110 protein-coding genes, 1 tRNA gene, 1 other RNA gene and 1 riboswitch (1 of these 113 running past the window's edge) are annotated in these 114,032 nt (G+C 58.2%); of the genes, 46 read left to right on the forward strand and 66 right to left on the reverse strand.

From position 1 onward, the window contains the following. From ACR0DT_RS17640 to rpsL, 4 genes are all read right to left on the reverse strand, one after another. The coding region (locus tag ACR0DT_RS17640; protein ID WP_215675807.1) for a GTP-binding protein at positions 1-91 on the reverse strand (91 nt) is incomplete at its 3' end. A 60-nt stretch (positions 92-151) separates the two neighbouring features. Continuing rightward, positions 152-2,269, reverse strand: coding sequence for an elongation factor G (gene fusA / locus ACR0DT_RS17645; protein WP_170417016.1), 2,118 nt, complete (start codon positions 2,267-2,269; stop codon positions 152-154). An 18-nt stretch (positions 2,270-2,287) separates the two neighbouring features. Further along, positions 2,288-2,758, reverse strand: a complete 471-nt coding sequence (gene rpsG / locus ACR0DT_RS17650; RefSeq protein ID WP_480432037.1) for a 30S ribosomal protein S7 — start codon at positions 2,756-2,758, stop codon at positions 2,288-2,290. A 15-nt stretch (positions 2,759-2,773) separates the two neighbouring features. Beyond that, positions 2,774-3,145 carry a 30S ribosomal protein S12 gene (rpsL, locus tag ACR0DT_RS17655; RefSeq protein WP_005621086.1) on the reverse strand — a complete coding sequence of 124 codons (372 nt, stop codon included), beginning with the start codon at positions 3,143-3,145 and terminating at the stop codon, positions 2,774-2,776. A 395-nt stretch (positions 3,146-3,540) separates the two neighbouring features. On the opposite strand from rpsL, the gene ACR0DT_RS17660 reads away from it, so the two are divergent. Then, the gene (locus ACR0DT_RS17660) at positions 3,541-4,353 is read left to right on the forward strand and encodes a putative rhamnosyl transferase (RefSeq protein ID WP_480712012.1); all 813 of its coding nucleotides are present in this window, start codon (positions 3,541-3,543) and stop codon (positions 4,351-4,353) included. Here the strand turns inward: ACR0DT_RS17660 and ACR0DT_RS17665 are convergent. Both ACR0DT_RS17665 and ACR0DT_RS17670 read right to left on the reverse strand, forming a co-directional pair. Further along, entirely contained in the window at positions 4,332-5,201 is an 870-nt protein-coding gene (locus ACR0DT_RS17665; RefSeq protein ID WP_480712013.1) for a DMT family transporter, read from the reverse strand. The two genes, ACR0DT_RS17660 and ACR0DT_RS17665, sit on opposite strands and share 22 nt — an antisense overlap. Before the next feature lie 113 nt (positions 5,202-5,314). Next, positions 5,315-6,094 carry a hypothetical protein gene (locus tag ACR0DT_RS17670; RefSeq protein ID WP_480712014.1) on the reverse strand — a complete coding sequence of 260 codons (780 nt, stop codon included), beginning with the start codon at positions 6,092-6,094 and terminating at the stop codon, positions 5,315-5,317. A gap of 619 nt (positions 6,095-6,713) precedes the next feature. On the opposite strand from ACR0DT_RS17670, the gene ACR0DT_RS17675 reads away from it, so the two are divergent. Further along, positions 6,714-6,790 (forward strand) — tRNA-Arg (locus tag ACR0DT_RS17675). Positions 6,791-7,001: 211 nt separating this feature from the next. Here ACR0DT_RS17675 and ACR0DT_RS17680 read toward each other — a convergent pair. Beyond that, a complete protein-coding gene (locus ACR0DT_RS17680; RefSeq protein WP_480712015.1) occupies positions 7,002-8,120 on the reverse strand; it encodes a hypothetical protein in 1,119 nt (372 codons plus the stop codon). Between the two features lie 506 nt (positions 8,121-8,626). Between ACR0DT_RS17680 and ACR0DT_RS17685 the strand changes: the two genes are divergently transcribed. Continuing rightward, complete coding sequence (locus ACR0DT_RS17685) at positions 8,627-8,938, forward strand: hypothetical protein (protein ID WP_480712016.1); 312 nt, start codon at positions 8,627-8,629, stop codon at positions 8,936-8,938. After that, positions 8,935-9,435 carry a hypothetical protein gene (locus tag ACR0DT_RS17690; RefSeq protein WP_480712017.1) on the forward strand — a complete coding sequence of 167 codons (501 nt, stop codon included), beginning with the start codon at positions 8,935-8,937 and terminating at the stop codon, positions 9,433-9,435. Before ACR0DT_RS17685 ends, ACR0DT_RS17690 begins: the two co-directional genes overlap by 4 nt. Before the next feature lie 16 nt (positions 9,436-9,451). On the opposite strand, the gene uvrB is transcribed toward ACR0DT_RS17690, so the two are convergent. Beyond that, positions 9,452-11,638, reverse strand: a complete 2,187-nt coding sequence (gene uvrB / locus ACR0DT_RS17695) for an excinuclease ABC subunit UvrB (RefSeq protein WP_480712018.1) — start codon at positions 11,636-11,638, stop codon at positions 9,452-9,454. Positions 11,639-11,791: 153 nt separating this feature from the next. Here uvrB and ACR0DT_RS17700 point away from each other — a divergent pair, with 153 nt between their 5' ends. Continuing rightward, positions 11,792-12,103, forward strand: coding sequence for an ETC complex I subunit (locus ACR0DT_RS17700; protein WP_480712019.1), 312 nt, complete (start codon positions 11,792-11,794; stop codon positions 12,101-12,103). Continuing rightward, positions 12,104-12,574 carry a GNAT family N-acetyltransferase gene (locus ACR0DT_RS17705; RefSeq protein ID WP_480712020.1) on the forward strand — a complete coding sequence of 157 codons (471 nt, stop codon included), beginning with the start codon at positions 12,104-12,106 and terminating at the stop codon, positions 12,572-12,574. It abuts the gene before it with no gap. A gap of 450 nt (positions 12,575-13,024) precedes the next feature. Here ACR0DT_RS17705 and rpoC read toward each other — a convergent pair whose 3' ends face one another. From rpoC to rplJ, 4 genes are all read right to left on the reverse strand, one after another. Beyond that, positions 13,025-17,266 (reverse strand): DNA-directed RNA polymerase subunit beta', encoded by a 4,242-nt coding sequence (rpoC, locus tag ACR0DT_RS17710; RefSeq protein ID WP_480712021.1) that lies wholly within the window; start codon positions 17,264-17,266, stop codon positions 13,025-13,027. A gap of 50 nt (positions 17,267-17,316) precedes the next feature. Beyond that, on the reverse strand, positions 17,317-21,453 hold the full coding sequence (gene rpoB, locus ACR0DT_RS17715; protein WP_480712022.1) for a DNA-directed RNA polymerase subunit beta: 4,137 nt from the start codon (positions 21,451-21,453) through the stop codon (positions 17,317-17,319). Between the two features lie 250 nt (positions 21,454-21,703). After that, a complete protein-coding gene (rplL, locus tag ACR0DT_RS17720; protein ID WP_170350962.1) occupies positions 21,704-22,078 on the reverse strand; it encodes a 50S ribosomal protein L7/L12 in 375 nt (124 codons plus the stop codon). Positions 22,079-22,157: 79 nt separating this feature from the next. After that, entirely contained in the window at positions 22,158-22,676 is a 519-nt protein-coding gene (gene rplJ / locus ACR0DT_RS17725; RefSeq protein WP_058283024.1) for a 50S ribosomal protein L10, read from the reverse strand. Between the two features lie 419 nt (positions 22,677-23,095). On the opposite strand from rplJ, the gene ACR0DT_RS17730 reads away from it, so the two are divergent. Both ACR0DT_RS17730 and ACR0DT_RS17735 read left to right on the forward strand, forming a co-directional pair. Beyond that, positions 23,096-24,061, forward strand: coding sequence for a phosphotransferase (locus ACR0DT_RS17730; RefSeq protein WP_480712023.1), 966 nt, complete (start codon positions 23,096-23,098; stop codon positions 24,059-24,061). Positions 24,062-24,224: 163 nt separating this feature from the next. Next, positions 24,225-25,265 (forward strand): Hint domain-containing protein, encoded by a 1,041-nt coding sequence (locus tag ACR0DT_RS17735; protein ID WP_480712024.1) that lies wholly within the window; start codon positions 24,225-24,227, stop codon positions 25,263-25,265. Positions 25,266-25,342: 77 nt separating this feature from the next. Here the strand turns inward: ACR0DT_RS17735 and rplA are convergent, their stop codons facing one another. Both rplA and rplK read right to left on the reverse strand, forming a co-directional pair. After that, entirely contained in the window at positions 25,343-26,041 is a 699-nt protein-coding gene (gene rplA, locus ACR0DT_RS17740) for a 50S ribosomal protein L1 (protein ID WP_008758243.1), read from the reverse strand. A 1-nt stretch (position 26,042) separates the two neighbouring features. Further along, entirely contained in the window at positions 26,043-26,492 is a 450-nt protein-coding gene (gene rplK / locus ACR0DT_RS17745; RefSeq protein WP_037314971.1) for a 50S ribosomal protein L11, read from the reverse strand. A gap of 382 nt (positions 26,493-26,874) precedes the next feature. On the opposite strand from rplK, the gene ACR0DT_RS17750 reads away from it, so the two are divergent. From ACR0DT_RS17750 to ACR0DT_RS17760, 3 genes are all read left to right on the forward strand, one after another. Further along, on the forward strand, positions 26,875-28,122 hold the full coding sequence (locus tag ACR0DT_RS17750) for a peptidoglycan-binding domain-containing protein (RefSeq protein ID WP_480712025.1): 1,248 nt from the start codon (positions 26,875-26,877) through the stop codon (positions 28,120-28,122). Positions 28,123-28,535: 413 nt separating this feature from the next. After that, complete coding sequence (locus ACR0DT_RS17755; protein WP_480712026.1) at positions 28,536-29,396, forward strand: hypothetical protein; 861 nt, start codon at positions 28,536-28,538, stop codon at positions 29,394-29,396. Then, the gene (locus ACR0DT_RS17760) at positions 29,393-30,157 is read left to right on the forward strand and encodes a hypothetical protein (RefSeq protein WP_480712027.1); all 765 of its coding nucleotides are present in this window, start codon (positions 29,393-29,395) and stop codon (positions 30,155-30,157) included. Before ACR0DT_RS17755 ends, ACR0DT_RS17760 begins: the two co-directional genes overlap by 4 nt. A gap of 123 nt (positions 30,158-30,280) precedes the next feature. On the opposite strand, the gene nusG is transcribed toward ACR0DT_RS17760, so the two are convergent. From nusG to ACR0DT_RS17795, 7 genes are all read right to left on the reverse strand, one after another. Continuing rightward, positions 30,281-30,814, reverse strand: coding sequence for a transcription termination/antitermination protein NusG (gene nusG / locus ACR0DT_RS17765; RefSeq protein ID WP_170328796.1), 534 nt, complete (start codon positions 30,812-30,814; stop codon positions 30,281-30,283). Between the two features lie 200 nt (positions 30,815-31,014). Beyond that, a complete protein-coding gene (gene secE / locus ACR0DT_RS17770) occupies positions 31,015-31,212 on the reverse strand; it encodes a preprotein translocase subunit SecE (RefSeq protein WP_058283032.1) in 198 nt (65 codons plus the stop codon). Positions 31,213-31,294: 82 nt separating this feature from the next. Beyond that, complete coding sequence (gene ccoS / locus ACR0DT_RS17775; RefSeq protein WP_170355309.1) at positions 31,295-31,453, reverse strand: cbb3-type cytochrome oxidase assembly protein CcoS; 159 nt, start codon at positions 31,451-31,453, stop codon at positions 31,295-31,297. A gap of 5 nt (positions 31,454-31,458) precedes the next feature. Further along, the gene (locus tag ACR0DT_RS17780) at positions 31,459-33,636 is read right to left on the reverse strand and encodes a heavy metal translocating P-type ATPase (protein WP_480712028.1); all 2,178 of its coding nucleotides are present in this window, start codon (positions 33,634-33,636) and stop codon (positions 31,459-31,461) included. A gap of 4 nt (positions 33,637-33,640) precedes the next feature. Continuing rightward, on the reverse strand, positions 33,641-34,099 hold the full coding sequence (locus ACR0DT_RS17785; RefSeq protein ID WP_480712192.1) for a FixH family protein: 459 nt from the start codon (positions 34,097-34,099) through the stop codon (positions 33,641-33,643). A gap of 1 nt (position 34,100) precedes the next feature. Then, entirely contained in the window at positions 34,101-35,528 is a 1,428-nt protein-coding gene (gene ccoG, locus ACR0DT_RS17790) for a cytochrome c oxidase accessory protein CcoG (RefSeq protein WP_480712029.1), read from the reverse strand. 101 nt (positions 35,529-35,629) lie between these two features. Then, positions 35,630-36,505 carry a LysR family transcriptional regulator gene (locus tag ACR0DT_RS17795; protein ID WP_480712030.1) on the reverse strand — a complete coding sequence of 292 codons (876 nt, stop codon included), beginning with the start codon at positions 36,503-36,505 and terminating at the stop codon, positions 35,630-35,632. A 100-nt stretch (positions 36,506-36,605) separates the two neighbouring features. On the opposite strand from ACR0DT_RS17795, the gene ACR0DT_RS17800 reads away from it, so the two are divergent. Then, entirely contained in the window at positions 36,606-36,743 is a 138-nt protein-coding gene (locus ACR0DT_RS17800; RefSeq protein ID WP_480712031.1) for a hypothetical protein, read from the forward strand. Positions 36,744-36,879: 136 nt separating this feature from the next. Here the strand turns inward: ACR0DT_RS17800 and ccoP are convergent, their stop codons facing one another. The 4 genes from ccoP to ccoN are packed head-to-tail and all read right to left on the reverse strand — an operon-like array spanning position 36,880 to position 40,288. Further along, positions 36,880-37,743 carry a cytochrome-c oxidase, cbb3-type subunit III gene (ccoP, locus tag ACR0DT_RS17805; protein ID WP_480712032.1) on the reverse strand — a complete coding sequence of 288 codons (864 nt, stop codon included), beginning with the start codon at positions 37,741-37,743 and terminating at the stop codon, positions 36,880-36,882. Continuing rightward, positions 37,740-37,925 carry a cbb3-type cytochrome c oxidase subunit 3 gene (locus tag ACR0DT_RS17810; RefSeq protein ID WP_480712033.1) on the reverse strand — a complete coding sequence of 62 codons (186 nt, stop codon included), beginning with the start codon at positions 37,923-37,925 and terminating at the stop codon, positions 37,740-37,742. The genes ccoP and ACR0DT_RS17810 overlap by 4 nt, the downstream gene beginning before the upstream one ends. Before the next feature lie 12 nt (positions 37,926-37,937). Beyond that, entirely contained in the window at positions 37,938-38,666 is a 729-nt protein-coding gene (gene ccoO / locus ACR0DT_RS17815; protein ID WP_480712034.1) for a cytochrome-c oxidase, cbb3-type subunit II, read from the reverse strand. A 14-nt stretch (positions 38,667-38,680) separates the two neighbouring features. Continuing rightward, a complete protein-coding gene (gene ccoN / locus ACR0DT_RS17820) occupies positions 38,681-40,288 on the reverse strand; it encodes a cytochrome-c oxidase, cbb3-type subunit I (protein ID WP_480712035.1) in 1,608 nt (535 codons plus the stop codon). Positions 40,289-40,484: 196 nt separating this feature from the next. On the opposite strand from ccoN, the gene ACR0DT_RS17825 reads away from it, so the two are divergent. Further along, a complete protein-coding gene (locus ACR0DT_RS17825; protein ID WP_480712036.1) occupies positions 40,485-41,324 on the forward strand; it encodes a universal stress protein in 840 nt (279 codons plus the stop codon). Positions 41,325-41,362: 38 nt separating this feature from the next. Here the strand turns inward: ACR0DT_RS17825 and ACR0DT_RS17830 are convergent, their stop codons facing one another. Next, positions 41,363-41,614, reverse strand: a complete 252-nt coding sequence (locus ACR0DT_RS17830) for a GlsB/YeaQ/YmgE family stress response membrane protein (RefSeq protein ID WP_058283041.1) — start codon at positions 41,612-41,614, stop codon at positions 41,363-41,365. A gap of 74 nt (positions 41,615-41,688) precedes the next feature. Next, on the reverse strand, positions 41,689-42,432 hold the full coding sequence (fnrL, locus tag ACR0DT_RS17835) for a transcriptional regulator FnrL (RefSeq protein ID WP_480712037.1): 744 nt from the start codon (positions 42,430-42,432) through the stop codon (positions 41,689-41,691). A 61-nt stretch (positions 42,433-42,493) separates the two neighbouring features. Here fnrL and hemN point away from each other — a divergent pair, with 61 nt between their 5' ends. From hemN to ACR0DT_RS17850, 3 genes are all read left to right on the forward strand, one after another. Next, a complete protein-coding gene (hemN, locus tag ACR0DT_RS17840; protein ID WP_480712038.1) occupies positions 42,494-43,849 on the forward strand; it encodes an oxygen-independent coproporphyrinogen III oxidase in 1,356 nt (451 codons plus the stop codon). Between the two features lie 175 nt (positions 43,850-44,024). Beyond that, positions 44,025-45,956 (forward strand): elongation factor G, encoded by a 1,932-nt coding sequence (locus ACR0DT_RS17845; RefSeq protein WP_480712039.1) that lies wholly within the window; start codon positions 44,025-44,027, stop codon positions 45,954-45,956. Positions 45,957-46,049: 93 nt separating this feature from the next. Continuing rightward, the gene (locus ACR0DT_RS17850; RefSeq protein ID WP_480712040.1) at positions 46,050-46,532 is read left to right on the forward strand and encodes a DUF995 domain-containing protein; all 483 of its coding nucleotides are present in this window, start codon (positions 46,050-46,052) and stop codon (positions 46,530-46,532) included. Between the two features lie 27 nt (positions 46,533-46,559). Here the strand turns inward: ACR0DT_RS17850 and ACR0DT_RS17855 are convergent, their stop codons facing one another. The 5 genes from ACR0DT_RS17855 to ACR0DT_RS17875 all read right to left on the reverse strand — a co-directional run bounded on the left by ACR0DT_RS17855 (position 46,560) and on the right by ACR0DT_RS17875 (position 52,922). Next, positions 46,560-48,137 carry an ABC transporter ATP-binding protein gene (locus tag ACR0DT_RS17855; protein ID WP_480712041.1) on the reverse strand — a complete coding sequence of 526 codons (1,578 nt, stop codon included), beginning with the start codon at positions 48,135-48,137 and terminating at the stop codon, positions 46,560-46,562. Further along, positions 48,134-49,240: an ABC transporter permease gene (locus tag ACR0DT_RS17860; RefSeq protein ID WP_480712042.1), complete on the reverse strand. Its 1,107-nt coding sequence runs from the start codon at positions 49,238-49,240 to the stop codon at positions 48,134-48,136. The genes ACR0DT_RS17855 and ACR0DT_RS17860 overlap by 4 nt, the downstream gene beginning before the upstream one ends. Next, positions 49,241-50,326, reverse strand: coding sequence for a microcin C ABC transporter permease YejB (locus tag ACR0DT_RS17865; protein WP_480712043.1), 1,086 nt, complete (start codon positions 50,324-50,326; stop codon positions 49,241-49,243). 9 nt (positions 50,327-50,335) lie between these two features. Further along, on the reverse strand, positions 50,336-52,249 hold the full coding sequence (locus ACR0DT_RS17870; protein ID WP_480712044.1) for an extracellular solute-binding protein: 1,914 nt from the start codon (positions 52,247-52,249) through the stop codon (positions 50,336-50,338). Between the two features lie 163 nt (positions 52,250-52,412). After that, positions 52,413-52,922, reverse strand: a complete 510-nt coding sequence (locus tag ACR0DT_RS17875; RefSeq protein WP_480712193.1) for a c-type cytochrome — start codon at positions 52,920-52,922, stop codon at positions 52,413-52,415. Between the two features lie 119 nt (positions 52,923-53,041). On the opposite strand from ACR0DT_RS17875, the gene ACR0DT_RS17880 reads away from it, so the two are divergent. Then, a complete protein-coding gene (locus ACR0DT_RS17880; RefSeq protein WP_480712045.1) occupies positions 53,042-53,875 on the forward strand; it encodes a prephenate dehydratase in 834 nt (277 codons plus the stop codon). A 10-nt stretch (positions 53,876-53,885) separates the two neighbouring features. Here ACR0DT_RS17880 and ACR0DT_RS17885 read toward each other — a convergent pair whose 3' ends face one another. From ACR0DT_RS17885 to nudC, 3 genes are read right to left on the reverse strand one after another with little or no spacing between them, the layout of a single operon-like run. Further along, positions 53,886-54,353, reverse strand: a complete 468-nt coding sequence (locus tag ACR0DT_RS17885; protein WP_480712046.1) for an N-acetyltransferase family protein — start codon at positions 54,351-54,353, stop codon at positions 53,886-53,888. Between the two features lie 12 nt (positions 54,354-54,365). Continuing rightward, positions 54,366-54,833, reverse strand: coding sequence for an SRPBCC family protein (locus ACR0DT_RS17890; RefSeq protein WP_480712047.1), 468 nt, complete (start codon positions 54,831-54,833; stop codon positions 54,366-54,368). Between the two features lie 41 nt (positions 54,834-54,874). Continuing rightward, on the reverse strand, positions 54,875-55,855 hold the full coding sequence (gene nudC / locus ACR0DT_RS17895; RefSeq protein WP_480712048.1) for an NAD(+) diphosphatase: 981 nt from the start codon (positions 55,853-55,855) through the stop codon (positions 54,875-54,877). Positions 55,856-56,030: 175 nt separating this feature from the next. On the opposite strand from nudC, the gene ACR0DT_RS17900 reads away from it, so the two are divergent. Continuing rightward, on the forward strand, positions 56,031-57,911 hold the full coding sequence (locus tag ACR0DT_RS17900; RefSeq protein WP_480712049.1) for a bifunctional 2',3'-cyclic-nucleotide 2'-phosphodiesterase/3'-nucleotidase: 1,881 nt from the start codon (positions 56,031-56,033) through the stop codon (positions 57,909-57,911). Positions 57,912-57,950: 39 nt separating this feature from the next. Further along, positions 57,951-58,049: signal recognition particle sRNA small type (ffs, locus tag ACR0DT_RS17905), an RNA gene on the forward strand. Positions 58,050-58,082: 33 nt separating this feature from the next. Here the strand turns inward: ffs and ACR0DT_RS17910 are convergent. Then, positions 58,083-58,940 carry an alpha/beta hydrolase family protein gene (locus ACR0DT_RS17910; RefSeq protein ID WP_480712050.1) on the reverse strand — a complete coding sequence of 286 codons (858 nt, stop codon included), beginning with the start codon at positions 58,938-58,940 and terminating at the stop codon, positions 58,083-58,085. 134 nt (positions 58,941-59,074) lie between these two features. Next, a riboswitch (cobalamin riboswitch) is annotated at positions 59,075-59,294 on the forward strand. A gap of 82 nt (positions 59,295-59,376) precedes the next feature. Here ACR0DT_RS17910 and ACR0DT_RS17915 point away from each other — a divergent pair. Next, a complete protein-coding gene (locus ACR0DT_RS17915) occupies positions 59,377-59,784 on the forward strand; it encodes a hypothetical protein (protein ID WP_480712051.1) in 408 nt (135 codons plus the stop codon). A 1-nt stretch (position 59,785) separates the two neighbouring features. Here ACR0DT_RS17915 and ACR0DT_RS17920 read toward each other — a convergent pair whose 3' ends face one another. Beyond that, positions 59,786-60,280 (reverse strand): protein-tyrosine phosphatase family protein, encoded by a 495-nt coding sequence (locus tag ACR0DT_RS17920; RefSeq protein ID WP_480712052.1) that lies wholly within the window; start codon positions 60,278-60,280, stop codon positions 59,786-59,788. Positions 60,281-60,413: 133 nt separating this feature from the next. Here ACR0DT_RS17920 and ACR0DT_RS17925 point away from each other — a divergent pair, with 133 nt between their 5' ends. The 3 genes from ACR0DT_RS17925 (at position 60,414) to recR (ending at position 63,346) form a co-directional block, all read left to right on the forward strand. Next, positions 60,414-62,171, forward strand: coding sequence for a DNA polymerase III subunit gamma/tau (locus tag ACR0DT_RS17925; protein ID WP_480712053.1), 1,758 nt, complete (start codon positions 60,414-60,416; stop codon positions 62,169-62,171). Between the two features lie 172 nt (positions 62,172-62,343). Further along, complete coding sequence (locus tag ACR0DT_RS17930) at positions 62,344-62,688, forward strand: YbaB/EbfC family nucleoid-associated protein (RefSeq protein WP_480712054.1); 345 nt, start codon at positions 62,344-62,346, stop codon at positions 62,686-62,688. A gap of 64 nt (positions 62,689-62,752) precedes the next feature. Beyond that, positions 62,753-63,346: a recombination mediator RecR gene (recR, locus tag ACR0DT_RS17935; RefSeq protein WP_480712055.1), complete on the forward strand. Its 594-nt coding sequence runs from the start codon at positions 62,753-62,755 to the stop codon at positions 63,344-63,346. 70 nt (positions 63,347-63,416) lie between these two features. Here the strand turns inward: recR and ACR0DT_RS17940 are convergent, their stop codons facing one another. Then, positions 63,417-63,914: a lactoylglutathione lyase family protein gene (locus ACR0DT_RS17940; RefSeq protein ID WP_480712056.1), complete on the reverse strand. Its 498-nt coding sequence runs from the start codon at positions 63,912-63,914 to the stop codon at positions 63,417-63,419. 197 nt (positions 63,915-64,111) lie between these two features. Here ACR0DT_RS17940 and ACR0DT_RS17945 point away from each other — a divergent pair, with 197 nt between their 5' ends. Continuing rightward, a complete protein-coding gene (locus tag ACR0DT_RS17945) occupies positions 64,112-64,600 on the forward strand; it encodes a hypothetical protein (protein WP_480712057.1) in 489 nt (162 codons plus the stop codon). Here ACR0DT_RS17945 and ACR0DT_RS17950 read toward each other — a convergent pair. After that, positions 64,597-65,226, reverse strand: coding sequence for a ribonuclease T2 family protein (locus ACR0DT_RS17950; protein WP_480712058.1), 630 nt, complete (start codon positions 65,224-65,226; stop codon positions 64,597-64,599). The two genes, ACR0DT_RS17945 and ACR0DT_RS17950, sit on opposite strands and share 4 nt — an antisense overlap. A 130-nt stretch (positions 65,227-65,356) precedes the next feature. Here ACR0DT_RS17950 and ACR0DT_RS17955 point away from each other — a divergent pair, with 130 nt between their 5' ends. Next, a complete protein-coding gene (locus tag ACR0DT_RS17955) occupies positions 65,357-66,118 on the forward strand; it encodes a DUF1013 domain-containing protein (protein WP_480712059.1) in 762 nt (253 codons plus the stop codon). Between the two features lie 53 nt (positions 66,119-66,171). Then, entirely contained in the window at positions 66,172-66,564 is a 393-nt protein-coding gene (locus tag ACR0DT_RS17960) for a hypothetical protein (RefSeq protein WP_480712060.1), read from the forward strand. A gap of 38 nt (positions 66,565-66,602) precedes the next feature. Here ACR0DT_RS17960 and ACR0DT_RS17965 read toward each other — a convergent pair whose 3' ends face one another. Both ACR0DT_RS17965 and ACR0DT_RS17970 read right to left on the reverse strand, forming a co-directional pair. Further along, positions 66,603-67,631 carry a permease gene (locus ACR0DT_RS17965; protein WP_480712061.1) on the reverse strand — a complete coding sequence of 343 codons (1,029 nt, stop codon included), beginning with the start codon at positions 67,629-67,631 and terminating at the stop codon, positions 66,603-66,605. Beyond that, the gene (locus ACR0DT_RS17970; protein WP_480712062.1) at positions 67,624-67,932 is read right to left on the reverse strand and encodes an ArsR/SmtB family transcription factor; all 309 of its coding nucleotides are present in this window, start codon (positions 67,930-67,932) and stop codon (positions 67,624-67,626) included. The genes ACR0DT_RS17965 and ACR0DT_RS17970 overlap by 8 nt, the downstream gene beginning before the upstream one ends. A 136-nt stretch (positions 67,933-68,068) precedes the next feature. Here ACR0DT_RS17970 and pdxR point away from each other — a divergent pair, with 136 nt between their 5' ends. From pdxR to ACR0DT_RS18005, 7 genes are all read left to right on the forward strand, one after another. Next, positions 68,069-69,529: a MocR-like pyridoxine biosynthesis transcription factor PdxR gene (pdxR, locus tag ACR0DT_RS17975; RefSeq protein ID WP_480712063.1), complete on the forward strand. Its 1,461-nt coding sequence runs from the start codon at positions 68,069-68,071 to the stop codon at positions 69,527-69,529. 125 nt (positions 69,530-69,654) lie between these two features. Continuing rightward, on the forward strand, positions 69,655-71,433 hold the full coding sequence (xsc, locus tag ACR0DT_RS17980; RefSeq protein WP_480712064.1) for a sulfoacetaldehyde acetyltransferase: 1,779 nt from the start codon (positions 69,655-69,657) through the stop codon (positions 71,431-71,433). Between the two features lie 5 nt (positions 71,434-71,438). Next, positions 71,439-72,461, forward strand: a complete 1,023-nt coding sequence (gene pta, locus ACR0DT_RS17985) for a phosphate acetyltransferase (protein WP_480712065.1) — start codon at positions 71,439-71,441, stop codon at positions 72,459-72,461. An 80-nt stretch (positions 72,462-72,541) separates the two neighbouring features. Beyond that, complete coding sequence (locus tag ACR0DT_RS17990) at positions 72,542-73,564, forward strand: YeiH family protein (RefSeq protein ID WP_480712066.1); 1,023 nt, start codon at positions 72,542-72,544, stop codon at positions 73,562-73,564. A gap of 24 nt (positions 73,565-73,588) precedes the next feature. Beyond that, positions 73,589-76,408, forward strand: coding sequence for a molybdopterin oxidoreductase family protein (locus tag ACR0DT_RS17995; protein ID WP_480712067.1), 2,820 nt, complete (start codon positions 73,589-73,591; stop codon positions 76,406-76,408). Beyond that, on the forward strand, positions 76,405-77,154 hold the full coding sequence (locus ACR0DT_RS18000) for a 4Fe-4S dicluster domain-containing protein (RefSeq protein WP_480712068.1): 750 nt from the start codon (positions 76,405-76,407) through the stop codon (positions 77,152-77,154). The genes ACR0DT_RS17995 and ACR0DT_RS18000 overlap by 4 nt, the downstream gene beginning before the upstream one ends. Further along, on the forward strand, positions 77,154-78,026 hold the full coding sequence (locus ACR0DT_RS18005; protein WP_480712069.1) for a dimethyl sulfoxide reductase anchor subunit family protein: 873 nt from the start codon (positions 77,154-77,156) through the stop codon (positions 78,024-78,026). The genes ACR0DT_RS18000 and ACR0DT_RS18005 overlap by 1 nt, the downstream gene beginning before the upstream one ends. A gap of 96 nt (positions 78,027-78,122) precedes the next feature. On the opposite strand, the gene dapA is transcribed toward ACR0DT_RS18005, so the two are convergent. Then, positions 78,123-78,995 carry a 4-hydroxy-tetrahydrodipicolinate synthase gene (gene dapA, locus ACR0DT_RS18010; RefSeq protein WP_480712070.1) on the reverse strand — a complete coding sequence of 291 codons (873 nt, stop codon included), beginning with the start codon at positions 78,993-78,995 and terminating at the stop codon, positions 78,123-78,125. Between the two features lie 134 nt (positions 78,996-79,129). Between dapA and ACR0DT_RS18015 the strand changes: the two genes are divergently transcribed. Next, positions 79,130-81,094: a lytic transglycosylase domain-containing protein gene (locus ACR0DT_RS18015; RefSeq protein ID WP_480712071.1), complete on the forward strand. Its 1,965-nt coding sequence runs from the start codon at positions 79,130-79,132 to the stop codon at positions 81,092-81,094. Here the strand turns inward: ACR0DT_RS18015 and ACR0DT_RS18020 are convergent. Both ACR0DT_RS18020 and mnmC2 read right to left on the reverse strand, forming a co-directional pair. Then, positions 81,068-81,937 carry a DMT family transporter gene (locus ACR0DT_RS18020; RefSeq protein ID WP_480712072.1) on the reverse strand — a complete coding sequence of 290 codons (870 nt, stop codon included), beginning with the start codon at positions 81,935-81,937 and terminating at the stop codon, positions 81,068-81,070. The two genes, ACR0DT_RS18015 and ACR0DT_RS18020, sit on opposite strands and share 27 nt — an antisense overlap. After that, positions 81,934-82,599, reverse strand: a complete 666-nt coding sequence (gene mnmC2, locus ACR0DT_RS18025; protein WP_480712073.1) for a tRNA (5-methylaminomethyl-2-thiouridine)(34)-methyltransferase MnmC2 — start codon at positions 82,597-82,599, stop codon at positions 81,934-81,936. Before mnmC2 ends, ACR0DT_RS18020 begins: the two co-directional genes overlap by 4 nt. A 49-nt stretch (positions 82,600-82,648) precedes the next feature. Between mnmC2 and ACR0DT_RS18030 the strand changes: the two genes are divergently transcribed. After that, positions 82,649-83,689, forward strand: coding sequence for an NAD(P)/FAD-dependent oxidoreductase (locus ACR0DT_RS18030; RefSeq protein ID WP_480712074.1), 1,041 nt, complete (start codon positions 82,649-82,651; stop codon positions 83,687-83,689). Here the strand turns inward: ACR0DT_RS18030 and ACR0DT_RS18035 are convergent. The 4 genes from ACR0DT_RS18035 to ACR0DT_RS18050 form a co-directional block, all read right to left on the reverse strand. Beyond that, on the reverse strand, positions 83,681-84,478 hold the full coding sequence (locus ACR0DT_RS18035; protein ID WP_480712075.1) for an HTD2 family dehydratase: 798 nt from the start codon (positions 84,476-84,478) through the stop codon (positions 83,681-83,683). The genes ACR0DT_RS18030 and ACR0DT_RS18035 overlap by 9 nt on opposite strands. Before the next feature lie 37 nt (positions 84,479-84,515). Continuing rightward, positions 84,516-85,058 (reverse strand): NADPH-dependent FMN reductase, encoded by a 543-nt coding sequence (locus tag ACR0DT_RS18040; protein ID WP_480712076.1) that lies wholly within the window; start codon positions 85,056-85,058, stop codon positions 84,516-84,518. A gap of 115 nt (positions 85,059-85,173) precedes the next feature. Then, positions 85,174-85,845 carry a YiaD family glycine zipper/OmpA-like lipoprotein gene (locus ACR0DT_RS18045; RefSeq protein ID WP_480712077.1) on the reverse strand — a complete coding sequence of 224 codons (672 nt, stop codon included), beginning with the start codon at positions 85,843-85,845 and terminating at the stop codon, positions 85,174-85,176. Between the two features lie 118 nt (positions 85,846-85,963). Next, positions 85,964-86,656 (reverse strand): helix-turn-helix transcriptional regulator, encoded by a 693-nt coding sequence (locus ACR0DT_RS18050; protein WP_480712078.1) that lies wholly within the window; start codon positions 86,654-86,656, stop codon positions 85,964-85,966. A gap of 102 nt (positions 86,657-86,758) precedes the next feature. On the opposite strand from ACR0DT_RS18050, the gene ACR0DT_RS18055 reads away from it, so the two are divergent. Next, positions 86,759-86,944, forward strand: coding sequence for a hypothetical protein (locus ACR0DT_RS18055; RefSeq protein WP_480712079.1), 186 nt, complete (start codon positions 86,759-86,761; stop codon positions 86,942-86,944). A gap of 2 nt (positions 86,945-86,946) precedes the next feature. On the opposite strand, the gene ACR0DT_RS18060 is transcribed toward ACR0DT_RS18055, so the two are convergent. Then, positions 86,947-87,594, reverse strand: a complete 648-nt coding sequence (locus tag ACR0DT_RS18060) for an RluA family pseudouridine synthase (RefSeq protein ID WP_480712080.1) — start codon at positions 87,592-87,594, stop codon at positions 86,947-86,949. 95 nt (positions 87,595-87,689) lie between these two features. Here ACR0DT_RS18060 and ACR0DT_RS18065 point away from each other — a divergent pair, with 95 nt between their 5' ends. Together ACR0DT_RS18065 and ACR0DT_RS18070 are read left to right on the forward strand one after the other, a co-directional pair. Then, a complete protein-coding gene (locus ACR0DT_RS18065; RefSeq protein ID WP_480712081.1) occupies positions 87,690-88,100 on the forward strand; it encodes a nuclear transport factor 2 family protein in 411 nt (136 codons plus the stop codon). A gap of 2 nt (positions 88,101-88,102) precedes the next feature. Beyond that, positions 88,103-88,807: an SGNH/GDSL hydrolase family protein gene (locus ACR0DT_RS18070; RefSeq protein WP_480712082.1), complete on the forward strand. Its 705-nt coding sequence runs from the start codon at positions 88,103-88,105 to the stop codon at positions 88,805-88,807. Here the strand turns inward: ACR0DT_RS18070 and rarD are convergent. The 10 genes from rarD to ACR0DT_RS18120 all read right to left on the reverse strand — a co-directional run bounded on the left by rarD (position 88,798) and on the right by ACR0DT_RS18120 (position 99,898). Next, complete coding sequence (rarD, locus tag ACR0DT_RS18075) at positions 88,798-89,703, reverse strand: EamA family transporter RarD (RefSeq protein WP_480712083.1); 906 nt, start codon at positions 89,701-89,703, stop codon at positions 88,798-88,800. The two genes, ACR0DT_RS18070 and rarD, sit on opposite strands and share 10 nt — an antisense overlap. A 159-nt stretch (positions 89,704-89,862) precedes the next feature. Beyond that, on the reverse strand, positions 89,863-92,316 hold the full coding sequence (locus tag ACR0DT_RS18080; RefSeq protein ID WP_480712084.1) for a GcvT family protein: 2,454 nt from the start codon (positions 92,314-92,316) through the stop codon (positions 89,863-89,865). Between the two features lie 90 nt (positions 92,317-92,406). Then, positions 92,407-93,378, reverse strand: a complete 972-nt coding sequence (locus ACR0DT_RS18085) for a GlxA family transcriptional regulator (protein WP_480712085.1) — start codon at positions 93,376-93,378, stop codon at positions 92,407-92,409. A 10-nt stretch (positions 93,379-93,388) separates the two neighbouring features. Next, on the reverse strand, positions 93,389-94,282 hold the full coding sequence (locus ACR0DT_RS18090) for a homocysteine S-methyltransferase family protein (protein ID WP_480712086.1): 894 nt from the start codon (positions 94,280-94,282) through the stop codon (positions 93,389-93,391). A gap of 13 nt (positions 94,283-94,295) precedes the next feature. Further along, positions 94,296-95,348 carry an alcohol dehydrogenase catalytic domain-containing protein gene (locus ACR0DT_RS18095; protein WP_480712087.1) on the reverse strand — a complete coding sequence of 351 codons (1,053 nt, stop codon included), beginning with the start codon at positions 95,346-95,348 and terminating at the stop codon, positions 94,296-94,298. Positions 95,349-95,360: 12 nt separating this feature from the next. Continuing rightward, positions 95,361-95,837 carry a cupin domain-containing protein gene (locus ACR0DT_RS18100; RefSeq protein WP_480712088.1) on the reverse strand — a complete coding sequence of 159 codons (477 nt, stop codon included), beginning with the start codon at positions 95,835-95,837 and terminating at the stop codon, positions 95,361-95,363. A gap of 17 nt (positions 95,838-95,854) precedes the next feature. After that, positions 95,855-98,305 carry a GcvT family protein gene (locus tag ACR0DT_RS18105; protein ID WP_480712089.1) on the reverse strand — a complete coding sequence of 817 codons (2,451 nt, stop codon included), beginning with the start codon at positions 98,303-98,305 and terminating at the stop codon, positions 95,855-95,857. Positions 98,306-98,320: 15 nt separating this feature from the next. Beyond that, complete coding sequence (locus ACR0DT_RS18110; RefSeq protein WP_480712090.1) at positions 98,321-98,701, reverse strand: GFA family protein; 381 nt, start codon at positions 98,699-98,701, stop codon at positions 98,321-98,323. 4 nt (positions 98,702-98,705) lie between these two features. Further along, positions 98,706-99,329 (reverse strand): LysE family translocator, encoded by a 624-nt coding sequence (locus ACR0DT_RS18115; RefSeq protein ID WP_480712091.1) that lies wholly within the window; start codon positions 99,327-99,329, stop codon positions 98,706-98,708. Beyond that, positions 99,329-99,898, reverse strand: coding sequence for a helix-turn-helix domain-containing protein (locus ACR0DT_RS18120; protein ID WP_480712092.1), 570 nt, complete (start codon positions 99,896-99,898; stop codon positions 99,329-99,331). Before ACR0DT_RS18120 ends, ACR0DT_RS18115 begins: the two co-directional genes overlap by 1 nt. A gap of 117 nt (positions 99,899-100,015) precedes the next feature. On the opposite strand from ACR0DT_RS18120, the gene ACR0DT_RS18125 reads away from it, so the two are divergent. Continuing rightward, positions 100,016-100,315 carry a DUF1294 domain-containing protein gene (locus ACR0DT_RS18125; RefSeq protein ID WP_480712093.1) on the forward strand — a complete coding sequence of 100 codons (300 nt, stop codon included), beginning with the start codon at positions 100,016-100,018 and terminating at the stop codon, positions 100,313-100,315. 95 nt (positions 100,316-100,410) lie between these two features. Further along, positions 100,411-100,800, forward strand: a complete 390-nt coding sequence (locus tag ACR0DT_RS18130; RefSeq protein WP_480712094.1) for an SHOCT domain-containing protein — start codon at positions 100,411-100,413, stop codon at positions 100,798-100,800. 53 nt (positions 100,801-100,853) lie between these two features. On the opposite strand, the gene ACR0DT_RS18135 is transcribed toward ACR0DT_RS18130, so the two are convergent. Next, entirely contained in the window at positions 100,854-101,306 is a 453-nt protein-coding gene (locus ACR0DT_RS18135) for a GAF domain-containing protein (protein ID WP_480712095.1), read from the reverse strand. Positions 101,307-101,360: 54 nt separating this feature from the next. Next, complete coding sequence (locus tag ACR0DT_RS18140) at positions 101,361-102,533, reverse strand: thiolase family protein (RefSeq protein ID WP_480712096.1); 1,173 nt, start codon at positions 102,531-102,533, stop codon at positions 101,361-101,363. 102 nt (positions 102,534-102,635) lie between these two features. On the opposite strand from ACR0DT_RS18140, the gene ACR0DT_RS18145 reads away from it, so the two are divergent. The 3 genes from ACR0DT_RS18145 to ACR0DT_RS18155 all read left to right on the forward strand — a co-directional run bounded on the left by ACR0DT_RS18145 (position 102,636) and on the right by ACR0DT_RS18155 (position 105,235). Further along, complete coding sequence (locus ACR0DT_RS18145) at positions 102,636-102,974, forward strand: STAS domain-containing protein (protein WP_480712097.1); 339 nt, start codon at positions 102,636-102,638, stop codon at positions 102,972-102,974. A 31-nt stretch (positions 102,975-103,005) separates the two neighbouring features. Further along, positions 103,006-103,446, forward strand: coding sequence for an ATP-binding protein (locus ACR0DT_RS18150; protein WP_480712098.1), 441 nt, complete (start codon positions 103,006-103,008; stop codon positions 103,444-103,446). 211 nt (positions 103,447-103,657) lie between these two features. Then, entirely contained in the window at positions 103,658-105,235 is a 1,578-nt protein-coding gene (locus tag ACR0DT_RS18155) for a gamma-glutamyltransferase family protein (RefSeq protein ID WP_480712099.1), read from the forward strand. 24 nt (positions 105,236-105,259) lie between these two features. Here ACR0DT_RS18155 and hspQ read toward each other — a convergent pair whose 3' ends face one another. Then, positions 105,260-105,586, reverse strand: coding sequence for a heat shock protein HspQ (gene hspQ / locus ACR0DT_RS18160; RefSeq protein WP_480712100.1), 327 nt, complete (start codon positions 105,584-105,586; stop codon positions 105,260-105,262). Positions 105,587-105,666: 80 nt separating this feature from the next. On the opposite strand from hspQ, the gene ACR0DT_RS18165 reads away from it, so the two are divergent. Both ACR0DT_RS18165 and ACR0DT_RS18170 read left to right on the forward strand, forming a co-directional pair. Next, the gene (locus tag ACR0DT_RS18165) at positions 105,667-106,548 is read left to right on the forward strand and encodes an AEC family transporter (RefSeq protein WP_480712101.1); all 882 of its coding nucleotides are present in this window, start codon (positions 105,667-105,669) and stop codon (positions 106,546-106,548) included. Positions 106,549-106,608: 60 nt separating this feature from the next. After that, entirely contained in the window at positions 106,609-107,190 is a 582-nt protein-coding gene (locus ACR0DT_RS18170) for a transglycosylase SLT domain-containing protein (protein ID WP_480712102.1), read from the forward strand. A 12-nt stretch (positions 107,191-107,202) separates the two neighbouring features. On the opposite strand, the gene ACR0DT_RS18175 is transcribed toward ACR0DT_RS18170, so the two are convergent. The 4 genes from ACR0DT_RS18175 to ACR0DT_RS18190 all read right to left on the reverse strand — a co-directional run bounded on the left by ACR0DT_RS18175 (position 107,203) and on the right by ACR0DT_RS18190 (position 113,376). Further along, complete coding sequence (locus ACR0DT_RS18175) at positions 107,203-107,799, reverse strand: LolA family protein (RefSeq protein ID WP_480712103.1); 597 nt, start codon at positions 107,797-107,799, stop codon at positions 107,203-107,205. A gap of 39 nt (positions 107,800-107,838) precedes the next feature. Further along, entirely contained in the window at positions 107,839-110,742 is a 2,904-nt protein-coding gene (locus tag ACR0DT_RS18180; RefSeq protein ID WP_480712104.1) for a DNA translocase FtsK, read from the reverse strand. 14 nt (positions 110,743-110,756) lie between these two features. Continuing rightward, positions 110,757-111,938: an aminotransferase class I/II-fold pyridoxal phosphate-dependent enzyme gene (locus ACR0DT_RS18185; RefSeq protein ID WP_480712105.1), complete on the reverse strand. Its 1,182-nt coding sequence runs from the start codon at positions 111,936-111,938 to the stop codon at positions 110,757-110,759. Between the two features lie 109 nt (positions 111,939-112,047). Continuing rightward, positions 112,048-113,376 carry an amidase gene (locus tag ACR0DT_RS18190; protein ID WP_480712106.1) on the reverse strand — a complete coding sequence of 443 codons (1,329 nt, stop codon included), beginning with the start codon at positions 113,374-113,376 and terminating at the stop codon, positions 112,048-112,050. Between the two features lie 54 nt (positions 113,377-113,430). Between ACR0DT_RS18190 and ACR0DT_RS18195 the strand changes: the two genes are divergently transcribed. Further along, positions 113,431-114,032 carry the 5' end (the start) of an FAD-dependent monooxygenase gene (locus tag ACR0DT_RS18195; RefSeq protein ID WP_480712107.1) on the forward strand. It continues 661 nt past the right edge of the window, so the window shows 602 of its 1,263 coding nt (coding positions 1-602); the start codon lies at positions 113,431-113,433; its stop codon lies off the right edge, out of view.

Genomic DNA, 114,032 nt, shown 5'->3' on the forward strand with positions numbered 1-114,032 from the left:
CTGCGGTCAGCGTGGTTTTACCGTGGTCAACGTGCCCAATCGTGCCGATGTTGACGTGCGGTTTTGTACGCTCAAACTTTTCCTTTGCCATGATGGCCTCCTTTTTCGGTAATGAAGGGAGCCCGTTAAACGGGCTCCATCAAATCTTCGCTTATGCGTATTTCGCCTGAATCTCGTCCGAGATGTTCTGCGGAACCGGATCGTAGTGGTCGAACTGCATGGTGAACTGGGCACGGCCCGACGACATCGAACGCAGAGTGTTGATGTAGCCGAACATGTTGGCCAGCGGAACGAACGCATCAATCGCGATAGCGTTGCCGCGCGGCTCTTGTCCAGACACCTGGCCCCGACGCGAGGTCAGGTCGCCGATGATACCGCCGGTGTACTCTTCCGGGGTGATCACTTCGACCTTCATGATCGGTTCCAGCAGTTTCGCGCCGGCTTTGCGCATGCCTTCACGCATACACATCCGCGATGCGATTTCGAACGCCAGAACGCTCGAGTCAACGTCGTGGAATTTACCGTCCAGCAGGGCAACCTTGAAGTCGATCACGGGGAAGCCAGCCAGCGGGCCGCTGTCCATGACCGAGTTGATGCCTTTTTCAACACCCGGGATGTATTCCTTCGGAACGGCACCGCCAACGATGCGGCTTTCGAACGAATAGCCTTCGCCTGCTTCCGTCGGCTGGATCTCCAGCTTGACTTCCGCGAACTGACCCGAACCACCCGACTGTTTCTTGTGGGTGTAGGTGTGCTCAACCGGCATCGAGATGGTTTCACGGTATGCCACCTGCGGTGCACCGATGTTCGCTTCAACCTTGAACTCGCGCTTCAGACGGTCCACCAGGATGTCCAGGTGAAGTTCGCCCATGCCCTTCATGATGGTCTGACCGGATTCCAGGTCAGTTTCCACGCGGAAGGACGGGTCTTCGGCGGCCAGACGGGCCAGACCCTGGGACATCTTCTCTTGGTCGCCCTTGGTTTTGGGCTCAACCGCGATCTCGATCACCGGATCGGGGAAGGTCATGGTTTCCAGAACCACCGGATCCTTCGCATCACACAGGGTGTCACCGGTGGTGGTGTCTTTCAGACCTGCCAGCGCGATGATGTCGCCTGCAAATGCTTCTTCGATCTCTTCCCGGTTGTTCGAGTGCATCATCATCATACGACCGATGCGCTCTTTCTTACCTTTGGTCGAGTTCAGGATCGAGTCACCCTTGTTCATGGTGCCCGAATAGATCCGGGTGAAGGTCAGCGAGCCAACGAAGGGGTCGTTCATGATTTTGAACGCCAGGCCCGAGAAGGCCATGTTGTCATCGGCACGACGTGCGATGTCACGAACTTCTTCTTCGTCGCCGGGTTTGAAGCCCATGTAATCGACAACGTCCAGCGGGCTGGGCAGATAGTCGATCACAGCGTTGAGCAGCGGCTGAACGCCTTTGTTCTTGAACGCCGAACCACCCAGAACCGGAACGAACGCGATTTCCAGCGTACCTTTGCGCAGCAGGGCGCGCAGGGTCGGAACGTCGGGCTCATTGCCTTCCAGGTATTCCATCATCGCGTCGTCGTCCATTTCGACGGCCGCTTCGATCATCTTGCCGCGCCATTCGTCAGCCATGTCTTTCAGGCTGTCGCGGATCGGAGCTTTGATCCAGCTTGCGCCCAGATCTTCGCCCTGCCACAGCCACTCTTCCATGGTGACCAGGTCGATCAGGCCTTCCAACTCGGACTCGGCACCGATCGGAATACCAACCGGAACAGCGCGTGCGCCGGTGCGGTCTTCGATCATGTTGACGCAGTTGAAGAAGTCAGCGCCGATCTTGTCCATTTTGTTGACGAAAACCATACGCGGAACCTTGTAGCGGTCAGCCTGACGCCACACGGTTTCGGTCTGAGGCTCAACACCGGCGTTTGCGTCCAGAACGCAGACGGCACCGTCGAGAACCGCCAGCGAGCGTTCAACTTCGATGGTGAAGTCAACGTGACCGGGGGTGTCGATGATGTTCAGGCGGTGCTTAGGAGTTTCTGCGGTCTGACCGTCCTCGGTGCGTTCCCAGAAAGTGGTGGTCGCAGCCGAAGTGATGGTGATGCCGCGTTCCTGCTCCTGCTCCATCCAGTCCATGGTGGCTGCACCATCGTGCACCTCACCGATGTTGTGGGATTTACCAGTGTAATACAGGATACGCTCCGAGCAGGTGGTCTTACCTGCGTCGATGTGCGCCATGATACCGAAGTTACGGTATAGTTCGAGCGGATATTCGCGTGCCATTGGTCTAAGCCTCTTGGATTACCAACGATAATGGCTGAAGGCTTTGTTCGCCTCGGCCATCTTGTGGGTGTCTTCACGCTTTTTAACGGCGGTACCGCGGGACTGTACGGCGTCCAGCAGTTCACCGGCAAGGCGTTCTTCCATGGTGTTTTCGTTGCGGGCGCGCGCAGCCGAGATCAGCCAGCGGATGGCCAGGGCTTCGCGGCGCTCGGGGCGCACTTCAACCGGAACCTGGTAGGTTGCACCACCAACCCGGCGCGAGCGAACCTCGACCGACGGTTTGATGTTGTCGAGCGCTTCGTGGAACACTTCGACCGGTGCGCGCTTTACTTTGTTCTCAACGCGATCAAACGCGTTGTAGACGATGCGCTCTGCGACCGACTTCTTGCCGTCGATCATCAGATTGTTCATGAATTTGGTCAGAACCTTATCGCCAAATTTGGCGTCAGGCAGGACTTCGCGTTTTTCGGCGGCGTGACGACGTGACATATCAGCCTCTCCTTCTTACTTGGGACGCTTCGCGCCGTATTTCGAACGACGCTGCTTACGGTCTTTGACGCCCTGAGTATCCAGAACACCGCGCAGGATGTGGTAACGCACACCGGGAAGGTCTTTCACACGGCCGCCACGGATCAGAACAACCGAGTGTTCCTGCAGGTTGTGGCTTTCACCGGGGATGTACGAGATGACCTCGAACCCGTTGGTCAGGCGCACCTTGGCAACTTTACGCATCGCCGAGTTCGGCTTTTTCGGTGTGGTGGTGTACACGCGGGTGCAGACGCCGCGTTTCTGCGGGCACTGTTCCAGGTGCATGGACTTCGAGCGTTTTACTTTGGGCTGCCGCGGTTTGCGGATCAGCTGTTGAATAGTTGGCATTCCGGTTTCTTCCCCGTTTTGCAACACACATGACATGCACGCGGTTGCGTGCGGTTAAACTTGCTGCACTCATGCGTCCACAAGCGCAAAATCCGCGAGCGTTCCCATTCCGAGGTGAACGTCGCGGTTGGTTATCAGAGGGCGCGAACGGCAAAATTGTCCGGGCCTTGACCAGTTCATTACTGGAATCGGTTGTGGGGCGGCCCCCGGTACCGAGATGACGCGCGTAATAGGGGGAGTCGGGCGGAGTGTCAACAGTGCACCCGTTTGGGTGTCTCACGGAGCGGTTTTTGCGGAAATATCAGGATCCTTCGGAGATTTCCAGCACTGGAGCCGTTGCGACGACTTTTTCGTGCGGGCATAGTCTGCTCAACGCGTTTCACCACGGATCAATCATGCAAGTCATAGGCCTGTGCCGCTTTTCCTACCCTGCCTATGGCGGCTTTCAGGTCGAGCATGACACGATCGAAGACCGTCGTCGGTATCTTTACAATCCCGCCCGTCTGGAAGAACGCTTTCGCCTGTTCGAAGCCACGACCCTGCCCTGCATTCGAGAGCAGACCGACGAGGATTTTGAATTTCTCATCGTGATCGGCGATTGCCTTCCCAAATCAGCTCTGGACCGATTACACGACCTGACAGCAGACATTCAGCAGGTTCGGATTATCGCGCGCGCTCCGGAGCGACACCGCAAGGTGATGAAAGAAATTCTGAACGCCGCCCGCGTGGATCCTTCTACCCCTTGCGTGCAGTTCCGCCATGACGACGACGACGCTGTTTCGGTGGATTTTGTCGAACGTCTGCGCATTGCCACATACGAGGCCAAAGGGTTGATGGAGAACAACAGAACGGTCACCATAGATTATAATAGCGGCTTTCTGGCCGAATTCGGGACAGATGGCATTCAGGCCGCCCAGGTTATTCGTCCTCTGTTGGGGATTGGTTTTGCGATGCATGTGCGTGGCGGGTGCGAGCAGACAATCATGAATTTCGCTCATCATCGGATCGGAAATTTTATGCCGGTCATCAGCTATCCCGACGCACCGATGTGGGTGCGCACACTCAACCAGTTCAACGATTCACGTAATGTCCGCGACAAAAAGACTGAGTTGCTAACCCTGACACCTGAGCAGGAAGGCGAATTCATCGCCCGCTTTGCCATTGATCAGAACCTTGTCCGACGGGTTCACTCAGCGGGTTGCACTTGACGTTCGCGGAACAGTGTGAACAGTCCCGCCCCAACGACCAGCGTAGCCCCGAACATCGTGATCGTATCCGGCCAGTCTCCAAAAATGAGCCACCCCAATCCAAGCGCCCAGATCAGGCTGGAGTATCGGAACGGCGCGACGAACCCGACCTCGCCCACACGCATGACCATGACGCTGAATAGATAGCCCCCAAGTACGAACACAGCCGCCGAGGCCACCATCAAACCGGCACCGACCGGCACCGGTTGCCAACCTGTCGCAACCGAGGCAATCCCTGCCGATACGGTAATCGTCATGGACGTCGCCAAGGTGACCGCCAGCGAGGGTACATGCACCGACATGCGCCGCGTGATCAGATCTCGGGCCGTGACCGAGGCCACCGCAATCAAGGCATAGATCGCGTAGATGCTGAACCCTTCGGGGCCGGGCCGCACAATCAACAGCATCCCGGCGAAGCCCAATACAATCGCAAGCACCCGCCGCCACCCGATCTGTTCGCGGAAAAACAGCACCGCCCCCAACGTGACCGTCAACGGCAAGGCCTGAAGCACTGCCGTCACGTTGGCCAGCGGCATATGCAGCAGCGCAGTCAGAAAGAAGAACGTCGCCGACAGTTCGGCCAGACACCGGATCGCCACCAACCATTTGTCATGGTGCGGGAAGTTCAGATGCAACGCCCCCAGATGGCGCGCCAGCAAGAATACCAGGACCGTGGCCAGAACTCCGCGCATTGCAACCATCTGGAACAGAGGCACCTCCGCACCTGCAGCTTTGATCAGAGCATCATTGATTGTAAAGGCGGCCATGCTGCCCATCATCAGCAGCGCGCCTTTCACGTTCGGAGTCATTTTGGCGGATCCAATTGCAAATCAATTGGCGCATTGGGCCCGACCGACGGGCCCAATGTCAACGCATCCCGGGAGTTTTAATCAGGAATTGAATTTGTTTAAGCCGACGGTTTTTAGAGACCAAAGACCCGGCCGCCTCCGATACCTTCGACAGTTACGCCTGCACTCAGATTATAAGTCGCAATCAAACCGCCTGACATGTTCAGAACACCAAGTCGGTTGCCGTTCTGAAGCGCCACATATAACTCCCGCCTATCGGAATTGATTCCTAACCCGAACCGTTCAATTTGCAGCGCCGCACCGACAGAAGGGTTGGTGGCTCGGATAATTCTCTTAGTATTTCCGTTCAGATCCAACTCGGCAATCAACCGATTTCGTATGAATAAGACGTACAGGGTTTTAGTGTTTTCATCGAAGGCCAATCCTCCGATGGGGCCTTGGGGCTGAGCAACTCTGATGTGGCGAACAAACTGTCCGTCACGCGTCAGCTCCGAGATCATCAAACCATTGGGGTGGTCGAGGAACAGGTGACCGTCAGCCTCACGGGCAGCCAATCCACATTCCTTGATCGGGAAATCGTCGGGCGTGGTGCCGCCACATCCGGCCGGAACTCGCTGGGCTGAAAAAGTGCGCAGGACCCGCCCATCCCGGTCAAGTTCCTGCAGTTGAGTGCCAGGAAGATTGCGCAGGAATATCCGTTCACGCGCGCCATCATAGGCAAGACCAACGATGGAGGAGGAAATCGGAATCAAACGGGTGGATCCGTCGGGAATCTTGATTTCCCGAGAAGGCTGACCTTGCGGCATTCCAACATACGCATAATCGGTGCAGGCCATTAACAGACCAATCGCCGCAACGGAAAACGCACGACACAGTTGCAACAGGGAAACCATGCTCCGAACTCCAGCCAAACATTAATGTGAGCTAGAGTTAACCTTACCACGAAAAGGGTATTTTTTGAATAGAACCGCTTTTTTCGCTGCTGCAACGAAGTCGCACCGCAGTCGTTTTCATATGAGGCGAGTGCCTGGCTGTGGAACCATTATTTCTGGGCAGTCAGCGCGATTCACTGCTGGCAAAACATGCGGTGAATAAGTCTAACATTTCTTAGTTGCGCGACACCCAGACGGCAATCCTTGAGCTCTTCTCTCAAAAGACGACGGCTAGCCTCGCCCCCCTGAACCCGTTCGTGACCAACAGGCGGATCACGCAAAGGCCCAGCTGAACAGAAATCCATATGTCGATTTGCTGAAAGCCCGGGAAGCCCTTTGAAACAAGCCGAACCGGAAATCTTCTGGCGGCAAAAGGAAAAGCTAGGATAGTTACCAAGAAATTACCAAGTTGACTTATCTATCGACATTGCTCAATTACAGAAAATCCGTGCCCACGTAACTCAGTTGGTTGGAATATCCCACTTCTGAACGGAAAGGCAAAAAGGAGTTTTGCCTTTGAACTCAAGGGCTCGAGATTATAACAAAGGCTTGTAAACTGTTTTAGGAACAGTTTAGGCACGGCCCCTTAGCTCAACTGGATAGAGCACGGTCCTTCTAAGTCCGGGGTTGCAGGTTCGAGTCCTGCAGGGGTCGCCAAAAGCTTAGGCCACACAGTCTAAGAAGTACATTTTCTAGCAAAAACAGTAACCTAAGACCCCAAAGCAGACGGATTTCGGTAACAGGTTTGCTTGAGGAGTCTTCTGCTCAAAAAATTGGGTGATTATTTTCAGGGCCAGGAAAGCGCCTCGGTCAATCATAAAGAATTAAAGAATGAAAACGGCACGACACAGATCAGCCACATCGATTGTCACTCAATTGGCGTAAGCTTGGTCTGAATGACGAACCGCGTCACTGGATCAGTTTCCTCATTTTCCAAGATCGCTTTGAGTTGTTGATCCAGACGCATTTCCCGCCAGTCACGCGCCGCTATCGCTATACTCAATGCCAACGCGCTCTCCTCCTTCAGAACCCTGGAAAAAATGTCAACGATTGGATCCCTGAGAGTTGGGGAAGCCGTGCCAGCGTCAGCCAACGCACGTACGAGACTCTGTCTGTACTCCAGAGGCCGGCCTGGCGATTGAAGCGCATCATCAACGGCTTTCGCCGCAATCGCCCCATCCAACTCCAACCCAGCTAACGCCCACTCGTACAGGTAGCTACGGCCGGTACGCAGAGCCTTCGGATAGCGTGACCTCACGATCGTGACCGCCTCTGGATCGTCTGTTTGCAGGCTCAAGAGACGAATTGAAACTGGGACAAAACTAATGCGATTGATGTTGCGAAACTCTTGCATCAGCCGGTCTGTAGGAACTCTGGGACGCAAAGCTTGAACAAGGGGATACGGCGCGCGATCAATCTCGATTAGCGCAGTATCACGCAAAATGGGGTCGCTGGAGTTTAAATACCCGGCAAAGAACTCAACGCGCTCAGGTGCGTTTCTGCTGCCGAAGGGCCAGCGTTTGGCAGCAACCCTCAGATCTTTGAGAAACCGTGCCCTGTCAGGCGTCAGGGTGAAAATCCGTTTCCAACTGCGCGAAAGGCTGCGACCGGCTGCATCCTTGTCTAGTGCACCATATGTAAAAAGAATGCTCTTCCCAGGGTCGTTGCGAAATGCTGCGCGGGTTGCGCTGTCGACGAGAAACGGGATCTCAGGCAGCCTCGCAAGACCCTCCTGCGTGCCCTTGATCAGCTCTTTCGACGCAAACCTGAACGGATTGTCCGGTGCTGGTTCGGCTAGAACAATGATCTCGGCGGAAATCAGATGATCTGCAAGCGATGCATCTGGCAGCGTTATACAAACTGTGCACGCGTTGGTCGGGCGAGGCTGGGACACAACCGCGAGCAATACGCCGACAACTAATAGAGGAACACCAAGGGAATGCACGACGCGGTCCCTGAATGCGGAAAGGCGATTACGACTGTACATTCCACGCCCCCCCATGTCGAACAGCGAACACTAACTATTATCTATTGCCTGTCTATTCATCTATCACATCCAGCAAGCCATTCGGATCGGAAAATTCGATGCGCCCGTTTTCCGCCATTAGCAAGCCAGCGCCCGCCAGAGCTCGACACCCACCAGAAATCGTTTAGTTGTCCGGGCTTGTGTGTGACCAAGGTAGCCCGAGTCAGTGTTAAGAGGCTATGAGTGCCATGCACCCGGTGAATGGCGCTTTTGGTATCTTGCGTGCTGTGCAGGGGGTTCGGGTTCGTCATGTCTACCGTTTGGAATCACATTTTGTGATTTCATACGCAGAGGAGTGCGCGCTGAGCTGCAAGTTTGAAGTGAAGGGGATGTCGAAAGATGGAGCCCCACCCAATCACGCACTTAAGAATCCGAAGTGACGGATTGGAAACCCATCTTAAGCTTGCTGACATCAGTGAGGATGCGTGTTACGATTGAACAGTTGGTTTATAAATTGCGAGAAATGCGTGAGACACTCTAAGATCTTACTTTTCTGTGCTTTTTCGCTCTTACCTTTCGAGGCTGATGCTGCAGAAGAGCGCGACGAGGATGACAAAAAGGCTATTTTGTCGTGCGAAGATCTACAGAAAAAAGTAGACGGTAATGAGCAACTCAATACTGAAGAAAATGACATCTGGATATTTTGCGGCCCCGGAATGGGTTTTCCTATTCAACCAGATGGTGTTCCCGGTGACTTGCAGGCGCATCAACCTCCTACGGGAATCTTTGACCGGAATTGGCGTTTGTTTCCGGAGTTCGGGTTGGGAGGCGAAGCTTGATAGGTATTTCGACAATGCTTGCCGCATTAGCAAAGGCAGGCAGTTTGTTTCTTTTGGCAATAATCTTTGCCGTGCTGATTTACTTCGTGCTGAAACTCTTGCGAACCAAACTTGAACTGACGGAAAAAGAAATAAGAATTTGTGCTGCGATAGCAGTTGTTTTTGGATCGCTTGCTTTGGCTGCGGGAGTTTTACTAGGGGCTTCTAGGGAAAGTGCAGCTGATGCGCTTATCCCAGCGTTGATAACGTTCATTGGGGGTATAGCGGTTTACCTCATCGGAACCACTGCTGCGAATGTACTAAGAATAGGGGTGTCTGTAGTTTGTTTTTCGTTTTTGTTGATTGTAGGAACGACGCTTGGCTACTACGAGCGTTACGAAAGTGATCTCCAAGCATTGGAAGACCAATATGACCTTCGCATTCTGAAGTGGAAAGCGGACGTCGAATACAGAATAAACACCTACCGAAAAAACAAAGGACTGGGACCCGCATTCTAAGAAATAACGGCTCAGTTTATCTCTTCCGCCGCTTCACATTCCCACCTCGCTGCCCCGGCCGACCAGCCGTTGACCGCCCGCGCGATTTCACCGCGTCTTCCGAGGCTTTCTCGACCGCCCATTGGCGCGCCATGGGGTCGTCGGCGACGGCCAGATCGACCGCTTCCAGACGTTTGATCTCATCCCGGATATTAGCGGCCTCTTCGAATTCCAGGTTCTCGGCCGCTTTGCGCATCTGGTCGCGCAACCCGTCCAGATGGGCCTCCAGGTTCGCACCGTGCATCGGTTTGTCGATGGTGGCGGTGACGCGGTTCATGTCGACGTCGCCTTCGTAGAGACCGGCCAGAACGTCTTCGACATTCTTCTTCACGGTCTCAGGCGTGATGCCGTGTTCCTCGTTATAGGCGAGCTGTTTGGCGCGGCGGCGGTTGGTCTCGTTCAGGGCGCGTTCCATGGAACCGGTGACCTTGTCGGCATACATGATCACCCGGCCATCGGCGTTCCGCGCGGCGCGGCCGATGGTTTGGACCAGAGAGGTCTCAGACCGCAAGAAACCCTCTTTATCCGCGTCCAGAATGGCGACCAGCCCGCATTCGGGAATGTCGAGCCCTTCGCGCAGCAGGTTGATGCCGACCAGCACATCAAAGGCCCCGAGCCGCAGGTCGCGGAGGATTTCGATGCGTTCCAGCGTGTCAATGTCCGAGTGCATGTAGCGGACCTTGATGCCCTGCTCGTGCAGGTATTCCGTCAGATCCTCTGCCATGCGTTTGGTCAGCGTGGTGACCAGCGTGCGATACCCATCAGCGGCGACTTTGCGCACCTCGTCCAGCAGATCGTCGACCTGCATCGACACAGGGCGGATTTCGACCTCAGGGTCCAGCAGGCCGGTGGGGCGGATCACCTGTTCGGTGAAAACGCCGCCGGTCTGTTCAATCTCCCATTTTGCCGGGGTGGCCGAGACAAAGACGGATTGCGGGCGCATGGCGTCCCACTCCTCGAACTTGAGGGGTCGGTTGTCCATGCAGGACGGCAGGCGGAACCCGTGCTCGGCCAGCGTGAATTTGCGCCGATAGTCGCCCCGATACATGCCGCCGATTTGCGGGACACTGACGTGGGATTCATCCGCGAAGACAATCGCGTTATCGGGGATGAATTCGAACAGGGTCGGGGGCGGTTCGCCCGGTGCGCGACCGGTCAGATAGCGCGAGTAGTTCTCGATCCCGTTGCAGACGCCGGTGGCCTCGAGCATTTCCAGATCGAAATTGGTGCGCTGTTCAAGGCGTTGGGCTTCCAGCAGTTTGCCTTCGCCGACCAGTTGGTCCAGCCGGATGCGCAGCTCTTTCTTAATCCCGATGATGGCTTGCTGCATAGTCGGTTTCGGCGTCACATAATGCGAGTTCGCATAGACGCGCACCTGTTCCATCGTCGCAGCGCGTTCACCGGTCAGCGGGTCGAATTCGGTGATGGTTTCCAGTTCCTCACCGAAGAATGAGAACTTCCAGGCGCGATCCTCAAGGTGGGCAGGCCAGATTTCGAGGGAGTCGCCCCGCACTCGGAAGGACCCGCGCTGAAACGCCTGATCATTGCGGCGGTATTGCTGGGCGACCAGATCGGCCATCACTTGCCGCTGGTCATAGTCCTTGCCAACCTTCAGGTCCTGCGTCATCGCCCCGTAGGTTTCGACCGAACCGATACCGTAGATGCATGACACCGAGGCCACGATGATCACATCGTCCCGTTCCAGCAGCGCCCTCGTGGCCGAGTGGCGCATTCGGTCGATCTGTTCGTTGATCTGGGATTCTTTCTCGATGTACGTGTCGCTGCGCGGCACATAGGCCTCGGGTTGGTAGTAGTCGTAGTAGGACACGAAATACTCGACCGAGTTTTCCGGAAAGAAGCCCTTGAACTCCCCATATAGCTGCGCTGCCAGCGTCTTGTTGGGAGCAAGGATAATGGCAGGGCGCTGGGTTTCCTCGATCACCTTGGCCATGGTGAAAGTCTTGCCCGTCCCGGTCGCACCCAGCAGAACCTGATCGCGTTCGCCGTCCAGCACACCCCCGGCCAGTTCCTTGATTGCCGTGGGCTGGTCCCCCGCTGGCGCAAACTCGGTATGCATGACGAATTCCTTGCCGCCTTCCAGTTTCAGGCGGGCGCGGACATCTTCGGCATTCAGCTGGGTCTTGTCGGAATGAGCATAGGCCATAGGGGGAGATTCCTTTCGCGCCTGATTTTGATCTGTTTTTGTTCTTGTTCAAGGGGGCATTTCCAAATGCCGGAATTGCGACAATTGCGGACTTGTCCGCGCCGCCCGCATGACGCATAAACATTCCCAGCCAAGTGAGTACGGAGAGGCGACATGCGCGCACGGATTTACCAGCCTTCGCGAAACGCGATGACCTCAGGGATGGCCAAGACCCGCAAGTGGGTTCTGGAATACGCCCCTGCGTCGGCGCGTGAGGTTGATCCATTGATGGGCTGGACCTCGTCCAATGACACACAGACCCAGGTGCGCCTAAAATTCGACACCAAGGAAGAGGCGCTTGATTACGCCAAAGATAACGGGATTGATGCGCAGTTGAGCGAACCGCACAAGCGCAAACCCAATCTGCGCGCCCGTGGCTATGGTGAGAACTTCGCCACTGACCGGCGCGGTCCCTGGACGCACTGAATGATCCAAATTTTGCAGGCCGACCCAACATCGGACGCGCTGTGCCCGGTGGTTCTGGCGCATTTTGCCCATAGCGAAACGGCGGGTCCTGCGGAAAGCAACCACACCATGGGTGCCGAAGCGCTGGCCGGATCAGGGATGAGATTCTGGGCTATTTATGATAGTGCCCAGCCGGTGGGCTGTGGTGCGCTAAAGGCGTTGCCCGATGGCACGGCTGAAGTGAAGTCGTTGCACGTCCTGCCACAAGCTCGTGGGCGTGGTCTGGCCCGCGCAATGATGGAGTTTTTGGCGGATTTGGCACGGTCCGAAGGTGTTTCAGCCCTCGTTCTTGAGACCGGTGCTGCACACCTGACCGAATATGAAGCCGCGCGCAAACTTTATGAGGTGTTGGGCTATTCCTATTGCGGGCCAATTTATGGTTATCAGGCCGATCCGAACAGCGCCTTCATGCGCTTGAATCTTAAAGTTTAAACGAAGACCACGGAATAGAATTTAACTCTGAATATTTGTAAAGTTTATTAAATCTTACGTAGTCAGAGGCTAATTTCCGGACGCAAGACCTATTGCTTTTCGGCCGACGGCCTCTTGCACGGTATCTTTTTGGGGCGGTTGACGCACTGATGGAACGTCTTGAGCGTTATTAGCCACGATAATTGCAATGGGTTACGGTAAACGTCTTTACAAACGCCGCAACCGTATCGATGTCTTTTTTTTTGGTGTTCAAAGATCGGCAATGCGCGGCAATCGCTGCCCAAAAAGTTTTATTTTCATCCATCGCAGCGCTCGTCATTTACTGCCTCTGAAGCCTGTTCCCGTATGCCGAACTCTAAGCGTTTATTGTGTAGGTGACACCCATTCACAATAACAAACGAAAAAGGCCCCGCGGTATCGCGGGGCCTTTTCTTTGATTATCGTTGTCGCTTACTCGCGGCTTTCCGGAGTTTCCACCAGAACGTCCAGTTCGTCGCCAACCATATCGTCATCGACCATCGGAGCCGCCAGAGCAGCGGCCGCTTCGGCCTCCTCCCGACGGGCTTCGATCACGACGTTGTCGCGCGATTGAGCCACCTGACGCACGGCCTGGGTTGCGCCACCGGTACCGGCGGGGATCAGGCGACCGACGATGACGTTCTCTTTCAGGCCAACTAGCTTGTCTTTCTTGCCCTGAACCGAAGCTTCGGTCAGCACGCGGGTGGTTTCCTGGAACGACGCCGCCGAGATGAACGAACGCGTTTGCAGCGAGGCTTTGGTGATCCCCAAGAGGATCGGCTCGCCCTGTGCCGGACGACCACCACGAGAGATGGTCTTCTCGTTGGCCGCGTCGAACTCTTGCTTATCGACATGCTCGCCTTTCAGCAGGGTGGTGTCGCCTGAATCCAGGATCTCCCACTTCTGCAGCATCTGGCGCACGATGACCTCGATGTGCTTGTCGTTGATCTTCACGCCCTGCAGACGATACACGTCCTGCACCTCGTCGATCATGTAATCCGCCAGCGCTTCGACACCCATGATGGACAGGATGTCATGCGGAGCCGGGTTACCGTCCATCAGGTATTCACCTTTCTGGATGAAGTCCCCTTCGGCGACCGGGATATGCTTACCCTTGGGCACCATGTACTCGATGGTCTCCATGGACTCGTCAGCCGGTTCGATACTGATGCGGCGCTTGTTCTTGTAGTCGCGGCCAAAGCGCACGTAACCATCGGCTTCTGCGATGATCGCGTGATCTTTCGGACGACGGGCCTCGAACAGTTCGGCCACTCGCGGCAGACCACCGGTGATGTCCTTGGTCTTGGCACCTTCGCGCGGGATACGCGCAACAACGTCACCGGCTTCGACGGTTTGACCATCTTCAACCGACAGGATCGCATCCACCGACATCGGATAGTGAACCGGGTTGCCCGCATCGTTGCGGACCGGCTCGCCATCTTCGCCAACCAGAATGATCTCGGGCTTGAGGTCACTGCCTTTGGGGGCGGCGCGCCAGTCGATCACGATCTTCTGAGTCATACCGGTTGCTTCGTCGGTCTCGTCGCGGACGGCAAGGCCCGAAACCAGATCAACGTATTTCGCGGTACCGGCTTTCTCGGCGATGATCGGCAGGGTGTACGGGTCCCACTCAAACAGTTTGTCGCCACGGGCCACCTTAGTGCCGTCCTTGACAAACAGCTTCGAGCCGTAGCCCAGCTTGTGGCTGGCACGCTCTTCGCCATGCTCGTCCTTGATCACCAGCTTCATGTTCCGGCCCATGACCAGGCTTTCGCCTGCGGCATTGATCAGAATCTGCGGGTTCTCGAAGGATACGACACCTTCCTGGCTGGCTTCCTGGAACGACTGCTGACCACCTTGCGCAACACCACCAATGTGGAATGTACGCATGGTCAGCTGTGTACCGGGTTCACCGATCGACTGAGCGGCGATGATGCCGACAGCTTCACCTGTGTTCACCATGGTACCGCGTGCAAGGTCACGACCGTAGCAGGTTGCACAGACGCCTTCCTCGGACTCACAAGTCAGAGGCGAGCGGATGCGCATGGACTGAACACCAGCTTCGTCGATGGTGTCGGCCATACGTTCGTCGATCAGCTGGCCCGCAGCCACGATCACCTCATCGGTGCCCGGACGCAGAACATCGTCAGCAGCCACACGGCCCAGCACACGCTCGGCCAGCGAGGCGACAACCTCACCGTCGTTCACGGCAGCTTCGGCAGTGATCGCACGCTCGGTGCCACAGTCGATCTCACGAACGATGCAGTCCTGTGCTACGTCCACCAGACGACGGGTCAGGTAACCCGAGTTCGCCGTCTTCAGAGCGGTATCCGACAGACCCTTACGGGCACCGTGGGTCGAGTTGAAGTACTCGAGAACGGTCAGACCTTCTTTAAAGTTCGAGATGATCGGCGTCTCGATGATGTCCCCGTTCGGCTTGGCCATCAGGCCGCGCATACCGCCCAGCTGTTTCATCTGAGTGACCGAGCCACGCGCACCGGAGTGAGCCATCATGTAGACCGAGTTCGGTTCCTGCTCGGAGCCGTCCTCTGCCCGATCCGACGACGAGATTGTGCTCATCATCGCTTCGGTCACGCGGTCGTTACACTTCGACCAGGCATCGACAACTTTGTTGTACTTTTCACCCTGAGTGATCAGGCCGTCCATGTACTGTTGTTCGAAGTCCTTCACCTGACTGCGGGTGTCATCAACGATGCCCCACTTGTCGTTCGGAATGACCATGTCGTCCTTACCGAACGAGATGCCCGCCTTGAACGCTTCTTTGAAGCCCATCGACATGATCTGGTCACAGAAGATAACCGACTCTTTCTGACCGCAGTAACGGTAGACGGTGTCGATCACCTGCTGCACTTCTTTCTTCCGCAGCAGGCGGTTGACCAGTTCGAACGGCGCCTTGTTGTTCATTGGCAGCAACGCACCAAGACGCAGACGGCCCGGAGTGGTTTCAAAACGCTTTTGAACTTCGTTGCCTTCGTCGTCAATCTGTGTGATCCGCGCGGTGATCTTGGTGTGCAGATGCACTTCACCGGCGTCCAGCGCGTGCTGAACTTCTTCAATAGACCCAAACACCTTGCCTTCGCCCGGCATGCCTTCGCGCTCCAGGGTCACATAGTAGAGACCCAGGATCATATCCTGCGATGGAACGATGATCGGCGCGCCGTTTGCAGGCGACAGAACGTTGTTCGTCGACATCATCAGAACACGGGCTTCCAGCTGTGCCTCAAGGCTCAGCGGGACGTGAACGGCCATCTGGTCACCGTCGAAGTCGGCGTTAAAGGCCGAACAGACCAGCGGGTGCAGCTGGATCGCTTTACCTTCGATCAGAACCGGCTCGAACGCCTGAATGCCAAGACGGTGCAGCGTCGGCGCACGGTTCAGCATGACAGGGTGTTCGCGGATCACCTCGTCGAGGATATCCCACACTTCGGGGCGCTCTTTCTCGACCAGTTTCTTCGCCTGTTTCACGGTCGAAGAAAGACCCTTGGCTTCAAGGCGCGAGTAGATGAACGGCTTGAACAGCTCCAGCGCCATCTTCTTGGGCAGACCACACTGGTGCAGCTTCAGCTCCGGACCAGTCACGATGACCGAACGGCCCGAGAAGTCGACGCGCTTACCCAGAAGGTTCTGACGGAAGCGGCCCTGCTTACCTTTCAGCATGTCCGACAGCGATTTCAGCGGGCGCTTGTTGGCGCCGGTGATCACGCGGCCACGACGGCCGTTGTCGAATAGAGCGTCCACGGATTCCTGCAACATCCGCTTTTCGTTGCGGACGATAATGTCAGGCGCGCGAAGCTCGATCAGGCGCTTCAGACGGTTGTTCCGGTTGATGACGCGGCGATACAGATCGTTCAAATCCGAAGTCGCGAAACGGCCACCATCCAGCGGAACCAGCGGACGCAGTTCCGGCGGAATGACCGGGATCACGGTCATAACCATCCATTCAGGCCGGTTGCCCGACTCGAGGAAGGATTCGACAACCTTCAGACGCTTGATGATCTTCTTGGGCTTCAGTTCGCCGGTCGCTTCGGCCAGATCAGCACGCAGCTGCTCGGCTTCGGCTTCCAGATCGATCTGGGCCAGCATCTCACGGATGGCTTCAGCACCGATATTGGCGGTGAACGCGTCCATGCCATAGGCATCCTGCGCGTCCATGTACTCTTCTTCGGTCAGCATCTGGCCATAGGTCAGGTCGGTCAGACCGGGCTCGATAACGACATAGTTTTCAAAGTACAGAACGCGTTCCAGATCGCGCAGCGTCATGTCCAGCATCAATCCGATACGGGACGGCAGCGACTTCAGGAACCAGATGTGTGCTACGGGCGCGGCCAGTTCGATATGGCCCATACGCTCACGGCGGACTTTCTGCAGGGTGACTTCCACACCGCATTTCTCGCAGACAACGCCGCGATACTTCATCCGCTTATATTTGCCGCAAAGGCATTCGTAGTCTTTGATCGGGCCAAAGATACGCGCGCAGAACAGACCGTCACGCTCGGGCTTGAACGTCCGGTAGTTGATGGTTTCGGGTTTCTTGATCTCGCCATAGGACCAAGACAGAATCCGCTCGGGCGACGCCAGCGAGACCTTGATCTCGTCGAAAACCTTCGGGGGCGTCAGCGGGTTGAACGGGTTGTTGGTGATTTCCTGGTTCATTTGTTACCTCAAATCTTGCGGAAGGGGGGACGGGAGAAAGGGCAGCGCCCTTACTCCTCAACCTCCGCATCCAGGAGTTCCATATTCAGGCCGAGGCCACGGACTTCTTTCACCAGAACGTTGAACGATTCCGGTACGCCCGCTTCAAAGTTATCCTCGCCCTTGACGATCGACTCATAGACCTTGGTCCGGCCGGCGACGTCATCCGATTTCACGGTGAGCATCTCCTGCAGGGTGTAGGCGGCGCCGTAAGCTTCCAGAGCCCAGACCTCCATCTCACCAAAGCGCTGACCACCGAATTGCGCCTTACCACCCAGCGGCTGCTGGGTAACCAGGCTGTACGGTCCGGTCGAACGCGCGTGGATCTTGTCGTCCACCAGGTGATGCAGTTTCAGCAGGTACTTGATGCCCACGGTTACCGGACGTGCGAATTGCTCACCGGTGCGACCGTCGAACAGAACCGACTGACCGCTTTCCGAGAAGCCCGCACGCACCAGCGCGTCGTTGACGTCTGCTTCCTTGGCGCCGTCAAAGACCGGGGTTGCGATCGGAACACCGCGGGTCACGTTGCCCGCAGCCTCGATCAGGCCATCCTCGTCTAGACCGGTAATGCCTTCTTCGTAGACATTCTCGCCATAGGCCAGCTTCATCGCTTCACGAACCGGGGTCAGGTCGCCAGAGCGGCGGTATTCACCCAGAGCGTCGTCGATGTTCAGACCCAGACCGCGTGCGGCCCAACCCATGTGGGTTTCAAGAATCTGACCAACGTTCATACGCGAAGGCACGCCCAGCGGGTTCAGACAGAAGTCAACTGGAGTACCATCGGCCAGGAACGGCATGTCTTCCATCGGAACAACCTTGGAGATCACACCTTTGTTCCCGTGACGACCGGCCATCTTGTCGCCCGGCTGCAGCTTACGCTTCACGGCGATGAAGACTTTGACCATCTTCATCACACCCGGCGGCAGGTCGTCGCCACGACGGACTTTCTCGACCTTGTCCTCGAAACGGGCGTCCAGAGCGCGTTTCTGCACTTCGTACTGCTCGTTCAGAGCTTCAACGATCTGTGCGTCCTGCTCACCTTCGAGCGCCAGCTGCCACCACTGACCACGGGTCAGGGTTTCCAGCAGCTCCTCGGTGATCACCGAACCCGGCTTGACGCCTTTCGGGCCTTTGACAGCGGTTTTACCCAGGATCAGGCCTTGCAGACGCGCATAGATGTTGCGGTCCAGGATCGCCAGCTCGTCGTCCCGGTCACGGGCCAGACGTTCGACTTCCTCACGCTCGATCTGCAGCGCACGCTCGTCTTTCTCGACGCCGTGGCGGTTGAAGACGCGGACCTCAACGACCGTACCGTAATCGCCCGGCTTCACGCGCAACGAGGTGTCGCGCACGTCAGATGCTTTCTCACCAAAGATGGCGCGCAGCAGCTTTTCTTCCGGGGTCATCGGGCTTTCGCCCTTAGGTGTGATCTTGCCGACCAGAATATCGCCCGGCTCAACATCCGCACCGATGTAAACGATGCCAGCCTCATCGAGGTTACGCAGCGCTTCTTCACCGACGTTCGGGATGTCGCGAGTGATCTCTTCCGGACCCAGCTTGGTGTCACGGGCAGCGACTTCGAATTCCTCGATATGGACCGAGGTAAAGACGTCGTCACGCGCGATACGTTCCGAGATCAGGATCGAGTCTTCGTAGTTGTAACCGTTCCACGGCATGAACGCGACGACCACGTTTTTACCAAGGGCCAGTTCACCCATATCGGTCGACGGACCGTCGGCAATGACTTCGCCCTTCTGGACGGTGTCACCCACCTTGATCAGCGGTCGCTGGTTGATGCAGGTGTTCTGGTTCGAACGCTGGAATTTGCGCAGACGGTAGATGTCAACGCCAGCGTCGCCCAGTTCCAGATCCTCGGTGGCGCGGATAACGATACGCTGGGCATCGACCTGGTCGATGATACCGGCGCGTTTCGCCTGAATCGCAGCACCCGAGTCGATCGCGACCTTTTCCTCGATCCCGGTTCCTACCAGCGGCGCCTCGGCCCGCAGCAGCGGAACCGCCTGACGTTGCATGTTCGAGCCCATCAGAGCGCGGTTAGCGTCGTCATTTTCAAGGAACGGGATCAGCGATGCAGCGACCGATACCAACTGTTTCGGCGACACGTCGATCAGGTCCACATTCTCGCGCGGGGCAAGCGTGTAGTCGCCGGCCTGACGGGTCGAAACCAGATCGTTGATGAACTTGCCGTTCTGATCCAGCGTCGCGTTCGCCTGCGCCACGGTGTGACGCATTTCCTCGGTCGCGGACATGTAGTGAACCTCATCGGTCACCTCGGCGTCTTTGACGACGCGGTAGGGTGTTTCGATAAAGCCATACTTGTTCACGCGGGCAAAGGTGGCCAGCGAGTTGATCAGACCGATGTTCGGACCTTCCGGCGTTTCAATCGGGCACATCCGGCCATAGTGGGTCGGGTGCACGTCGCGAACCTCAAAGCCCGCACGCTCACGTGTCAGACCACCGGGGCCAAGCGCCGAGAGGCGGCGTTTGTGGGTGACTTCCGACAGCGGGTTGGTCTGGTCCATGAACTGCGAAAGCTGCGAGCTGCCGAAGAATTCGCGGACAGCAGCAGCAGCCGGTTTCGCGTTGATCAGGTCCTGCGGCATGACGGTGTCGATCTCGACCGACGACATACGCTCTTTGATCGCGCGCTCCATGCGCAGCAGGCCAACGCGGTACTGGTTTTCCATCAGTTCACCGACCGAACGCACACGACGGTTGCCGAGGTGGTCGATATCGTCCACGTCGCCTTTGCCGTCACGCAGTTCCACCAGCGCCTTGATACAGGCCACAATGTCTTCGCGGCGCAGAGTGCGCAGGGTGTCCGGCGCGTCCAGAGCCAGACGCATGTTCATCTTCACGCGACCAACAGCGGACAGGTCATAACGCTCGCTGTCGAAGAACAGGGTGTCGAACAGGGCCGACGCAGCCTCGACGGTGGGCGGCTCACCCGGACGCATGACGCGGTAGATGTCCATCAACGCGCTTTCGCGGCCCATGTTCTTGTCCTGAGCCATGGTGTTGCGCATGTAGGGGCCGACATTGACGTTGTCGATGTCCAGAACCGGAATATCGGTGATACCCGCGTCGATCAGTTCTTTGACGGTACCGCCGATCAAGTCGCCGTCCTTGTCGTATTCCAGGGTCAGCTCATCACCGGCTTCGACATAGATCGCGCCGTTTTCTTCGTTGATGATGTCCTTGGCGACAAACTTGCCAACGATGTGATCGAAAGGAACCAGCAGGTCGGTGACGACGCCTTCTTCGATCAGCTTCTTAACTGCGCGCGGTGTGACTTTCTTGCCCGCTTCGGCAATCACTTCACCGGATTTCGCGTCGACCAAATCATAGGTCGGACGGGTGCCGCGTACACGCTCGGGGAAGAACGGCGCGATCCAGCCCTTCTTTTTCTCCAGCTTGTAGGACACGGTGTTGTAATAGGCGTCCATGATCGCTTCCTGATCCAGACCCAGTGCATAAAGCAGGGTTGTCACAGGCAGTTTACGACGACGGTCGATACGGGCGTAGACGATGTCCTTGGCGTCGAACTCAAAGTCCAGCCAGCTGCCGCGATACGGGATGATGCGGCAGGCAAACAACAGCTTGCCCGAGGAATGGGTCTTGCCCTTATCGTGGTCAAAGAACACACCGGGCGAGCGGTGCATCTGGCTGACGATCACACGCTCGGTACCGTTCACGATGAACGTTCCATTCGGCGTCATCAGGGGCATGTCGCCCATGAACACGTCCTGTTCTTTGATGTCTTTGACCGACTTGGCGCCGGTGTCTTCATCGACATCAAACACGATCAGGCGCAGGGTGACCTTCAGCGGCGCGCTGTAGGTCATGTCGCGCTGCATGCACTCTTCAACGTCGTATTTGGGTTTTTCCAGATCGTATTTCACGAACTCCAGAACGGAGGTTTCGTTGAAATCCTTGATCGGGAAAACCGACTGGAACACGCCTTTGATGCCTTCGCCGTCAGTGGGCTGCTCTGCATCGCCGGAGCGCAGGAAAAGATCATAAGAAGATTTCTGGACCTCAATGAGGTTCGGCATCTCCAGCACTTCGCGGATTTTGCCGTAATATTTACGAAGACGTTTCTGGCCAAGGAACGTTTGAGCCATGTCAGATGTCACCTTTCGATGTTCTCAGCGGGCAAAGACACCGTCGGGCCCCGGCGCCTTGCACATTCGAGACGACACGTCCGGATCAATTCATGGCCACCGTCCCGAAGGCAGCCTCCCGATCCAAGAACCGCGTCTTAGAAAACGCCCCACCCAATGAGGCCCTTTCTAAGACAGGTTCGGCTGGACCCGGATTTCTCCGGGACCAGCCAAATTTTGCGATGCATCAGCGATGCATCTGACAACAGGCTTAGGCCAGTTCGACCTCGGCGCCAGCTGCTTCCAGCTTGCCCTTGATCTCTTCGGCTTCGTCTTTCGACACAGCTTCTTTGATCTTGCCGCCAGCTTCGACCAGCTCTTTGGCTTCTTTCAGGCCCAGACCGGTGATGCCGCGAACTTCTTTGATCACGTTGATTTTCGAAGCGCCGGCGTTCTTCAGAACGACGTCGAATTCGGTTTTTTCTTCCTCAGCTGCGCCACCGGCGTCGCCACCAGCTGCGACCATTACGGCGCCGCCAGCTGCGGGCTCGATGCCGTATTCGTCTTTGAGGATGGTTTTCAGTTCTTGTGCTTCCAGCAGGGTCAGACCCACGATGCTTTCTGCGAGTGCTTTCAGATCAGCCATTTTATCAGCTCTTTCCGTTTACAGTGTGTGTTCCAACGTCAGGGTGTTTACCCTACGCAGATCATTCAGTGCCAACCGCTTACGCAGCTTCCGCCTTCTCTTCGATGGTGGAAAGGATGCTTGCGATGTTGCTTGCAGGTGCGCCAATCGCGCCGGCGATGTTCGAAGCAGGTGCGCCAATGCAGCCCACGATCGAAGCAATAAGCTCCTCACGAGACGGCATTTTCGAAACTGTTTCGACGCCTTTGCGGTCCAGAGCGTTCTCACCCATTGCACCACCAAGAATCTCAAAATTCTTGTTATCCTTGGCGAAGTCTTCGGCCACCTTGGCTGCTGCCACGGGATCCTCGGAATAGGTCAGAACGGTCATCCCTGTCAGCAGGTCGGCCATGCTTGCACACGGCTTACCCTCAAGGGCGATTTTGGCGAGCCTGTTCTTGGCAACACGCACGGCACCACCCGCGTCACGAGCACGTGCGCGAAGGTCCTGCATCTCGGCAACTGTCAGACCGGCGTAGTGCGAAACCACTACGACGCCAGAGCTTTCGAAGATTTGGCCGAGTTCCTCGACCACTTTCTCTTTCTGGGCTCTATCCACAGTTCTCTCCAAGTTAGGGGCGATACCTCACCCCGGCTCATATTTGCCGAGGGGTAAACCCCGGCGTTCAGGTCCGTTGTTACGGGATGGGCCAAAATTCGCCCGAGGATCGTGACCCTCAGAATTCTTTGGTCTTACCCGTCTCAGGCAGGGAATTAAGGGGCCGAATGGACCCACCCACCGTCTTGGACGAAACAAAATAAAGCGCACGACGAATCGCACGCTTTATTCCGCAGTTCTCTTTAGGCCAGACACGCGGGGTTTCCAAGAGGTAAATTGATCGTTTCTACAGGTTTGCATCCGGCAATGGGGCGCAACCTGTTCGCGCATGCAAAACCAAAACCCATGCCCGCAGCATTGACATAGCGCTAACCCTGAGGTCCCTTCAATCGGCACACTTAATAGAACGACACGCTTGTATGCTGGATCTTACCGAGACTGAAAAGAAATTCGCATCAGCTTGTGTGACCGAGTTCTTTGACCACCACCCAGTCCACCCCGCAGAAAAAGTCGAATGCGTCTACCGCTCACACGCGTTTCCGGAAACGCGGCTAGTTCTGAAAATCGAGACCAAGACTGAAATTTTCGCGCTAAAGATCGACAAGGAATCACCCGCCACAGGAAGATTGCGTAACGAATTTGGCCTGCTGACTGATCTTCGCCAACATTTCGCATCCAACGCGTCTTCGCAGGTCATTCGGCCGATTTACCTGTCGGCATCTGAAACCTTCTTCGTCACCGAGTTCATTGACCGACCAACCGCGGTGGATCTGATCTATAACAGCCAGAATGAAGATCAGGTTGCCCAGATTTTTCGCCGGGCCGGTTCTTGGCTGAATGATCTTCATGCCTGTCAGGCACCGACCCAATATGCGTTTCGGCCAAAATGGATGACAGACAGCATCCGCGAGCTTTCCGGCGCCGTGCCCCGAGACATCGTGGATCAGAGCCGGAAAATGGTGAACATCATGCTGGCCGAAGCCGCCCGTCTGAGAGGCACCGAAGATACCCGGGTTTTTTCGCATGGTGACTTTCACGGACAAAACCTAATCGTTGGACAGGGCAAGACGATCGGCCTGGATTTCACCGAATCCCGCGAAAAGCTGGCCGTGTATGACATCGTCGATTTCCTGAAGGCAGATGTTTTTCGCACCGGGACCGCATCCGACGTGGACCGAAGCGGCATCATCAAAAGAAACAAGGCCATGTTCTTTCGCCTTTATCGGCATCCGATCAATCACGACATTCTGGATTACTGCATCCGGGGCCGATTATTAAAAGACTGGTTGGCATTGTGGAGGATCGACCACGATTGCAGCCCGTTCGAAGAAGACAAACGATGGCGATTGGGCAAACGCCTGAAATTTGCCTTTCAGGGGACCTGAAACTGTGGCGATAGCCACCGCAGGTAACAACTAATTATACTGCCTTTTGCGAAACCCGGTTGACGGAATCCTCACAACCAATTTCTTATTCTCTGGACTAATTTCCCATGGCCTTCGACAACTGAGGTCAATGTAATCAGTACAGAGAAGGGTGATCGCGCAGATGGTTCTCCGCAGTTTTTTCGCTCAGGACAGTGAAAGCCTTATCGCCACGTTCGTTCCGGCTGGGGGTGATGCCAATGATATCGTCGTGGGTGGCTCCATCATCAACAATTCGGACACCCCAAACGGCACCATTTTTACCTATTCGGGTGGGTTCGGCACCACCGTCACGCTGGATGATACCAGCGGCGGCCCAAACACGTTCAACGACGATCAGGAATCCGGTCACGTCATTACCGATGGCGGCGGAATTGTCGCAAACGGAACTCAGGTTGAATCCGAGTCCATCATCACTGTGCGTGCTCTGGACATCAACGGAAACCAGACCGGACCCGAGATTGATATCTATGTTTTTTCTCAGAACGGGGTAACGCAGGACGTTTGGGGCTATAGCACTTCGGCCCCCCTGGTACCGGGAACCTCTTATGTCAAAATCAGCGGCTCAAACGCGGGATCGTCGCCCTATTCGGATTACATTACCTGCTTTGGGCCCGGAACGCGGATTGACACCGATGATGGCGAAGTCGATGTACAAAACCTTACAAAAGGCCAGCGCGTCTGGACCCGGGATGGCGGGTTGCAACCGATCCTGTGGATCGGAACGACCGAGGTTCACGGCTATGGCCCGTTTGCCCCGGTCGTGATCGAAGCCGGTGCCATCGGGAACACGCACGAGCTTGTGGTGTCGCAACAGCACCGTGTCCTGATCCAGTCACCGGCAATCGACATGCTGTTCGGCGCGTCCGAAGTGTTCGTGGCAGCCAAGCACCTGTGCGGTCTACCCGGCGTTTCGATCCGTGAGATGGACCGCATCACCTATACGCATTTCATGTTTGACCGGCACCACATTGTGCGGTCCAACGGCGCGCTAACGGAAAGCTACTATTACGGCGATATCGCAAAATACGCTCTGTCATCGCCACAAAGGGCGGAAATCCTTGCGCTATTCCCATCGATCGAAGACATCAACACTGCTTTCCAGCACACAGCAGTCGCGACGATTGGTGCGCAAGAAGCCAGCGTGCTACGCGCGTATCTCTGACAAAACAGGCCGCTAATAACAAAAAACCCGGGTCGTTTGCGCGACCCGGGTTCTTTTACTAAGCGTTTGGCCGGGGCTTATTCGCCCGCAGCAGCTGCAACGTCCAGCGTCACACCCGGGCCCATGGTCGAGCTCAGCGCGATTTTCTTCATGTAGGTGCCTTTGGCGCCCGACGGCTTGGCCTTGGCCACGGCCGAGATGAAGGCGCGGACGTTTTCGACCAGCTTGGCTTCGTCGAACGACGCTTTGCCAACACCGGCGTGCACTACGCCGCCTTTTTCCGCCTTGAACTGAACTTCACCGCCCTTGGCTGCTTCCACGGCCGCTTTCACGTCCATGGTCACGGTGCCAACTTTGGGGTTCGGCATCAGGTTGCGGGGGCCCAGTACTTTACCCAGACGGCCAACGATCGGCATCATGTCAGGGGTTGCAATGCAGCGATCGAATTCGATGGTGCCGCCCTGAATGGTTTCCATCAGGTCCTCTGCACCAACGATATCTGCGCCTGCTTCTTTCGCTTCGTCCGCCTTGGGGCCGCGAGCAAATACAGCAACGCGCATTGCTTTACCGGTGCCGTTCGGCAGGCCGACAACGCCGCGAACCATCTGGTCCGCGTGACGGGTGTCGACGCCCAGGTTCAGAGCGATTTCGATGGTCTCGTCGAATTTCGAAGTTGCGTTGGCTTTGACCAGGGCAACTGCTTCGTCCACCGACAGGTTTTCCTTGCCAGCGACGGCTTCGCGCGCAGCGCGGGTACGTTTACCGAGTTTTGCCATCTTACTTCACCTCGATGCCCATAGAGCGGGCCGAGCCCAGGATGATCTGCATTGCGCCTTCGACGTCGTTGGCGTTCAGATCTTTCATTTTGGCTTCGGCGATTTCGCGAACCTGCTTGCTGGTCACGGTTGCCACGGTCTCACGACCTGGGTTTTCCGCGCCACGAGGACGGTTACGCTTGCCAACCGGCTTCAGGCCAGCCGCTTTTTTCAGGTAATAAGACGCGGGCGGCGTCTTGATGTCCATGGTGAAGGACTTGTCCTGATAATAGGTGATCACGGTCGGGCAAGGTGCGCCTTGCTCCATGTCTGCGGTCTTGGCGTTGAACGCCTTGCAGAATTCCATGATGTTGATGCCGCGCTGACCCAGCGCCGGACCAACTGGCGGCGACGGGTTCGCCTGACCTGCAGGAACCTGCAGTTTCATTGTACCAGCAAGCTTCTTGGCCATTTGGTTTTCCTTTCAACGTAGGCAGGACGCGTCCTACCCGGTTTATGTTGCGTGGTTCGATCCGGGATCGCGATCCCAGCAACCTCCCACGAGAGAATCTCGCCCGAAGACGATAGAGGCGGCATGTACAGAGGATTGGAGGGGTTGGCAAGTGGCGCGGCTCTGTTCATTCGAAATTATCGAATCGAACCCCCGCTTACGTTCTCAAGCTCAACGATTACAGGCTAATTCAGACGTGGTCATGTAGACCATCTAGGTTCCAACAATCCAACAAAGAGCTCTTAAAAGTCGGACATTTAATCCGGCTTGGGCCTTTGCATCACATTAATACTCCCGGCTGTGCTATAGTCAGCGAAAATGAGTTTATTTGTGGAGGTTAATTATGATCATTCGTTTCATACTAACGCTTGGCATCGCGCTCTCTCTTTCCGCAACCGCCCCTCAGACCGCGCGTGCTGATGCTGGTGAAATCCTGGGCGGCGCAGTCGTGGGCGGCGTCATCGGCTATGCAATTGGCAAAGACCAACAAAGAAAACAGCAGGCCCGGACGACGACGAGATCCACCCAAACCTACCGACCGGGCATCCCGTCCACTACTCAAGGTGCGCAGACTCAGACCGCGCTCAATTATTTCGGCTATAATGCCGGACGTGTTGATGGTCAGGTTGGTCGGGGCACCCGCTCGGCTATCGAACGGTATCAGGCCTCAATGGGCTATCCGATAAATGGTTATGATTTCCAACCCTATCAACGCGACTTCCTGATGCAGGCCTACTACTGGGCAACCAGCGGTGGTCAGGCAACCACCCAGCTCGCGGGTCAGCCACTTTTGCAGGAATACCGTCGGCAACTTCAAACGGGTACTGCCCTGGCTGCGGCTCCTCAGGTGCCGGCACCGACTGCCCCCGTTGCTACCCAACCGCAGCCGGTTGTGGCACCCCAGCAGGATACCGTTCCCACAACCAGCGCAACCGAGACCGCATCAAACACCCTGCCAAGCCTGTTTTCCGGCGGTACCGCGCGTCCTTCGCTCGCCAATCGCTGTAGCGCGGTTATGCTCCAAACATCAAGCAATGGTGGTTACACAACTCTGGCAAATATGTCCGATCCTGATTTTGCGCTCAGCGAACAGTTCTGCCTCGCCCGCAGCTACGCCATGGCCCGCGGTGAGGATTTGATTCAGAGCATCCAAGGATTGACGCCAGATCAAGTGACCACACAATGCGACTCGTATGGTGAAATGCTGGCACCGCAAGTTATCTCCCTGTCTCTGAGTTCAAAAGCAGACGCAGAAACCCAGATGCGCAAGCTTGCGCTGGACTCTGGGCTTAGCCCCGAAGATCTTGCGGCGACAAGCAAGGTGTGCTTGGCGATTGGCTATCGTCAGGACAACATGGACACCGCAGTTGGATCTGCTCTGATGCTTGTCGCAATGGGTGAGCCCGCCTACGGAGAACTAATCGGACATCACCTGCGTGAAGGCTTCGGAGTGCAAGAGCGCCGAGACCTTGCGAGACAATGGTATGATGCGAGCCTTTCGGCACTGGATGCCGGTTCACAGGCCGTCTTCCTGCCATCCCAATCCGACCGCCCGCAACTCTTGCGCGCGGCAATGATGCAAGCCCAATAGGTCGATACGCTAACCGCAATTAGACCCATGGAAGGCACAAAAAAGCGCCGTGTTGCCTAATGCATCGCGGCGCTTTCACTCCGTCAATCAAGCTTTCTCAGCTCTGCTTGTTAACATATGTGACGTCCAGCCCGACCGGGGTTTCCCGTCCAAAGATCGAAATCTTCAGCTTCTCGTCGTCCATATCTTCGAGTGGGCTCTCGAAACGTCGTTCAATCCTTCCCTCATTGCGGAGAGGACGGACGTCACGTGATGGCCCCTAGGCTTCCATCTACCCCGTTTGAAGACCAAAGAAATCGCAACGCCGGTTGGGATTTGCAAAAAAACAAAACAACTAAATCGAATACTTAAGTTGCTAAAGAAACACAGGCAGGTATCTTGGTACAACTTGGACACAAAAGAGGTGGTCAGGGATGGCGTCATCTCGGCTGAACAAGGGACTACTGATCTGCGTTCTATTTGCTATGCAGCCAGGATGCGGCAGCAAGGCTCAAGATCAGAGTGCAGCGTCCGAGGCGGCCACCAATACCGACGGCCCGGACAGCACGACTTCATTCGCAACAACAGGAATTGATCCCTCTACTTACGCTGGTCGGTTTCAGATCAAACTGACCAAGGAAGTTCCGCTGCGCGATATTCCCGTTCCTTTCACAGTCTACGGTGGTCTTGAAGAATCCAGCCCGACCCGCTTGCGGTTGCGGGCCTTCATGGATTTGCGCGGACTGCAGGAAAAAGCGCCGCAGATACTTACTGGCCCCTTGGAAGAAACCTGTAAACGTCAAATTTATCTCGAAATCCGAGACGTTACCGCGATAGACGACACGGTAAAGGTTGAGGGGGCAGCCCGTGCTCAGTTTACGAGGTGTACCCGACGGGAAGAGGCTGGCATTCGGTATTTTGGGGCTACCGTGGATGCCGTTGCTGTCGCTAAAGCGAAAGTTGAGGGCCAGTGCCTTACATTCAGCATCGAAAGTGTCGACCTTAGCCCGCGCGGTTTCGTCGGAGCCGTCAGCAATCTCTTCGGCCTGACCAACCGCATTAACGAAGTCGTACTGGAAAAGGGTGGAGAGTTTTTGGCCAGTCACCCGGTCTGCCCACCATTACCCGAAGAGTTCAGTGTCCTCGATCCGATTTATGAGTCCGGTGGCACCCGCGAAATCGCTCCCGGCGGGATGGGAGCAGCTGTTGTTGGATCAGCTGATGTTAGCGCGGAGACGATCGTCAAAGTCCTCGGGGGGCTGAAGGAGCTTGGCGTTTTGGAGTTTGCTGAATGAGACTTTGGCTAATTATCCCGGTCTTGATGGCAGCCATTCTGGGCGCCCGATCCCCTGACGCACAACAAGTGGATTTTGTCATCGACGCGACATTGCCGGTTCGCGATACGGAATTGCCCTACAAGCTGAATCTGGACCTGACTGCTGTTGCTCCAACGCGGATTGGGGTTGGAGCGTTGCTCGATCTGCGGGAAATACAGAAAATTATGCCGGAAAGGTTGGCTGACAAAGCGATAGTCGACAATTGCGGTCTGCAAGTCAGGCTTGATGACATAAGCTTTGGGGCCAAGGGGGATGCAATAGATTTGGACGGCGAAGTTACTGTCACGATCTTCGAATGCAGCCGCACCGGCGAACGAGACTTTCAGCGAGGCCAAGAGAAGAACGCCATCCTGGCCAATATGTCTACCGAAGCGACCGTCGAACTGCGTGACAATTGCGCCTACTTCAAACTAGTCGATCTTACGCTCACCGCCCCTGAAACGCAGCGTGAACAGGTCCTGGAAGAAGACACTCTGGAATCTGTGAAAGAGTTAATGTTGGCTGCGGTGGATCTTGTGCTCAACGAAACTCCGTTGTGTCCGGAGTTGCCGGCAGAGCTCGCGTCACTTGATCCGGTGTACGAGAATGGTGGCCCAAAGGAGATCGGAGAGGGTGGACTTGGTGTATTTCTTGACGGGTCAGTGGATGTCAGCCCTTCGACAATCCTCGACATTCTAACAGTTCTCCAACGACAAGAACTGATCCCAGGTCGGCCATAGCGCACATAAACCGCCGTGGCGCTCTTCCGTCGACGACCGGATGTAAAATAGCTCGCCGAAACAAAAAAAAACGCCGCGCTGCCTGTTGCATCGCGGCGTTTCAAATCTGTTGGGAAGGCTTCCTCAGCTCTGCTTCGTAACCTGCGTGAAGTCCAGTTCGACCGGGGTTTCCCGCCCAAAGATCGAAACCGAAACCTTCAGCTTCTGGTTCTCGTCGTCCACGCCTTCGACCATGCCGTCGAAATCCTCGAACGGGCCGTCGTTAACCTTGACCTTTTCGCCGACCTCGAAGGTGATCATCAGCTTGGGCGCTTCTTCACCTTCCTGAACGCGGTTGAGGATCTGGTTCACCTCGGCATCGCGCATCGGCATCGGGCGGCCTTGCGGGCCCAGGAAGCCGGTAACGCGGTTGATCGAGTTGACCAGATGGTAGCCTTGATCCGACATCTCCATATGCACCAGCACATAGCCGGGCATGAAACGACGTTCGGTCGTGACCTTCTTGCCCCGGCGCACTTCGATCACCTCTTCGGTGGGCACCAGAACCTCGTCGATGTCATCCTCAAGGCCCTGCTCGGCCACGGACGTGCGGATCTGCTCTGCGATCTTCTTTTCGAAGTTCGAAAGAACGCTGACCGAGTACCACCGTTTCGCCATGAACCTGTCGTCCTTGTTTACCTTCGGTGCGCCGGAATGGCCAAAAGCACCGTCATTGAAATTCTATCACGTCACCCGGAATAAAAAGCGGCGCGCAGCCCGAATCGCCGCACGCCCATTCCGAATAGTACCGCGTCAACTACTCTGACATCGCGCGCGGTGCAAGGGGGCAGTGGCGTTTCAGCCCTGCCGAAATCGGTTTAACCGAACGCGCCCAGGATCAATTGCAATCCGCCGCGAATGCCCAGATCGACCAGCGCAAAGAACACGGCTGTCAGCGCCGCCATGATGAACACCATAACCGTAGTCAGCAGCACCTCACGCCGGGTCGGCCAGACGACCTTTGCAACTTCGGCACGGACTTGCTGAATGAACTGGATTGGATTCAAAGTTGCCATTTGGCTTGGTTCTCTCTGCTAGCGGATGGGCCGGACATAACCGGGCATTGCGGCAATTTCAAGAGCGCTTGGGCGCGACATGTCATGGCTTGGGCTTGTCGTCCCATTCGTCACTCAGGATGCGCCGCGCGTCGCCCTCGGGATCGTCATATTGGTTCGAGCGGACCGTATACACAAAGGCCACCAGACCAACGCCGCCCAGAAACAGGGAAATCGGTATCAGATAGGCCAGAACTTCCATAGCAATTACCTCAGACGCAGGGCGTTCAGGGACACGGTGATGGACGAGGTCGACATCGCCAAAGCCGCAATCAGAGGCGTGGCTAGGCCGACCACGGCCAGCGGCACCGCAATGATATTGTAAACAGTGGCGATGCGGAAGTTCTCGCGAATCCGCTTGGTCGCCTTCATAGCCGTGTCACAGGCATCGGCAATCGGGGCCAGATCGTTGCCCAGCAGAACGATATCAGATGCAACTCGCGCCGCATCCAATGCCGAGGCAGGCGAGATCGACACATGCGCTGCAGTTAACGCAGCCGTGTCGTTCAGGCCGTCGCCGACCATCAATACATGTCGACCCTGATCGCTCAGCTCTTGTACGCGAGCGGCCTTGTCTTGCGGTAAGGCCTGCGCAACCCACTGTTCGATCCCCAATTTCTCAGCCAGCGCCTGAACCGCGCCCTGCGTGTCGCCTGAAATAAGGATGACCTCTTTGCCTGCATCACGGAAGGCCTGAACCGCCTCGGCCGCACCGGGGCGCAGGCTGTCCGAATACTGGAAGCAGACAGGGGCCTGCCCTGCGACAGACAGCCAGGCCGCGGTCTGATTACCCTCTTCCGCGCCGGCCCAGGCCGCCCGGCCCAGGCGCACGCGCTGATCGCGATAGGTTGCTTCGGTGCCGTATCCCGGCACCTCGGTGACATCTTTCAGCCGGGCCGGTTTGATCCCCGCTTCGCGGGCCGCTTTGGTCAATGCAACGGACAGAGGATGCGAGGACGCCTCGGCCAGTGCCAGCGCCACTTCAAGGTCTGCGCGGGAATGATCGCCCAGATTGGTCAGCTCGGGCGTGCCGGACGTCAGCGTTCCGGTTTTGTCGAACACAACCGTATCGACTTCGGCCAGACGCTCCAACGCGGTGGCGTGTTTGATTAGCATCCCCTTGCGGAACAACCGCCCCGAAGCCGCCGTGGTCACTGCCGGCACCGCCAACCCCAGCGCACAGGGGCAAGTGATGATCAGGACCGCAGCCGCAATGTTTAGCGCGGTGCGGATATCACCGGAATAGATGTACCAGCCCAGAAAGCTGAGCGCTGATAGGATGTGCACACCCGGCGCGTACAGTTTGGCTGCTTTGTCCGCCAATGAGGTATAGCGCGACCGGCCCGATTCAGCGACGGCCACCAGATCGGCCATGCGGTGCAGCGAGGTATCCTCGCCCACCGCTGTCGCCCGAATGGTCAAGGGGCCGGTCAGGTTGACCTCACCGGCGCTGACGGCCAGCCCCGCCTGCGCGAAAACAGGCAAGGTTTCCCCAGTCAGCAAGGACCTATCCAGTTCGGATTGCCCAAAAACGACTTCTCCATCGACCGGCATACGCCCACCGGGCCGGACCAGGATTAGATCGCCAACGGCCAGAGTGGCCACGGCAACCTCTTCCTCGGTGCCATCGACCAGCCGGATTGCGCGCGGCACTTCCAGCGCCGTTAGTTCCTCGGCCGCCGATCGGGCGGCGTCGCGGGTGCGGTAATCCAGATACCGGCCTGCCAGCAGAAAGAAGGTCAGCGTCAGCGCGGCGTCAAAATACGCGTGCTCTCCGCTGAGCGCGGTTTCCCACAACGATGTAATCAGCGCCAACATGATGGCCAAAACGATCGGAACGTCCATGTTCAAGCGTTTGACCCGCAGGGCGCTCCAGGCGTTGACAAAGAAAGGTCTACCGGAAAAGGCGATAGCTGGCAGAGCAATTGCCGCCGAAATCCAGTGGAACATGTCGCGCGTGGCATCCGATGCCCCCGACCAGACCGACACCGACAACAGCATCACGTTCATCGAGGCGAAACCGGCCACCGCCAACCGCATCAGTAGATCGCGCCCTGCCTTGTCCGCCTGTGTAGCTGACAGCGAACCTGGGTCCAGCTCGTGGGCCTCAAAGCCCGCCTCTTCCAACACCGGGATCAGATCGGCGGCCCGCAGGTCGGGCGACGCTTTGACCATTGCCCGTTTGAGTGTCAGGTTGACCCGCGCATCCTCGACCCCCGGATAGGCGTTCAGTTCTCGTTCAACCGTGGCGATACAGGCCGAACAGCGAATGCCCGGAAGGGACAGCGCGATCTGAACGTCCTGCGGGATGGGCCGCGCTGCTTCTGCCGGGCTGGCGATGCAACCGGGACAGGCCGCAGTGCCGGATGTAAGCTGCGTCGTCATCCCATCACCCCTTTACGTACAGCGGTACGCGCTGCGCAAACTCGGCACCCTCATGGTCCTTGGCAACCAACCGTATGTTCCAGTTGCCTTTGCCAAGCACCGCGGGCGTTGCATAGGCCTGCCCGTCAAAGGTGAAATCAGGAGAAAAGTCATCCTCGACATGGGTAGCCCGGCCCACAACTGCTTGCAACTCGGCCACTTCGACCGGCGCACCGGTCTTGTCGGTGATATGCAGGATCAGCAAACCACCCGACACTTCGGCACGGATTGTCCAACCCAGTGCCTGATGTTCCTTCAGACGCTCGTTGAACTCCTGACTGGCAACGTATGAGTTTTTCACCTCGAGCCCTGGAAAGGTTTTGACCGCGTTGTAGGCCAGAGTGAGGTTTACGGCGATGATCACACCAAATGCGGCGACGAAAATTGCCAGAAAGTGCTTTCCAGTGAATTTACGCTCGGCCATCTTAGTTCCCTCGCCCATTGAAGGTGGTGTCCTTAAATGCGCGCTCGCCACTTTCCAGATCCTCGACCCAGATGCGGACTGACGTCGCGTCCGCAGCGGCTGGTCCTGTGTCGCCTGCAGTAACGATATAAACGCGGGTCAATTGCGCCGTATCTGCCGTGACATTTACAATCTCACCTTCAATACCCTCAATCTGAATCTGCAAGGCCGGGTCACCTGCCAACGACAGTTGGAACGGCCGGTCCTCGCCATGCTTGTTGCGCAGGCGCACATCGTAAGTGTTGCGGATCGTACCATCAGACAGAGTGACAAAGGTCGGGTTGCGCACGGGTGCGACGGTCAGGTCGATATCGGACCGTATGAACAGCGCAAATAGCAGCGCAAAGCCAACCAGCGACCACAAGGCCGTATACAGAATCGTGCGGGGCCGCAGGATATGTTTCCAGACATTCTTGGGCGGCTCCCCTGCCCGTTCTCGGGTCTCATCGCTGAGTGCCATATAGTCGATCAGGCCGCGCGGCTTGCCGATCTTGGCCATCATGTCGTCACAGGCGTCGATACACAGCGCGCAGGTAATGCACTCCAGCTGCTGTCCATCTCGAATGTCGATCCCAACCGGGCAGACATTCACGCAGGCCATGCAGTCGATGCAGTCGCCCAATTCGGAATTGGCGGTGCGTTTACCCTTGCCGCGTGGCTCACCGCGCCATTCGCGGTACCCGACGACCAGCGTATCCTCATCCATCATCGCAGCCTGAATGCGCGGCCACGGACAGGCATAAATGCAGATCTGCTCGCGGGCGAAGCCGCCGAACAGGAACGTGGTGCCTGTCAGAATCAGAATGGTCGTATAGGCAACCGGATGGGCATTGCCGGTGACCAGATCCCGCATCAACGTGGGCGCGTCGGCGAAATAAAACACCCAGGCCCCGCCCGTTGCCAGACCGATCAGGATCCATGTCGTCCATTTCGTGACACGCAGCCGAGCCTTGCGGAAATCCAGCTTTTCCTGCCGGTGCAGCCGCAAGCGGGCGTTGCGGTCCCCTTCGATCCAGCGCTCGACTAGAATGAACAGGTCCGTCCACACCGTTTGCGGACAGGCATAGCCACACCACACGCGCCCCAGCGCCGAGGTGAACAGGAACAGTCCCAGACCGGCCATGATTAGAAGACCGGCCACGAAATAGAACTCATGCGGCCAGATTTCGATCCAGAAAAAGTAAAAACGCCGGTTCGCCAGATCCAGCAACACCGCTTGGTCCGGCAGGCTGGGGCCGCGATCCCATCTGATCCAAGGCGTCACATAGTAGATGCCCAATGTGACCGCGAGGATAATCCATTTCAGATTTCGAAACGGCCCGGACACACGCCGGGGAAAGATCGGCTCCCTAGCAGCGTAAAGACTTGGGGCGGGGTCGGAATCGCTCACGGGCTGGCTCCAGATGTGGCTGTCTTTTCGGCGTCTTGTCCCAGATCACACAAGTAGTCTCTTTGACATGGGTCAAAAGCGCATCGCACAGACACCTTTTGTCACATGCGACCAGATTGCCGCCTGAGCCACGTCACAAATGTCTTGACGGCGGGACGCAATGGCGCATCAGCCGTTACAATATGATACCCTTGAGAACCGGTTTCGCAAAACAATTCGGTCAGGCGCCCCGCACGGATATCGGCCTCAACAAAATGCCGCACAGTGACGGTTACCCCCTGCCCAGCACGTAGCCCTTCAAGCACCAGGTTTCCTGGCAGCGCAATACGCCCGGCGCTTGGACCATGCGCGACCCCTTGCCGGGCTAACCATGAAGTGGCCTCGGTCGTGCCAAGCTCTTCCAGCCAAGGTAATTGGCTAAGTTCATCCGGTGTCATCGACACCCTATCCCCCAACAGCGAAGGCGCAGCGACAATCACAATTGGGCTTTGTAAAAGCAGCTCGTCGTTCACACCGGACCAATTTCCATCGCCGTACCGGATCGCCACCTCCACACCACCCGGCCGCAGACTGACCTGTTCAGGCGAAGGGTCCAATGCCAAAGGAATGTCAGGGTATTCGGCCTGAAACGCAGGTAAGCGTGGCATCAGCCACGAAGCAGCAAAAGCGGCGGTCAACGAGATATGAACTGGACGATCCTCGGCGATGTGGGCCAGATCAGCCACGGCGTCGCCAATCGCGCCAAATCCCAGATGCAAGGCGCGGGCCAACTTTTCACCCTCGGCCGTCAATGTCATCGACTTTCCGCTGCGGTCTAACAGGGCCGTCCCCAGGTGTTTCTCTAGCGCGCGCAATTGCTGGCTGATGGCAGCGTGGCTGACATTCAACAAGGCGCCAGCTTTCACCACATTCCCCGTCTCCGCGAAGGCATGAAAAGCCTTTAGCGATGCGAGGGGAGGCATCTTCATCCAGTCCATATGTAAGCCTAGATTACATAACCAAACGCCAATTGAGTCGCATTTTCCGCGCGAAAGATCAATCTTAAACCCAGGCAAACACAACTTCAGGAGAGATCAGATGCTGTCGATCCTTGCGAAATCATTCATGGTGGCCACCCAAACAGACGAGGGCACCACGCCGCAAAACCACAAACCAAGCCCCGAGGATTATTTGTGGATGGAAGAAAAGCGCGTCACACGTTCCCGTGCGAAATGACGGGCCCTCTGGACCCCATCAGAACGGGGAACTAATCTGAGATTGTAGCACCGGCTGTTCAGGAAACGCGCGAACAGATGGAACAGCCGGTGCCTAACCTTCGGGCGGCGAACCGTCCGAAGGTATTCTTTTGCCGTTACTGACCGCCACCCAACTGGTGGACATAAGCCGTGACCGCGCGGATTTGCGCGTCGGTCAGACGGTTTTCCCAAGACGGCATCACGCCAAATCGGCTGTAGGTGACAGTTTCGGTCAAAGCCTCTTCGCTGCCGCCATAAAGCCAAATGGCATCGGTCAGGTTTGGAGCGCCTTGCGTTATATCGCCTTTGCCGTCTTCACCATGGCAAGCTGCGCAGTTGTCTGCAAAGACAACCTTGCCCGCCTGCGCCGCTGCATCATCAGTCTGCGCATTGGTCAGCGACATGACGTACTGAACCACCTGCGTGATTTCTTCATGCTCCAGAATCTCGCCAAAGGCCGGCATCTCGGAATAGCGCGCATCGTCGCTTTCTTCGTTGCGAATGCCGTAAGCAACGGTGTGCTCGATATCCTCAAGCGTCCCACCCCAAAGCCAAGCATCATCCAGCAGGTTCGGGAAGCCCGGCGCGCCCTGCGCACCCGAACCGTGGCACTGCGCACACCAGGTACGGAAAACTGCACCGCCCGAGTTCACCGCATACTGCTGCAGTTCAGGATCTTTCGAGATGTCTTCCAGCGGCGTTTCCACCAGCTTGGCATTCCACGGCGCGTTGGCCTCTTGAAACGCGACCATCTCTTCCTGGACCTCGCCGCGTGACGACCAGCCGGTCACGCCAGCCGTGGCGGATTGCACCAGCGGCCATGCCGGATACATGATTGTGTAGATCACGCCCCAGACAATAGTTGCGTAGAAGGTCCACAGCCACCAGCGTGGCATCGGGTTGTCGAATTCTTCGATGCCGTCCCAGCTGTGACCGGTTGTGTTCGGATCACCCGGCTGTTTTTCAGGGGTCTTGCTCATTTCCTCGCCTCCTCGGATTCGGCGGGTTTATCTTGATGCCGGAAGGGGATGTTGGCGGTGTCCTTGTATTCCTTGCTGGCACCGGGGCGAAAAACCCAGATCACGATGCCAACAAAGAAGATGAACAGGGCGAGCAACATCCAGCTATCCGCGAATTGTCGTAAGAGTGTATATTCTTCCATCACACCCTCCTGTTAGCGGCTTGGATCCGGGGTGAAGGTCGAGAAATCAACCAGCGTGCCCAGCATTTGCAGATAGGCGATCACCGCATCCATTTCGGTCAGGTCGGACTGACCGTCAAAGTTGCGAACGTTGATTTTGTCGCCATAGCGCTCCAGCAAACCGTCATAATCGCTGTCAGGATCAGCCTGTGCCCGGAAATCCGCCTGGGCGTTTTCCAGCATCTCAGCAGTATAGGGCGTGCCCACTGCCGCGTTGGCCTTCATGACGTCAGCGATGTACTTGCCGTCCAATTTCCGATGTTCGAGGAACCCGTATTTCGGCATCACCGATTCCGGCACCACGGATTGCGGGTCACGCATGTGATCAACATGCCATTGGTCCGAATACCGGCCACCAACACGCGCCAGATCGGGCCCGGTACGCTTGGACCCCCACTGGTGCGGGTGGTCATACATCGACTCAGCCGCCAGCGAATAGTGGCCATAGCGTTCGACCTCATCCCGCATGGGGCGGATCATCTGGCTGTGACAGGTGTAGCACCCTTCGCGGATGTAAATATCCCGGCCTGCCATTTCGAGAGGGGTGTAAGGGCGCATGCCCTCCACCTTCTCAATGGTGTTCTCCAGCCAGAACAGCGGAGCGATCTGCACGATGCCACCGATGGTTACGACCAGAAAGCTGAAGATCAGCAGGAGGGTCGCGTTGGTCTCGAGGATCTTATGTTTGTCGAGAATTGCCATTGCTCCGGCCCTCCTTATTCAGCCGGGACCGCGACGGTCAGGCTGGCCTCTTTGGCCGGCGCTTTCCGCACAGTCATCCACAGGTTGTAGCACATGATCAGCGAGCCAGCGACGAACATCACGCCGCCCAGTGCACGCACAACATACATCGGGAACTTAGCCGCCACAGTGTCAGCGAACGAGTTCACCAGGAAGCCGTTGGCATCCACTTCGCGCCACATCAGGCCTTCCATGATACCGGTGACCCACATCGACGCGGCATAGAGAACGATGCCGATCGTGGCGAGCCAGAAGTGCCAGCTGACCATCTGCAGCGAATACAGACGCTCACGCTTCCACAGGACAGGCACCAGGAAGTACAGCGCTCCAAAGGTGATCATGCCGTTCCAGCCCAGCGCGCCCGAATGCACGTGACCAATGGTCCAGTCAGTATAGTGGCTGAGGCTGTTCACAGCGCGGATCGACATCATCGGACCCTCGAACGTGGACATGCCGTAGAAGCCGACCGAGATCACCATCATGCGGATCACAGGGTCTGTACGTAGCTTGTCCCATGCGCCCGACAGGGTCATCAGGCCGTTGATCATACCACCCCACGAAGGCATCCACAGGATGATCGAGAACACCATGCCCAGAGTCGAGGCCCAGTCAGGCAGTGCGGTATAATGCAGGTGGTGCGGACCGGCCCAGATATACAGGAAGATCAGTGCCCAGAAGTGGATGATCGACAGTTTATAGCTGAACACCGGGCGCTCGGCCTGTTTCGGGATGAAGTAGTACATCATGCCCAGGAAGCCTGCAGTCAGGAAGAAGCCCACTGCGTTGTGACCGTACCACCACTGGATCATGGCATCCTGAACACCCGACCAGACGATGACCGATTTCGAACCCCAGATGCTGACCGGAAGGGTCATGTTGTTGACCAGATGCAACATCGCAACGGTGACGATAAAGGCCAGATAGAACCAGTTCGCAACATAGATGTGCGGCTCTTTCCGCTTGACGATCGTGCCAAGGTAAACCGCCAGATAGGCCACCCAAACGATGGTCAGCCACAGGTCTACATACCATTCGGGCTCGGCATATTCCTTAGACTGGGTACCACCCAAAACATAGCCGGTCGCGGCCAACACGATGAACAGCTGATAGCCCCAGAACACGAACCACGCTAGGTTGCCACCCCACAGACGTGCGGCGCTGGTGCGCTGCACCACGTAGAATGAGGTTGCGATCAAGGCGTTGCCACCAAAGGCAAAGATCACCGCTGAAGTGTGTAGCGGACGCAAACGGCCAAAGTTCAGATACCCCTGCGCCCAATCGAAATTCAGCGCCGGAAAGGCCAGCTGAAACGCGATGAATGTCCCCGCCAGGAATCCGACCACGCCCCAAAAGGCGGTTGCAATCACGCCATAGCGGATCACGCCATCCATATACTCACCCGAGCGGTCCACGAGAATATCTGGCTCATCGGTGTTTCGAAGCGTCCAGATGAACAAACCACCGGCGATCAGCATCACCAGAATCGAATGCACCTGATACGCCAAATCGCGTGCGTAATTGGACCCGATCGCGGTAAAGACCACGACCAGACCAAGCACGATCAGCTTGATGTAATTTGACATATTGCGTCCCTTTGCCATGCCCTGCGCGGTTCTTAGTTTTTCGCAAGACCTTTTTGACTGGCTGCTGTTGTGTCGAACGGCGACCAGAATTACTTTGATCTGTGTCAAGACAATACACTGATTTCTGTGACAATCGTAAACTGACAACTGGGCCATAGGGCCGCAGGCAGACAGGCTCGGACGACAAGAGGTCAAAATGGCTTACAAATCTCTTCTCACAGTGATGACGGAAACGGGCCAAAGTGGCGCATCTTTGGCGCAAATGGCCGCGCTTGCAGAAACACAGGACGCACATGCCGAGGCCCTGTGTCTGGGCGTCGATCGCAGTCAGACCGGGTATTACTACGCCGGCGCAAATGCCCTGATTCTGCAGGAGACGCTGAACCGCGCAAATGCCGAAGCCGAAGAGGTGCTGGCCTTTGCCAAAGACTACCTGGGCAAGACCGGAATCCGCTGGTCAGCGGAAAGTGGCGTTGCGCAGATTGCTGATATCGGGCGCCATGTCGCGCATCGCGCGCGATTCTCCGATCTTGTGATTTTGCCGCAACCCTACGGGCCGGATCGCGACGCCGAGGCCGAGCCCATTGTCGAGGCCGCCATGTTCGAAGGTCACGCGCCGGTTCTTGTCGTCCCGGACGATGCGACCCCGTTCGGACGACCCGGCAATATTCTGATCGGCTGGAACGAAAGCGTCGAGGCCATGCGGGCCATCCGACGCGCCCTGCCGTTTCTGATTCAGGCAGACCTGGTGCGCATCGTCGTGATTGATCCACCCCGCCACGGCCCCGACCGGTCGGACCCGGGCGGCATGCTGTCGCAAATGCTGGCCCGTCATGGGGTGAAGTGCGAGATTGATGTGCTCAGCAAAACCATGACCCGGGTATCGGACATCCTGAACCGGCATGCCGCAGACACCGAGGCAGACATGATCGTGATGGGGGCCTACGGGCATTCGCGGTTCCGCGAGGCCATATTGGGCGGCGCGACGCGTAACATGTTGGAACAGGCAGCGGTTCCGGTGTTCCTGGCGCACTAATGCAGACCTATTAAAAACCGCCCCCCCTGGGGCGGTTTTTACTTTTTCACCAGACCGATAAGGAACAACAGGATGATCGCGCCGATGGTGGCAAAGAAAATAGATGAAAAGACACCACCACCCACGGCAAAGCCCAGTGCGGGAAAAATCAAACCGGCCAGAAACGCACCTACAATACCGACAATAATATTGCCGATCAGGCCAAAGCCGCGGCCTTCCATGATCTTACCCGACAGCCACCCGGCGATCGCGCCGATGAACAGCATCGCCAGAATGCTACTGAATCCCATGACTTACTCCTGAGGTTTGCTTCACTTAACCTCAGTTAAACACGGCCAGCCGGTCCAGTCACGCCGCAAGCGTGTCAGACAAGAAAACCCCCATCCGTGTCATCACCCGCCTCTTCCATCAGGCGGCCCATATCCGGAATCGTCACGTGGCGTTTGCCTTCCAGTGTGATGACCTGATCCTTTTTCAGGGCCGAGATTTGTCGGCTGACCGTTTCCAACGTCAGGCCAAGGTAATCCGCCATCGCCTCGCGGGTCAGCGGCAAATCGAACACGATCGGCCCCGTATTTCCCTTTTGATTTATCGACGCATCGCGCCGAGCAATGATCGACAGCAGGCTGGCAATTTTTTCCCGAGCAGTCTTGCGCCCCAATACCAGCATCCACTCGCGTGCCGCATCCAATTCATCCAGCGTCATCTGAAGCAAGCGGTGCGCGATATGCGGCGTGTTATTCATCAATTCTTCGAACGGCTTTTTGCGAAAACAACACATGACCAGATCGGTTGTTGCCTGCACATCATAAGGCGCAGAATCACGGCCCGGCCGCCCGACGAAATCGCTGGGCAGCAAAAGGCCGACCATCTGAGTGCGACCATCCTCCATCGTTTGAGTCAGAGAGGCGATTCCCGACACGACAGAGCCCACAAAATTCATATGATCCCCCGACCAGATGATCGTTTGACCCGCCTCAAAGCTACGATAATATTTAATGTCCTCAAGCTCTTCCAGCTCATCCACATCACAATGGGCGCATACCGCACGATGGCGGATGGGGCAGTCTCCGCAGTTTGTATGGTCGAATTTGGTAATCGAAGTCATGCACGTTTCCACTTGATCTCGGTCAAAGCATCTAGGCGGCCCGTCCCTTAAAGCTATCGCCATGATAGTGAAACCACAATTGGCCAAGCTTGGACTATTTGACGCGAAAGTCCCGCGTTACACAAGCTATCCCACCGCCCCCCATTTCAATAACGACGTGGGGTCAAGCCTTTATGCTGACTGGATTTCCGGTCTTAAACCGGGCAGCGAAGTGTCGTTGTACATCCACGTCCCGTTCTGTCGCAGACTGTGCTGGTTCTGCGCCTGCCGCACGCAAGGGACACAAACCGACAACCCGGTGATCGCCTATGTAGACGTGCTGAAAGCTGAGTTGGACCTGCTGGCTGAACGCTTGCCCAAGGACGTCACCCTGTCGCGCCTGCATTGGGGCGGTGGCACGCCGACCTTGCTAAACCCGGATCTGATGCGGGATCTGGCCGCGCGGATTCTGGACGTGGTGCCGCTGGGCCCGAACGCCGAATTCTCGGTTGAAATCGACCCGAACGAGATTGATGAGGCCCGCCTGGACGCACTGGCCGAGGCCGGGATGAACCGGGCCTCGATCGGGGTGCAGGATTTCGATGACGAGATTCAAAAGACCATCGGGCGTATCCAAAGCTATGACGTCACCCGCAAGGCCGTGGACATGATCCGCGCCCGTGGCATCCACAGCCTGAACGCGGATATCTTGTATGGCCTGCCGCATCAGACCAAAACGCGGATGACGGAAAGCGTGCAGAAACTTCTGTCGCTTAGTCCGGATCGCGTCGCCCTTTATGGCTATGCACATGTGCCGTGGATGGCCAAGCGGCAGCAGCTGATCCCGTCAGACGCCCTGCCCACCCCCGAGCAACGTCTGGACTTGTTCGACACCGCGCGTCGTCTGTTCCTTTGGGACAACTACGCCGAGATTGGCATCGACCACTTTGCCACGCAGGATGACGGTCTGACCCACGCCTTGAAAGCGGGGCGGCTGAAGCGGAACTTTCAGGGCTACACCGACGATCAGGCCGAGGTTCTGATCGGCGTCGGTGCCAGCTCGATCTCGCGCTTTCCGCAAGGCTATGCCCAGAACGCACCCGCGACATCCGCCCATACCAAGGCGATCCGTGAAGGGCGATTCTCGACCTCGCGCGGGCATCTGTTCAAAGGGCAGGACGTTCTACGCGCCCGACTGATCGAAGCACTGATGTGCGATTTCCAGATCAACACCGCCGAGATTCTGCGCGATCACGACATCACCGGGCCTGAGCTGCAAGCCATGTATCAGGCCGCCAACGCTGCCTTTGACGGTCTATTGCAGATTACCGAGGACGGGCTTTTCATCCCACCCGAGGCCCGTCCGCTGACCCGCATGATCGCCCGCAGTTTTGATGCTTATGACCTGAGCGTAGCCGGCCACAGTTCAGCCATCTGACGCCAAAGCAGGTCAGGGCTTGACGCGACGGGTCGGTTTTTTCCACACTTGCAGGGCGGGCGGAACCCGCCCGCGCCTGAGGCAGGCCCAGTACCAGACAGTTCGCGCCGACGCATTCGCGTAAGGCTATGCCTTTCGTGCAGCCGATATGCAATTTGAAAGAGGGACAGCACCCATGCGCGTTTTCACCGTCCTCGGCCCCAGCCAATCGGGCAAAACCACTCTGGTCGAGGCCATCAGCCGCCTCGATGGCCGGTCCACCACATTCGACGTATCCGGAACCGTGCATTTGCACGGTTTTTCTTATTTAGACGAACCCTGGTGCGCCATTGATGTCGATGGCGGCGGCGACAATCTGGCCTATGTCGGCCCGGCCATGGCGATCTCGGACGCCGCCGTGGTGGTTGTACCACCCGATCCGCTGGCTGCCGTCCTGTGCGCCCCTTACCTGCGACTGGTCGAAGAGGCAGGCATTCCCTGCTTCCTGTTCATCAATCGTATGGACAATCCCAATGGCCGGATTCGTGACATCATCGCGGCGTTGCAAACCTATTGCACCCACCACATCGCCCTGCGTCAGGTGCCGATCCGCGAGGGCGACACGATCGTCGGCGCAGTCGATCTGATCTCGGAACGGGCGTGGAAATATCAAGAGGGTCAGCCCTCGGCCCTTATCGAACTGCCCCAATCGGTTGAGGACCGCGAACAAGAGGCCCGCACGGAATTGTTGGAAACCCTGTCGGATTTCGACGATAACCTGCTTGAGCAACTGATCGAGGATAAGCAACCACCCAGCGCCGAGGTTTACGATCTGGCCGCGCAGGTGCTGCAGAACCATCAATTAATACCCGCCTGCTTGGGCGCGGCCAGCCATGGAAACGGGCTGACCCGTTTGATGAAGGCCCTGCGGCACGAAGCGCCGGAATTTGACATCGCTGCCGGGCGCGACGAAGCGGCAGAAAACGCCCGCGCCATCGCCGGATTCGCGGATGTGAAGAAACATATCGGCAAGATTGTCGTTCTGCGCGGGCTGGGCGCGGGAGTGAAAGCGCATGAGAATCTGGGCGGTGAAACCGTCGGCAACCTAACCACGCTGGATGCCAAGACGCAGATTTCCGAACTGCCCGCAGGGCAGATTGGGCTGGCCGTGAAATCGGACCACCTGAACCCTGGCAACCTCTATGACAGCGCTTCGTCGACACCGCTGCCCGAATGGGCGGCCTCGCACCCTGCAGCGCATCGGCAGATCGTGTCGCCCACCCATGAACGGGACGACGTGCGTCTATCCAACGCCCTAAGCCGTCTGGTCGAAATTGACCCCGGTCTGCATCTGGAACAGGATGAGCTGAGCGGTCACGCAGTCCTCGGCTCGCAAGGCCCGCAACACATGCGTCGTGTCACCGCCAAGCTGGACGAAGATTTCGGAATTGAAATCACCGCCGACACGGTCGAAACTGCCTATCGCGAAACCATCCGCGCGCCTGTGGAACACCGTCACCGCCACCGCAAGCAATCCGGCGGGGCGGGACAGTTCGCCGATGTGGTGATTTCGGTCGCGCCGATGCCGCGCGGGTCAGGGTTCCAGTTCGAGGAGATCGTCAAGGGCGGCGCGGTGCCCAAGAACTATATCCCCTCAGTCGAACACGGAGCCAAAGATGCGCTGGCACAGGGGCCCGAAGGCTTCCCGGTGGTTGATGTGAAAGTGACCCTGAGCGATGGCAAGCACCACAATGTGGACAGTTCAGACTATGCCTTCCGCACCGCAGGCAAAAATGCCGTGCGCGAGGCACTGCCCCAAGCTAAACCGGTGGTCCTGCAACCGATTCTGAGCGCAGAAATCCATCTGCCTTCGGATTTCGTGGGTGATCTGGTTCCGACCATCAGTTCGCTGCAAGGTCAAGTTCTGGGCTTTGAAGGCAATCCCAATGCCTCGGGCTGGGAGATTTTCAACGCCCAACTGCCCGCCGTGGCCGAGGATGAGCTTCACCGAACCCTCGCCAGCGCCACACGCGGCACAGGCTGGGTCAAGCTGAGCTTTGATCACTATGAAGAGCTGCGCGGGCCTGTACCCAAATCCGCATCGCGCGAGACCGCAAACGCACAATGATATCTTCAGATCTCTTCTGACCGGTACGCCGGTCAGAAGAAACCTCGGGGCCACGCCCTTTTTTTAAGTAATCATTAGAGAGGAGCCTTAGATATGGGGTATTCAAAAACCATCCTTAGCACCGTTGCAATTGCCGGCATTCTACTCGTCAACGCGGGCGACGCATTTGCCAAAGGCAAACCCAAAGGCGCAACAGCCACTGACCCGCAGCAAATTGCGCAACTGTTTTCTGGAAAAACATCTAACTGGAGTCGTGGCAGCAAGTTTTATTGGGCTCCAAACGGAACCATGCACGGTGTTGGGAAGAATGGAGACACAATTGGTATTGGCAAGTGGTTCGTTACGAACAAGGGAAAACTGTGCAACGAAACAACCTGGTACTGGCCCGAAAACGGACAAACAAAATCGGAATTGTACGAAGAGTGTTGGGAGTTCGTAACGGCCCCGGACGGAACCATCTGGGAGCGCTACCTTCCTGAAAAATCCGACTGGTATAAGCACAAGTACGAAAAGCAGGTCAAAGGCGACACGCAAAAAAGTAAATTCAACAAGATCAAGAAAGATCTGGGCCTGTAAAGCGTAACAGGCGGGTTGGCACCCGTCCTATCCCGCAGCCGCAATCAATTCGCGGGTGTAATCCGTCTGGGCGTTCTCGAACAAATCTTCGGCCGTGCCCATCTCGACAACATCACCGTTTCGCATGACAATCACCTTGTGCGACATCGCGCGCACGACCTTCAGGTCATGGCTTATGAACAGATAGGCCAGCCCGTATTTCCGTTGCAGATTACGCAGTAGATCGACGATTTGCACCTGCACTGTCATGTCCAGCGCGCTGGTTGGTTCGTCCAACACCAGCAACTTGGGCCGCAGCACCATGGCTCGCGCAATGGCAATACGCTGACGCTGCCCGCCCGAGAATTCGTGTGGGTAACGGTCCATTGCGGCGGGGTCCAGACCAACCTCGGTCATCACCTCGGCCACCAGCTCGCGGGGGGCACGGTGTGGGTCGACCTTATGAATTGCTAACCCTTCGGCAATGATCTGCATGCAGGTCATCCGCGGGCTGAGACTGCCGAACGGGTCTTGGAACACGATCTGCATGTCTTTACGCAGCCGTCGCAACTCTCGCGTGGACCAGCGGCGTACGTCTTGTTCTCGGAAGGTGATGCCGCCCTCGGAGGCTATCAGCCGCATGATTGCCAGCGCCAATGTCGTCTTGCCCGATCCGCTTTCGCCGACAATGCCCACCGTCTCACCGGCGCGCACGCTGAGCGTGGCGTCGTTCACGGCCTTCACATGGCCCACGGTACGTTTCAGAAATCCGCGCTGGATCGGAAACCAGACTTTGAGGTGATCGGTTCTGGCAACCTCTTCGGCTTCGGCGGCAACGGGATCAGGGTGACCCGAAGGCTCAGCCCCCAGCAGTTTCCGCGTATAGGGGTGCTGTGGGTTGTTAAAAATCTCGGCGGTGGCACCGGTCTCGACGATCTCACCATCCTTCATTACGCAAACCCGATCGGCGATACGCCGCACGATACCCAGATCGTGAGTGATGAACAGCATCCCCATATTTTCGGATTTCTGCAGCTCGGCCAGCAATTCTAGGATCTGCGCCTGAATAGTCACGTCCAGCGCGGTTGTCGGCTCATCCGCGATCAGAATGTCGGGCTTATTGGCCAACGCCATGGCAATCATGACTCGCTGGCGCTGCCCACCGGACAATTGGTGCGGATAGCTGTCCAGCCGATCTTGCGGGTCACGGATACCAACTTTGGTCAGCAACTCGACAATACGCGTGCGCGCAGCATCTCCGGTTAGTCCCTGATGCAGGGCCAGCGATTCCGCCATCTGTTTTTGAATCGTGTGCAGGGGGTTCAGCGAGGTCATCGGCTCCTGAAAGATAAAGCTGATATCGTTGCCACGCACATCCATCAGCTTGTCTTGCGACGCGCCGATCATCTCGTCCCCGTCATATGTGACCGAGCCTTCGACGATCGCACTGTCGCCCAGCAGCGAAACGGTTGATAGCGCTGTGACCGACTTACCCGACCCAGATTCCCCAACCAAAGCGACGGTTTCCCCCCGATCCACGGTGAACGACACACCTTTGACCGCAGCGCTGACCTGCCCGTCCTGCTTGAACGAGACCCGGAGGTTTCTAACATCCAAAAGGCTCATGAGAACGTCTTTCTGGGATCAAACGCATCGCGTACGCCTTCAAAGATGAAGACCAGCAGCGAAAGCATGATGGCGAAGGTGAAGAACGCGGTGAAGGCCAACCACGGTGCCTGCAGGTTCTGTTTTGCCTGCAAGGTCAACTCGCCCAGTGACGGCGCTGAAGACGGCAATCCAAAGCCTAGGAAATCCAGCGAGGCCAGACCGCCGATGGTGCCGGTCACGATAAAGGGCATGAAAGTCAACGTCGCGACCATTGCGTTGGGCAGCATGTGGCGGAACATTATTGTCATGTTGCCCACACCCAGCGCCCGCGCGGCACGGACATATTCCAGGTTGCGCGCCCGCAGGAATTCGGCCCGCACAACGCCCACCAATCCGGTCCAACTGAACAGGATCATCAGCGCCACAAGCAGCCAGAAACTTCGGCCCAGAATGGCAAACATGATGATAATGACGTAGAGCGATGGGGTGGCCGACCAGATCTCGATAATCCGTTGGAACACCAGGTCAAGCCAGCCGCCAAAGAACCCCTGAATGGCCCCAGCAAAGATGCCGATCAGGCTGGCCACGCCAGTCACCATCAGCGTGAAAAGGATAGACAGCCGGAAGCCGTATATCACCCGTGCCAACACATCGCGCTTGGTGTCATCGGTACCCAGCAGATTCTGACCGTTAGGCGGCAGCGGCGCGGCACCGGGACGATCCACGCTGGTGTTGAAGGAATAGGGGATCAGCGGCCAGATCGCCCAGCCTTTTTCATAACCTTCAGCCTGAAACGTACCGGCCTTAATCTCATCAATGATGCCTTCAGGATCGTCGAAACATTCCTCAAGACCACCGCTGTCGATCAGGCACTGCACCTCGGGGTCACGATAGATCGCTTCGGTCTGGAAATCGCCACCGAACTCGGTTTCCGCATAAAAGTTGAAGATCGGCGTATAGAACTCACCCCGGTATTTCACGAGGATCGGCTTGTCGTTCGCGATGAACTCCGCAAACAGGGACAGGCCGAAGAGCACCGAAAAAATGATCAGCGACCAAAAGGCTCGCCCATTGCGGCGGAAGTTGCGCCAGCGGCGCTGGTTGAGAGGGGAGAGTGCCATTTACCCCTCCCGCTTTTCGAAATCGATGCGCGGGTCGACCAGCACATACATCAGGTCGCTGACGATACCGACGACAAGGCCCATCAAGCCAAAGATGAAAAGCGTGCCGAAGATCACCGGGTAATCGCGCGCCACCGCCGCCTCGAACCCCAGACGGCCCAGACCGTCCAGTGAGAAGATCGTCTCGATGATGATCGAGCTTCCGAAGAAGACGCCGATGAACACCGCCGGAAAGCCTGCGATCACGATCAGCATGGCGTTGCGGAATACATGGCCATAAAGTACCTTGCCCTCGCTCAGGCCCTTGGCGCGGGCGGTCATCACGTATTGTTTTTTGATCTCATCCAGAAACGAGTTCTTGGTCAGCAGGGTCAGCGTCGCAAAGGCCGAAATCGTCAAGGCAATGACGGGCAAGGTGATGTGCCAGAAATAGTCGAAGATCTTGCCAAGCAAGCTGAGGCTGTCCCAATTGTCGGAGGTCAGCCCCCGCAGAGGGAATATCTGCCAGTAAGAGCCACCTGCGAACAAGACCAGCAGCAGGATCGCAAACAGGAAACCGGGGATAGCATAGGCTACAATGATGGTTCCGCTGGTCCAGGTATCGAACCGCGATCCGTCCTTGACGGCCTTGCGAATGCCCAACGGGATCGAGACCAGATAGGCAATCAGCGTCGACCACAGGCCCAGCGAGATCGAGACTGGCATCTTTTCTAAAACCAGATCAGTAACGCTGATCGAACGGAAATAACTCTCGCCGAAATCCAGCGTCAGATAGTTGCCCATCATGGTCAGGAACCGCTCGACCGGAGGCTTGTCGAAGCCAAATTCTTTCTCTAGCTCTTCGATAAACTCTGGCGGCAGGCCACGCGCGCCAACATAGCGGTCGTTGGCGCCACCGGTTTGCTGCTCGATATCGCTACCGCCACCGGCGATGCCTTCAAATACGTCACCGCCCCCTTCCATCTGGGCGATGATCTGTTCAATCGGACCGCCGGGGACGAACTGAACCAGCGTGAAGTTGACGATCATGATCCCAAGCAGGGTTGGGATGACCAGCAACAGGCGTCTTAGAATATATGCTCCCATGGGGGCGAATTACCTCAAGGCGCCTGACGATTTCAACTCGGCTTCTTTCGCGGCGTTGATCCACCACAGGTCTTCGACGCCCAACGCATAGGGTGGCAAGTTTTCGGGGTATTCATACATGTCCCAATAGGCGACCCAGTACTTGCCCAGATACCACGTCGGTACCATGATCCGCTTGGCCCGCAGAACACGGTCCAGCGCGCGGACATTGGCAAAAAGCTCTTCGCTTTCGGTGGCGGCGACGATGTTGTCGATCAACGGCTCAATATCAGGGCCATGCGCGCCCGATGGGTTGAACACGGAATATGATGCCGCCTCGGTCCCGAACTGCTGGTACAGGCCAGTCGATGGCTGCAGAGATGTAGGATAGCCGCCGACGATCATGTCGAAATCCCGATCCCGGCGGCGCAGAGTGAACTGGGCATTGTCGACGCGGTTGTAGTTCGCGTCGATCCCCATGGCACGCAGGTTGTCGACAAAGGGTTGAATAATGCGGTCCAGCGTGGGCTGGTCCGACAGGAATTCGATCGACAGAACCTCTCCCTTGTCGTTCCGGCGAATGCCATCATCGCCGACCAGCCAACCGGCCTCGTCCAGCAGCTTCATCGCAGCGCGCAGATTGCGGCGGTCATTCTGACGTGCGGGGCGGGATTCGTGGGCGCTTATGGGTTCTTCTGTCAGAACCGCCGGATCGACGGCATCTCCGAGGGCTTGCAGCACCTCAAGCTCGCGCCCTTCGGGCAGGCCTGTGGCCTCAAGATGCGTGCCTTCCCAGAACGAGCTGCGTTGCTGAAACAGGCCGTATTGCAAGCTTTCATTGGTCCATTCGAAGTTATAGCCCAGCTGCACGGCCTCACGGACACGGGGGTCCTGAAACTGCGGACGATCTAGGTTCATGATGAAACCCGAGGCTGCGGGCACATCCCCGTCCTTAAGTTCGGCCCGGATTACGTTGCCATTGGCAATGGCCGGAAAATCATAAGCCGTGGCCCAGCTTTTCGAGTTGTTTTCTTGCCGCAGGGTGAAAGTGCCCGCTTTGAACCCCTCCATCGCGGCGATCGAGTCGCTGAAATACTCGATCCGGATGGTGTCATAGTTGTTGCGGCCGACATTTACATTGATGTCATCACCCCAATAGTCGGGGTTGCGCTTGTAGACGATGCGCCGGTTGATGTCGTAGCTGTCCAGCAAATAAGGCGCGGACCCAATCCCCGGCACCAGGCGCGACTTGTCCAGACGCCGATTTTCCGGATCGGCTTCGAACCAGGCTTTGGAAAACACCGGAGTACCGCCAACCTGAGAGATCAACGCCCGGCGCGGGATGTCCGGCGCGAAATAGAATTTGACCCTGTGCTCATCCAGTGCCTCAGCGCGAGGGATTCGCTTGCGCACGGCGTCCGCATAAGACTTAAGTCCCTGATCCAGCAACAAGTTGTGGGAAAACACCACATCCCCGGCAGTCACAGGGCTACCGTCCGAGAACCGCGCCTCGGGCCGCATATTGAAGATCACCCAATCCTGGCTTTCCGGGTATTCCAGGCTTTCGGCCAAGAGACCGTAATAGGATGCAGGTTCATCATAAGACGGAACCAGCAGGGATTCGTATTGATCCGCGGATCGTGCACCGGCACGGCCTTGACGTGTGAACGGGTTGAAACTGTCAAAGGTACCCTGCGCAGCGTAAGATAGCTCTCCGCCCCGCGGCGCCTCTGGATTCACATAGTCGAAATGGGCAAAGCCTTCGGGGTATTTCAGATCACCGAATTCCGAGAATCCGTGGCTTTTGATGATCTTTTCTTCGGCAATCAGCTGTGTTGCCGCCAGCAAGACCAGAAGGCCGCCCATCATCAAAGCATGTATCGAGCCCCTGAAATCCAATACGCGCGCCTGTACGGAAACTTTGTCGGATCTCATATTGCTCATCCCCTGCTTCGCCTTTGTCTTTAATCTTATACGCGCCAGCTAAATGACCAGCACTGTCAGGTTCAAGTTTAGAATGCGTGAACACTTTGTGAAGTTTTTCTTAGGCAAAAAAAAGCCGCTGCGCGAGGCAGCGGCTTTGAAAATCTTGCAGTTGATCAAAGGATCAGTTGCCGATTGTCTGCAGATATGCGATCAGATCGGCGCGCTCCTGCGGTTTTTTCAGACCGGCAAAGCTCATGGAAGTACCCGAGATATAAGCACTTGGGCGCTCGAGAAACGCGTCCAGCGCTTCGGGTGTCCAATTGCCACCATGCGCCTGCATCGAGGCCGAGTAGCCAGTGAAGCCTTTGGCCGATGCAACCGGACGATCCACAACTGCATACAGGTACGGGCCAGTGCCGTTTGCGCCATCTTCCAGCTTGTGGCAGGCGGTACACTTACGGAACACCCTGGCGCCCTTTTCCGGGTCAGCAGCGGCCAGCATGTCTTCGAATACCACTTCTTCACCGTCGGCGCTTTCGCCCGAGCTTTCAGTTTCAATGATATAAGAGGCCGTCTCGCCATGGCCATCCGCATGGTAAAGCACTTCGGCGCCCCATTTGGCCAGAAGCAGCACCAAGAAGGTGCCAAACAGGCCTGCTGCGGCCTTGGTAACTGTCATCGTGTCGAACATTGATCGCGTGTCCATTTCAGCTGTCTGCGGGGTGTCTAAGGCTTCCCCTTGCAAGAGGCAAGGTATAGACACCGCGACTAAACGCCCAATTCACCAACTTGTTGCATGGAATCGTCCAAATGAGCAATCGTATCGCATTTCAGGGAGAACCAGGCGCCTATAGCCATGAGGCCTGCCGCAATGCACGCCCCGATATGGAGGCCCTGCCCTGTCGTACTTTCGAAGATGTGATCGAATCGGTTCGGTCCGGCGAGGCGGATCTGGCGATGCTACCGGTCGAAAACACCACCTATGGCCGGGTGGCAGATATTCACCGCCTGCTGCCCCATAGCGGGTTGCGCATCATTGATGAGGCCTTCGTGCGCGTGCATATCAATCTTTTGGCGATCCCCGGTGCGACGCTTGAGGATGTCACCGAGGCGCATTCGCATCTGGTTCTGCTGCCGCAATGCGCAGGTTTTCTGAAACAACACAACATTCGCGGTCGTGTCAGCCCCGACAATGCGCGCGCCGCGCGTGAGGTTTCGGAACAGGGCGATCTGCATTCTGCGGCTCTTGCCAGTGAGCTGGCGGGTGAAATCTACGGGCTGAACGTGCTGGCGCGGCACATCGAAGATCAGGATAACAACACCACGCGATTCCTGGTGATGTCGCGGCAGGCTGACATGTCTCGGCGCGGCCCGCACGGCATGATCACCAGCTTCGTGTTTCAGGTGCGCAACATTCCCGCGGCGCTTTATAAAGCGATGGGCGGCTTTGCCACTAACGGCATCAACATGACCAAGCTGGAAAGCTACATGGTCGACGGTTCCTTCACCGCGACCCAGTTCTATGCCGATATCGTGGGGCACCCTGACGACCGCAACGTGCAGCTGGCCATGGAAGAGCTGGAGCATTTCACCACCAACGTCGAAGTGCTGGGCGTCTACCCCGCAGCGCATCCGCGCGGGTAAAGACACGGTTTCACCCGACTGTGTAGGCTTTGCACACAGCCCCTTCGTGCGATCTGTAATCGACGAACCCCATGGCAGCGTAATAGGCTAGGCCCTCCGCGTTTCTTGCCCCAATGGTGGCGTCGATGGCGGGAAGGCCCTGCGCGTTCGCGACCTTCAATGTCGCCTGAAACAGGGCCCGTCCAACACCGAAACGTGCAGCCGAGGGTCGAATATGGGTGCCGATGATCCCCCAGCCGATCTGTACCCCATAAGGATTGTCTGCAACCGCCTGCTTCATGGATTGAAACCCTAGTATGCGGGCTTCGCGGATTGCCACGACACATATCAGCTGTTCCGGGTGCCCAACATAATGTGCGGCTACAAATTCCGGATCGCTCGGTCTGGTGCGTTTTCCTGCAGCCGTAATTTCCTGCAACACGTCCGAAATGCCTTCGACATCGTCCAAACCGGCCTGTCGGATGATCAGATTGTCCATTGTTGCCCTCTGTTAGGAACCGTGCCGATGACGCTCTTCCATCTCGCGGGCGAACCCGCTGAGCCGCAGTTGAAATTGCCGGCGGAACCGCGACTGCCCCAGCCTTAGCGATTGCAGCAATAGACGAGCAGGCAGAGATTTCGCGGCCAGCGACATCTCAACGCTCAGGCGGGTGCGGCGCTGCGACAGGGCCAGAAATTCAACCGTTGTTACTCCATTCATGCCCTTGCTTGCGGCCTGAAACTGCATCATGGCCGGAGGGTCACACTCGGCCATCTCTATCGCAACATGGCGGGGCTTGCCGCGCAGATTGAACTCGGTTTCCCACTGCGTACCGGGCACAACGCCCATGTGGCCCGACATGCGTCGCACTTCGATCCCACGGCGCATCGCCATGCGTTCGAACCGCTCAAAATCTGCGACCATTTCGAAAACCGCGTTGATCGGGGCTTCGATGTCTTCGCGTGCCGTAAACTGCATAGTGGTTCGTGGGTCTCTTTGTCTGTGGGTCTAGTATTTTGTCAGTCCAGCGTATCCGCAAGCCAGTTTTGCAGAAGAAAATGCGCAATTGCCCCCTTGCGTGCAGGCAGCAGAACCGGATGTTCCCCGGCAAACGCCTGCATCATCTCGGGCTTGCTGACCCACATCGCGTCTTCGATTTCCACTGGATCGATGGTGATCTGGCGCGACAGCGCCTCACCCGCACAGCCAAACATCAGCGAGGCCGGGAACGGCCAGGGTTGGCTGGACAGGTAGCTGACCGGTCCGACAGGCACACCTGCCTCTTCCATCACCTCGCGCCGCACAGCAGCCTCAAGCGTTTCCCCCGGCTCAACAAAACCGGCCAACAAGGAATACATCCCCTCGGGCCAGCCCGGAGACCGCCCCATCAGAACCGAATCCCCGTGGGTAATCAGCATGATGACCACCGGATCGGTGCGCGGAAAATGCTGCCCGCCGCATTCCAGGCAACTACGCTGCCACCCGGCCTGCGATACCTGGCTAGGGGCACCGCAACGTGCGCAAAACCGATGTGTTTCGTGCCAGCCGATGACGGCCTTTGCCGCCGCCGCCAGTTCTGCATCGCGGGCAGACAAACGGGTCATGATCCGGCGCAGCTCGGCAAAGACGTGGCCTTGCGGCAGGTCCGGGTGCTGCTGTTCCGACGGATCAACGAAAGCGCCGACTTGCGACAGGTCCAACCCCTCGGGCGACCAGTCAGAGATATCCAGCGCAAAGACCGGATCCCCTTCCGACAAGCCCAGAAACACGGGTTCTTCAATACTGCCGCCCGGGCCGTTTTCAACCAACCGGTGAGTCATGGGAATCAGCCCAAGCCGGTCTAAACTCTCTCCCTGTACCAGCGGTTTGCCGCGCCAAAGCAACAAACAGGTCGCTTGCGGATGGGTTCGCGCCCGTGTCAATCGGGTGAAATCGCTCCGAATATGCGCCGCGCGATCCAGCCCCGAGCTGCCAAATGTCACAAGTTCCGCGTGTTTCATAGGAAATCCCTTGGGTCGTCGGCATAGGGCTGCCACGGCTGCCACTGTGTTGCAATGGCAATTCCTACCCCCCGAAAACCTGAGGCCGCCAATTGATCGCAGGCAAGTCTTACAAGTTGCATTTACTATACCTTTTCGGGAAAATGCCTAACAAATAACCGTCAGAAGTAGAAATTTGACACATCCCTCTCCTCCGCCCCGCGCGTCACTGAAGATACGGGTTCTGGCAACATCCGATTTGCACATGAACCTTTGCGGTTTCGATTATTATTCTGACACGCCCGATCACACGATAGGCTTTACACGCACCGCCAGCCTGATCCGCGCGGCCCGAGAAGAGGCCGAAGCGCAAGGTGCTCTGGTGCTACTGTTCGACAACGGAGATTCGCTGCAAGGCACCCCGCTGGGGGATTGGGCGGTCGAGCCTGAAAACGCACCGCATATCCTGATGCAGGCTTTTGCCGATCTGGGTTATGACGCCATTGGGCTGGGAAACCACGATTTCGGCTTTGGGCTGCAAACGCTGGATCGCGTGATTGCAGACGCTCGATGTCCGGTGATTTGCAGCAATGCGCACCGGCAAGACGCCGAAACCACCTGGCAAAATCATGCAATCCTGACACGAACGGCTTATTGCGGCAACCAGCCGGTTACATTGAAAATCGGCGTGTTCTCTGTCCTGCCACCGCAAACGGTTAAGTGGGAGGGCCATCGGCTGCAAGGCAGGGTCGTGATGGATGATATCCTGACATGCGCCAGGCAAAAAGTTTGGGATCTAAAGGCTTTGGGCTGTGACCTGATCCTCGCACTTGCGCATACAGGAGTAGGGCCAGCCGAACCGGACCCCTACTTGGAGAACGCGATCATCCCTCTGACCGGAATTGAAGGCATAGACGCCTTGATTGCCGGGCATTCGCATCTGACGCTGCCCGGTAGTGCGCATGATAGCACTGAACACGTCGACGCAAACCTTGGGTTGGTCCAGGGCAAACCTGTGGTCATGCCCGGTGCGTTCGGGGCATATCTAGGGCTGATCGACCTGCCCCTGGACAGAGCGGAAAACGGCGGTTGGACAGTGCAGGATCACCGCGTCATCCTGCGGTCGGTGTGCCCCTCAAAACCCGGCAACTCACCAAAATCTATCGAAGAAGACCCGAATTTGGCGACCCTTTTCGCTATGGGGCATTCGGAAACCCGACGGCGCACAGCGCAACCCGTTGGTCAGACCGATCAGCATCTGCACAGCTATTTCAGCTTTTGTGCCCCGGATCGGGGTCTAGTTCTGACCACAGCGGCCCAGGCGGCAGCCCTGCGACCCTATCTGCAGGACATGCCCTTTGCGGATTTACCGGTTCTGTCCGCAACCGCTCCTTCAAAATTCGGAGGGCGTGCCGGTCCGCGGTTTTTCACTGATGTTGCGCCTGGTCAGGTATGCCTGCGCCATGTCAGCGATATGTATGCGTTTCCCAATGAGCTGCAGGCGGTGGTCGTGGCCGGAGAGCAAATCCGCGACTGGCTGGAAATGTCTGCAGGTGTATTCAACCAGATCATATCGGGACAACAGACCACACTGGTAGATCTCAACCGTGCGGGACACAATTTCGATATTATACAGGGCCTTACCTACAAACTCGATCTCTCACAACCGTCTCGTTTTGATGCCAGCGGCCGCCTGATCGACCCCGAAAATCGGCGCATTCGGAACATCTGCTTCAATGGCCATCCGCTAGCCGCCGATCAACGGTTCGTCGTTGCGCTGAACAATTACCGCGCCAATGGCGGCGGCCATTTTCCCTTTGTCGATCGCGTCGAGCCCATCAAACTTCCGGTTTTGCCAATCCAGCGCGTCCTGCGGGACTATCTGTCAGGCGCATTGCCGCAAGATCCCCTGGAGCACCTGCCCTATCCCTTTAAATTTGCACCGTTGCAGGGCGCGACTACGCTGCTGCGAACCAGCCCCAAGGCGTGGGCTCACATTGCCGAGCTTGAGAAATACGATCCTCACGTAGTCGGAGAAGACGATGAGGGCTTTTTGCTGATCCGTTTGACGCTCTGACGGGTTGTGTTTCCTGCGTCCGTTGCCTATATCAAACCCCGAGAGGTTGGCGCGGGCGAGCGCCTCGCCAACCTGGTCAGGTCCGGAAGGAAGCAGCCACAACGAGCCCCGCTTGGGTCGATGTCCAACCTCTCACTTCAACTTTCCCACTTTGAAATGTTGCGAAAAGGTCTAGGCGATCAATCGTGGCCAGACGGCTGCGCTGCGTCGGGCAAAGGCGCCGATATGTCCAACCTTGGAAAGGCCGAACTCGGCCGGAGACAGCAAATGACGGCGCGCGTTGGGACCATACAGATCGGCCAGCCGCCAAACCGCATTCTTTGGCACCAGGTCGTCATCCTCAAAAGTAAACAGGTCTACGGGTGTGTCTGACTGCGCCCAGCGGGCCTCGGGCAAGGTCACGCCAATTTCGGGAAGATAGTTACGTGGCGTGGTGCACCAGCGACGCCACTGCCAATAGACACTGGCAGGCAGGTCCGCCCCGAATCCCAAAGCCTTGCCCGGCAAATATCCCAGCGCTTGTACGGACAAAGGCGCATGTCCGTACCAGAACAGCAAAGCCAGAGCCCGATAGGGCCAGGGATGGTCCGATACGGTTACAGGTCCGGCACAGACACAGATCATGCGGTCGATCTGTTCAATATCCGGCTGAATCGGCCCAAGCATCCCGCCAACGGAATGGCCGATGCTCCAGTGCTGTGCGTCGGGATAGCGCCGACGCATCTCGGACCGAGCCGCAGGCATGTCGATTAATGCCCAATCCGCCATCGTGGCTTGTGCTGATTTCAAAGGTCCGCTTAGTGAGTGACCGAAATCGCGGTAATCATAGGTTAGACAAGCCATGCCGCGTTCCGCAGCCAGCCAGCGTGCGAAATGCTGGTAATAGTCGCGCGGCACTCCGGTAGCGCTGTGGATGACCACCGCAACCTGAGGCTCGGCCACCGGCTGATACAGCCGGGCCGACAGTTGGGTAGAACCCGAAGGAAACCGAAGATCCTCGGTCAGAACGGCTTGTGCGGTGTCCAACATAGCGCCCCCAATCTGAACTGATTAGTTCACCATCCAAACGCCATCGTTTCCCGTCTCGAGTCAATCCCGTTTCACCATTACCAAACGTCCACCTTGCCCCGAAAAAAGGCCGCTTGACTCAGGTCACTCCAACCCGCTAGCGATTGGGTGATGGTTCTCGTCCCCGATCGCGGGGCGGGATGAAAAGGGAACACGGTGCGGTCCTGCCCGGGAAACCGGAACGGACCAAGGCCGCGACTGCCCCCGCAACTGTAAGCGGTGAGCAATGCCGAAACGCCACTGGCCGCAAGGCTGGGAAGGTCGGCAAAGCAACGACCCGCAAGTCAGGAGACCTGCCATCAAACCAAAACCGAAACTCGGACGGGGTGTCCGGGCAGGTCGTCAGCGCGCTGTCATACCTGATCCATGCCCCCGTCCCACGCGCGGAGGGCGCAAGATGATCTGGAAGACGAAGACACACCAATTCACTGCAACGGTCTGCCAACGCACCGGGAAAACCTGTCCGGCACTGGCGCAAATGGCACGTGCCGTCGTTCAGGCGATGGACGCTGCGGTTCCTGCGACCACGCCAGATTTTGAATTCGACGGCAGCAGTGAACTGGCCTTTTGCGCGCAAGGTTGCAGCGCTCGGTTCCGTGCGCAGAAGGACCTGATCCGGGTCTTTTGCGGAACCGGAAATGATGCATCACTGGATTCGCTGGACGATTACGCGGATATGATGTTCGGCCCTGACGTGATCATGCGCCCGGCAGGCATGCTGACCACTCCACCCTGCGCGATGCTAGAAGTCACAGCAATTCCGTCCGATCCAGTGGCACAGACGGAACGGCAGTTGGCGCTCTGATCTAGCCGCTCGTCTGTGGAAAGGTGGCCCATTCAATCTGACCGCTGGTCTCGACGGCGCAGGGCCGCACCTCACGTAGTCGGCTCAACGCCGTCTCGGGATCTTCGCCATGTTCGACCATAAGGCGCAGGACAATCATCCCGGACCGCCCGCAACCGCCCCGGCAATGCACCAACACCCGCCCGCTGTTGGACAAAATGCGTGTAGCCGCTGTGCTGACCTTGGTCCATACAGCGTCAATCATAGGCGACGGCGCACCAAAATCCGCAATTGGCAAATGCACCCATTCGATATTGCGCGCACGTAGGTCGCCACCAAAACTGCCTGCACCCTCTTGCAGCATTTCAACCTCTGTGGTCATCGAGATCACGAGATCCGGCTGCCAATCGCGAATGATGCCCAAGTCCCGAGCATATTCGCCCCCCCGACCTGGTAGCGGCGATAAAGCAACGGTGCCATTTCCCACTGATACAGCGATAATTGCTAACTGATTCATGGTTGGCCCCCTTCAAACATTGCTTGTAGGGCGCGCAATCTGCCATGCAAACCGAAATTCACCCAAGCCTGCTGTGGACGCGGGCGGCGGGGGTCTCTACGCTGCATCGGAACCCGAATCCGACAGAGCAGACATGAACGACACGCCCAGCCCCGCCTATCAGGTTCTCGCCCGTAAATACCGCCCGGAAACCTTTGCCGACCTCGTTGGTCAGGACGCAATGGTGCGTACGCTGAAAAACGCGTTCGAAGCCGACCGGATCGCGCAGGCCTTCATCATGACCGGCATTCGCGGCACCGGGAAAACCACCACGGCGCGGATCATCGCCAAAGGTATGAACTGCATCGGCCCCGATGGCGAAGGCAAGCCAACGACCGAACCCTGTGGTCAATGTGAACACTGCGTGGCCATCATGGAAGGCCGCCACGTTGACGTGATGGAGATGGACGCCGCAAGCCGAACCGGCGTGAACGATATCCGCGAGATCATCGACAGTGTCCGCTATCGTGCCGCCAGTGCACGCTACAAGATATACATCATCGACGAGGTCCACATGCTGTCGACCAGCGCGTTCAACGCGCTACTCAAGACGCTTGAGGAACCACCCGAGCATGTGAAATTCATCTTTGCCACCACCGAGATTCGCAAGGTGCCTGTCACGGTTCTGTCGCGCTGTCAGCGGTTCGACCTGCGCCGGATTGAGCCCGAAGACATGATTGGCCTGCTCAACAAGATCGCGGCTGCGGAAAACGCGCAGATAGCCGATGACGCGCTGGCGCTGATCACCCGTGCGGCTGAAGGCTCGGCCCGGGATGCGACCTCGCTTCTGGATCAGGCAATCTCGCACGGGGCGGGCGAAACCAGTGCCGATCAGGTCCGCGCGATGCTTGGCCTGGCCGATCGCGGGCGGGTGCTAGACCTGATGGACATGATCCTGCGCGGTGACGCCGCGAGCGCGCTGACCGAGTTGGGCGGGCAATATGCCGAAGGTGCCGACCCGCTGGCCGTGCTGCGCGATCTGGCCGAGATCACCCATTGGGTCTCCGTTGTCAAAATCACGCCGGACGCCGCCGACGACCCCACCGTATCCCCGGACGAACGGGCACGCGGTCAACAGATGGCCGAAGCCCTGCCGATGCGCGTTCTGACTCGGATGTGGCAGATGTTGCTAAAAGCGCTCGAAGAAGTATCCGCAGCACCAAATGCTATGATGGCCGCCGAGATGGCGGTGATCCGCCTGACCCATGTGGCCGATCTGCCCAGCCCGGAAGAGCTGATCAAACGCCTGCAAGACACGCCTCCGCCACCAAACGGTGGACCGGGCGGCGGGCTACCGGCACCATCGCATGCCGCTGTTCAGGCGCAGGCGCCGGTGGCGTCTTCTTACGCAGCACCGGCCCATGGCGGGGGCAGCGCTCCCAGCGCAGCGTTGGCGCAGGATGTGCAGGCCGCACTGGCGCGCTATCCGACCTTCGACCACGTGGTCGAGTTGATCCGCGCAAATCGCGACGGTGTACTGCTAGACGAGGTCAAACGGTCTTTGCGGCTGGTGGCATACCAACCCGGGCGCATCGAGTTTCAGCCGACCGAGCGTGCCTCGGCCCAACTGCCACAACGTCTGGGCACTGCGTTGCAACGCTGGACCGGCAACCGTTGGGCCGTCACGGTCGTCAACGAAGGCGGCGGCGAGACGATCTATGAAAAGGAAAACGCAGCTGAGGAAGCGCTGATAGCCGAAGCCAAGGAGCACCCGCTGGTGAAGGCCGTATTGGCACAGTTCCCCAAGGCGCGGATCAAGAACATCGAAACTCCGGAACAACGTGCGGCCAAGGTCGAAACCGAGGCCCTGCCCGAAGTCGAAGACGAATGGGACCCATTCGAGGAAGATTGAGCCACATCGAGACACGGGACACTGGACCCCTCCCGCGCCCGCCACGGGCCATCGGCTAATGCCGACCGCCCTAAGCGAGCTTGGGCCCGGCAGGCGGGAGCAACCTCGCCCCTTGTGCCGCGCGGGTACCGCCCGTATTTAGGCGACAAACGCGATACACAGGAGAATACCGATGCTCAAAGGACTCGGCGGTCTGGGCGACATGGCCAAGATGATGAAATCCGCGCAGGATTTGCAGACCAAAATGACGGATATGCAGGAAGAGCTGAACACAATCATGGTTGTCGGTGAATCCGGTGCCGGGCTGGTCAAGGCCACCGCCACAGCAAAAGGTGAGCTGAAAGGTCTGGACATCGATCCGTCGATCTTCAACGGCGACGACAAGGAAGTGGTCGAGGATCTGATCCTGGCCGCTATCAAGGACGCGCAGACCAAAGCTGCTGAGCGCGCGCAGGCCGAGATGGCGAAGCTGACCGAAAGCATGGGCCTTCCCGCAGACATCAAGCTACCGTTCTGATACACCCTCCTGACGGAACATCGGCCGGGCGTCCCTGCCCGGCCCATTTGCAGGAGCATACCCGGTGAGTTCGAACAGCGATATCGACAACCTGATCGATCTGATGGCCAAGCTGCCGGGCCTCGGTCCTCGCTCGGCCCGTCGCGCGGTGTTGCACCTGATCCGCAAACGCGCCCTGCTGCTGACGCCCCTGTCGGACGCCATGCAGCAAGTGGCCATCACCGCCCGCGAATGCCTGAACTGCGGCAATGTGGGCACCACCGATATCTGTGGCATCTGCGACAGCGAGGCCCGTGCCACCGGTGAACTGTGCGTGGTCGAAGACGTTGCCGACCTCTGGGCGATGGAACGCGCAGGCGTGTTCAAAGGCCGCTATCACGTTCTGGGCGGCACGTTGTCGGCGCTGGACGGAGTTGGGCCGGACGAACTGCGCATCCCCCGCCTTAAAGACCGCGTGACAGCCGAAGGGATCACCGAAATCATCCTCGCCCTGAATGCCACCGTCGACGGCCAGACCACCGCCCATTACATCGCCGATCAGTTGGAGGGTCAGGTCCGTCTGACCTCACTAGCGCAAGGCGTGCCGATTGGCGGAGAGCTTGACTATCTGGATGACGGGACGATCACGGCTGCGCTAAGAGCCCGAAAAGAGCTCTGAGTACCGCTATACCACGGCAACCAGAACACTTTTACCTGTTCCAGTTTCACACCGGACTCTGCCCAATTTGTCAGGTGTAAGCACCCGACGAATAGGTCAATTCATAGGAGTGGCTGTAAATCTCAAAGACAATGCCAAACGGGTCTTCAACGTAGACCATACGGTATGGTTTCTCTCCGGGGTAATAGTATCGGATCGGCATCCGTTGTTTGCCACCTGCAGAGACGATTTTTTCTACCAAGCCTTCGACATCTGGGTCCTGGACGCAAAAATGGAACGTGCCATTCTGGCGAAAGTCGATGTTGTTTTCCGGCACGTAATTCCCGTGAAACTCGAAAAGCTCAAATCCAATTCGATCAGCGGTCGCGAGATGCGCAATACGCAGTTTTTTCCATTCCGGGCCAAACACATCAGTGCACATGACACCGATATCCGTTTCATCCTCTATCACGTCCGTTGGCGGCATGATTATGTAGAAACCAAGGACCTCGGAGTAGAACTTTACAGCCTCGTCAACGTTTGGGACGGACAATCCGATGTGAGAGAATGTTCTTGGATGTTGCGGCATGACTCGCTCCTTAGATTATGGAGCGAAAACTATTGTGCCACGGTCGAGTTTCAAGCGCCTGGTCGGCGAGGCATAGCCGGGTTCCGCCGAACACATAGGTCTTCTTTCACGGTCTCATCAGCCGAGATTGGCCTTTGCCTCTTGAACGCGACGTGTACTATGGCTGTAACCTTATCCATTTGATATTGGGAATAGTAATGAAACGCCTTATTGCCCTTACGCTTGCCGCCTTTACAGCCACCGCCGCGTTTTCGCAGGAACTGATCGATAAAGGCTTTGTTGAGGGCTGGAACATCATGATGGACCCTGCACTTGGCAATGGGTGCTTGATCCAGACAATCTATCAGGACCTCTCGGTGGTGCGTATCGGCTATGACGCGCTGGACAATCGCGGGTATTTCGCCGTCTACAACAAGGCGTGGGGCGATATCGAACAGGGTAAGAGCTACCCCATTCGGTTCGAGCTGGACGGCAAAAGCTTTGACGCCACCGCCATCGGCTTCAATCAGCGCGACGTGCCGGGCGCGACGGTATTTTTCACCGACCGCAGTTTCGTCAACGCTATTGCGCAGAACAAGACCATGACCGTCTACAACCCGGCTGGTGAGGTGGTGATGGCGATTGATCTCAAGGGCACCGCCAAAGCGCTGGACTATGCCCGCGACTGCCAGAACCGGAAGCTCTAACGAATCGGATCGAACAGCGCGTCTTTGGCTGTGCAATCGCGGATCACGTCGCGGCCACAGGGCACCGGTTCAAGGTCGTGCGACAGGCACAGGCGAACCTCTTCGATATAGCCCTGTTTGCAGGTGATTGTGATCATGTCCGGCTGCAACCCGGAATTGACCTTCAAAAACGCCTCCTCGACCACCGAGGCGGGCAGCTTGACCGACGTCTCCAACTGGCGAAACACTTGCGGACGTTCGACACCGTCATAAGCCTGCCGTGACAGCGCAAAATAATCGGGCGCGGACAGCCCCGAGCAGGTGCCGTGTTTCTTCCACTGATGCCACGCCAAACCGGATGATCCCTGAATATCCGCCATTTCGCGGGTCATACGGCGCGTTGGCGGTGCCTCAGCCGTACGGCAAAACGCGGGCCAGCCCTGATGATATTGCGGCCATAGCCCGTGCAAAATCCATCCGTGATCATGGCGCGCATCGCATTGGTCCGACCCGCGTGCATCGCCTTCACGCGCGCACCAGTTGGGTGACCAGCTCAGCGACAGAACGTAATAGTCGAACTCACCGGCTTTCTCCCCGTCCGCCAGTGCAGCGACTGCGCTAAAGACCCACAAAATCACCCAGCGCATTCGCCTCTTCCCTTCTTGCCTTGCCGCGACTATATAGGCCCCAAGTTCCCCGACAACGGAAACCTGCCCCAAAGCTTAGGGGCCGCCGAATTCCGGCGACGGGACAGATGTATTTATAGGAGACGGGCTGATGGCAAAACCGCTTATGGCCAAGGCAACAGCCGTATGGCTGGTGGACAACACCACGATCAGCTTCAAGCAGATCGCGGATTTCGTAGGGATGCACGAGCTTGAGGTGCAGGGCATTGCCGATGGCGATGTGGCCGCTGGCGTCAAAGGGTTCGACCCGATTGCCAACAACCAGCTGACGCAGGAAGAGATCGACTCGGCGCAGAACAACCCGCTGCACAAGTTGAAACTCAAGTTCAACCCGTCCGCCGCTGGTGAAGAAAAGCGCCGTGGCCCGCGTTATACCCCGCTGTCCAAGCGTCAGGACCGTCCGAACTCGATCCTGTGGCTGGTCAAGTTCCACCCGGAACTCAGCGACGGTCAAATCGCCAAGCTGGTGGGCACCACCAAGCCGACTATCCAGTCGATCCGCGAGCGCACCCATTGGAATATCGCTAACATGCAGCCGATCGACCCGGTTGCCCTGGGCCTGTGTAAACAGTCCGAGCTGGACGCGATCGTCCAGAAGGCTGCAGCCAAGAAAGCCGCTGAAGGCGGCGTCATGAGCGATGACGAGCGCCGCAAGCTGGTCTCGACCGAACAGTCGCTGGAAATGGACGCCGCACCGAAGATCCCGACCGCCATCGAAGGTCTGGAAACCTTCTCGTTGTCTGACGAGCCTGTGGAAGAGAAAGAAGAAGAGCCGATCATCGACGCCGACAGCTTCTTCAACCTGCCCAAAGGCGGGGCTGAGGACGAAGACGAAGACGATCTGCGCCCCTAACACTCAGATAGCCCCGGTCCGAACAGGCCGGGGCTTTTTCCCGCAGGGATTTCATGCTGACTATCCTGTCCAAGATCTTTGGCCCACACCGTGCCGTATCTATCTATGCCTTTCTGAAGACATGGGGTTTGTTGGTGGTTGCAATCGTTGGCACCATATCGATTGCAACCGCATTGCTAGTGTTCAATGACAACGGCGCGCACGAACACGACTCGTACCTGACTGTTTCGGTTCTGTCGGCAACGCCCGTGAACGGGGATCTGAAGAACGGCGTCATCGCCTCGGTCCAGTTGCCCGATGGCTCTGCCACGTCCATTAACGAAGCCAAAGAGCATATCGCCCGAACCGTCGGCACCACAGCCTGTGTCGAAAAACGTGTATACGTGGACAGCGGAGAGGCACGGTATCGGTTCAAACAGCCGAGCCTCTGCGAAGCCAACCAATAAGCAAAACCGCCCGGAGTTACCTCCGGGCGGTTTTTCCTTCAGATAATCTGAAACAGAATACCGGCAATGATCGCACCGGTGATGCCAAGCCCCAGATAGGTGGCAAAAACCCGCGGCTTGACCAGCGACCATACCGCAGCCATTGCCGGGATCGAGCTGACTGCACCGGCGATCATGAACGACATGGCGGCACCCGCGCTCATCCCCTGTTCGGTAAGCCCTGCAAGCAGCGGCGGCGCGACGTAAGAGTTCAGATAGGCAGGCATCCCGACCAGCGCCGCAATCACGATGGGTACGATACCTTCTCCGCCCACCACACGGGCAATCAGATCGGCGGGGACATAGCTGACCAGCAGCGCCTCAAGAACATAGGCCAGTGCCAGCCATTTCAACAGAAACAGCGCGTTGTGAACAAATTCCGACCGAAACCGCTGACGACGCTCGGCTACCTGCCAAAACCGCCAAACCGGTTTTTCATCCTGGTTCGAGCTACAAGCGCTGCATCCGGCCGGTTTGTATTCACGCAGCGGTTGAGCAAAAGCGCCAGAACGCATCAGACCGCGCACAACGAAGCCGCCGAACAACCCAAGCGCCACTGCCGCAACTGCCTTGCCGATGGCAAAGGGCCATCCCAATGCGCCTGCTGTGATAAGCAAAGTCGGTGGGTCAATCAGCGGAGAGCTGAGCCAGAATGCCATCACCGCAGACAGCGGCGCACCCAATGCCAGCAACCCGGCAATAAACGGAATGACCTCGCAGGAACAGAATGGCGCCAGCCCGCCAAACATGGCGGCCAGCAGGATCATCCGCGTCTCGCGCCCTTCAAAGGCGCGCGCCACCATCACCTCAGCACCGGTCGCCTTGAGGTAAGACAGCAACAGCACAGCAAACAAGATGTACTGCCCGGTGTGAATCAGCGCTTTGCCCGCGAAGGTCACGACTTCACCCCAATTACCGGGGTCCAGAACAGCCACGGCGGCCAGGATCGCGACGATCAAAGCCCATGGGGTTTTGATCAGGTCAAGCGCCTTTACAGACACTTTGGGGTTTTGCGTCAGCTCAGCCATCGTTCGCGGCCTTTCCCACTTCGTCAGCGCAGCATTCAGCAAGAATGAACTGCGCCAGGTTTCTCAATTCGTCATAGCAGGCACGGTTGATCGTGCTGCGCCCAACCTTTTCCTGTTCAACGACACCGCCCGCGGCCAGAAACCGAAGGTGATGCGCAAGGGTCGACGGGGCGATTCCCGTCCGCTCCTGAATTTCACCAACCGTCAGACCGGCTTGTCCGGCCCGGACCAGTGTTTTCAGAACCTTCAACCGGGCCTCAGAGCCCATGGCCGAAAACCCTGCAGCAGCGGCTTCCCACATATTCGAACCTCCATTAAACTAGATTTCTAGTTATTTAGGTCAATTGAAGCTGGCGGTCAACCACAGCGGCTTAGGAATTATCGGAAAAGTTATAAGTCCAGATTGCTCATCCTTTAGGTCCACCCTATAAGACCTCATGGCAATATCAGTCGACACATTCTTTCTTGAGCTAAACGGGCAAGGCACGCTGCAGGCGCAGATCCAGCAGATGATTGCCGAAGGCATTCTGTCCGGCAGGTTTCATGTGGGGGAAAAACTGCCCTCATCACGCAAACTGGCCGCCCATCTGGGTGTCAGCCGGATCACGGTGACGCTGGCCTATACCGAGCTGCTGGCCAATGATTATCTGACGGCAAAGGGGCGTTCGGGCTATTTCGTTTCGCAAAACGCGCCGGTGCCACCGAAATACACGCCTCTTCAGCGTGGTACAGAAAATGTCGATTGGGATGCGGCGCTAGCCCGAAAGTTTTCAGGCGGGGATATGCTGTCAAAACCTCGGGACTGGCGCAGCTATCGCTATCCGTTCATTTACGGGCAAGCGGATCGTAGGCTATTTGACCATGCCAATTGGCGCCTTTGCGCTGTGCGCGCGTTGGGGCACAAGGATTTCGAATCCCTTACTACTGATTACGTAGATCAGGACGATCCGCTGCTGGTCGAATTTATCGCCCGTCACACCCTGCCCCGTCGCGGCATCGCCGCCCGCCCCGAAGAAATTCTGATCACCATGGGCGCACAGAACGCACTGTGGCTGGCCTCTCGCATCTTGCTGACACACAATCGCACCGCAGTGATCGAGGACCCGTGCTATTATTCCCTGCGCAGCCTGTTAGAGCATTGGGATTGCGACGTGACTCCGATACCCGTCGACCGTGACGGACTGCCCCCTGATGCGCTGCCCGAAGCCACGGATGTCATCTTCACCACCCCCAGCCACCAAAGCCCGACCACAGCAACGATGCCCGTTGACCGCAGGCACAAACTACTTGAACGCGCGCGTGATTTGGATGCGATGGTGGTCGAGGACGACTATGAATTCGAGATGGCCTTTCTGGGCGCGCCCTCACCGGCGTTGAAGTCGATGGACCGCGATGGCCGTGTGATCTATGTCGGCAGCTTCTCAAAATCGCTGTTTCCGGGGTTGCGCCTTGGATACATGGTCGGCTCGGAACCTTTCATCCGCGAGGCGCGGGCGCTGCGCTCATTGGTGTTGCGCCACCCGCCGGGGCATATCCAACGTACCGCCGCCTATTTCCTGTCGCTGGGCCACTACGACGCGCAGATTCGGCGTATGTCCAAGGCACTGGCAAACAGGCGCGCAATACTGGACAAAGCGATTGACGAACACGGGCTGACCGTCGCCGGGCGTGGCATCATGGGCGGTTCGTCCCTTTGGATGTCAGCGCCGGACCATGTGGATACCGCCCAACTGGCTAGCTCATTGCAAGGCCAGAGCGTCCATATTGAACCCGGCGCGCCATTCTTTTCAGGACAGGATCAGCCGAAGAACTACTACCGCATCGGCTATTCCTCGATCCGACAGGATCGCATTGAACCGGGCGTGAAGCTGATCGCGGATGCCATTCGCGCCAGCTAGAAGCGCGCTGGACCTATTCCGCAAATCCATCTGGCCCTAACGCAGCTCTGCCCCATAGGTCAAAACCGTATCCAAAGGCGGGGCACCGGGTCCGGCCATTCCACACATGCGCGGAGATCATTCACATGAAAATGACGACTGAAGAGGCTTTTGTTAAGGTCCTGCAGATGCACGGGATCGAACATGCGTTCGGAATCATCGGATCGGCGATGATGCCGATCTCGGATCTGTTCCCGAAAGCAGGGATCATGTTCTGGGACTGCGCCCACGAAGGTTCGGGCGGTATGATGGCAGACGGCTACACTCGCGCCACCGGCAAGATGTCGATGATGATCGCGCAGAACGGCCCCGGCATCACCAACTTTGTGACCGCCGTGAAAACCGCTTACTGGAACCACACACCGGTTCTGCTGGTCACCCCGCAGGCGGCCAACAAGACCATCGGTCAGGGCGGCTTCCAGGAGATGGAGCAGATGCGCATGTTCGCGGACTGCGTTGCCTACCAGGAAGAAGTACGTGATCCGTCGCGTGTTGCCGAGGTTCTGAACCGCGTGATCATGAACGCCAAGCGCGCCAGCGCTCCGGCTCAGCTGAACATCCCGCGTGACATGTGGACCCAGGTGGTCGACATCGAGCTGCCCAAGATCGTTGATTTCGAACGTCCTTCGGGCGGTGAAGATGCGGTTGCCGCAGCTGCCGAGATGCTGTCGAACGCAAAAAACCCTGTCATCCTGAACGGCGCTGGCGTTGTTCTGGCCGAAGGCGGCATCGAAGCCTCGAAAGCCTTGGCCGAGCGTCTGGACGCCCCGGTCTGCGTTGGCTACCAGCACAACGACGCCTTCCCCGGTTCGCACCCGCTGTTTGCTGGCCCTCTGGGCTATAACGGTTCGAAGGCCGGTATGGAGCTGATCAGCGAAGCTGACGTGGTTCTGGCCCTCGGCACTCGTCTGAACCCGTTCTCGACTCTGCCCGGTTACGGTATCAACTACTGGCCCGCAGATGCGAAAATCATTCAGGTCGACATCAACCCTGACCGTATCGGCCTGACCAAAGACGTCAGCGTCGGCATCATCGGTGACGCGGCCAAGGTTGCCAACGGCATCCTGTCGCAACTGTCCGACACAGCCGGTGACGAAGGCCGTCAGGAGCGTAAGGACCGCATCGCTCAGAAGAAATCGGCTTGGGCGCAGGAACTGACCTCGATGACCCACGAGGACGACGATCCGGGCACCACCTGGAACGAGCGTGCACGTGCCGCCAAGCCTGACTGGATGAGCCCCCGCATGGCATGGCGCGCCATTCAGGCCGCACTGCCGAAAGAGGCGATCATCTCGTCCGACATCGGCAACAACTGCGCCATCGGCAACGCGTACCCTGCGTTCGAAGAAGGCCGCAAGTACCTGGCTCCTGGCCTGTTCGGCCCCTGTGGCTACGGCCTGCCCGCCATCGTTGGTGCGAAAATCGGTCAGCCTGACGTTCCGGTTGTCGGCTTTGCCGGTGACGGTGCCTTCGGTATCGCAGTGAACGAACTGACAGCGATCGGCCGCGAAGAATGGCCCGCCGTAACTCAGATCGTTTTCCGCAACTACCAGTGGGGCGCGGAAAAGCGTAACTCGACCCTGTGGTTCGACGACAACTTCGTCGGCACCGAGCTGGACACCAAAGTGTCCTATGCCGGTATCGCACAAGCTTGTGGTCTGAAGGGTGTGGTTGCCCGCACTCAGGAAGAGCTGACTGCGGTGCTGAACCAAGCGATCGAAGACCAGAAGAACGGCATTACCACCCTGATCGAAGCCCTGATCAACCAGGAATTGGGTGAGCCCTTCCGTCGCGACGCCATGAAAAAGCCGGTTGCCGTTGCTGGCGTCGAAGCTGGTGACATGACACCGCAAGCCGGGGCCTGATCGCTGTGAAGCCCCTGCGTCAAATACTTGGGGCTGCGACCAGTTCCAAAAAGATCATCGCCCTTGCTGAGGGCGATGATCCACGTGTTGTAGAAGGCGCGCTGAAAGCGCGTGCCGAAAATGCGGCCGATATCATCCTTGTGGGCGATCACGCCAAAGTCACCGCCTTGCTGGCGGAAAATGGCGGATCGGATGTGGACGGGATCACCATCCACGACCCCGCAACATCCCCCCACACGGATCGGTTCGCCACGGCCTATTATGAACTGCGCAAACACAAGGGCATGACGCCCGAGAATGCGCAGAAACTGATCAAGAGCCGCCTGAACTATGCCGCGATGCTGGTCCATCTAGGACTGGCCGACGGAACCGTGGGCGGAGCTGTTGAAACCACCTCGGACACTGTGCGCGCCGCGTTGCAGATTATCGGCAAAGCGCCAAGCGCCCATATGGTGTCCAGCTTCTTTTTGATGATCTATGACCGCGACCACCACGCGGTTCAGGGTGTTCACATCTTTGCCGATTGTGGTCTGGTTGTTGATCCCGACGAAAGGGAACTGGCCGAGATCGCGCAGGCCTCTGCCGCCTCGTACCACGCACTGACCGGCCAGGAGCCCCGTGTTGCCATGCTGTCCTTTTCCACCAGCGGCAGCGCCAACCACCCCAAAGTTTCCAAAGTGGTCGAGGCCACCCGGATCGCTAAGGCGGCAAGCCCGCATCTGCTGATCGACGGCGAGCTGCAGTTCGACGCCGCCTATGTTCCCGAAGTCGCCAGAAAAAAGGCCAAGGATTCACCATTGGAAGGGCAAGCCAATGTGTTTGTTTTCCCGAATCTCGATGCCGGGAACCTTGGCTACAAGATCGCGCAGCGCATTGGCGGTGCCGAGGCTGTCGGACCGGTTCTTCAAGGTCTGGCGAAACCGGCAAATGACCTGTCGCGCGGCTGTTCAGCTGATGATGTGCTGCACATGATCGCCGTGACAGCCGTTCAGGCCCAGCATGCCGATGCCGAGCCTGAAACGTGTTGATCCGTCGCATGCATAACCTCGGCGGCACACCCGCCGATGACGCCCAAGCGTCAAGAAGGACTGCCAAATAGATGCTGGCCATGACCCAGATTTCAAACCTTGTCGGTGCGGAAGCCACCCAGAAGGCCCGGACTCTGTTCCCGGGCATTCTGGTAGCCGTCATCGTTGCTGTGTCCGCCAAATTTCTGTCCGAGCATTACGCGACGCCAGCCATGCTGATGGCGCTGCTTTTGGGCATCGCGCTCAGCTTTCTGGGGGAAGAGGGTAAAACCGTCCCCGGCATCGGCTTTGCCGCAAAATCGCTGCTGCGTCTGGGTGTGGCGCTGTTGGGCGTTCGGGTGTCGATGACGCTGATGATGGGGTTGGGCTGGGACCTGATCGCGCTGGTCGTGGGCGGGGTTCTGGCAACAATCGGCTTTGGCCTTCTGGTTGCCCGATTCTTTGGCCATAAATGGCGCTTTGCCTTTCTGACCGCCGGTTCTGTCGCGATCTGCGGGGCATCTGCGGCAATGGCCATCAGCGCCATCCTGCCCAAGGATGAACGGTCCGAGGAACGGCTGATCTTTACCGTTCTGGGCGTCACCGTTTTGTCGACCATTGCAATGATCGCTTATCCGATCCTGGTGCGCATGCTGGGCATGAGCGAGGTCGCCGGCGGTGTGTTCCTGGGTGGTACGATCCACGATGTGGCACAGGTGGTCGGCGCGGGCTTTTCGATCTCGGAACAGACCGGAGATACCGCGACACTGGTGAAACTTATCCGTGTGGCTATGTTGGCCCCGGTGGTTCTGGTCGCCTCGCTGATCATTCGCGGCGTCGCTGAAATGGACGAGACCGGCAAGCGGCCCCCGATCCTTCCCGGCTTTGTTCTGGGCTTTCTGGTTCTGGCCGCCGCCAGCTCTTTCGGCCTGATCCCGCCCTTCATCACCGAACTGCTCAGCCAAACATCGCGATGGCTGCTGCTGATCGCCATCGCGGCGGTGGGTATGAAGACAAACTTGAAACAAATCCTGTCGGTCGGCGGCGCTGCCATCGCCCTGATCGTCTTGGAAACTCTATTTATCGCAGGGATTATCCTAGCCGGAATAACTTTCCTGACCTGATCCGCCCCGACAGAAGGACGCCAGATGACCATCCAGCAACCGAAGATTGACACCAGCCCAAAAGTTTCTGACGAGGTTCGGCGGACAACATGTTACATGTGCGCCTGCCGCTGTGGCATCAACGTTCACATGAAAGACGGCAAGGTCGCCTATATCGAAGGCAACCGCGACCATCCGGTGAACAAGGGTGTTCTGTGCGCCAAGGGCAGCGCCGGGATCATGCAGGTCAACGCACCCTCGCGGCTGCGCAAGCCGCTGCGCCGGGTTGGTCCGCGTGGTTCGGGTGAGTTTCGCGAGATTGAATGGGATGAGGCGATCAGCACCGCCGTCGGCTGGCTGAACGAGCTGCACGAGACCGCGCCGCAAAAGCTGGCCTTCTTCACCGGTCGCGACCAGAGCCAGAGCTTCACCAGCTTTTGGGCGCAGAACTTCGGCACCCCGAATTATGCGGCGCATGGCGGGTTCTGCTCGGTCAACATGGCGGCAGGCGGCATCTACACCATGGGCGGCGCGTTCTGGGAATTCGGCCAACCCGACTGGGATCACACCAAGCTGTTCATGCTGTTCGGCGTGGCCGAAGACCACGACAGCAACCCGATCAAGATGGGCATCGGCAAGATCAAGGCGCGTGGTGCACGGGTGATTGGGGTGAACCCAATCCGTTCTGGCTATAACGCGGTGGCCGATGACTGGGTTGGAATTACCCCCGGCACCGATGGTCTGTTCATCCTGTCGCTGATCCACGTGCTGATGAAGGCAGGCAAGATCGACCTCGATTACCTCAGCCGCTACACCAACGCGCCGGTTCTGGTGAATGCCGCAGAAGGCCCGGAAAAAGGCCTGTTCCTGCGCGACGCCGATGGCAAACCACTGGTGATCGACCGCACCACCGGCGAGCCAACCGCTTTTGACAAGCCGGGCGTGCGCCCTGATCTGTCGGCGACCTACGAACAGGATGGCGTCACCCACCGCCCGGTCTTCCACCTGATGGCGGAAAAATACCTCAGCGACGACAACGCGCCCGAGGCCGTAGCCGAACGCTGTGGCATCCCGGCCAGCCGCATTCGCGCCATCGCAGCGGAAATCGCCCGCGTCGCCTTTGACGAGGCGATTGAGCTGGATCATGAGTGGACCGATTTCCGGGGTGAGAAGCACAGCAAGATGATCGGTCGTCCGGTCAGCTTCCATTCGATGCGCGGTGTCTCGGCCCATGCCAACGGGTTCCAGACCTGCCGCGCGCTGCACGTGCTGCAAATCCTGCTGGGCACGGTCGAGGTGCCCGGTGGTTTCCGCTTCAAACCGCCTTATCCCAAACCGGTCGAGGCACACCCGACACCGCATGGCGACCGCCGTCCGGGCCGCCCGCTGAACGGTCCACATCTGGGCTTTCCGCGCGGTCCCGACGATCTGCTTCTGGACGATGACGGCAGCCCCATTCGCATCGACAAGGCGTTCACCTGGGAAAACCCGATGTCGGCCCACGGGCTGATGCATATGGTGATTTCGAACGCGGCCGCCGGTGATCCCTATAAGATCGACACGCTGTTCATGTACATGGCGAACATGTCGTGGAACTCGTCCATGAACACCAAAGGTGTGATGGAAATGCTGACCGCCAAGGACGATGACGGCAATTACGTCATTCCGAACATCATTTATTCCGATGCCTATTCCTCGGAAATGGTCGCCTATGCCGATCTGGTCCTGCCCGACACCACCTATCTGGAACGGCACGACTGTATCTCGCTGCTGGACCGTCCAATCTGCGAGGCTGACGCCGCCGCCGATGCGATCCGCTGGCCGGTGATCGAACCCGACCGCGATGTGCGTGGGTTCCAGTCGGTGCTGATCGAGCTAGCCAACCGCATGAACCTGCCCGGCTTCACCAACGAAGATGGCAGCGCCAAGTGGAAGGACTATGCCGATTATATCGTCAACCACGAACGCCGCCCGGGCATTGGCCCGCTGGCCGGGTTCCGTGGGGCCGAAGGCGACAAGGAAGGCCGTGGTGAGGTCAACCCGGAACAGCTGAACCGCTATATCGAAAACGGCGGCTTTTATGTCGCGCATATCCCCGAAGGCGCGGATTACTACAAACCGTGGAATACGGCCTATCAGGACTGGGCCGTCGGCATGGGCATCTATGACAGCCCTCAACCCTATCTGTTCCAGCTTTACTCAGAACCGATGCGCAAATTCCAACTGGCGGCCGAAGGTCACGGCGAGAGGCAACCTCCCGAGCATCTGCGCCAGCGCATCAAGGACACGATGGACCCGCTGCCGATCTGGTACGAGACCGATCAACAGGGCAACGAAGGCTTCACCGTCAACGCCCTGACCCAACGCCCGATGGCCATGTATCACAGCTGGGGAACCCAGAACGCCTGGCTGCGCCAGTTGCATGGGCGCAACCCGCTTTATGTGCCGACCAAGCTGATGCGCGAACACGGGCTGCAGGACGGCGACTGGGCCAAGGTCAGCTCGCCACACGGAGCCATCACGGTGCCGGTCATGGAAATGGCCGCGCTGAATGAAAACACCGTCTGGACCTGGAACGCCATCGGCAAGCGCAAAGGTGCCTGGGCCCTGCAAGAGGACGCGCCCGAGGCCACCAAGGGCTTCCTGCTGAACCACCTGATCCACGAACTGCTACCCTCGAAAGGCGACGGCATGCGGTGGGCGAATTCCGATCCCATTACCGGTCAGGCTGCCTGGTTCGATCTGAAAGTGAAGATCGAAAAGGCAGAAGCGCCAATCGATGCGGAAAGCCAGCCCGAATTCAAACCCATCAATTCACCAGTCGGCACCGGCCCGAAAGATCTGGCTTGGAAGGTAGGCAAATGACCCAACTCCCCCAATCCACCGAACGTAAGATGGGTCTGGTTATCGACCTGGACACCTGTGTTGGCTGTCATGCCTGCGTGATTTCCTGCAAAGGCTGGAACACCGAAAACTATGGCGCACCGCTGTCAGATCAGGACGCCTATGGCGCCAACCCGTCGGGCACCTTCTTGAACCGTGTTCATTCCTACGAAGTGACCCCGGCCGAAGGTCACGCGCAGCTGATTCACTTCCCTAAATCCTGCCTGCATTGCGAAGACGCGCCCTGTGTCACCGTCTGCCCCACCGGGGCCAGCTACAAGCGGGTCGAGGACGGCATCGTTCTGGTCAATGAAAGCGACTGCATCGGCTGTGGCCTTTGCGCGTGGTCCTGCCCCTATGGCGCGCGCGAGTTGGATCAAGCCGAAGGCGTGATGAAGAAATGCACCCTGTGCGTCGACCGAATCTATAACGAGAACCTGCACGAGGTGGATCGCATCCCCTCCTGCGTGCGCACCTGCCCCGCCGGGGCCCGCCACTTCGGTGATCTGGGTGATCCCGACAGCGATGTCAGCAAACTGGTGGCCGAGCGCGAGGGCATGGACCTGATGCCCGAAATGGGCACCAAACCCGTCAACAAATACCTGCCGCCCCGGCCCAAGGACCAGATCGAGGACCAGATCGACATTCTGGCCCCGCTGCTGGCCCCTGTCGCCGAAGAGCCCAAAGGGTTCCTTGGCTGGCTCGACAAAACTCTGGAGAAGCTCTGATGCATCCCGCACCTTCCGTCATCGTCTTCACCACCCTCTCGGGCCTGGGTTTTGGTCTGCTGTTCTTTCTGGGTCTCGGTTTGCCCGTCGTCACCGGCTGGGTCGCCTTTGCGCTCTTTGCCATTGGCTTTGGCCTTTCTGTAGCTGGTTTGCTGGCTTCGACCTTCCACCTGGGCCATCCCGAGCGGGCCTGGAAAGCCTTCACGCAATGGAAATCCAGCTGGCTCAGCCGCGAAGGCTGGTGCGCGGTCATCGCCCTGATCCTGATGGGGCTTTACGCCATCGGCGCAGTGTTTTTTGGCCAACGCTGGGGTGTACTGGGCATTCTCGGCGCCTTGTTCTCGCTCGCGACCGTTTTCACCACGTCAATGATCTACACGCAGCTCAAAACCATCCCGCGCTGGAATATGAATCTGACACCTGCCATGTTCCTCAGCTTCAGCCTTGCGGGCGGGGCCCTTCTGGCAGGTCAACTCGCTGTCGCAATACCGTTGTTGTTGATCGCTGGTGCGGTGCAACTGATGTACTGGCGGCAAGGGGATAAGGCATTCGCACAATCGGGCACCGATCTGGGCAGCGCCACAGGCCTGGGCGCGCGTGGTTCGGTCCGCGCGTTCGAGCCGCCGCATACCGGCACTAACTATCTGCTGCGCGAATTCGTCCACGTGGTCGGGCGCAAACATGCCGAAAAGCTGCGGATCATCTCGTTCACGCTGGCCTTTTTCGTGCCGCTCATCCTGCTGATGTTGCCCTTCCATCACATATTGGCACTGCTTGCCGTCCTGTCGCATCTGGCAGGCGTCGCAATTTCCCGATGGCTTTTCTTCGCACAAGCCGAACACGTCGTCGGTTTGTATTACGGAAAACGATAAAAAAGGGGGCTCTTAGCCCCCTTTTTTTTTCATGTTGGTCAATTCAACTTTCAAGACGTGCCGCTAACCGGATGCAGGCACCCGGCTAAGCCTGACTTAAATCAGACCGGCATGCGCCATTGCGGCGTCGATGGCAGCCTTGGTGCTGTCTTCCAGCGGTGTCAGGGGCGAACGGACCTCTTCGCTGCACAGACCCAGCTTGCCCAGCGCATATTTTGCACCAACCAGACCCGGCTCGATAAAAATCGCCTCGTGCAGCGGCATCAGGCGGTCCTGATACTCCAGAGCTTTGGCATAGTCGCCTGCCAGTGTTGCCTGCTGGAACTCGGCGCACAGCTTCGGTGCAACGTTCGCCGTGACCGAGATGCAGCCGACACCGCCATGCGCATTAAAGCCCAACGCGGTGGCGTCCTCGCCGGACAGCTGACAGAATTCTGGTCCGCAAGCAGCGCGCTGCTGACTGACCCGCGCCAGATCGCCGGTGGCATCCTTGACGCCGACGATACGTGGCAGTTTGGCCAGTTCGGCCATTGTAGCCGGGGTCATGTCGACGATCGACCGACCGGGGATGTTGTAGATAATGATCGGAATATCCGCGCAATCATGCAGTGCACGGAAATGCGCCACCAGCCCCTTTTGGGTCGGCTTGTTGTAATACGGCGTCACTACCAATGCGGCATCTGCGCCGATCCGTTCCGCGAATCGCACAAAGCGGATCGCCTCAACCGTATTGTTCGACCCCGCGCCCGCGATGACTGGAACACGACCGGCAGCTGCTTTGACCACCTCTTCCACGACGGTTTCGTGCTCTTCATGGCTGAGCGTCGGACTTTCGCCGGTGGTGCCCACGGGAACCAGCCCGCTCGAGCCTTCCTGAATCTGCCACTCCACCAAGTGTTTGAGCGTCTTCAGGTCCAACTCGCCGTTTGAAAACGGTGTGACGAGGGCTGGCATTGAGCCTTTGAACATGACACGCTCCTTAAGGTGCAGTTAGTGTTTTTTGTGCCTAAGAATCGTCACAATCATGGCGATGTGAGTTGATACCGTCGGCACAAGGTTTATCCTGAATGGCTCTATCCTTGGTTGGTTGGGAAATGCAAGGCATGACACGCGTTCTGGCGCTTTTGGTAGCAATGATTCTTGGATCAATCGGGCAAGCGCAGGCCGATTCCGTCGGCGATCTGCGCGCCGGAATGAATGAGATGCGCAAGGGCGACTGGAATGCCGCCTTGCGGGTTTCGGGGAATCGGGGGTCGGTCAGCCGTGATATCATCGTTTGGCACTGGCTGCGCGAAGGCTTTGGTAGCTCCGGCGATGTTCTGGTGTTTCTGGAACGCCGACCGGATTGGCCAGGCCTGGCCTGGCTTCGTCGGAAAAGCGAGCCGGTCTTTACCGGGGCTGACCCCGACCGGGTATTGAAATTCTACGCTGACATACCGCCTCAAACCGCCGAAGGGGCACTGAACTATGCCGTGGCCCTGATGGCCAAGGGGCGCGAAGGCGATGCCGAGGCTGATCTGGTTGCCGCGTGGCGAACCATGCCGATGGGCAAAGGTTTGCAAAAGAATTACCTGGAAAATTTCAGCAAGCTGCTGAAACCGCACCATGCGGCGCGGCTGGACCGGATGCTGTGGGACAACCACTTGGTCAGTGCGGGGCAGATGCTGCCCTTGGTCAGCGCCGATCAGCGTAAGCTGGCCGAGGCGCGGATCGCCCTGCAAAAGCGCCAGCCCGGCGTCGATGGCAAGGTTGCCGCGGTTCCAAAATCCCTGGCCGATGCGCCGGGGTTGGCCTTTGATCGGTTCGTCTGGCGCGACAGGAAAGAACTGGACGACAGCGCGATTGACCTGATGCTGGCGCGCTCGACCGGGCCTGATGCGCTGGGAGAGCCCGACAAATGGGCCGAGGGCCGCCGCCGGCTGGCGCGGCTTGAGATGCGCAACGGCGATGTGAACCGCGCCTATCAGATCGCCGCCAACCATCACATGACACCGGAAATGGGCTATGCCTATGCGGATCTAGAATGGCTGGCCGGGTTCTTAGCCCTGCGCAAGCTGAACGATCCGGCTACTGCGGTACGACATTTCCAGAATTTTTCGGGCGCGGTGCAGTCCCCGATCTCAAAAGGGCGCGGCGGATATTGGCTGGGCCGGGCCTATGGCGCGCAAGGGGATGCCGACAAAGCCTATGAGGCATACGCAATGGGCGCGGATTACCAGACCTCGTTTTATGGCCTGTTGGCAGCGGAACGCATCGGGCGGCCGTTTGATAGTGAACTGGCCAACCCGCGTCGCGCACCGCATTGGAAACAGGCTGAATTCGCCGATTCCAGCGTGTTAGAGGCCGGGCTGCTGTTGCTGCGTGCAGGCGAAGACAACCTATCAGAACGCTTCCTCACCCATCTGGTAGAAGAACTGGATCAGGTCCAGGCCACGCAACTGGGCGATCTGGTGATCGAATTGAAAGAACCGCATCTGGCCGTGATGATCGCGAAACGGGCGGCGAAAACCGGTGTCGTTCTGCCAGCGGCCTATTACCCGGTGCATCCGGTCGCAGATATGGGCCTGCCTATGGCCAAAGAAATGACACTGGCAATCGCCCGTCGCGAAAGCGAGTTCGACCCGGTGGTGATCAGTGGCGCGGGCGCGCGCGGGTTGATGCAGGTGATGCCCGCTACGGCGCAGCTGGTGGCCAAGGAACTGGGAATTCTCAGCGGTCACAAGACAGTCAAACTGACCTCGGACTGGAAGTACAACGCCAAGCTGGGAGCCAACTACCTGTCCGGTCTGGCAGAGGATTTCAACGGCAATGTGGTGATGATGGCCGCGGGCTATAATGCCGGGCCGCGCCGTCCGATTTCGTGGATGGATCGGTATGGTGACCCCCGTGCCGGTGAGATCGACGTGGTCGACTGGATCGAGATGATTCCGTTCAGCGAGACGCGTAATTACGTGATGCGGGTGGCGGAAAGCCTGCCGGTCTACCGCGCGCGCTTGGGCGAGCCCGCACTGCCGATCCCCTTCTCGCAGGAGCTAGTCGGTTCAACCCTGGCGGCGTTCGCGCCATAGAGTGAACAGGCCCGCCGCCACGACCAGGGCTGCGCCCAGAACGACCTCTGGCCGCAGCATTTCACCGAACACCGTGATGCCCAAAATCGCGCTCCAGACCAGATGGAAATAGGCAAAGGGCTGCACAGCGCTGGCCTCGGCCATTTCATAACACTTGATCAGCAGCCAGTGACCCAAGACGCCGCTGACGCACAGTACTGCCATCCACGCCCAGTCCGGGCGGGCCATAGGTTCCCAGAACCACATGCCGACTAACGTCATTGCCACAGCCCCGGCGATGCCAGTCCAGAAGAAACTGGTAGCCGCGCTGTCCTGACGGGCAACATAGCGGGTCAGCAATCCGTAGACTGCGAACATCAGCGCTGAAATCAGCGGGACAATGGCCCAGGGATTGAACACGCCCCTGCCCGGTTGCAGGATGATCAGAACCCCGATGCAGCCTACGCCAATAGCCATCCAGCGCCGCCAACCAACCTTTTCACCCAGAACGGGACCGCTGAGCGCGGCGACGAGCAGCGGATAGCAGATGAACACCGCCATCGAGTCGATCAGACCCAGAACCGTGAAGGCAAATACCGCAACGCAGATCTCGGCCGCCAACAAGACGCCGCGAAACACCTGCAAGCCCAGCTGGTTGGTCTGCGTCGCGGCCTTTAACCCTCCGGGTGCGCGTGCCGCCAAGGCGATCACAAACGCGGCGAAGAACCAATAGCGGATCATCACGACCATGTAGGTGTTGTAGGTTCCCGCCAGATGGCGCGAGATTCCATCCTGCGTCGCGAACACGACCGTCGCAGCGATCATTAGCGCAATTCCGGCGCGGGTGTTGTTCTGCTGTGTCACGCTTTGACCGCCCGACTCATATGACGCTTGCGACCGTATCCGGGGGTACGGGATACGGCAAAACCTGCGTCTTCAAGACCTCGCCGCACGAATCCAGCGGCGGTGTAGGTGGCCGCCGTGCCGCCACTGGCCGTATGTGCCGCCACCTGTTGCATCAGATCAGCCCCCCACAATTCTGGGTTCTTGGCTGGCGAAAACCCGTCCAGAAACCATGCATCCGCTTGTCCTGTCCATGCGGGCAACGTCTGACGTGCGTCCCCTTCGATTACTTCAAGATGCAAGGTGCCCAGATCGCAACTGCCACCCTGCCACTGCGCCAGAAACCGCTCGCTCCACGGTGTCACTTCAGGGAAAGAAGCCAACGCGCGCGCCATGTCTTCGGGCGCCATGGGAAAGGCCTCGAAACTGGTGAAGGTCAGAGGCGTGGTCTGACCGGACTTCTCCCATTCAGACCAAACGGTTAGCATGTTCAGCCCAGTGCCGAAGCCCAGCTCGGCGATACGGAACCCAGGCGCGAACCGTGTGGGCAGATCATTGCCCGCCAGAAACACGTGGCGCGTTTCCTCTAACCCGTTTTGCAACGAATAATAGGGATCGTCGAAACGGTCCGAGACCGGGATTTGGTCCTCGGTCCATGTCAGTTCGGCGCGCTGGTCTGCCATCGGGGAATCCTGTAGCTAAGCGGCGCGACACTGAACAAGGATAAGGGGAATGGCAATGGTCGATGTAACGGTGCGTGGCGCGGGCATCTTTGGCCTATCCATTGCCTGGACCTGCGCCCGACGTGGCGCCAAGGTGCAGGTTGTCGATCCGTTTGGTCCCGGCGCAGGGTCTAGCGGCGGGCTGGTCGGCGCATTGGCCCCGCATGTGCCCGAGAACTGGAATGCCAAGAAGGCATTTCAATTCGACAGCCTGATAATGGCCGAGCCCTTCTGGACACAGGTCGAAGCCACAGGCGGTGTTTCGGCCGGGTATGCGCGTCTGGGTCGATTGCAACCCATCGCCGACGCCCGCACATTGGATCTGGCCCATGCGCGCGCAGTGACGGCGGAAAAGCTGTGGCAAGGTCGGGCAGAATGGCGCGTTGTTTCGACCGATACGCTGGGATCATGGTGCCCGCCCAGCCCGACTAGCTTCGTGATCCATGACACCCTCAGCGCCCGCATGCACCCCCGCCGAGCCTGCGCCGCACTGGTTTCGGCGCTGGCGGTGATGGGCGTCGAGATAGTAACAGACGCGCCGGACAAGGGGCAGGTTATCCACGCAATTGGTCTGGCGGGGTTGCAGGAACTTAGCCAAGCCTTCGGCAAAACCGTCGGCAACGGCGTCAAAGGTCAGGCCGCACTGTTGCGCTTCGACGCGGGCGCGGTGCCACAATTGTTCGTGGATGCGATTCATATCGTGCCCCATGAGGACGGTACGTTGGCAATCGGGTCGACCTCAGAACGGGACTATGACGACCCATCCAGCACGGATGCCGCGCTGGATGATGTGCTGGACCGCGCCACCCGAGCGGTGCCCATTTTACATGGCGCCGAGGTCATTGAGCGTTGGGCCGGAGTACGCCCCCGCAGCAAAAGTCGCGCACCAATGTTGGGTGCACATCCGTTGCATCAGGGGCAATTCATCGCCAATGGCGGCTTCAAGATCGGCTTTGGTATGGCACCGAAAATCGCCGAGGTTATGGCCGATCTGGTTCTGGAAGGGCGGGATATGATCCCGGAGGATTTCCGATCCGAAGCCTCACTCTGATTGCGCAACAGCATAGGCCATCATGCATTGCCGCCCATCGGGCCCACGCACCCAAAGGGTTTGCGCTGCCCGGCACAGGGTCGCAGTTTCGAAATGCATCAGCGGCGAGGTTGCACGGAACGAGAACTGCGCCAGAGGCCCCATCTGGTCTTCGGCAAAAAGCATCAGCAGTTGCGCCAGCAGCGGGCCATGCACGACCAGCCCGGCATAGTCTTCGACGTCGCGGGCATAGTCCAGATCGTAATGGATACGGTGGCCGTTGAACGTCAGCGCCGAATAGCGAAACAGCAAGGTAGAATCGAAGGTGACCTCGCGCCGGTCGGTTTCATCGGTGCGCGCGTAGGGCGGCGCGGGCTTGATCTCACTAGCCGAGGGGTCCTGTCGATAGACCAGATCCTGCCATTCGGTCAGACAAAGGGAATCGCTCTGCCAAATCTCATGCCGCAGCGTGACAAAGCCCAGCGGTCCGCTGCGCCCGGTTTTCGTGACCGCACTTTCGCAAATGGATCGGCGTTTGGCCATTCGGCCCGCGATCAGGGGTGCGTTGAATTCCAGACGCCCCCCGGCCCACATCCGGCGCGGCAGGCCCATGTCGGGGATCAGCCCGCCAACCTTGGGGTGGCCATCCCGACCCAATTGGGACGGCGGATGAGGCGACCAGAAATAGAGCTGATGAAAGAACGGAGGCAGCGGAGTGTCATCGGTCACCGCCCCTTCCTGCCCCAGTGCCACCTGAAATGCTGCGGCGCGGGCCGGGTCAATCACATCGGTTTGAATTTCCTCTGCCATGACGGCAGATTAGGCGGCCCACCCTGTGCCTACAAGCTTAGAACCCTGCCTCGCTCCGCAGTTTTTCCATCAAGGTTCGCAGGCTGCTTTCATACCGGTCGCTGGTCAGTTTTCCATTCTCATCGAACTCGTTCGAACTGTTGGCCAGATGAATTTCCGGCCCCTGTAGAATGCGCGGCTGGAACGGCACCATATAACCGCGCAACACCATCTGCGCCCGCTCACCCCCCGCGCGGCCCGCCGCCGCCGACATCACGGCAACCGGCTTGTCGGCCCAGGGACGGCCCTCGGTCCGGCTGACCCAGTCCAGCGCATTTTTCAGCACTCCCGACGGGCCTTTGTTGTATTCGGGGGTCGAGATGATCACCGCATGCGCCTGCGCGATCTGATCGGCCAGCACTTGCACGGCTGCGGGAATGCCTTCACCATCCTCCAGATCCCCATCATAGAGGGGCAGGTTCAGGTCAGCCTCGATATGGGTGCCGGGGTCAAACAGCCGCGCCGCTTCGCGCAGCAGTTTGCGATTGGTAGCACTTTGGCGCAGCGAACCGGACAGGCTCAGCAGGATCGGGTGGGACATCGGGAAACTCCGCTATGGTGTTTCCCAATAGCTAACCCAAACCACGCGCGCACCAAAGACCATGCGACGCGCAGTAAATGTGCGAAAAAAGGGCACCCGCAGGTGCCCTGCTTCGTTACGTTTGGCCGCTGGGGACGATTTCAATATCAACCCGGCGGTTTCGGGCCTTGCCCTCTGGCGTCAGGTTCGACGCGGCGGGGCGGCTTTCTCCCAGACCGATGGTCGAAATCCGCGCGCTGCTCACCCCATTGGCTTGCAGGATATCTGCCACAGACCGGGCACGGCGTTCGGACAGGGCCTGATTATAGGACGCCTCGCCATCACTGTCGGTATGGCCAATGACCTGAATGTTCGAGTTCGGGTACCGCGTCAGGTTCTGCCCCACCCGCACCAGATCGGCACGCAAGGCCGGACGCACGGTCGCGCTGTCCGTGTCAAAGCTGATATCGTTCGGCACGGTGACGATCAGACGATCCCCGGCATTGGTGACGGTAATACCCTGATTGGCCAGCTGCTGGCGCAGTTCCGCCGCCTGCTTGTCCAGTTGGTTGCCGATCAGACCACCACCGGCAGCACCGATGGCACCACCCGCCAGCGCTCCCAGCAGCGGGTCTGAGTCATTCGCAATGGCGCCAACTCCGGCCCCAACCAGACCACCCAGAATCGCACCTTGTCTGGTGTTCTGATTGGGATCGGACGGCAGGTTCAGCGTGCCAGGGTCCGTACAAGCCGCCAAGACCAGAGCCGAGGATAGCCCGGCAGACAAAACAAATTTGGAAATCGTCATGATATCACCTTCTGCTCCGGCGCCCGTTCTTCGGGCGCGTATTGTTTGGTGCAGTATATCGCGTTGCCCGCAGGTGGGCTCAAGCAACAATCAAGTGAAATCGGCAAATACCTGCCACCTATGACGTGCCTGTGGGGACATCCCAGTGATTCTGTTCCTGCCAGATCGCGCGCAACGGCTCACCCTGCCCGCAAAAGTGATCGTCAATCAACTCGCAGGCCCAGATTCGGTCGGTACGGAAATGGCGGAACCCGTTCCGCAACTCGCACCACGCAGCCAGCATGGTGCATTCGATGTGATAGATCAGCGCAACGGGTCGGACGATCCGTTCGGTCCGTTCATCATTCGCGTTGACATATGTGATGCGGATTTTGCGTTCGTTCCGTATGGCCTCGCGGTAGTTCACAACCGGCACGCAGCCTTTTTCAGGATCGTCCATCGGCGCGCCCCACGGGGCGACCTGCAACCAATCTGTCGGCACGCGCAACGCCTCGATTTTGCGGCACACCCGGTCGGCAGCCTGCTGCAGCGTACTATCCCCGGTCCGCGCCAGCATCGACAGGCCGACCCACAGGGCCTCGACCTCTTCGGCATCGAAATTCAGCGGCGGCAGGTCATAGCCGCGCCGCATCAGATAGCCGACGCCGGCCTCACCCTCGATCGGGGTGCGTTGCGCCTGAAGGGCCGCAATGTCGCGATAGACGGTACGCGCGGACACCTCCAGCTTTTCCGCCAGCATCTCGGCCGTTACCGGCGTTTCGGCGGAACGCAAAATCTGGATGATTTCAAACAGGCGTGTGGAACGGCGCATGGGGGTCTCCGATTGATCTGCTGACATTCTAGCACACCCCCCTGACAGGGTGGTGTCAGGAGTGATGGGCCAGACTTGGGATCAGTTGAAAGGAGAATTCCCATGCCAAGCCGCGACAATCACGTGATGATGACCCTAAAACTGGATCGCTGGGCGCAGGATCACACCCTGCGCGCCTTTGAAATCGAACGCGAGATTATGGCTGCTCGCCGACCTTGCGCCCCTAGGAAACGGACGAAACAGTTTTCGTTGGGCAATCTGAAACTGTTCTGGACCAGCACTGCCTAAGGTCAGAAATCCGCCTTGGCGCGAAACTTCATCGCAACCCCACCTTCGGGGCTTTTCAGGCGCAACTCTTCGGAATGCAGCATCAGGCGCGGGAATTGCCGCGCCGCACCGTCGGCATAGAACGGGTCACCCAGGATCGGGTGGCCCAGCGCCTGCATATGCACCCGCAGCTGATGCGACCGGCCGGTCTTTGGAAACAGTCGCATGCGGGTTGTCTCGCCTTCGTACTTGATCACGCGCCAGTCGGTGACGGCGGCTTTGCCGGTCTCATGACACACCATCTGACGTGGACGGTTGGGCCAGTCCACAATCAGCGGCAGATCGACGGTTCCGGTCTTGTCTTGGACCCTTCCCCAAACACGCGCCACATAGATCTTGCGGGTCTGACGGTTTTCGAACTGCATGCTCAGATGCCGCTGAGCATGGGGTGTCTGAGCAAACACCATGACGCCGGACGTGTCCCGATCCAGCCGATGCACTAACAACGCCTGCGGAAATGTCGCCTGAATGCGGGTCAGCAGGCAGTCGGCCAAATGCTCGCCCCGCCCCGGCACGGACAACAAGCCCGAGGGTTTGTTCACCACAATCAGCTGTGCGTCCTCGTGCAACACATCCAAGGGGGTCATTGGGGGATCATAGGTCTCGCTCATGCGCGCCTGCCTATCGCAGCGCGCCACCTCCCGCAACGTCGTGCTTGCCTGAACGGATCGGTTCAGTAACTCTCGGGACGAAGCGGAGGAAAGAAATGCACCCCACAATCCAGCGTATGCAAGACGTTGTCGCCAAGGGCGATGAAAGCCTGATCCACGAACTGCTGGCCGAGGATGTGCGGTTTTCGCCTCCCACCTACTACAGCACCTGGACCGGGCGTGCGCCGGTGGCAGCCGTTCTGGGGCATGTGGGGCAAGTGTTCTCGGACTTCCGCTATCGTCGTGTGATGGGCGCGGGCAAGGACTGGGCGTTGGAGTTTCAGTGCAAGGTCGGAGATCTGGACGCGGTGGGTGTCGATCTGATCACCCTTAACGATGAGGGGCTGATCCAGGAATTCGAGGTCGTCATGCGCCCTCATAAAACCATCGGTGCCTTGCGTGAGGCGATGATGGCGCGGATCATGACCGATGCTCGGTTTCTTGAATTCAAGAACGCGCTGAGCTGACAATGCCTGTCGCCCCGGATCAGCTGTTGCGCGTGCCCTTGCTGCCGGTTCTGGCGGCCCAGGGCCTGTCGGTGCGCCGCAACGCCCAAATGCTGCCGGAACCGATTGGTTCGCGCGAAGGGCGCGAAGGGCGTGGGCCTCGGCTGCGATTGCTGATTGCGGGCGACAGCTCGGCTGCAGGGGTCGGCGCGGGGACGCAGGCGCAGGCCTTGTCCGGGCACCTCGTGTCCCGGCTGGCCAAGCACTACACGGTCGAATGGCGGCTTGAGGCCACAACCGGGCACACAACACAGGATACGATTGACCGGCTGCGCTACATGGCTGACCAGTTCGATATGGCCATCACCGCGCTTGGCGTGAATGACGTGACGCGTGGTGTGACGTGCAAGCGCTTCATGGAACGCCAAACCGAATTGCTGAAGATTCTGACCGGTCCACTGGGGGTGCGGCGACTGGTTGTTACTGCGGTGCCGCAGATGAACCGGTTTCCCGCCCTGCCGCAGCCTCTGGCTTGGGTTCTTGGCCATCAAGCAAAACGTCTAGATCAGGGTTTGCAGCAGGTTACAACGCGCTTCCCGCAGGCACGGCATCTGGCGCTGGACCTGCCCGACGATCCGGCCCTGGTCGCGCCGGACGGATATCACCCAAGCCCCAAAACCTACGCCATCTGGGCCGAAGAGGCCGCGCGTCTTCTACGTCAGGCCTGAGCCCTCATCTGCCGGATCATCGGAATCGAATACACCACCAGAGCCGTCCAGATCAGCGGAAACGCGATCATGCGCCCTCGGTCGATCTGCTCACCAAACACGGTGAGGGCGGTGATGAAAATCATCGTCGGGGCAATGTACTGCAGAATACCCATGGTCGACAGCCGCACCAGCTTGGCCCCGTTGGCGTAAACCAGCAGAGGCACCGCCGTCACCACCCCGGCCGCGGCCAGCAGCAGGGTGTCAGATACACCCACGCCGAAATTGCCGGTGCCTTGTACACCCAGCCACGTGACGTACATCAACGCCGGGATCAACAGGATCAGCACCTCAAGCAAAAAGCCCTGATTAGGACCGATCGGTAGCGACCGTTTGAAAAAGGCATAAAAACCCCAAGTCACCATCAACCCCAGCGCAGGCCAAGGCAGACTACCGGCCTCAACGATCAGCACCAGCACGCCCAGTGCCGCAATTGCCACTGCCACCAGCTGCGTTTTCGTCAATGGCTCACGCAGCAGAACCGCACCAAGCGCAATGCTGAACAGCGGGTTGATGTAATATCCCAGAGCCGCATCCAAAGCCCGGTCATTAGCAATCGACCAAACATAGATTGCCCAATTCACCGAGATCAACGCCGCCGTCAGGCAAGCCATCCCCAACATCTTTGGGTTCACCAGCGCCGCCTTCAGATCCCGCGTGCGCCCCAGCGCCACCAGCAACAACCCGGCCACAGGCACCGACCATATGACGCGATGCGCGACAATCTCAACCGGACCAGCGTGCGACAGTGCCTTCATATACAAGGGCAAAAACCCCCAAAGGACATAGGCCGTCACAGCCAGCGCAAGCCCTTTGGGCGTGTCTGTATTGTTCGGTGGTAGGGGGGCGTCTGCCACGGCGGGTCTCCGGCTGATACCGTATTTCTCTACGGCATATCAGACAGGCTTGGAAACCACGAAAACTGTGAAGAGGGTCATCAGGAATTCTGATACGTCGCGCCGCAGCTGGCAGACCCCAGAATAGAGCCGGGGCGCCGCAGCGCCCCGACAATTTGATTACACCTTAACGCGTTCGGATTTCGGGTCATACATCGGCTTTAGCGATGCCTCCGCCTTGACCTTCACACCGCACACATCGATCTCGTAGGTCGAGGCCAGAACGTCCGCCGCCTTCTCACCCTCACAAGGAACATAGCCCAGACCGATGGCACCACCCAGCGTGTGACCGTAATTGCCCGAACTCAGATAGCCCACATATTCGCCGTCCCGAATGATCGGTTCATTGTGAAACAACAGCGGTTCGGCATCGGTCAGCTTAAACTGAACCAGACGGTTCTTTGGCCCGTTTTCCTTACGCGCCGTTACTGCCTCACGCCCAATGAAATCGCACCCTTTGTCGACCTTCACCGCAAAACCCAGACCCGCATCGACAACATGATCCTCACAGGTGATGTCATGACCGAAATGGCGGAAGCCCTTCTCGATCCGGCAACTATCCATCATATGCATGCCGCACAGCTTCAGGCCCATGTCCTGCCCCGCCTCATGCAGGGTTTCAAACACATGGCCCGCCATGTCGGACGAAACGTAGATTTCCCAACCAAGCTCACCCACATAGGTCACACGGTGCGCGCGGGCCAGGCCCATGCCGATCTCAATCTCCTGCGCGGTGCCAAACGGGTTGGTCGCGTTTGAGAAATCGCTGGGCGAGACCTTTTCAAGCAATGCGCGCGCATTCGGGCCCATGATGGCCAGAACACCCTCGCCCGCAGTGACATCGGTGATGACCACGTTGAATTTGCCTGCGTGGCGCATCATCCAAGTCTGGTCCGCCAGACGGGTCGCCGCCGGAGTGACGACCAAATAAGCCGTCTCCGACAGGCGGGTGACGGTCACGTCGGCCTCGATCCCACCGGTGCGATTCAGGAATTGCGTATAGACGATCTTGCCATTCGGCACCGAATAATCGCCGCCGCCAACGTAGTTCATGAATTTCTCAGCATCCGGCCCTTCGACGCGGATCTTTCCGAAGGAGGACATATCGTACATGCCCACATTCTCGCGCACGGCGCGGTGTTCGGCGGCCGAGTTCTCGAACCAGTTCTGACGCTTCCAGCTGTACTGGTATTCGCGCTCCTGCCCCTCGCTCGCAAACCAGTTGGCGCGTTCCCAACCGGCCAGTTCGCCCATCACAGCGCCCTGTTCCCGCAGGTAATGGTGAAACGGTGTCCGTCGCACACCGCGCGCGGTGGCTTTCTGGCGATAGGGGAAGTGGTCGGCATAAAGCAGGCCCAGCGTTTCCTTGGAGCGTTCGAACAGATACTGCTTGTTGCCCTGGAACGGCTGCATCCGGCTGATATCCACATCGCCCAGATCAAACGGTTTCTCGCCGCTGTCCATCCATTCGGCCAGCGCCATACCCGCACCGCCCGCAGACTGGATACCGATCGAGTTGAACCCGGCCGCGACCCAGACATTGTCCATCTCGGGCGCGAGGCCCAGATGATAGGCGTCGTCGGGGGTGAACGACTCGGGGCCATTGAAGAAAGTGTGAATGCCCGCCTCGGCCAGCATCGGCATCCGCTCGACCGCCTTTTCCAAAATCGGCTCGAAATGATCGAAATCTTCCTGTAACTGGTCGAATTCAAAGGTCTCGGGAATGCCGTCCATCGCCCAGGGCTTCGATTCCGGCTCAAACGCACCCAGCAGGATCTTGCCCGCATCTTCCTTGTAATAGGCGTATTCGTCCGGCACCCGCAGCACTGGCAACTGGGTCAATCCGTCGATGTTCTCGGTGACAATATAGAAGTGTTCGCACGCGTGCAGCGGGACGTTGACGCCTGCCATGCGGCCAACCTCGTGCCCCCACATCCCGGCGCAGTTCACCACCATGTCACATTCAATATGACCCGATGCGCTACCGTCATCCGCAACCCAATCGACGCCGGTGACCTTGCGGCCCTGCTTGACGATATCGGCGACCTTCACCCGTTCTTTGACAACCGCACCGCGCTGACGTGCGCCCTTGGCCAGAGCCAGTGCAATATTCGCCGGATCACCCTGCCCGTCCAGCGGCAGGTAAACGGCACCTTTGACACCTTCGAGGTTGATATGCGGATACAGCTCCTGCACCCGTTCGTTGGAAATCTCTTCAACCTCCACCCCAAAGGCGCGGGCCATGGCGGCCTGACGATAGATCTCTTCCTTGCGCTCTTCGGTCAGCGCCACAGTGATCGACCCGCAGCGCTTGAACCCGGTTGCAACGCCGGTCTCTTCCTCAAGCGAGCCGTAAAGCTCCTGACTGTATTTCGCCAGCTTGGTCATGTTTGCCGTGGCGCGCAGCTGCGCGATCAGACCCGCCGCATGCCATGTGGTGCCGCTGGTCAGCTGCTTGCGCTCCAGCAGAACAACGTCATTCCAGCCTTTCTTGGTCAAATGATACGCGACCGAGCAGCCGATAACGCCGCCGCCGATAATGACCACTCTGGCCTTGCTGGGAAGATCAACCATCCTGAGAATCTCCGATGTGTCAGGTTTGCGCCAAAATGCCACGGAAGATCGACAATAAATGCATCAAAACCGTCACAGTGTTGGCGATTTTCACCGTTGTATTGCCGCCCGTTTTTCCCGCCTCACGACAAAGGGGGTGACGCCAAAAAAGCTCTTGTAGACTGAGGAAAAACCGTTGGGAAAACCGCAGGCCAGACCGATTTCACGAACGCTCATCGTGGTGTTCAGCAGCAGGTTGTTGGCCTTGGCCAACCGCATTTCGCGATAGAATCCGTTGGGTGTCGTGCCGAAAAATGTTTTGAATTTCCGCTCAAGCGACCGGTTCGACAGGTGCAGCGAATCGACGATTTGATGGATTGGCAACGGGTCCTCGATATTGGCTTGCATCAGCTTGATGCACTGGTCCAGCCTAGCGTCCCCCGTCGCGGTCAGTTTCGCCCCGGAAAACGGCTGCATCGAGGAGAAATCGCGGATGTTCTCATGCAGCATGATATCGGCCACCGTCATTTTGGCGGGCCCCGAGATATGGCGACCGATCACTGCCAGCGCCACATCCGTTGTCGCCTCCATCCCGGCGCAGGTCACTACTGCGCCCTGTTCGGTGGCGATGGACAGCTTGGCCTCGAACCGGGCGCCGCGCTCACGCAGGAATGAGGCGTTCTCCCAATGGGTTGCCATGTCGCCGGTGCCGTGTTCGTTGATATAACGGCTGGCAGCTTCGGCCAGAAGGAACACCTTGGCTCCGCGGAACGTATAACTCGACACGACACGCCCCAGCGACAGGTCGGGATGATCCGGATTGGAATTGCCGATCACGAACAGGTAATCCGCCTTGGGCTGCGCCGGAACGGGATCGGTCTGAACCATCGCCTCGCTGCTGCTGGAAATCGGGCCGCCTTTCAGTGACCGGTAGGCATATGTGAACGGAGGGGTCGGACACACCCGGTTGGCCAGCCGCAGAACTTCGACAAGCGAGGCCAGCTCCAACAGAACATAGCCGGGCGCTACGAGGATATCGAAATGCTGCTGTACTTGCGGTGAGTTGTCTGAACGTGTCCGCATCGTCTTTTCCTCAGACAATCCGGTGACCGGCTGCACGCAACCGGTCGGCCAGTGTTTCGATGTGATCCGGGCCAACCTCGCAACAGCCGCCCACAATAGTCGCCCCCTGCGCCACCCAGGCCATGGCGTGATCGGCGTAAGCCTCAGGCCCGAGATCCTGACGCTGTTCCAATGCATCAACTGTGGGCGCGTCCTCCAGAAAGGCCTGCGTTATCCCGGTAAACCCGTTGGCATAGGCCCCAAACGGGCGACCCAGTTGCGCGATGATCGGCAGTGCCGCCGGAATGGCCTCGGGGCGCGAGCAGTTGATCAACACGGCGTCGGGCGCGAAACGCGTTACCAAGGTTTGGATATCCGTCAACGGCTCACCCGAGCGCAGGCGGGTTCCGTCATCATCCATCACCGACAGTCCCAGCCAGACCGGTTTGCCGCAGCCGTCCGCGCCCCGCAGGGCACCTTCAGCCTCCTGCACCGAGCACACGGTTTCGATCAGGAACAGATCGACACGCGGGGCCATCAGCGCCACAAGCTCACCGAATTTGCCCGCAGCATCTGCAGGGTCCGGGTTCAGGTCGGGCCGGTACGAGGCCAGAAGCGGCCCCAGCGATCCGGCGACCCGGCCATCGGTTCCTGCACGCGCACGTTCGGCTTGCGTCAAGGCAGTATCGATCAGGTTCGGAACCTGATCCTCCATACCCACCCGCACCAGACGCGAACGGTGGACAGCATAGGTGTTGGTGGTGGCGACGGTCGCGCCCCGGCGGAAGTATTCACTGTGCACGTCACCGACCAGATCAGGATAGTCGATCATCACCCGCGTCGACCACAGCGGTGTCGCCCGGTCACCGCTGCGCTTGACAAGTTCCTGTCCGATTGAGCCATCCAGAAGAATGATGTCCGCCATTTTTTCAGCCTATTCAGGGAATCAGCACAAGTTTGCCCGCAAACGCCTTGGATTGAAAATCAGCCTGCGCAGTTGCGATGTCCTTAAGTGGGTAAGTCTTTGACACCAAGGGCATGATGCGCCCCCCATTGATCATCCCGACCAGCCGCCCGAACACCTCAAACGCCTGATGGGTGCAACCGTGAATCGTGATATCGCGCAAGTAGATATCCCGCAGGTCGGCCTGTACGATCGGGCCGGCGATGGCACCTGAAACCGCGTAGTGGCCACCCGGCTTCAACGCCAGGATCAGGCCCGGCCATGCCGGGCCGCCCACAACGTCTATCACCACGTCGAACATATCTGCTGGCAGCGCGGCATCACGGTCGAACGTATCCGCGGCACCCTGTAATTTAACCACTTCGGCCTTGGCTGGGCTGGTCACACCCCAGACGGTTGCCCCCCGCAACACCGCCAGTTGTACGGCCGCGAGACCTACGCCACCGGACGCGCCGGTGATCAGCACCTTTTGCCCCGAGGTCACACCCGCGCGGGCCAGCAAATTCTCAGCGGTGCCAAATGCGCAGGGAATGGCGGCGATTTCCACGTCAGACAGGGGCGAAGCACTGACATCATATAGATCATCCGCCTCAACCAAACAGTATTGCGCAAAGGCCCCATCTAATTCCGAGCCCAACGCAACGAAACCGGTCGGGTGGCCAGGTCTGGGGCGGGGCAGGTTGATCGGGCAGGTCACACGCTGGCCCGGTTGGAAGGCTGCCCCTGGCCCCACGGCTTCGACCACACCACACAGATCACCGCCCTGAATGCGCGGGAACTGCAGCACACCGCCCCAACCTCCGGCCTCGACATCCTGGTCAACGGCGTCAGTCGCGCCAGTCACATCCGAGGAATACCAGCCGACCCGCGTGTTGATATCGGTGTTATTCACGCCAGCCGCCATCACCCGAACCAGCACCTGCCCTGGCCCCGGCTGAGGGACCGGTATGTCATCGCGCCATTCCAACGCCTCGGGCCCACCGTGTTGGGTCAGGTAAACGCCGGACATAACTGTGGGGACCGCCATCGGATGCAACCTTTATACCGGATCGTCCGGATGCGGCGGAACTGGCCCCATCGGGATGATGTCATAATGGGCGTTCAGCGCTGCCATCTTTGCCTCATCAGCGAAATCAGCTTCGGTCATTGTCGCAAGCTCCGCGAGGAACCCATCAAACCCCGAGGGCTGAAAGATCATCAACATCCGCGCCGGGGCCGCATCGGCCACGCGGCAAGCATGCGGGACCCCCGCCGGTACGTGCATCGTGGTGCCCGGCCCGCACCGATGCCAGTCACCATCGACATAGAAATCCACTGCACCTTCTAGAAAATAAAAGGTCTCGGCATGGGTGTCGTGGCGATGAAGGCCAAGAGCGAAGCTGGCCTTCAAATTGTCTTCCATGAGCGTATAGGCGCCATCCGTATCCCGGGCCGAGACCTTTACGAACGTATGGTCGTTTTCCCAGTCATAGTTGGGACCCTCGCCGGGCCCCAATTTGGAATATCGCTTGCTCATGGTACCTCCGTCAGGGGTTAGGCACGCAGCCGCTCGTTCTGAGGATCCCAGAGCGGTTGATCCTCTTCTACCACGGCGCGGCATTTCTGACCGTAGATTTCGACCTCAAGCTCGGTGCCGGGATTGGCAAGCTCGGCCTTGATCATGCCCAGCGCGATGGATTTACCAACGCGATAACCCCAAGCGCCCGAGGTGGTTTCGCCCACAATCTCGCCATTCTGCCAGATGCAAGACATGTAAGGTGCGTCGCAATCGCCTGCGTCCACGGTCAGGGTGACAAAGGATTTCTTGACGCCCTGCTGCTTTTCGTTCTGGATTGCGGCTTTGCCTGGGAAGTCCTGCGGCTTGTCCAGCTTGACGAAGCGTCCCAGACCGCCTTCCAGCAGTGAGTAGTCAGTGCTCAGATCGCCTTTCCAGGCGCGATAGCCTTTTTCGATCCGCAGCGAGTTCAACGCATACATTCCAAACGGCTTGGCCCCGGCATCGATGATCGCGTCATAGATCGCTGGCATATGCTCGTTCAGGGCATGCACTTCCCAACCCAGTTCACCGGCAAAGGATACGCGGATCAAATAGGCCGGCTGCCCTGCTACGGTGGCCGCCTGGTGGGTCAGCCATCCGGCAGTCAGATCGGCATCCGTCAGACCTGACAGGATATCCCGCGATTTCGGGCCGGTCACGATCAACGTATCGCGCGTGGTTGTGACGTCTTCGACGCTCACGCTAGCAGGCATGGCCTTCACCAGAATGTCACGATCATGCCATTGCGCCGTGGCGGCAGTGATCATGACGAACTCATCTTCGCCCAGACGCAGGCAGGACATCTCGGTCAGGATGCGACCACGGTCGTCCGAGATATAGACCAGATTGATGCGACCAACCTTGGGCAATCCGCCCGCGACCAGCCCGCGCAGCGCCTCGGCTGCACCTTCGCCCTTGACCATAAAGCGCGAGAAGCCCGGCAGGTCCAGCACGCCACAATGGTCGCGCACGGCCTCGCACTCTTCTTTGACGCGCTGCTCCCACGGACCCGAGCGACCCCAAGTATGGGTGGCTTCAAGCGATGTGTCGTCGCCGGGCTGTGCAAACCAGTTGGCCCGTTCCCAGCCGTTATATACTCCCATGACGCCGCCCAGTTCCTTCACCTTGGCGTGAACCGGCGACAGTTTCTTATCGCGCGCGGCGGGCCATTCGTGTTGGGGGTAATGCATGGCGTATTCGTTGCCGTAGACCTCAAGCCCTTTCTGGTTGCAGTAATCCTGATCGGTGTAATCGGTATAGCGGCGTGGATCGACGGCCCACATATCCCATTCGGTGTGACCATCGACGATCCATTCAGCCAGTACTTTGCCCGCACCGCCGCCTTGCGCGATGCCAAAGGTAAATGTGTGCGCCTCGAACGCGTTTTTCACGCCCGGCATCGGGCCGATCAGCGGCAGCCCGTCCGGAGCGTACGGGATCGGGCCGTTGATCACACGACCAACGCCAGAGGTCGCCATCAGCGGCACCCGCTCCATCGCGTCGGTGACGATGTCCTCGATCCGATCCAAATCGTCATTCCAAAGCTGGAACGAGAAATCTTCAGGCATCGGATCATCTTCGGTCATCCAGTGGCCCTTGCAGTTGGGCTCATACGGGCCAAGGTTGAAGCCGTGCTTTTCCTGCCGCAGGTAGTACGAGATATCCACGTCACGCAGCAGCGGCAGTTTCTTGCCGCCGTTTGCTTTCGACCATTCTTCAACCTCGGGGATTTCGTCGGTCAGCAGGTACTGGTGGCTCATGACCATCGCGGGCACTGTGCGGCCGCCGTAGGGCTTGAACCACTCACCCACGCGCTGCGCATAGTAGCCTGCGGCGTTGACCACATAATCACAGGCGATATCGCCCTTGTCGGTGTGTACGGTCCAGGTGCCATCGTCGTGCTGGGTCACACCCGTTGCCGGGCAGAAACGAATGATCTTCTGACCCATGTCGCGGGCACCTTTGGCCAGCGCCTGCGTCAGCTGTGCCGGGTCGATGTCACCATCGGTCGGGTCATACAGCACACCCTCAAGATCATGCGTTTCAAGGAAAGGATAGCGTTCCTTTGCCTCTTCCGGGGTCCACATCTCCATCGGGATGCCTTGATACAGGCCCATGGACATTGCCCGTTCGAACTCCTGCATCCGTTCTTTGCTGTGCGCCAGACGGATCGAGCCGGACTGATGGTAGTTCATCGGATAGTCGACTTCTTCGCCCAACCGCGAATACAATTCGGTCGAGTAACGCTGCATGTTCATGATCGCCCATGAGGTCGAAAATGTCGGCACGTTACCCGCCGCGTGCCAGGTTGAGCCCGCAGTCAGCTCGTTCTTTTCCAGCAGAACGCAGTCGGTCCAGCCTTTCTTGGCCAGATGGTACAGCGAGGAAGCCCCCACCACGCCGCCACCGATAACAACCACGCGGGCTTTTGTCGGAAAATCGCTCATTGGTTTTGATCCTTGTTACTGTGCCCGTTGGGGCAGATCGTCTGTGATGTCGTAGTAATCGCCCTTGTCCGCGACAAAGATGTGTTGGGCGAGTTTCAGTCCCGTCGGCTCGTCCAGTGAACCTACGGAAATCGCGATCGTGTCCTCTTCGTTGTGTTGCCAGAACAGGAACGACCCGCAGGCGCTGCAAAAGCCGCGCCTTGCAATATCGGAGGCGCGATACCAGCCCAGCGTGTCGCTAGAGGTAAAGGCCAGGTTGTCTTGATGCGTCACAGTCGAGGCCCACAGGTGCCCCGACTGTCTGCGGCACTGACCGCAATGGCAGGCATTGGGCGGGGTGAGGTCTCCGTCGATGGTGAACACGACCTTGCCGCACAGACAGGAACCAGTGTGCATGTCATTACCCCCTTGCTGTGGGCGTGGAGCTGGCCCCCAGCAACACGCCATAAATGATGAAACAAGCCGCCATGACGCGGCGCACCCAGATGTTGAACACCGCCCCCAGTGCCGCCTTACCCATCAGCGCGCCCAGCAAGGTGAACCCGGTATAGCTGAGCGTGGTGATGACCAGCGCGGTGGGCATGATCACCCCCATCTGCTGCCAGATCGGTACATCAGGCTGCACAAACTGCGAAAAGGCCGCCAGATATCCGGCCACGCTTTTGGGGTTGATCGTCGCCACCGCCAGCGCTTGCAGATAGACATGCCGCGCAGGCCGTTCGGACGCAGGTGCAGGTTTCGTTGCATTCATCCAGCCGCGAATACCCACCCAGATCAGGAACCCCGCGCCCACCAGCTTGGCAATGAAGAACCCGGTCGGCGAGGCTGCGATCAGTGCAGTCACACCCAGCGCCGACAGGGTCAGAAACGCACTGGCCTGGGTCAGGATCGCCAGAACCCCCAGCATCGCCTTGGGGAACGGCAGGCTCATCCCGTTCGAAATGCAATTGACCGCGTTCGGCCCCGGAGTGGTCACGAACACCACCCAAAACAGTGCGAATATGGTCCAGGCCTCGAAACTCATCAGTACACCGGAGGAGCAATGACCCAGATGGCCGCGGCGGGCTCATCATAGGGGTTGGCCCATTGATAGGATTCATGCCTGATGCGGAAACTGTCGCCCGGCCCTACCGTGAACTGGCTGGACCCGATGGTCAGATCCAACCGCCCCGAAATCATGTAACCAACCTCTTGTGTAGGCCGGTTGGCCGGTTTCTGCATTTGGGATCGGGGTTCAAACGTGGAATGTACCATTTCAAAATCGTCGGTCAGATCGGGCGACAGCAGCTCCTCGATCAACCCTTCCTCGCCCGACCCCATTGGGCGGCGCGATCCCGCGCGCACCACATAGCCCTGCTCGGCCACTGGCACCGAAGAATGTGCAAACAGCATCGACATCGGCACGCCCAGACATTCCGCGATCTGCCGCAGGTCCGAGATTGAGGGGTCCGACATGTCGCGCTCAACCTGGCTCAGCCATCCGACCGACCGGTTCAGGCGCACTGCAATCTCGGTCAACGTCAACCCGCGCGCCTTGCGCAGGGCGCGGATATCCGCACCAAGTGTCGCGCTGTGGGGGGCTTGGGTGTTCACCGGGGCCGCTCCGAATCTTGTGAAAATTTCCTCTCCTTTTTCACGATGACTTAGAATCATGAAATTTCCAAGAGTTTTTTCATTTCGCTCGATCAGTTTGCTTGGTATGCCTTTCGCATGTGGATTGCAGTGATCTATTTATGGGGGATCAACACCCTGACATTACTGGCCTTTGGTTGGGACAAGACCCGCGCAAGGCGGCGCAAAAGCCGGGTGTCGGAACGCCGCTTATTGTGGCTGTCAGCACTCGGCGGCAGCCCTGGTGCAGTGGTCGGACGTTGGATTTTCAGGCACAAAACCCGCAAGCGCGGGTTTTCGGCTTGGTTGTTTGGAATATTCGGACTTCAAGCGATTCTGATATATCTCTGGCTGTCGGGCAGCGTTCCGGCTTTATTTGATGCTAAATTCTTCCATTGAAACAATATTCTAACCAAAACGCCAACTGTCTGTTACAATCACGCGATCCCTGAGCCCAGGGATTTTTTTACAGATAAGCAAAAGGTTGGACGAACATGGATAATGGGATCGGTTTCTTCGATATAGTCTGGTCAATCTTCTGGTTGTTCCTGATGGTTGCCTGGTTCTGGGTGATGATTTCGGTTGTTGCCGACGTCTTCCGCTCAAAAGACCTGAGCGGTGGGGGCAAGGCAGTTTGGATCGCCTTTGTGATCCTGATCCCCTGGCTGGGCGTGCTGTGCTATCTCATTGCGCGCGGGGATAAAATGCACCAGCACAACGTCGAGACCATGAACCAGATTGAAGAGGCGCAGAAGGACTACATCCGCTCGGTCGCGAGTGTGTCCCCAGCGGATGAAATTGAGCGGCTTGCGGCGCTTAAGGAGAAAGGTCACCTGACGGATGAAGAATTCGCCGCGCAGAAAGCCAAGATTCTTGCGAGCTGACTAGTCACGACCCTATTGATGCTTGAATCAGCCGGGGAGTGCCCCGGCTGTTTTCATTTTTCAAAGACGTCGGCCAGAATTGCACCAAGAGCCACCGCGTCCTGATCGGTAAACGCGTCCGGCTGATCGCTGTCGATGTCGAACACGGCAATCACGTCGCCCAATGCATCCCGCACCGGCAGTACCAGTTCTGACAGGGTGGACGACGCGCAGGCAATGTGACCCGGAAACGCCTCGACATCCGGCACAAGCTGTACCTCGCCTGTCCGCGCGGCAGCACCGCAGACACCCCGCTCAAAGGGGATGACAAGACAGCCATGACCGCCCTGATAAGGGCCGATCTTCAACAAGCCGGGCTCGGTCACGCGGTAAAACCCAGTCCAGTCGAACCGGTCGTCGGCATGATGCACTTCACACGCAATTGTCGCCATCAGGGCGACCTGATCGGTTTCTCCTTCGGTCAGGGCAGCGATGGTTTTAGCAAGCGTATCGTAATCGGCGGTCATGGTCGTGCTCATTGGCAAAAGTTTGCTCCGCAGTATTTGCAAAACGCCAAAGCGTCAAACGCGTTCGATTGCGATGGCCGTGCCTTCACCGCCACCGATGCAGATGGAAGCCACCCCGCGTTTGAGGTTCCTCTTTTCCAATGCGTTGAGCAGAGTGACCATAATCCGCGCACCCGAAGCGCCAATCGGATGCCCCAATGCGCAAGCCCCGCCATTTACATTCACCTTGTCGCGCGGCAGACCCATCTCGTGCATGAAGGCCATGGGCACCACGGCAAACGCCTCGTTCACCTCCCACAGGTCGACGTCATCTTTGGACCAGCCGATGTTCGACAAAAGTTTCTGCGCGGCCGGAACCGGCGCAGTCGTGAACAGGCCCGGAGCCTGAGCGTGGCTGGCATGGCCAACGATCCGGGCGCGCACCGTTAAACCCTGCGCTTCGGCTGCCTCTACCGATGCCAAAACCAGCGCGGCCGCCCCGTCAGAAATGGAAGACGAATTGGCCGCGGTTACTGTACCCTCCTTGCGAAATGCGGGTTTCAAGGTCGGAATTTTATCCGGCCGCGCGGATTGCGGCTGTTCGTCCCGGGCAAAAGTGATCTCGCCCTTGCGGGTCTTGGTAGTGACCGGCGTGATCTCATCTGCGAATGCGCCACTTTCTTCAGCGGACAGAGCGTTCGAGAGGGATTGCAGCGCATATTCGTCCTGCGCTTCGCGGGTAAATTGAAAGGCTTCGGCGCAATCCTCGGCAAAAGTGCCCATCAGGCGGCCTTTATCATAGGCGTCTTCGAGCCCATCCATAAACATGTGATCGACCACCTGGCCGTGCCCGATCCGCGCGCCACCGCGCATCTTGGGCAGCAAGTACGGAGCGTTGGTCATGCTTTCCATGCCTCCCGCGATCATCGTATCCGCGTGACCTAGTGCAATCTGGTCAAAGGCCATCATGGCGGCCTTCATTCCCGATCCACACATCTTGTTCAGGGTCGTCGCCGGAACCTCTTCACCCAGTCCTGCCGCAAACCCGGCTTGTCGCGCCGGTGCCTGACCCTGCCCGGCGGGCAAAACGCAGCCCATCAGAACTTCGTCCACGGTTTCGGCACCTGCACCCTGCATTGCGGCACGAATGGCGGTTCCACCCAGTTCAGTGGCAGCGATACCGTCGAACATGCCCTGAAATCCACCCATGGGCGTCCGCGCCGCGCCCGCGATAACGACCTGCTTCATCGCAATGATCCTCCTCATTTCTCGTTCGATGGATACCGAATGGTAAGATTTGCCGTCTAGCGTATTTCTACTAGTGAATTTTATATTAGAGGACCGTCGCGCATGGCTTTGACCAGCACAACGACCGACACAACCCAGATTATCAAGGTGCATTCCGACCGGATAGATGCGGCCATGGCCATCCAATTCAAAGAGGACATGCGCAATCAGGCCGAAGACGGAACCACCCGCGTCGTACTGGATCTAACCACTGTCGAGTTCATCGATTCAAGCGGGCTAGGCGCCATCGTCGCCTCGATGAAACAGCTTGGAAATGACCGCAGACTGGATCTGGCCGGGCTGCACCCCTTTGTTGAAAAGGTATTCCGGCTGACTCGCATGGATACAGTATTCAAACTGTACCCCACGCTGGATGACGCCCTATCGGCCACCGCAGACTGACCTTATTACCATCTGAATAGGCGCGACGCCCATGCACAACGGCAAGTGTTTAGATCTGAGCTTTGCAGCAACTGAGACTGAGGCCAGCGCCGGGATCGCGCAACTCAGTCAGGGGTTGTCGGCGCAGGGGCTTCCGGCGCACAAGGCGGGCGATGTGAAGATCGCGCTGGCCGAAGCGATCAATAATGTGGTCGAACACGCCTATGCCGACATCACCCCGGCCGAGGTGAAAGTAAGGTGCCGCCTGCACCAGAACTGGCTTGAGATATTGATCGCTGACACCGGTAATCCGCTGCCTGGTTTTCGCGTGCCGGATGGTATCCCGGCATCGCTGGGGTCGACGATCGACGAATTGCCCGAAGGCGGGTTCGGCTGGTTTCTGATTTATGAACTGACCAGCGATATCCGCTATGAACGCAGCGATGGGTGCAACCGGCTATCGCTGCGTTTCGACTTTCCGAAACCAGCCTGACGGCAAGAAAACGTCACAATAAGGCCCAGATCGAACCATTGTAGCGCCGCAAACAACGGGCAAAACAGTATCCGTAGCTCAGATAGCTTCCCTCGGCGCCGAGTATCACAGCCCCCACCCAGTGAACGGCGCCGAGGAACTTCCCACTGATTTGACTAGACAACTCCGGACCGCGCGGTACCTTCGGCGCGTTCAATCGGGGAAAAATGTCATGCGCGATTTTCACACACCGGGCCGATCCGAAGTTCTGGCGACCGAAGGGATGTGCGCTACATCGCACCCATTGGCCGCAAAGGTGGCTGTGGATATTCTTGCCCGGGGCGGCAACGCCATGGATGCCGCCATCGCCGGGGCCGTTCTGCTGGGCATTTGTGAACCCCAGATGACCGGGCTTGGCGGCGATTGTTTTGTACTGTTCAACCGAGCGGGTGAGGATCAGATCCGCGCCTTGAATGGGTCGGGTCGTGCGCCCGCAGCAGCCGATGCGGAAAAACTGCGAGCGCAGGGGCTGACGACGGTGCCCTTGAACACAGCGGACGCTGTAACCGTTCCTGGCGCCATCGATGCGTTCTGCCACCTGTCTGAAACCGAAGGTAAGCTGGGTCTGGATTCCATTTTGCAGCCCACCATCCACTATGCCGAAGCCGGTGTGCCGGTTGCACCAAGGGTGGCGTTTGACTGGAAAACCGGGGCGAACACCCTGCAAGGGGCCGCGCGAGCGCAATACCTGATCAATGACAAGGCACCTGATGTTGGGCAGATGTTCCGCTCGCCCGGTCAGGCAGAAGTACTACGCCAGATAGCCCGTAATGGGCGGGACGCGTTTTATTCCGGTGACATTGCCGACGACATGATCGCTGCACTTACCCAATTGGGCGGTGTCCACACAGCCGAGGACTTTAAGTCCACCGCCTGCTCTGAAACGAAACCTGTCAGCGGCGATTACAAGGGGTTGGAACTGGTCGAGCATCCACCCAACGGTCAGGGCGCCACGGCCATCCTGCTGCTGAATATCCTCAAGAACTTCGACCTTGCCAGCATGGACCCGTTCTGCGCGGAACGTCTGCATATTGAAGCCGAGGCCTCGAAACTCGCCTATGACGCCCGAAACCGTTTCATTGCCGATCCCGACCATACAACTCATGCAGATCGGTTCACGGATCAGAATGTGGCCGACAGGCTGGCCGCACTGATCGACCCGAAACGCGCCATGCCTGCGGCAGCCCCACTGACCGAGGCCATTCACAAGGATACCGTCTATATCACCGTGGTGGATCGGGACAGAATGGCGGTTTCCCTGATCTATTCCATCTTTCATAGCTTCGGCTCGGGGATTGCATCAGAGAAATACGGCATTCTGCTGCAGAACCGAGGCGCGGGCTTTACCTTGCAATCGGGTCATCCGAATGAACTGGGCGGCGGCAAACGCCCCATGCACACGATCATCCCGGGACTATTGAAGCAAGATGGCCGCGTTCTGATGCCCTTCGGCGTGATGGGAGGCCAATATCAACCCACTGGCCACGCCCGATTTGTGTCAAACCTGATCGACCATGGTCTAGGCCTTCAGGCCAGTATCGAAGCGCCGCGCGCCTTTGCTGACAATGGTGTATTGAAGCTGGAACGCGGAATTTCCCCCAGCACCGTCCAACAATTGTGTGATTTGGGGCACACTGTAGAGATTCCAGAAACGCCATTGGGCGGCGCTCAAGCAATTCGAATCTGTGAGAGTGGTGTTCTGCAAGGTGCCAGCGACCCGCGAAAAGACGGAATCGCCCTTGGGTATTGATGACAGGTGCCCCGCCAGGTGACTTCAGTTCAGATGAAAGTGAAGCGGGTATGCACCGTTCTCGAACGGACCGAACATGTCGGGGATATCGGGGTGTTCAACCGGCTCTCCCGACTGGTCAGCAACCAGATTTTGTTCAGAAACATAAGCTACATAGAAGGATTGATCGTTTTCCGCCAACAGGTGGTAAAACGGCTGATCCTTGAACGGGCGACTGTCCTCGGGAATGGCCTGATACCACTCTTCCGTGTTCGAAAATTCGGGGTCCACGTCAAAAATGACCCCTCGGAAGGGATGTTTTTTATGGCGGACGACCTGTCCCAGGCCGTACTTGGCGTGTGTCTTAAGCATAGTCTGTGCCCCCATTGATCTTACTACCTCTTTCCGGGCCGAAATGCCAATCATTGATCCGAAAATAAGGGAAACAGTCTGTGAACCTCTTGCTGACAGTGTTCGAAATCGTCGCACCGGTGTTTATTCTGGCGGGTATCGGATTTGCCTGGGTCAAGCTTGGATTCGAGTATCGCCTGCAGTTCGTAACTCGCTTTGCCATGACCCTTGCAGTGCCCAGTCTGATCTTTGTGGCGCTGATGCAAACCGACATTCCGGGCGGCGATCTTTCCCGATTCACCGTCGCTGCGATCACGGCCAATCTGGTGATGGCAACGGCGTTCTGGCTGATCGTGCGTGGACTGAAACTTGAACAGCGCACCTATCTGTCACCGCTGATTTTCGGGAACACCGGCAATCTGGGCCTTCCATTATGCATTTTTGCTTTCGGACAGGCCGGATTGGGCTATGCGGTGATTTTCCTGTCGGTAACGGCGTTGTTTTCGTTCACGTACGGCATCTACCTTGTGGCCGGGAAAGGCGCGTTCGGCAAAGTTGTGCGCGAACCGATGGTCTGGGCCACCCTCTTGGGAGCGCTATTCTTGTGGCGCGGGTGGCAAACGCCCCTGTTCCTGACAAACACATTGGAATTGTTGGGCCAGATGGCGGTGCCTTTGATGCTGATAACGCTGGGCGTGGCAGTGGCGAGGCTGACAACACACCGGCTGAGCCAGGCGGTCTGGCTGTCGCTTCTTAAGCTAGGTATCTGCTTCGCACTGGGCTGGGTTGTGGCATTGATTTTCAAGCTGGAGACCGTGGCTTTTGGCGTTCTGGTGCTACAGATGTGCACTCCTGTAGCCGTGACCTCATATCTACTAGCCGAGCGGTTTAAGGCCGATTCCGATGCTGTTGCCGGGATGGTCATGGTCTCAACGGCACTGTCGGTGGGTGCATTACCTATAATTCTAGCTATTGTTCTGTAGCGATTGTGATTTCCTCAAAGCTCAATCTGCGCTAGAATAAAGAAAAAAGGCACGAGGCACATGAGCAGAATTCTTATCGTACTCTTCGGGGTGCTGCTTTTGGCATCCTGTGGGGGTGGCTCTAAACAGCCACCCAGCAAGCTGAATGACGCGTGCAGCATTGCGCGCGAACGGCCTGACTATATGAAGGCCTTCAAAAGCACCGAGCGGAAATGGGGCGTCCCGGTCCACGTTCAAATGGCGACAATCTACCAGGAAAGCCGCTATAAGCATGACGCGCGCACACCGCATAAATACGTTCTGGGTGTGATCCCGATGGGTCGGCAGAGCAGCGCCTATGGCTTCAGTCAGGCGCTGGACGGCACCTGGGATGAATACCAGAAGGAAACCGGCAAGCGCCGGGCAAAGCGTGACCGTATCCGCGACGCGTCGGATTTCATTGGCTGGTACATGAACAAGAGCCACCAACGGAACGGTATTCACCCCAGCGACACCCGCAACCAATACCTTGCCTATCATGAGGGCCACACCGGCTATGCCCGGGGCAGCCACTATAGCAAGACCTGGTTGTTGAATGTCGCCAATGACGTTGATGCGCGCGCCAAACTGTATCAGGCGCAATTGTCTGGATGCCGCTATTGAGTGGAACGCGGGTCAGCGATTGCCTGACCCGCTTCTTTTCGATTTCGTAAACAGATCTCGGCTCAGACTGCCACCTGTATCCAGCTGCCCCAGCAGCACGGTTGTCTGCGTGCCTGCGTTGTCATGGATCACCCATTTGCGCAGCTCGACCGGGTTATCAGTGAACATCAATTCAATCCGGCCAGACTCGGGGTTTTTGGGGTCTTGCGCGGTGACAACTGTGGCCGTGCCGTCGAAGTCATGAGCCACGACCATATTCGCCTGTCCCAGATTCACATTGCGCGCCAACACCAATGAAAGCGGCGTACGCTTCAGCGGGTATTGCTCGGGCGGCTGGTTCGACTTGGGGTCGAATATTTGCACCGTGCCCGTATTAGCAAGAACAACGGCGCTGTTTGGTGGGTCATATTCAAACCGCATCTTACCAGGCCGTTGCATCCACAGCTTGCCAGTGCTCAGCGAGCCGTCGTCGTTGACCTGAGTGAATGTCGTCTGAACAGTTTTCAGACCGTTCAGATAATTGGATATCTGCGACAATGGCAGCTTGTCGGCGGCCCAGGCGGCAGGCGCGGCCAGGGTCAGAGCAAGGGCAAAAGCAATCTGTTTCATGCTTAACAGATATGCTCTCTGCCCTTGTTATTAAATATCCTACTGCTCGGGGACGAGGATTTCCCGCTTACCGACGTGATTTGCCGAAGAAACAACGCCTTCGTCCTCCATCTGCTCAACAAGTCGCGCAGCTTTGTTATAGCCGATGGCAAGTTTCCGCTGGATGTAAGAGGTCGAGCATTTGCGATCCTTGATCACGATCGCCACAGCCTGATCGTACAAGGCATCCTCTCCATTGGTGTTGCCACCAGTGTTCAAACCCAGAACAGCGTCGATATTGTCAGCTTTGTCCTCGGCCGGGCCGTCAAGAACGCTGCCCACATAGTCCGGCGGGCCGAACTGTTTCAGATGGTTGACGATTTCTTCGACCTCTTCATCCGAGACAAAGGGTCCGTGGCAGCGGGTGATCTTAGCTCCGCCCGCCATATAAAGCATATCGCCCTGCCCCAGCAGTTGCTCAGCCCCCATTTCGCCAAGAATGGTCCGGCTGTCGACTTTCGAGGTCACCTGGAACGAGATCCGGGTCGGGAAGTTTGCTTTGATCGTCCCGGTGATGACGTCGACCGAGGGGCGCTGCGTGGCCATGATCAGGTGAATACCCGAGGCCCGCGCCATCTGCGCAAGACGTTGAATACAGGCTTCGATCTCTTTACCCGCAACCATCATCAGGTCTGCCATCTCATCGACGATAACGACGATATAGGGCATCGCCTCGGGGGCAAATTCCTCGGTCTCAAACATCGGCTCGCCGGTTTCTTCGTCGAACCCGGTCTGGACCGTGCGGCTGAACAGTTCACCCTTGGCCAGTGCGTCCTTCACGCGGCCGTTGTAGCCGGCAATGTTGCGGACGCCCATCTTGGACATCTTGCGATAGCGATCCTCCATCTCGCCCACGACCCATTTCAGGGCAACAACCGCCTTTTTCGGGTCGGTCACAACAGGCGACAGGAGATGCGGGATGCCATCATAGACCGACAGTTCCAGCATCTTGGGGTCGATCATGATCAGGCGGCATTCGTCCGGTGTCAGCTTGTACAGCAATGACAGGATCATGGTATTGATCGCCACCGATTTACCGGAACCGGTGGTCCCCGCGATCAGCAGGTGAGGCATCTTGGCCAGGTTCGCCACAACAGACTCACCGCCAATATCCTTGCCCAACGCCAGAGGCAGCGCGTGGTTGCCATCCCCGAAATCGCGGCTGGCGAGGATTTCGCGCAGCACAACCATCTCGCGGTTTTCATTGGGCAATTCGATCCCGATCACCGAGCGGCCCGGCAGGGTCGAAACCCGCGCCGACAAGGCCGACATTGATCGGGCGATGTCATCCGCCAGACCGATCACACGGCTGGCCTTCAGGCCCGGGGCCGGTTCTAGTTCATACATGGTGACAACCGGGCCGGGGCGCACGCTGGTGATCTCACCTTTGACGCCGTAATCGTCCAATACATTTTCCAGCATACGCGCGTTTTCTTCCAACGCCTCATCGCTGAGGTGATGGCGTTGAATGCTGGCCGGGTTGGACAACAGGTTCAACGGCGGCAATTCGAAATCGGAATGCCGTTCCTCGAAGGACAGAGTGGGCTGCGCCTCGGCCTGAGCGCGGCGCGAAGGCGGCGGGGTCCGGCGTACAGGCTGTGCCACCACCGGTTTGCGTGGCTCGGCCACCGGTATCTTCATCGCGGGGCGCGGCTGTGGCGCGGGTTCGGGCGCGGGTGCATCCTCGAACACAGCTTCGTCCTCGTAATCGGGCTCAGGCACAAAATCCTGATGCAACGGCTCTTGCTGCCACTCTGGTGCGGGCTCTGCTGTCAGCATTGGTTCCGGCGGCAGACCGGCCGAGGTCATCGGCGGTTCGGGCGGCAGCTCGTCGCCGCCTCTGGGGTTCAGGATCAGCGGATCGGGTCCCCGGCCACGTCCTTTGGTCAGCGGCAGGTTTGGATCAGGCTCAGGCGTCATCTCGCCGATGGCAACCTTGCGATTGCGCACGGCAGCAGAGATTTTGGACCGGATACGATCCTCACCCGGCATCTCGTCAAACCCGGCAACTGGTTCGGGATCGACCAGCTCGGGCTCGATCATCGGTTCGGGTCGGCGGATCAGGCTAGGCATCCGCGCCAGCAGACCTGGTTTGGCGGGCTCGGGTTCGTCGTATTCAGGCTCTTCGAACACCGGATCGGCATAGGCCAGATCATCGTCAAACACGGCTTCGGCGGCCTCAGCACGAGCGGCCTTGCGGTCCTCCCACTGCGCGCGCCGGTCGCGCGCAGCCTGCGCGGTGGCGGTGGCCCTGCGGCCCAGCATGTTCATCAGCATGTCATAGGCCATGACCAAACCCAGCAGAAAGGCGCGGAATCCCTTGCGCACATCCGCTTTGGTGAAACCCAGCACAAAAACACCAAGCGCCAGCATCCCGGCCGCCATGGCCAGTGACATCAGCTTGACCATGAAATGCGAGGAAATCGGCAGCAATGTCAGAAGCGCGCCCATGACGGTATCGCCAAACAGGCCACCCAGACCAAAGCTGTGGGTCGCGCGCCAGGCCTCCCCCGGCACCAGCGTCGCGGCATAAACCGAGACAATGGCAATCCAGATCGGCGCAAAGATCAAACGACCAACGGCGCGTTCCTCACCGAAATGCCCGGCAAAGCGCACGCCCCAGCCGATCAGAACCAGCGCGATGCTCCAACTGCCCCAGCCTACGATCATGAACAACGGTGCCGCGATCGAGGCCCCGATCCGGCCCATCCAGTTCTGCACCGGCGCATCTGTCGACACCATCCAGTTCGGATCATCCGGCGTATAGGACCAGATCATCGCAGCAGCGGCCAGTCCCAGCAGGATCAATGCGATCCCGATCAGCTCTTTGCTGCGCCGCTCAATCGCGGCCTGAGTCGTGCTGTCCAGCAATGGATCGCGGTTGCGCGCGTTATATGATGCCATTTTGCCCTCGTACCTCACGAATAGATGCAGTCGCGGAGCGTGATCAGTCCGCGCTTCATCTCTGTTTTTGGGGCCACCATCGCGACCCGGATAAATTGCTCGCCCGGATTTTGCCCCGGATCACCTTGAGAAAGATATGCGCCCGGCAGCACCCGCACCCCGGTTTGCTGCCACAGCTTCAATGCGGTTTCTTCACCATTTTCGACCGGCAGCCACAGGAAAAACCCAGCCTCGGGCGGCATATAACCCTGAACATTGGCGAAAACCTCATCGGCAATCGCGTATTTTTCCTGATACATCGCGCGGTTCTCAGCGACATGCGCCTCGTCCGCCCAAACCCGTGCGGCAGCGGCCTGCAGCGGAGCGGGCAAAGGCGCGCCCGCATAACTGCGTAACTGCTTGACCCGTTTGATAGTCTCGGGTCCACCCGCAATCAGACCGGACCGTAGCCCAGCCAGATTCGACCTCTTAGACAGCGAGTTGAACAGCGTGACCCGCTCAGTATCGGCCCCAAGCTCCTGCGCAACGGTCAAGGCCCCGGCGGGGGCCTCATTGCGGTAAATCTCGGAATAACACTCATCCGCGAAGATGCGGAAATCGTATTTCTCAGCCAGCTGGATCAACTCGGCCCAGTAGTCGCGCGAGGCAACGGCCCCCTGCGGGTTAGCAGGCGAGCAGATATAAGCCACAGCGGTGCGGTTCAGCACATCCTCGGGCAGCCCTGCATAATCCGGCAGATGACCCGTTGCGGCGGTCGCAGGCACAAAGATCGGCTCGGCCCCGACCGAGATCGAGGCGACCATATAAACCTGATAAAACGGGTTCGGGCACAGGACGACCGGTTTCTGGCCATTCTTCTGTTCCGGGCACAGCGCCATGGCAGCATTATACAACCCCTCGCGCGTGCCGTTCAGGGCCATCACGTTGGTTTCGGGGTCCATCGCCACACCATAGCGGCGCTTGATCCAGTCGGTGATCGCGCCGCGCAGCTCGGGTGAGCCCTCATTCGGCGGATAGCCCTGAAACCCCGCAGCGTTCTCCATGATCACATCCGTCACCCAAGCTGGGAAGTCATGCATCGGCGCGCCGATGGTCATGTGAATCACATCTCCACCCGGCTGGTGATGGTCCAACAGGGTGCGCAGACGCGGAAAAGCGTATTCCGGTAGGTTCGAAAACCGCTCGGGGAAATTCATAACTGCTGCCTCAATATCGGGATCATTTTCGCCCCGTTTTTTTAGCAGATTACAGGCCGCACCCGGCTTCGTCCAGACAAAGAGGTGCCGAATCAGGGGATTGTGGCATTCAGGCCAACGCAGCCTCGACCGCTGATCCAAGCCGCAAAAGCACCTCTTCCGAGCCTGGATAGCCCATCATCATCAGCCCGCAACCGGGGGTGCCTGTGGGCAGGGTCAGAGCCGCCAGGCCCATCAGGTTTCCGATCCGTGTATTGCGCAGCGCCAGCAGGTTTTCAGTCACGTAATATTCGTGATCATTCATCAACCGGTCCAGATTCGGTGGTAGAATTGGGGCTGTTGGGGCCAGAACGGCGTCAAAGCCAGACGTGGCCGCATCCCAAGCAGCACGGCAGGCTTTCAACTTGGACCACGCAGCGATGTAATCGGGCCCCGAGTTATCCTTACCTGCGCGGAACCGCGCCAGAATCTCAGGGTACATGGCGTCTGGGTTGGCCTCGATCACGTCGCGCCACAAACCGTAGGCTTCGGTTGTGTAGAGAAGACCGGATAGCCCCATCGCTTCGTTCAGTTCGAGAACTTCCAGCGGCACGATTTCCGCGCCAGCATCGCGCAACCGGTCGACAGCGTCCTCAAAAGCTCTGCCTGGCGCTTCGCGCAGGTCATCCTTGGCGACGTTTTGCAGATCCGCAAAGCGGCGACCTTTCAGACTGGCCCCTCGTAGGTCCGCCGGGGTGCCGCCCTCCAACAGCGCCAGCATATGCCCAGCATCCTCAACGGATCGGGTCAGCGGACCGGCGGTATCGAAGCGCAGACACAAAGGCACCACCCCTTCCAGGCTGATCCGCCCTGCGGTGGTTTTCAGACCGACCAGGTTGTTCCAAGCCGCCGGAATACGAACCGATCCGCCAGTATCCGAACCCATCCCGCCAGCCGCCAATCCCCAGGCCACCGAGGCCCCGGCACCAGACGAAGATCCGCCCGGCACGGCCTCTTCATCATCAACGCAGGGCGGCGTACCGGTAATCGGGTTCAAGCCGAGGCCGGAAAAGGCCAGCTCGCTCATATGGGTTTTGCCCAGACAGACCGCCCCCAAGGCGGTGGCATTGCGCACCACAACCGCGTCACTTTCCGGCACCCGGCCCTTAAGCAGGGCTGAGCCGGACTCGGTTCCGATACCGGCAGTGTCGAACAGGTCTTTCCAACTGATCGGGACACCATCCAAAAGCGACAGGCGCTGTCCCAGCTTGGCGCGGGCTTGCGCCGCTGCGGCCTCAGACCGGGCGCGATCATGGGTGACACGGGCATAAATCCGGTCGCTGTGGGGATGTTCGTCGATGGCAGACAGATAGGTTTCGGTCAATTCCACCGGGTCGATCCGCCCCATTCCGATGCCTCGACCCAGATCACACGCTGTCATGGTCAGCCAATCCTGCATCCCTGCCCCCTTGAAAAATTTACGCTTTGACGGACGGTAGCGACAGGACCGCACATGGACAATCCCGAATGGGCGCGCATATTGCGGGGCATGGAACAAACCTCGGATATCCTGATCGTTGGCGGCGGCCTGAATGGCCCGGCTTTGGCTTTGGCACTAGCGCAAACCGGCCATTCGGTTACCGTGATCGACGCACTGGCTAATAAAGTGCGCAAGAATGCTGCTTTTGACGGTCGTGCCTATGCGCTGGCGCTGGCCTCGCAACGGTTGCTGGATGCGATCGGGGTCTGGGATCGGGTGGCCGATCACGCCCAGCCCATGCTGGAAATCAAAGTCACCGATGGCCATGTAGGCGCTGGACCCTCCCCGTTCTTCATGCATTTCGACCATGCCGAGATCGAAGAAGGCCCGATGGGCTACATGGTCGAGGATCGCCACCTGCGCCGCGCCTTTCTGGAGGCAATGGCCGAAGAAACTGCCATCACTGAAATTAGCGGCCGGACCGTTGTCGCTCAGGATTGCGGCGCAACTGGCGTGACGCTGACCCTGAACGACGGCAGCGCCCTGTCCGGCTCAATATTAGTCGGCTGTGATGGCCGCCGCAGCGGGACCGCTGCGCGGTCAGGCATCAAGCGCTCTGGCTGGGATTACGGCCA

Source organism: Ruegeria sp. BI11, assembly GCF_056538005.1.

Coding starts and splice junctions, on each gene's coding strand:
- fusA (WP_170417016.1), bottom strand. CDS start 2,269: ATGGCACGCGAATATCCGCTCGAACTATACCGTAACTTCGGTATCATG.
- rpsG (WP_480432037.1), bottom strand. CDS start 2,758: ATGTCACGTCGTCACGCCGCCGAAAAACGCGAAGTCCTGCCTGACGCC.
- rpsL (WP_005621086.1), bottom strand. CDS start 3,145: ATGCCAACTATTCAACAGCTGATCCGCAAACCGCGGCAGCCCAAAGTA.
- ACR0DT_RS17660 (WP_480712012.1), top strand. CDS start 3,541: ATGCAAGTCATAGGCCTGTGCCGCTTTTCCTACCCTGCCTATGGCGGC.
- ACR0DT_RS17665 (WP_480712013.1), bottom strand. CDS start 5,201: ATGACTCCGAACGTGAAAGGCGCGCTGCTGATGATGGGCAGCATGGCC.
- ACR0DT_RS17670 (WP_480712014.1), bottom strand. CDS start 6,094: ATGGTTTCCCTGTTGCAACTGTGTCGTGCGTTTTCCGTTGCGGCGATT.
- ACR0DT_RS17680 (WP_480712015.1), bottom strand. CDS start 8,120: ATGTACAGTCGTAATCGCCTTTCCGCATTCAGGGACCGCGTCGTGCAT.
- uvrB (WP_480712018.1), bottom strand. CDS start 11,638: ATGGCCTATGCTCATTCCGACAAGACCCAGCTGAATGCCGAAGATGTC.
- ACR0DT_RS17700 (WP_480712019.1), top strand. CDS start 11,792: ATGCGCGCACGGATTTACCAGCCTTCGCGAAACGCGATGACCTCAGGG.
- ACR0DT_RS17705 (WP_480712020.1), top strand. CDS start 12,104: ATGATCCAAATTTTGCAGGCCGACCCAACATCGGACGCGCTGTGCCCG.
- rpoC (WP_480712021.1), bottom strand. CDS start 17,266: ATGAACCAGGAAATCACCAACAACCCGTTCAACCCGCTGACGCCCCCG.
- rpoB (WP_480712022.1), bottom strand. CDS start 21,453: ATGGCTCAAACGTTCCTTGGCCAGAAACGTCTTCGTAAATATTACGGC.
- rplL (WP_170350962.1), bottom strand. CDS start 22,078: ATGGCTGATCTGAAAGCACTCGCAGAAAGCATCGTGGGTCTGACCCTG.
- ACR0DT_RS17730 (WP_480712023.1), top strand. CDS start 23,096: ATGCTGGATCTTACCGAGACTGAAAAGAAATTCGCATCAGCTTGTGTG.
- ACR0DT_RS17735 (WP_480712024.1), top strand. CDS start 24,225: ATGGTTCTCCGCAGTTTTTTCGCTCAGGACAGTGAAAGCCTTATCGCC.
- rplA (WP_008758243.1), bottom strand. CDS start 26,041: ATGGCAAAACTCGGTAAACGTACCCGCGCTGCGCGCGAAGCCGTCGCT.
- rplK (WP_037314971.1), bottom strand. CDS start 26,492: ATGGCCAAGAAGCTTGCTGGTACAATGAAACTGCAGGTTCCTGCAGGT.
- ACR0DT_RS17750 (WP_480712025.1), top strand. CDS start 26,875: ATGATCATTCGTTTCATACTAACGCTTGGCATCGCGCTCTCTCTTTCC.
- ACR0DT_RS17755 (WP_480712026.1), top strand. CDS start 28,536: ATGGCGTCATCTCGGCTGAACAAGGGACTACTGATCTGCGTTCTATTT.
- ACR0DT_RS17760 (WP_480712027.1), top strand. CDS start 29,393: ATGAGACTTTGGCTAATTATCCCGGTCTTGATGGCAGCCATTCTGGGC.
- nusG (WP_170328796.1), bottom strand. CDS start 30,814: ATGGCGAAACGGTGGTACTCGGTCAGCGTTCTTTCGAACTTCGAAAAG.
- secE (WP_058283032.1), bottom strand. CDS start 31,212: ATGGCAACTTTGAATCCAATCCAGTTCATTCAGCAAGTCCGTGCCGAA.
- ccoS (WP_170355309.1), bottom strand. CDS start 31,453: ATGGAAGTTCTGGCCTATCTGATACCGATTTCCCTGTTTCTGGGCGGC.
- ACR0DT_RS17780 (WP_480712028.1), bottom strand. CDS start 33,636: ATGACGACGCAGCTTACATCCGGCACTGCGGCCTGTCCCGGTTGCATC.
- ACR0DT_RS17785 (WP_480712192.1), bottom strand. CDS start 34,099: ATGGCCGAGCGTAAATTCACTGGAAAGCACTTTCTGGCAATTTTCGTC.
- ACR0DT_RS17795 (WP_480712030.1), bottom strand. CDS start 36,505: ATGGACTGGATGAAGATGCCTCCCCTCGCATCGCTAAAGGCTTTTCAT.
- ACR0DT_RS17800 (WP_480712031.1), top strand. CDS start 36,606: ATGCTGTCGATCCTTGCGAAATCATTCATGGTGGCCACCCAAACAGAC.
- ccoP (WP_480712032.1), bottom strand. CDS start 37,743: ATGAGCAAGACCCCTGAAAAACAGCCGGGTGATCCGAACACAACCGGT.
- ACR0DT_RS17810 (WP_480712033.1), bottom strand. CDS start 37,925: ATGGAAGAATATACACTCTTACGACAATTCGCGGATAGCTGGATGTTG.
- ccoO (WP_480712034.1), bottom strand. CDS start 38,666: ATGGCAATTCTCGACAAACATAAGATCCTCGAGACCAACGCGACCCTC.
- ccoN (WP_480712035.1), bottom strand. CDS start 40,288: ATGTCAAATTACATCAAGCTGATCGTGCTTGGTCTGGTCGTGGTCTTT.
- ACR0DT_RS17825 (WP_480712036.1), top strand. CDS start 40,485: ATGGCTTACAAATCTCTTCTCACAGTGATGACGGAAACGGGCCAAAGT.
- ACR0DT_RS17830 (WP_058283041.1), bottom strand. CDS start 41,614: ATGGGATTCAGTAGCATTCTGGCGATGCTGTTCATCGGCGCGATCGCC.
- fnrL (WP_480712037.1), bottom strand. CDS start 42,432: ATGACTTCGATTACCAAATTCGACCATACAAACTGCGGAGACTGCCCC.
- hemN (WP_480712038.1), top strand. CDS start 42,494: ATGATAGTGAAACCACAATTGGCCAAGCTTGGACTATTTGACGCGAAA.
- ACR0DT_RS17845 (WP_480712039.1), top strand. CDS start 44,025: ATGCGCGTTTTCACCGTCCTCGGCCCCAGCCAATCGGGCAAAACCACT.
- ACR0DT_RS17850 (WP_480712040.1), top strand. CDS start 46,050: ATGGGGTATTCAAAAACCATCCTTAGCACCGTTGCAATTGCCGGCATT.
- ACR0DT_RS17855 (WP_480712041.1), bottom strand. CDS start 48,137: ATGAGCCTTTTGGATGTTAGAAACCTCCGGGTCTCGTTCAAGCAGGAC.
- ACR0DT_RS17860 (WP_480712042.1), bottom strand. CDS start 49,240: ATGGCACTCTCCCCTCTCAACCAGCGCCGCTGGCGCAACTTCCGCCGC.
- ACR0DT_RS17865 (WP_480712043.1), bottom strand. CDS start 50,326: ATGGGAGCATATATTCTAAGACGCCTGTTGCTGGTCATCCCAACCCTG.
- ACR0DT_RS17870 (WP_480712044.1), bottom strand. CDS start 52,249: ATGAGCAATATGAGATCCGACAAAGTTTCCGTACAGGCGCGCGTATTG.
- ACR0DT_RS17875 (WP_480712193.1), bottom strand. CDS start 52,922: ATGTTCGACACGATGACAGTTACCAAGGCCGCAGCAGGCCTGTTTGGC.
- ACR0DT_RS17880 (WP_480712045.1), top strand. CDS start 53,042: ATGAGCAATCGTATCGCATTTCAGGGAGAACCAGGCGCCTATAGCCAT.
- ACR0DT_RS17885 (WP_480712046.1), bottom strand. CDS start 54,353: ATGGACAATCTGATCATCCGACAGGCCGGTTTGGACGATGTCGAAGGC.
- ACR0DT_RS17890 (WP_480712047.1), bottom strand. CDS start 54,833: ATGCAGTTTACGGCACGCGAAGACATCGAAGCCCCGATCAACGCGGTT.
- nudC (WP_480712048.1), bottom strand. CDS start 55,855: ATGAAACACGCGGAACTTGTGACATTTGGCAGCTCGGGGCTGGATCGC.
- ACR0DT_RS17910 (WP_480712050.1), bottom strand. CDS start 58,940: ATGTTGGACACCGCACAAGCCGTTCTGACCGAGGATCTTCGGTTTCCT.
- ACR0DT_RS17915 (WP_480712051.1), top strand. CDS start 59,377: ATGATCTGGAAGACGAAGACACACCAATTCACTGCAACGGTCTGCCAA.
- ACR0DT_RS17920 (WP_480712052.1), bottom strand. CDS start 60,280: ATGAATCAGTTAGCAATTATCGCTGTATCAGTGGGAAATGGCACCGTT.
- ACR0DT_RS17925 (WP_480712053.1), top strand. CDS start 60,414: ATGAACGACACGCCCAGCCCCGCCTATCAGGTTCTCGCCCGTAAATAC.
- ACR0DT_RS17930 (WP_480712054.1), top strand. CDS start 62,344: ATGCTCAAAGGACTCGGCGGTCTGGGCGACATGGCCAAGATGATGAAA.
- ACR0DT_RS17940 (WP_480712056.1), bottom strand. CDS start 63,914: ATGCCGCAACATCCAAGAACATTCTCTCACATCGGATTGTCCGTCCCA.
- ACR0DT_RS17945 (WP_480712057.1), top strand. CDS start 64,112: ATGAAACGCCTTATTGCCCTTACGCTTGCCGCCTTTACAGCCACCGCC.
- ACR0DT_RS17950 (WP_480712058.1), bottom strand. CDS start 65,226: ATGCGCTGGGTGATTTTGTGGGTCTTTAGCGCAGTCGCTGCACTGGCG.
- ACR0DT_RS17955 (WP_480712059.1), top strand. CDS start 65,357: ATGGCAAAACCGCTTATGGCCAAGGCAACAGCCGTATGGCTGGTGGAC.
- ACR0DT_RS17960 (WP_480712060.1), top strand. CDS start 66,172: ATGCTGACTATCCTGTCCAAGATCTTTGGCCCACACCGTGCCGTATCT.
- ACR0DT_RS17965 (WP_480712061.1), bottom strand. CDS start 67,631: ATGGCTGAGCTGACGCAAAACCCCAAAGTGTCTGTAAAGGCGCTTGAC.
- ACR0DT_RS17970 (WP_480712062.1), bottom strand. CDS start 67,932: ATGTGGGAAGCCGCTGCTGCAGGGTTTTCGGCCATGGGCTCTGAGGCC.
- pdxR (WP_480712063.1), top strand. CDS start 68,069: ATGGCAATATCAGTCGACACATTCTTTCTTGAGCTAAACGGGCAAGGC.
- xsc (WP_480712064.1), top strand. CDS start 69,655: ATGAAAATGACGACTGAAGAGGCTTTTGTTAAGGTCCTGCAGATGCAC.
- ACR0DT_RS17990 (WP_480712066.1), top strand. CDS start 72,542: ATGACCCAGATTTCAAACCTTGTCGGTGCGGAAGCCACCCAGAAGGCC.
- ACR0DT_RS17995 (WP_480712067.1), top strand. CDS start 73,589: ATGACCATCCAGCAACCGAAGATTGACACCAGCCCAAAAGTTTCTGAC.
- ACR0DT_RS18000 (WP_480712068.1), top strand. CDS start 76,405: ATGACCCAACTCCCCCAATCCACCGAACGTAAGATGGGTCTGGTTATC.
- ACR0DT_RS18005 (WP_480712069.1), top strand. CDS start 77,154: ATGCATCCCGCACCTTCCGTCATCGTCTTCACCACCCTCTCGGGCCTG.
- dapA (WP_480712070.1), bottom strand. CDS start 78,995: ATGTTCAAAGGCTCAATGCCAGCCCTCGTCACACCGTTTTCAAACGGC.
- ACR0DT_RS18015 (WP_480712071.1), top strand. CDS start 79,130: ATGACACGCGTTCTGGCGCTTTTGGTAGCAATGATTCTTGGATCAATC.
- mnmC2 (WP_480712073.1), bottom strand. CDS start 82,599: ATGGCAGACCAGCGCGCCGAACTGACATGGACCGAGGACCAAATCCCG.
- ACR0DT_RS18030 (WP_480712074.1), top strand. CDS start 82,649: ATGGCAATGGTCGATGTAACGGTGCGTGGCGCGGGCATCTTTGGCCTA.
- ACR0DT_RS18035 (WP_480712075.1), bottom strand. CDS start 84,478: ATGGCAGAGGAAATTCAAACCGATGTGATTGACCCGGCCCGCGCCGCA.
- ACR0DT_RS18040 (WP_480712076.1), bottom strand. CDS start 85,058: ATGTCCCACCCGATCCTGCTGAGCCTGTCCGGTTCGCTGCGCCAAAGT.
- ACR0DT_RS18045 (WP_480712077.1), bottom strand. CDS start 85,845: ATGACGATTTCCAAATTTGTTTTGTCTGCCGGGCTATCCTCGGCTCTG.
- ACR0DT_RS18050 (WP_480712078.1), bottom strand. CDS start 86,656: ATGCGCCGTTCCACACGCCTGTTTGAAATCATCCAGATTTTGCGTTCC.
- ACR0DT_RS18055 (WP_480712079.1), top strand. CDS start 86,759: ATGCCAAGCCGCGACAATCACGTGATGATGACCCTAAAACTGGATCGC.
- ACR0DT_RS18060 (WP_480712080.1), bottom strand. CDS start 87,594: ATGAGCGAGACCTATGATCCCCCAATGACCCCCTTGGATGTGTTGCAC.
- ACR0DT_RS18065 (WP_480712081.1), top strand. CDS start 87,690: ATGCACCCCACAATCCAGCGTATGCAAGACGTTGTCGCCAAGGGCGAT.
- ACR0DT_RS18070 (WP_480712082.1), top strand. CDS start 88,103: ATGCCTGTCGCCCCGGATCAGCTGTTGCGCGTGCCCTTGCTGCCGGTT.
- ACR0DT_RS18080 (WP_480712084.1), bottom strand. CDS start 92,316: ATGGTTGATCTTCCCAGCAAGGCCAGAGTGGTCATTATCGGCGGCGGC.
- ACR0DT_RS18085 (WP_480712085.1), bottom strand. CDS start 93,378: ATGCGGACACGTTCAGACAACTCACCGCAAGTACAGCAGCATTTCGAT.
- ACR0DT_RS18090 (WP_480712086.1), bottom strand. CDS start 94,282: ATGGCGGACATCATTCTTCTGGATGGCTCAATCGGACAGGAACTTGTC.
- ACR0DT_RS18095 (WP_480712087.1), bottom strand. CDS start 95,348: ATGGCGGTCCCCACAGTTATGTCCGGCGTTTACCTGACCCAACACGGT.
- ACR0DT_RS18100 (WP_480712088.1), bottom strand. CDS start 95,837: ATGAGCAAGCGATATTCCAAATTGGGGCCCGGCGAGGGTCCCAACTAT.
- ACR0DT_RS18105 (WP_480712089.1), bottom strand. CDS start 98,305: ATGAGCGATTTTCCGACAAAAGCCCGCGTGGTTGTTATCGGTGGCGGC.
- ACR0DT_RS18110 (WP_480712090.1), bottom strand. CDS start 98,701: ATGCACACTGGTTCCTGTCTGTGCGGCAAGGTCGTGTTCACCATCGAC.
- ACR0DT_RS18115 (WP_480712091.1), bottom strand. CDS start 99,329: ATGAGTTTCGAGGCCTGGACCATATTCGCACTGTTTTGGGTGGTGTTC.
- ACR0DT_RS18125 (WP_480712093.1), top strand. CDS start 100,016: ATGTGGATTGCAGTGATCTATTTATGGGGGATCAACACCCTGACATTA.
- ACR0DT_RS18130 (WP_480712094.1), top strand. CDS start 100,411: ATGGATAATGGGATCGGTTTCTTCGATATAGTCTGGTCAATCTTCTGG.
- ACR0DT_RS18135 (WP_480712095.1), bottom strand. CDS start 101,306: ATGACCGCCGATTACGATACGCTTGCTAAAACCATCGCTGCCCTGACC.
- ACR0DT_RS18140 (WP_480712096.1), bottom strand. CDS start 102,533: ATGAAGCAGGTCGTTATCGCGGGCGCGGCGCGGACGCCCATGGGTGGA.
- ACR0DT_RS18145 (WP_480712097.1), top strand. CDS start 102,636: ATGGCTTTGACCAGCACAACGACCGACACAACCCAGATTATCAAGGTG.
- ACR0DT_RS18150 (WP_480712098.1), top strand. CDS start 103,006: ATGCACAACGGCAAGTGTTTAGATCTGAGCTTTGCAGCAACTGAGACT.
- ACR0DT_RS18155 (WP_480712099.1), top strand. CDS start 103,658: ATGCGCGATTTTCACACACCGGGCCGATCCGAAGTTCTGGCGACCGAA.
- hspQ (WP_480712100.1), bottom strand. CDS start 105,586: ATGCTTAAGACACACGCCAAGTACGGCCTGGGACAGGTCGTCCGCCAT.
- ACR0DT_RS18170 (WP_480712102.1), top strand. CDS start 106,609: ATGAGCAGAATTCTTATCGTACTCTTCGGGGTGCTGCTTTTGGCATCC.
- ACR0DT_RS18175 (WP_480712103.1), bottom strand. CDS start 107,799: ATGAAACAGATTGCTTTTGCCCTTGCTCTGACCCTGGCCGCGCCTGCC.
- ACR0DT_RS18180 (WP_480712104.1), bottom strand. CDS start 110,742: ATGGCATCATATAACGCGCGCAACCGCGATCCATTGCTGGACAGCACG.
- ACR0DT_RS18185 (WP_480712105.1), bottom strand. CDS start 111,938: ATGAATTTCCCCGAGCGGTTTTCGAACCTACCGGAATACGCTTTTCCG.
- ACR0DT_RS18190 (WP_480712106.1), bottom strand. CDS start 113,376: ATGCAGGATTGGCTGACCATGACAGCGTGTGATCTGGGTCGAGGCATC.